Annotated in this window: 106 protein-coding genes and 2 tRNA genes (2 of these 108 cut by a window edge); 56 read left to right on the forward strand and 52 right to left on the reverse strand. The window is 64.0% G+C overall.

Going from position 1 to position 113,925, the window contains the following annotated elements; translation table 11 throughout:
• The 4 genes from ureC to ureG all read left to right on the forward strand — a co-directional run.
• Positions 1–599: the 3' end of an urease subunit alpha gene (ureC, locus tag ABIC76_RS16580; RefSeq protein ID WP_354534606.1), read on the forward strand. It extends 1,120 nt beyond the left edge of the window; 599 of the gene's 1,719 nt are visible here — the last part of the coding sequence; the start codon falls outside the window, past its left edge; it ends in the stop codon at positions 597–599.
• Positions 600–1,489: 890 nt separating this feature from the next.
• Positions 1,490–2,146 carry an urease accessory protein UreE gene (gene ureE / locus ABIC76_RS16585; RefSeq protein WP_354534607.1) on the forward strand — a complete coding sequence of 219 codons (657 nt, stop codon included), beginning with the start codon at positions 1,490–1,492 and terminating at the stop codon, positions 2,144–2,146.
• Positions 2,139–2,828, forward strand: coding sequence for an urease accessory protein UreF (locus ABIC76_RS16590; protein ID WP_354534730.1), 690 nt, complete (start codon positions 2,139–2,141; stop codon positions 2,826–2,828). The genes ureE and ABIC76_RS16590 overlap by 8 nt, the downstream gene beginning before the upstream one ends.
• A gap of 11 nt (positions 2,829–2,839) precedes the next feature.
• Positions 2,840–3,463: an urease accessory protein UreG gene (gene ureG, locus ABIC76_RS16595; RefSeq protein ID WP_027681054.1), complete on the forward strand. Its 624-nt coding sequence runs from the start codon at positions 2,840–2,842 to the stop codon at positions 3,461–3,463.
• A 690-nt stretch (positions 3,464–4,153) separates the two neighbouring features.
• Here the strand turns inward: ureG and ABIC76_RS16600 are convergent.
• From ABIC76_RS16600 to ABIC76_RS16610, 3 genes are all read right to left on the reverse strand, one after another.
• Positions 4,154–4,846, reverse strand: a complete 693-nt coding sequence (locus tag ABIC76_RS16600) for a glutathione binding-like protein (RefSeq protein ID WP_354534608.1) — start codon at positions 4,844–4,846, stop codon at positions 4,154–4,156.
• Between the two features lie 170 nt (positions 4,847–5,016).
• Positions 5,017–6,276, reverse strand: a complete 1,260-nt coding sequence (locus ABIC76_RS16605; RefSeq protein WP_012762281.1) for an acyl-CoA dehydrogenase family protein — start codon at positions 6,274–6,276, stop codon at positions 5,017–5,019.
• Positions 6,277–6,356: 80 nt separating this feature from the next.
• Entirely contained in the window at positions 6,357–6,794 is a 438-nt protein-coding gene (locus tag ABIC76_RS16610; RefSeq protein ID WP_316873318.1) for a PaaI family thioesterase, read from the reverse strand.
• 93 nt (positions 6,795–6,887) lie between these two features.
• On the opposite strand from ABIC76_RS16610, the gene ABIC76_RS16615 reads away from it, so the two are divergent.
• Together ABIC76_RS16615 and ABIC76_RS16620 are read left to right on the forward strand one after the other, a co-directional pair.
• Positions 6,888–7,832, forward strand: coding sequence for a LysR family transcriptional regulator (locus ABIC76_RS16615; protein ID WP_102066898.1), 945 nt, complete (start codon positions 6,888–6,890; stop codon positions 7,830–7,832).
• A gap of 139 nt (positions 7,833–7,971) precedes the next feature.
• The gene (locus ABIC76_RS16620; protein WP_102066385.1) at positions 7,972–9,000 is read left to right on the forward strand and encodes a transporter; all 1,029 of its coding nucleotides are present in this window, start codon (positions 7,972–7,974) and stop codon (positions 8,998–9,000) included.
• Between the two features lie 6 nt (positions 9,001–9,006).
• Here the strand turns inward: ABIC76_RS16620 and ABIC76_RS16625 are convergent, their stop codons facing one another.
• Positions 9,007–9,993 (reverse strand): LysR family transcriptional regulator, encoded by a 987-nt coding sequence (locus ABIC76_RS16625; protein ID WP_354534609.1) that lies wholly within the window; start codon positions 9,991–9,993, stop codon positions 9,007–9,009.
• A 117-nt stretch (positions 9,994–10,110) separates the two neighbouring features.
• On the opposite strand from ABIC76_RS16625, the gene ABIC76_RS16630 reads away from it, so the two are divergent.
• Both ABIC76_RS16630 and ABIC76_RS16635 read left to right on the forward strand, forming a co-directional pair.
• The gene (locus tag ABIC76_RS16630; RefSeq protein WP_354534610.1) at positions 10,111–10,824 is read left to right on the forward strand and encodes an SDR family oxidoreductase; all 714 of its coding nucleotides are present in this window, start codon (positions 10,111–10,113) and stop codon (positions 10,822–10,824) included.
• Positions 10,821–11,240 (forward strand): VOC family protein, encoded by a 420-nt coding sequence (locus ABIC76_RS16635; RefSeq protein WP_354534611.1) that lies wholly within the window; start codon positions 10,821–10,823, stop codon positions 11,238–11,240. Before ABIC76_RS16630 ends, ABIC76_RS16635 begins: the two co-directional genes overlap by 4 nt.
• Before the next feature lie 9 nt (positions 11,241–11,249).
• Here ABIC76_RS16635 and ABIC76_RS16640 read toward each other — a convergent pair whose 3' ends face one another.
• From ABIC76_RS16640 to ABIC76_RS16655, 4 genes are read right to left on the reverse strand one after another with little or no spacing between them, the layout of a single operon-like run.
• Positions 11,250–12,338, reverse strand: coding sequence for a phosphotransferase (locus ABIC76_RS16640; protein ID WP_102066381.1), 1,089 nt, complete (start codon positions 12,336–12,338; stop codon positions 11,250–11,252).
• A 38-nt stretch (positions 12,339–12,376) separates the two neighbouring features.
• On the reverse strand, positions 12,377–13,111 hold the full coding sequence (locus ABIC76_RS16645; RefSeq protein WP_354534612.1) for a histidine phosphatase family protein: 735 nt from the start codon (positions 13,109–13,111) through the stop codon (positions 12,377–12,379).
• 12 nt (positions 13,112–13,123) lie between these two features.
• Positions 13,124–13,903, reverse strand: coding sequence for an oxepin-CoA hydrolase, alternative type (locus tag ABIC76_RS16650; RefSeq protein ID WP_354534613.1), 780 nt, complete (start codon positions 13,901–13,903; stop codon positions 13,124–13,126).
• A 26-nt stretch (positions 13,904–13,929) separates the two neighbouring features.
• Complete coding sequence (locus ABIC76_RS16655) at positions 13,930–15,501, reverse strand: 3-hydroxyacyl-CoA dehydrogenase (protein ID WP_354534614.1); 1,572 nt, start codon at positions 15,499–15,501, stop codon at positions 13,930–13,932.
• A 46-nt stretch (positions 15,502–15,547) separates the two neighbouring features.
• Here ABIC76_RS16655 and ABIC76_RS16660 point away from each other — a divergent pair, with 46 nt between their 5' ends.
• Positions 15,548–16,201, forward strand: coding sequence for a glutathione S-transferase (locus ABIC76_RS16660; protein ID WP_354534615.1), 654 nt, complete (start codon positions 15,548–15,550; stop codon positions 16,199–16,201).
• Between the two features lie 20 nt (positions 16,202–16,221).
• Here ABIC76_RS16660 and ABIC76_RS16665 read toward each other — a convergent pair whose 3' ends face one another.
• Both ABIC76_RS16665 and ABIC76_RS16670 read right to left on the reverse strand, forming a co-directional pair.
• The gene (locus ABIC76_RS16665; protein ID WP_354534616.1) at positions 16,222–17,394 is read right to left on the reverse strand and encodes a pyridoxal phosphate-dependent aminotransferase; all 1,173 of its coding nucleotides are present in this window, start codon (positions 17,392–17,394) and stop codon (positions 16,222–16,224) included.
• A 12-nt stretch (positions 17,395–17,406) separates the two neighbouring features.
• Positions 17,407–17,931 carry a putative toxin-antitoxin system toxin component, PIN family gene (locus ABIC76_RS16670; protein ID WP_354534617.1) on the reverse strand — a complete coding sequence of 175 codons (525 nt, stop codon included), beginning with the start codon at positions 17,929–17,931 and terminating at the stop codon, positions 17,407–17,409.
• Positions 17,932–17,968: 37 nt separating this feature from the next.
• Here ABIC76_RS16670 and yaaA point away from each other — a divergent pair, with 37 nt between their 5' ends.
• Together yaaA and ABIC76_RS16680 are read left to right on the forward strand one after the other, a co-directional pair.
• Positions 17,969–18,742, forward strand: coding sequence for a peroxide stress protein YaaA (gene yaaA / locus ABIC76_RS16675; RefSeq protein WP_316873329.1), 774 nt, complete (start codon positions 17,969–17,971; stop codon positions 18,740–18,742).
• Between the two features lie 14 nt (positions 18,743–18,756).
• Positions 18,757–19,902: a M14 family metallopeptidase gene (locus ABIC76_RS16680; protein ID WP_354534618.1), complete on the forward strand. Its 1,146-nt coding sequence runs from the start codon at positions 18,757–18,759 to the stop codon at positions 19,900–19,902.
• A gap of 40 nt (positions 19,903–19,942) precedes the next feature.
• Here the strand turns inward: ABIC76_RS16680 and ABIC76_RS16685 are convergent, their stop codons facing one another.
• The 10 genes from ABIC76_RS16685 to ABIC76_RS16730 form a co-directional block, all read right to left on the reverse strand.
• Positions 19,943–20,779, reverse strand: coding sequence for a BspC domain-containing protein (locus ABIC76_RS16685; protein ID WP_354534619.1), 837 nt, complete (start codon positions 20,777–20,779; stop codon positions 19,943–19,945).
• Between the two features lie 147 nt (positions 20,780–20,926).
• Positions 20,927–22,525 (reverse strand): ABC transporter substrate-binding protein, encoded by a 1,599-nt coding sequence (locus ABIC76_RS16690; protein ID WP_354534620.1) that lies wholly within the window; start codon positions 22,523–22,525, stop codon positions 20,927–20,929.
• Positions 22,526–22,686: 161 nt separating this feature from the next.
• On the reverse strand, positions 22,687–23,898 hold the full coding sequence (locus tag ABIC76_RS16695; RefSeq protein ID WP_024975336.1) for a DUF2863 family protein: 1,212 nt from the start codon (positions 23,896–23,898) through the stop codon (positions 22,687–22,689).
• Positions 23,899–23,995: 97 nt separating this feature from the next.
• Complete coding sequence (locus ABIC76_RS16700) at positions 23,996–24,277, reverse strand: hypothetical protein (RefSeq protein ID WP_102066372.1); 282 nt, start codon at positions 24,275–24,277, stop codon at positions 23,996–23,998.
• Positions 24,278–24,493: 216 nt separating this feature from the next.
• Entirely contained in the window at positions 24,494–27,199 is a 2,706-nt protein-coding gene (acnA, locus tag ABIC76_RS16705; RefSeq protein WP_354534621.1) for an aconitate hydratase AcnA, read from the reverse strand.
• Positions 27,200–27,275: 76 nt separating this feature from the next.
• Positions 27,276–27,674: a 2-methylcitrate dehydratase gene (locus ABIC76_RS16710; RefSeq protein WP_354534622.1), complete on the reverse strand. Its 399-nt coding sequence runs from the start codon at positions 27,672–27,674 to the stop codon at positions 27,276–27,278.
• Positions 27,675–27,709: 35 nt separating this feature from the next.
• Entirely contained in the window at positions 27,710–28,258 is a 549-nt protein-coding gene (locus tag ABIC76_RS16715) for a hypothetical protein (protein ID WP_027681076.1), read from the reverse strand.
• A gap of 262 nt (positions 28,259–28,520) precedes the next feature.
• Positions 28,521–29,417 carry a methylisocitrate lyase gene (gene prpB / locus ABIC76_RS16720; protein ID WP_354534623.1) on the reverse strand — a complete coding sequence of 299 codons (897 nt, stop codon included), beginning with the start codon at positions 29,415–29,417 and terminating at the stop codon, positions 28,521–28,523.
• Positions 29,418–29,440: 23 nt separating this feature from the next.
• A complete protein-coding gene (locus tag ABIC76_RS16725; RefSeq protein ID WP_354534624.1) occupies positions 29,441–30,421 on the reverse strand; it encodes an HpcH/HpaI aldolase/citrate lyase family protein in 981 nt (326 codons plus the stop codon).
• 118 nt (positions 30,422–30,539) lie between these two features.
• Positions 30,540–31,526 (reverse strand): malate dehydrogenase, encoded by a 987-nt coding sequence (locus tag ABIC76_RS16730; RefSeq protein WP_027681079.1) that lies wholly within the window; start codon positions 31,524–31,526, stop codon positions 30,540–30,542.
• A 352-nt stretch (positions 31,527–31,878) separates the two neighbouring features.
• Here ABIC76_RS16730 and ABIC76_RS16735 point away from each other — a divergent pair, with 352 nt between their 5' ends.
• From ABIC76_RS16735 to purF, 23 genes are all read left to right on the forward strand, one after another.
• Positions 31,879–32,688, forward strand: coding sequence for a GntR family transcriptional regulator (locus ABIC76_RS16735; RefSeq protein WP_027681080.1), 810 nt, complete (start codon positions 31,879–31,881; stop codon positions 32,686–32,688).
• A gap of 270 nt (positions 32,689–32,958) precedes the next feature.
• The gene (gene sdhC, locus ABIC76_RS16740) at positions 32,959–33,369 is read left to right on the forward strand and encodes a succinate dehydrogenase, cytochrome b556 subunit (protein WP_027681081.1); all 411 of its coding nucleotides are present in this window, start codon (positions 32,959–32,961) and stop codon (positions 33,367–33,369) included.
• A gap of 10 nt (positions 33,370–33,379) precedes the next feature.
• Complete coding sequence (gene sdhD, locus ABIC76_RS16745) at positions 33,380–33,745, forward strand: succinate dehydrogenase, hydrophobic membrane anchor protein (protein ID WP_012762259.1); 366 nt, start codon at positions 33,380–33,382, stop codon at positions 33,743–33,745.
• 3 nt (positions 33,746–33,748) lie between these two features.
• Positions 33,749–35,527, forward strand: a complete 1,779-nt coding sequence (sdhA, locus tag ABIC76_RS16750; protein WP_027681082.1) for a succinate dehydrogenase flavoprotein subunit — start codon at positions 33,749–33,751, stop codon at positions 35,525–35,527.
• A 22-nt stretch (positions 35,528–35,549) separates the two neighbouring features.
• The gene (locus tag ABIC76_RS16755; protein ID WP_009241007.1) at positions 35,550–36,251 is read left to right on the forward strand and encodes a succinate dehydrogenase iron-sulfur subunit; all 702 of its coding nucleotides are present in this window, start codon (positions 35,550–35,552) and stop codon (positions 36,249–36,251) included.
• Between the two features lie 71 nt (positions 36,252–36,322).
• On the forward strand, positions 36,323–36,610 hold the full coding sequence (locus tag ABIC76_RS16760; RefSeq protein ID WP_009241006.1) for an FAD assembly factor SdhE: 288 nt from the start codon (positions 36,323–36,325) through the stop codon (positions 36,608–36,610).
• 122 nt (positions 36,611–36,732) lie between these two features.
• Positions 36,733–38,034: a citrate synthase gene (gltA, locus tag ABIC76_RS16765; RefSeq protein WP_004634431.1), complete on the forward strand. Its 1,302-nt coding sequence runs from the start codon at positions 36,733–36,735 to the stop codon at positions 38,032–38,034.
• 228 nt (positions 38,035–38,262) lie between these two features.
• Entirely contained in the window at positions 38,263–39,672 is a 1,410-nt protein-coding gene (gene leuC / locus ABIC76_RS16770) for a 3-isopropylmalate dehydratase large subunit (protein ID WP_027681083.1), read from the forward strand.
• A 23-nt stretch (positions 39,673–39,695) separates the two neighbouring features.
• Positions 39,696–40,346, forward strand: coding sequence for a 3-isopropylmalate dehydratase small subunit (leuD, locus tag ABIC76_RS16775; RefSeq protein ID WP_027681084.1), 651 nt, complete (start codon positions 39,696–39,698; stop codon positions 40,344–40,346).
• Between the two features lie 28 nt (positions 40,347–40,374).
• Positions 40,375–41,445, forward strand: coding sequence for a 3-isopropylmalate dehydrogenase (leuB, locus tag ABIC76_RS16780; protein ID WP_354534625.1), 1,071 nt, complete (start codon positions 40,375–40,377; stop codon positions 41,443–41,445).
• Between the two features lie 80 nt (positions 41,446–41,525).
• The gene (locus ABIC76_RS16785) at positions 41,526–41,702 is read left to right on the forward strand and encodes a hypothetical protein (RefSeq protein ID WP_155954077.1); all 177 of its coding nucleotides are present in this window, start codon (positions 41,526–41,528) and stop codon (positions 41,700–41,702) included.
• A gap of 82 nt (positions 41,703–41,784) precedes the next feature.
• Positions 41,785–42,888, forward strand: a complete 1,104-nt coding sequence (gene asd / locus ABIC76_RS16790) for an aspartate-semialdehyde dehydrogenase (protein ID WP_004634424.1) — start codon at positions 41,785–41,787, stop codon at positions 42,886–42,888.
• Positions 42,889–43,276: 388 nt separating this feature from the next.
• A complete protein-coding gene (tapV, locus tag ABIC76_RS16795) occupies positions 43,277–46,192 on the forward strand; it encodes a FimV/HubP family polar landmark-like protein TapV (RefSeq protein WP_354534626.1) in 2,916 nt (971 codons plus the stop codon).
• An 83-nt stretch (positions 46,193–46,275) separates the two neighbouring features.
• Positions 46,276–47,100, forward strand: a complete 825-nt coding sequence (truA, locus tag ABIC76_RS16800; RefSeq protein WP_354534627.1) for a tRNA pseudouridine(38-40) synthase TruA — start codon at positions 46,276–46,278, stop codon at positions 47,098–47,100.
• Between the two features lie 14 nt (positions 47,101–47,114).
• Positions 47,115–47,816: a phosphoribosylanthranilate isomerase gene (locus ABIC76_RS16805; RefSeq protein ID WP_354534628.1), complete on the forward strand. Its 702-nt coding sequence runs from the start codon at positions 47,115–47,117 to the stop codon at positions 47,814–47,816.
• Positions 47,817–47,911: 95 nt separating this feature from the next.
• Positions 47,912–49,105: a tryptophan synthase subunit beta gene (trpB, locus tag ABIC76_RS16810; protein ID WP_354534629.1), complete on the forward strand. Its 1,194-nt coding sequence runs from the start codon at positions 47,912–47,914 to the stop codon at positions 49,103–49,105.
• 10 nt (positions 49,106–49,115) lie between these two features.
• Positions 49,116–49,937 (forward strand): DNA-methyltransferase, encoded by an 822-nt coding sequence (locus ABIC76_RS16815; protein WP_102067529.1) that lies wholly within the window; start codon positions 49,116–49,118, stop codon positions 49,935–49,937.
• 14 nt (positions 49,938–49,951) lie between these two features.
• Positions 49,952–50,749 (forward strand): tryptophan synthase subunit alpha, encoded by a 798-nt coding sequence (trpA, locus tag ABIC76_RS16820; RefSeq protein ID WP_354534630.1) that lies wholly within the window; start codon positions 49,952–49,954, stop codon positions 50,747–50,749.
• Positions 50,750–50,779: 30 nt separating this feature from the next.
• The gene (gene accD / locus ABIC76_RS16825) at positions 50,780–51,652 is read left to right on the forward strand and encodes an acetyl-CoA carboxylase, carboxyltransferase subunit beta (RefSeq protein WP_027681093.1); all 873 of its coding nucleotides are present in this window, start codon (positions 50,780–50,782) and stop codon (positions 51,650–51,652) included.
• 93 nt (positions 51,653–51,745) lie between these two features.
• On the forward strand, positions 51,746–53,044 hold the full coding sequence (gene folC, locus ABIC76_RS16830) for a bifunctional tetrahydrofolate synthase/dihydrofolate synthase (RefSeq protein WP_354534631.1): 1,299 nt from the start codon (positions 51,746–51,748) through the stop codon (positions 53,042–53,044).
• Between the two features lie 13 nt (positions 53,045–53,057).
• Entirely contained in the window at positions 53,058–53,915 is an 858-nt protein-coding gene (locus ABIC76_RS16835; RefSeq protein WP_354534632.1) for an SPOR domain-containing protein, read from the forward strand.
• A gap of 66 nt (positions 53,916–53,981) precedes the next feature.
• Positions 53,982–54,479 (forward strand): CvpA family protein, encoded by a 498-nt coding sequence (locus ABIC76_RS16840; protein WP_102067533.1) that lies wholly within the window; start codon positions 53,982–53,984, stop codon positions 54,477–54,479.
• Positions 54,480–54,577: 98 nt separating this feature from the next.
• Entirely contained in the window at positions 54,578–56,113 is a 1,536-nt protein-coding gene (gene purF, locus ABIC76_RS16845) for an amidophosphoribosyltransferase (RefSeq protein ID WP_027681097.1), read from the forward strand.
• Positions 56,114–56,182: 69 nt separating this feature from the next.
• Here purF and ABIC76_RS16850 read toward each other — a convergent pair whose 3' ends face one another.
• The 4 genes from ABIC76_RS16850 to ABIC76_RS16865 form a co-directional block, all read right to left on the reverse strand.
• Positions 56,183–57,004: an ABC transporter permease gene (locus ABIC76_RS16850; protein ID WP_354534633.1), complete on the reverse strand. Its 822-nt coding sequence runs from the start codon at positions 57,002–57,004 to the stop codon at positions 56,183–56,185.
• 11 nt (positions 57,005–57,015) lie between these two features.
• Positions 57,016–57,978 (reverse strand): nodulation factor ABC transporter ATP-binding protein NodI, encoded by a 963-nt coding sequence (gene nodI, locus ABIC76_RS16855; RefSeq protein ID WP_354534634.1) that lies wholly within the window; start codon positions 57,976–57,978, stop codon positions 57,016–57,018.
• Positions 57,979–58,136: 158 nt separating this feature from the next.
• Positions 58,137–58,337, reverse strand: coding sequence for a YMGG-like glycine zipper-containing protein (locus ABIC76_RS16860; protein ID WP_027681099.1), 201 nt, complete (start codon positions 58,335–58,337; stop codon positions 58,137–58,139).
• Between the two features lie 138 nt (positions 58,338–58,475).
• Positions 58,476–58,886: a PRC-barrel domain-containing protein gene (locus ABIC76_RS16865; protein WP_102067535.1), complete on the reverse strand. Its 411-nt coding sequence runs from the start codon at positions 58,884–58,886 to the stop codon at positions 58,476–58,478.
• A gap of 190 nt (positions 58,887–59,076) precedes the next feature.
• On the opposite strand from ABIC76_RS16865, the gene ABIC76_RS16870 reads away from it, so the two are divergent.
• From ABIC76_RS16870 to ABIC76_RS16890, 5 genes are all read left to right on the forward strand, one after another.
• Positions 59,077–59,586, forward strand: coding sequence for a phasin family protein (locus ABIC76_RS16870; RefSeq protein WP_027681101.1), 510 nt, complete (start codon positions 59,077–59,079; stop codon positions 59,584–59,586).
• A 260-nt stretch (positions 59,587–59,846) separates the two neighbouring features.
• A complete protein-coding gene (locus tag ABIC76_RS16875; RefSeq protein ID WP_027681102.1) occupies positions 59,847–60,086 on the forward strand; it encodes a hypothetical protein in 240 nt (79 codons plus the stop codon).
• Between the two features lie 157 nt (positions 60,087–60,243).
• The gene (locus ABIC76_RS16880; protein WP_354534635.1) at positions 60,244–60,582 is read left to right on the forward strand and encodes a hypothetical protein; all 339 of its coding nucleotides are present in this window, start codon (positions 60,244–60,246) and stop codon (positions 60,580–60,582) included.
• Positions 60,583–60,826: 244 nt separating this feature from the next.
• Positions 60,827–61,114 carry a hypothetical protein gene (locus ABIC76_RS16885; protein ID WP_354534636.1) on the forward strand — a complete coding sequence of 96 codons (288 nt, stop codon included), beginning with the start codon at positions 60,827–60,829 and terminating at the stop codon, positions 61,112–61,114.
• Positions 61,115–61,422: 308 nt separating this feature from the next.
• Positions 61,423–61,836, forward strand: coding sequence for a GlcG/HbpS family heme-binding protein (locus ABIC76_RS16890; RefSeq protein ID WP_024972523.1), 414 nt, complete (start codon positions 61,423–61,425; stop codon positions 61,834–61,836).
• Between the two features lie 188 nt (positions 61,837–62,024).
• Here ABIC76_RS16890 and hemP read toward each other — a convergent pair whose 3' ends face one another.
• From hemP to ABIC76_RS16910, 4 genes are all read right to left on the reverse strand, one after another.
• Positions 62,025–62,297, reverse strand: coding sequence for a hemin uptake protein HemP (gene hemP, locus ABIC76_RS16895; protein ID WP_316883922.1), 273 nt, complete (start codon positions 62,295–62,297; stop codon positions 62,025–62,027).
• A 242-nt stretch (positions 62,298–62,539) separates the two neighbouring features.
• A complete protein-coding gene (locus tag ABIC76_RS16900; RefSeq protein ID WP_027681106.1) occupies positions 62,540–62,950 on the reverse strand; it encodes an ExbD/TolR family protein in 411 nt (136 codons plus the stop codon).
• Between the two features lie 9 nt (positions 62,951–62,959).
• Positions 62,960–63,688 carry a MotA/TolQ/ExbB proton channel family protein gene (locus tag ABIC76_RS16905; protein ID WP_027681107.1) on the reverse strand — a complete coding sequence of 243 codons (729 nt, stop codon included), beginning with the start codon at positions 63,686–63,688 and terminating at the stop codon, positions 62,960–62,962.
• 49 nt (positions 63,689–63,737) lie between these two features.
• Positions 63,738–64,394, reverse strand: a complete 657-nt coding sequence (locus ABIC76_RS16910) for an energy transducer TonB (RefSeq protein WP_027681108.1) — start codon at positions 64,392–64,394, stop codon at positions 63,738–63,740.
• A gap of 516 nt (positions 64,395–64,910) precedes the next feature.
• On the opposite strand from ABIC76_RS16910, the gene ABIC76_RS16915 reads away from it, so the two are divergent.
• A complete protein-coding gene (locus tag ABIC76_RS16915) occupies positions 64,911–67,232 on the forward strand; it encodes an AAA family ATPase (RefSeq protein WP_102067539.1) in 2,322 nt (773 codons plus the stop codon).
• Positions 67,233–67,303: 71 nt separating this feature from the next.
• Here the strand turns inward: ABIC76_RS16915 and ABIC76_RS16920 are convergent, their stop codons facing one another.
• Positions 67,304–67,645 (reverse strand): DHCW motif cupin fold protein, encoded by a 342-nt coding sequence (locus ABIC76_RS16920; RefSeq protein WP_102067540.1) that lies wholly within the window; start codon positions 67,643–67,645, stop codon positions 67,304–67,306.
• A 369-nt stretch (positions 67,646–68,014) separates the two neighbouring features.
• Here ABIC76_RS16920 and ABIC76_RS16925 point away from each other — a divergent pair, with 369 nt between their 5' ends.
• Positions 68,015–69,283 carry a dicarboxylate/amino acid:cation symporter gene (locus ABIC76_RS16925; RefSeq protein WP_354534637.1) on the forward strand — a complete coding sequence of 423 codons (1,269 nt, stop codon included), beginning with the start codon at positions 68,015–68,017 and terminating at the stop codon, positions 69,281–69,283.
• Positions 69,284–69,322: 39 nt separating this feature from the next.
• Here the strand turns inward: ABIC76_RS16925 and murI are convergent, their stop codons facing one another.
• From murI to ABIC76_RS16945, 4 genes are all read right to left on the reverse strand, one after another.
• On the reverse strand, positions 69,323–70,171 hold the full coding sequence (gene murI / locus ABIC76_RS16930; RefSeq protein ID WP_354534638.1) for a glutamate racemase: 849 nt from the start codon (positions 70,169–70,171) through the stop codon (positions 69,323–69,325).
• A 20-nt stretch (positions 70,172–70,191) separates the two neighbouring features.
• The gene (locus ABIC76_RS16935) at positions 70,192–71,715 is read right to left on the reverse strand and encodes a fumarate hydratase (protein WP_102067543.1); all 1,524 of its coding nucleotides are present in this window, start codon (positions 71,713–71,715) and stop codon (positions 70,192–70,194) included.
• A gap of 189 nt (positions 71,716–71,904) precedes the next feature.
• Entirely contained in the window at positions 71,905–72,444 is a 540-nt protein-coding gene (locus tag ABIC76_RS16940) for a TIGR00645 family protein (protein ID WP_354534639.1), read from the reverse strand.
• A gap of 89 nt (positions 72,445–72,533) precedes the next feature.
• Entirely contained in the window at positions 72,534–73,490 is a 957-nt protein-coding gene (locus ABIC76_RS16945) for a DMT family transporter (protein ID WP_354534640.1), read from the reverse strand.
• Positions 73,491–73,693: 203 nt separating this feature from the next.
• Here ABIC76_RS16945 and acs point away from each other — a divergent pair, with 203 nt between their 5' ends.
• Positions 73,694–75,676: an acetate--CoA ligase gene (gene acs, locus ABIC76_RS16950; protein WP_102067546.1), complete on the forward strand. Its 1,983-nt coding sequence runs from the start codon at positions 73,694–73,696 to the stop codon at positions 75,674–75,676.
• Positions 75,677–75,698: 22 nt separating this feature from the next.
• Complete coding sequence (locus ABIC76_RS16955; RefSeq protein ID WP_354534641.1) at positions 75,699–77,762, forward strand: sodium:solute symporter family protein; 2,064 nt, start codon at positions 75,699–75,701, stop codon at positions 77,760–77,762.
• 123 nt (positions 77,763–77,885) lie between these two features.
• Here ABIC76_RS16955 and ABIC76_RS16960 read toward each other — a convergent pair whose 3' ends face one another.
• The 4 genes from ABIC76_RS16960 to ABIC76_RS16975 form a co-directional block, all read right to left on the reverse strand.
• Positions 77,886–78,689: a bestrophin-like domain gene (locus ABIC76_RS16960; protein WP_102067548.1), complete on the reverse strand. Its 804-nt coding sequence runs from the start codon at positions 78,687–78,689 to the stop codon at positions 77,886–77,888.
• 4 nt (positions 78,690–78,693) lie between these two features.
• A complete protein-coding gene (locus ABIC76_RS16965; protein WP_102067549.1) occupies positions 78,694–79,728 on the reverse strand; it encodes a hypothetical protein in 1,035 nt (344 codons plus the stop codon).
• 315 nt (positions 79,729–80,043) lie between these two features.
• Positions 80,044–81,606, reverse strand: coding sequence for a methyl-accepting chemotaxis protein (locus tag ABIC76_RS16970; RefSeq protein WP_102067550.1), 1,563 nt, complete (start codon positions 81,604–81,606; stop codon positions 80,044–80,046).
• 523 nt (positions 81,607–82,129) lie between these two features.
• Positions 82,130–84,145, reverse strand: coding sequence for a CocE/NonD family hydrolase (locus tag ABIC76_RS16975; protein WP_102067552.1), 2,016 nt, complete (start codon positions 84,143–84,145; stop codon positions 82,130–82,132).
• A gap of 532 nt (positions 84,146–84,677) precedes the next feature.
• Here ABIC76_RS16975 and ABIC76_RS16980 point away from each other — a divergent pair.
• The 3 genes from ABIC76_RS16980 to ABIC76_RS16990 all read left to right on the forward strand — a co-directional run bounded on the left by ABIC76_RS16980 (position 84,678) and on the right by ABIC76_RS16990 (position 86,772).
• Complete coding sequence (locus ABIC76_RS16980; RefSeq protein WP_037027186.1) at positions 84,678–84,959, forward strand: DUF7696 family protein; 282 nt, start codon at positions 84,678–84,680, stop codon at positions 84,957–84,959.
• A gap of 293 nt (positions 84,960–85,252) precedes the next feature.
• Positions 85,253–85,393 (forward strand): hypothetical protein, encoded by a 141-nt coding sequence (locus tag ABIC76_RS16985; RefSeq protein ID WP_354534642.1) that lies wholly within the window; start codon positions 85,253–85,255, stop codon positions 85,391–85,393.
• Positions 85,390–86,772, forward strand: coding sequence for a hypothetical protein (locus ABIC76_RS16990; RefSeq protein WP_354534643.1), 1,383 nt, complete (start codon positions 85,390–85,392; stop codon positions 86,770–86,772). The genes ABIC76_RS16985 and ABIC76_RS16990 overlap by 4 nt, the downstream gene beginning before the upstream one ends.
• A gap of 619 nt (positions 86,773–87,391) precedes the next feature.
• On the opposite strand, the gene ABIC76_RS16995 is transcribed toward ABIC76_RS16990, so the two are convergent.
• A tRNA-Ser gene (locus tag ABIC76_RS16995) sits at positions 87,392–87,482 on the reverse strand.
• 181 nt (positions 87,483–87,663) lie between these two features.
• Between ABIC76_RS16995 and ABIC76_RS17000 the strand changes: the two genes are divergently transcribed.
• Both ABIC76_RS17000 and ABIC76_RS17005 read left to right on the forward strand, forming a co-directional pair.
• A complete protein-coding gene (locus tag ABIC76_RS17000; protein ID WP_102067553.1) occupies positions 87,664–88,131 on the forward strand; it encodes a (2Fe-2S)-binding protein in 468 nt (155 codons plus the stop codon).
• On the forward strand, positions 88,128–90,425 hold the full coding sequence (locus ABIC76_RS17005) for a xanthine dehydrogenase family protein molybdopterin-binding subunit (RefSeq protein ID WP_354534644.1): 2,298 nt from the start codon (positions 88,128–88,130) through the stop codon (positions 90,423–90,425). The genes ABIC76_RS17000 and ABIC76_RS17005 overlap by 4 nt, the downstream gene beginning before the upstream one ends.
• A gap of 72 nt (positions 90,426–90,497) precedes the next feature.
• Here ABIC76_RS17005 and ABIC76_RS17010 read toward each other — a convergent pair whose 3' ends face one another.
• The 12 genes from ABIC76_RS17010 to lpxO all read right to left on the reverse strand — a co-directional run bounded on the left by ABIC76_RS17010 (position 90,498) and on the right by lpxO (position 104,328).
• On the reverse strand, positions 90,498–91,088 hold the full coding sequence (locus tag ABIC76_RS17010) for a peroxidase-related enzyme (RefSeq protein ID WP_027681125.1): 591 nt from the start codon (positions 91,086–91,088) through the stop codon (positions 90,498–90,500).
• Positions 91,085–92,965 (reverse strand): acyl-CoA thioester hydrolase/BAAT C-terminal domain-containing protein, encoded by a 1,881-nt coding sequence (locus ABIC76_RS17015; RefSeq protein WP_354534645.1) that lies wholly within the window; start codon positions 92,963–92,965, stop codon positions 91,085–91,087. The genes ABIC76_RS17010 and ABIC76_RS17015 overlap by 4 nt, the downstream gene beginning before the upstream one ends.
• A gap of 5 nt (positions 92,966–92,970) precedes the next feature.
• Positions 92,971–94,539, reverse strand: coding sequence for an ABC transporter substrate-binding protein (locus ABIC76_RS17020; RefSeq protein ID WP_102067556.1), 1,569 nt, complete (start codon positions 94,537–94,539; stop codon positions 92,971–92,973).
• Positions 94,540–94,588: 49 nt separating this feature from the next.
• Positions 94,589–95,590, reverse strand: coding sequence for an ABC transporter ATP-binding protein (locus ABIC76_RS17025; RefSeq protein WP_354534646.1), 1,002 nt, complete (start codon positions 95,588–95,590; stop codon positions 94,589–94,591).
• On the reverse strand, positions 95,587–96,591 hold the full coding sequence (locus ABIC76_RS17030) for an ABC transporter ATP-binding protein (RefSeq protein WP_354534647.1): 1,005 nt from the start codon (positions 96,589–96,591) through the stop codon (positions 95,587–95,589). The genes ABIC76_RS17025 and ABIC76_RS17030 overlap by 4 nt, the downstream gene beginning before the upstream one ends.
• Positions 96,588–97,517 carry an ABC transporter permease gene (locus ABIC76_RS17035; protein ID WP_354534648.1) on the reverse strand — a complete coding sequence of 310 codons (930 nt, stop codon included), beginning with the start codon at positions 97,515–97,517 and terminating at the stop codon, positions 96,588–96,590. The genes ABIC76_RS17030 and ABIC76_RS17035 overlap by 4 nt, the downstream gene beginning before the upstream one ends.
• Entirely contained in the window at positions 97,514–98,497 is a 984-nt protein-coding gene (locus ABIC76_RS17040; RefSeq protein ID WP_102067560.1) for an ABC transporter permease, read from the reverse strand. Before ABIC76_RS17040 ends, ABIC76_RS17035 begins: the two co-directional genes overlap by 4 nt.
• Positions 98,494–99,993 carry an NAD(P)-binding domain-containing protein gene (locus ABIC76_RS17045; RefSeq protein WP_354534649.1) on the reverse strand — a complete coding sequence of 500 codons (1,500 nt, stop codon included), beginning with the start codon at positions 99,991–99,993 and terminating at the stop codon, positions 98,494–98,496. The genes ABIC76_RS17040 and ABIC76_RS17045 overlap by 4 nt, the downstream gene beginning before the upstream one ends.
• On the reverse strand, positions 99,990–100,964 hold the full coding sequence (locus ABIC76_RS17050) for a LysR family transcriptional regulator (protein ID WP_354534650.1): 975 nt from the start codon (positions 100,962–100,964) through the stop codon (positions 99,990–99,992). Before ABIC76_RS17050 ends, ABIC76_RS17045 begins: the two co-directional genes overlap by 4 nt.
• Positions 100,965–101,130: 166 nt before the next feature.
• Positions 101,131–102,282, reverse strand: a complete 1,152-nt coding sequence (locus ABIC76_RS17055; RefSeq protein ID WP_354534651.1) for an ABC transporter substrate-binding protein — start codon at positions 102,280–102,282, stop codon at positions 101,131–101,133.
• Positions 102,283–102,498: 216 nt separating this feature from the next.
• Positions 102,499–103,116, reverse strand: a complete 618-nt coding sequence (locus ABIC76_RS17060; RefSeq protein ID WP_027681135.1) for a BPSL1445 family SYLF domain-containing lipoprotein — start codon at positions 103,114–103,116, stop codon at positions 102,499–102,501.
• A 309-nt stretch (positions 103,117–103,425) separates the two neighbouring features.
• Positions 103,426–104,328 carry a lipid A hydroxylase LpxO gene (gene lpxO / locus ABIC76_RS17065; protein WP_027681136.1) on the reverse strand — a complete coding sequence of 301 codons (903 nt, stop codon included), beginning with the start codon at positions 104,326–104,328 and terminating at the stop codon, positions 103,426–103,428.
• A 260-nt stretch (positions 104,329–104,588) separates the two neighbouring features.
• Here lpxO and ABIC76_RS17070 point away from each other — a divergent pair, with 260 nt between their 5' ends.
• Positions 104,589–105,149: a hypothetical protein gene (locus ABIC76_RS17070; protein ID WP_354534652.1), complete on the forward strand. Its 561-nt coding sequence runs from the start codon at positions 104,589–104,591 to the stop codon at positions 105,147–105,149.
• 42 nt (positions 105,150–105,191) lie between these two features.
• Here ABIC76_RS17070 and ABIC76_RS17075 read toward each other — a convergent pair whose 3' ends face one another.
• Entirely contained in the window at positions 105,192–105,587 is a 396-nt protein-coding gene (locus ABIC76_RS17075) for a hypothetical protein (RefSeq protein WP_027681138.1), read from the reverse strand.
• 104 nt (positions 105,588–105,691) lie between these two features.
• Between ABIC76_RS17075 and ABIC76_RS17080 the strand changes: the two genes are divergently transcribed.
• The 7 genes from ABIC76_RS17080 (at position 105,692) to ABIC76_RS17110 (ending at position 113,834) form a co-directional block, all read left to right on the forward strand.
• A complete protein-coding gene (locus ABIC76_RS17080; protein WP_354534653.1) occupies positions 105,692–106,546 on the forward strand; it encodes an NUDIX hydrolase in 855 nt (284 codons plus the stop codon).
• Between the two features lie 8 nt (positions 106,547–106,554).
• Complete coding sequence (gene purU / locus ABIC76_RS17085) at positions 106,555–107,421, forward strand: formyltetrahydrofolate deformylase (protein WP_354534654.1); 867 nt, start codon at positions 106,555–106,557, stop codon at positions 107,419–107,421.
• A 25-nt stretch (positions 107,422–107,446) separates the two neighbouring features.
• Positions 107,447–108,172: a DNA polymerase III subunit epsilon gene (gene dnaQ / locus ABIC76_RS17090; protein WP_027681141.1), complete on the forward strand. Its 726-nt coding sequence runs from the start codon at positions 107,447–107,449 to the stop codon at positions 108,170–108,172.
• Positions 108,173–108,243: 71 nt separating this feature from the next.
• Positions 108,244–108,318, forward strand: a tRNA-Val gene (locus ABIC76_RS17095).
• 653 nt (positions 108,319–108,971) lie between these two features.
• Positions 108,972–110,894, forward strand: a complete 1,923-nt coding sequence (locus ABIC76_RS17100; protein WP_004634293.1) for a PrkA family serine protein kinase — start codon at positions 108,972–108,974, stop codon at positions 110,892–110,894.
• 54 nt (positions 110,895–110,948) lie between these two features.
• Positions 110,949–112,211, forward strand: a complete 1,263-nt coding sequence (locus ABIC76_RS17105; protein WP_354534655.1) for a YeaH/YhbH family protein — start codon at positions 110,949–110,951, stop codon at positions 112,209–112,211.
• A gap of 114 nt (positions 112,212–112,325) precedes the next feature.
• The gene (locus ABIC76_RS17110; protein WP_354534656.1) at positions 112,326–113,834 is read left to right on the forward strand and encodes a SpoVR family protein; all 1,509 of its coding nucleotides are present in this window, start codon (positions 112,326–112,328) and stop codon (positions 113,832–113,834) included.
• 90 nt (positions 113,835–113,924) lie between these two features.
• Here ABIC76_RS17110 and ABIC76_RS17115 read toward each other — a convergent pair whose 3' ends face one another.
• Position 113,925 carries a 1-nt sliver of a DUF1488 family protein gene (locus tag ABIC76_RS17115; RefSeq protein WP_102067569.1) on the reverse strand. Its footprint extends 278 nt past the window's final position, so a 1-nt sliver of its 279-nt coding sequence is all that appears in the window; its start codon lies off the right edge, out of view — the gene reads right to left on this strand; its stop codon straddles the right edge of the window (only 1 of its three bases is visible, at position 113,925).

Consider the following 113,925-nt stretch of genomic DNA (forward strand, 5'->3'; position numbering starts at 1 on the left):
GTACGTGGCAGACCGCACACAAGATGAAGGTGCAGCGCGGCAAGCTGGCCGGCGACCCGAACGATGCGCGCGGCGGGCATGACAACTTCCGCGTCAAGCGGTACGTGGCGAAGTACACGATCAACCCCGCGCTCACGCACGGCATCGCACATGAAGTCGGCTCGGTTGAAGTCGGCAAATGGGCAGACCTCGTGCTGTGGAAGCCGGCGTTCTTTGGCGTGAAGCCGAGCCTGATCCTGAAGGGCGGGATGATTGCCTCTGCGGCGATGGGCGATGCGAATGCGTCGATCCCGACGCCGCAACCGGTGCACTATCGGCCAATGTTTGGGTCGGCCGGTGGGGCGCTGGGGCGCACTTCATTGACGTTCCTGTCGCAGTCCGCTGCTGCTGCCGGCGTGGCGGAGCAGTATGGGTTGGCCAAGACCACGGCGGTGGTCAAGGGTACGCGCACTGTGAGCAAGGCGGACATGATTCATAACGACTGGCGGCCGGATATTTCTGTTGATCCGGAGACGTATCAGGTGGTGGCGGATGGGACGGTGTTGACTTGTGAGCCGGCGGAGGTGTTGCCGATGGCGCAGAGGTATTTTTTGTTCTAGCTGGTGGGTTGGGGGGGGCTCTGTTTTTTTGTTGTTGGTCCATCCTTGTTTCGTACCCTGCCGGGCACGACCTACTTTTCTTTGTCTTGCCAAAGAAAAGTAGGCAAAAGAAAGGCGCGCCCGAGATGGCGACCCCTTCCTTGAATTTCTGTAACCGGGCGGGGAAGGAGGCAAACTCGCTGCGCTCAGACAGGCCTCCTTCCTTTATCCGCCCGCTTACAGAAATTCAAGGCGCCATCTAGGGCAGGAACGTCAACGGCCACACCGGCGGGAAACTGGGGTGAGCGCCGGGACTCGATGAGTGCGAGTGCGAGTGCGAGTGCGAGTGCGAGTGCGAGTGCGAGTGCGAGTGCGAGTGCGAGTGCGAGTGCGAGTGCGAGTGCGAGTGCGAGTGCAAGTGCAAGTGCAAGTGCAAGTGCAAGTGCAAGTGCAAGTGCAAGTGCAAGTGCAAGTGCAAGTGCAAGTGCAAGTGCAAGTGCGTGTGATGGTTCCAGACGTACAACGGAGTAGCGCACGGGCAGAAGATTGTGGGCTTTACCCCTGCCCTAGATGGCGCCTTGAATTTTCGTAAGCGGGCGGAAAAAAGACGGGAAACTGTCTGAGCGAAGCGAGTTTTTCCCGTCTCCGCCCGGTTACGAAAATTCAAGGGATGGGTCGCCATCTCGGGCGCGCCTTTCTTTGCTTACTTTCTTTGGCAAGACAAAGAAAGTGAGTCGCCCCCGGCAGGGGGTGAAATAGAAGATGCGCTGCCACGCCGAGATCAAAACTCCACGCTCGGAGATCAGAACTCGGCGTTTGGGGGTCAGAACTCGATGCTTGTAGTTCAGAACCCAGCGCGCGGAGTTCAGAACTTCGAGCTTCATAGTTGGATGACGAATCAGGTCGTAAAAATGCTTTCCATCAACAAACACCTTCCCGCACCACATGGCCTGGCCTCCGTGCTGGTCAAGCGTGCGCCCAAGCTGGTGCTCCCCTTCCTTGAGCGCAGCCGCAGCCGCCTGCGCGCCACCCTCGACGATGGCCGTGAAGTGGCCGTCGTGCTGCCGCGCGGCACCGTCATGCGCGGCGGCGATGTGCTGGTCGCTGAAGACGGCACGCTGGTGGAAGTGCAGGCTGCCCCGGAGCAGGTCCTGCGCGTGAGCAGCGACAACCGTCTCGCACTGATGCGCGCTGCTTACCACCTCGGCAATCGCCACACGCCCGTGCAGGTCAGCGCCGATGCGCTGCAGCTCGAAGCCGATCCGGTGCTCGAAGACATGCTGGTCCGCCTCGGCGTGACCGTCGCGCATGTGGAAGCGCCGTTCGAGCCCGAGGCGGGTGCCTATGGCGGCGGCCATCGTCACGGTCACGATGCGACGTTCGAAGAGGACTACGCGGCCGCGCAGGCGCTCTACCACGAGCACCACGGGCACGATCATGGCCACAGTCACGCGCATGACCACGACCATGGTCACTCGCATAGCCACGATCACGCGCACGGTCATGACCACGATCACGGCCATGTGCATGGCCCCGGCTGCGGGCATCACCACCATCACCATGACTAGCGCGGCGCAGCTCACTGCCTTGCTGCATCTCGCGTCCCCGGCGCTGCCGGTGGGCGCGTTCAGTTATTCGCAGGGCCTGGAGGCGGCGGTGGATGTGCGGCACGTGACCGATGAAGGGTCGGCTGCCGCGTGGATTGCCGAGGGGCTCGACGTGCTCGCCGCGTGTGAGGCGCCGCTGTGGCTGCTGCAGTTTGCCGACTGGCAGGCAGGCCGCTTCGATGCCGTGGCCGAGCGCGATGCGTGGTTCCTTGCCACCCGCGAGACGCGCGAGCTGCGGCTCGAAACGTCGCAGATGGGCTGGTCGCTCAGTCGACTCATCCAGCAGATGGAATGGGGCGATGACGCACTGCGCAGCGCATTGGCCGCGCGCGCTTCAGTGACGTTTCCGACCGCCTTTGCCGCCGCCGCTGCCGCACTGAATGTCGACCCGCGCGACGGCGTGACGGCGTACTGCTTTGCCTGGGTGGAAAACCAGATGGCAGCGGCAGTGAAGGCCGTGCCGCTCGGGCAGGCTGCGGGGCAGCGGATTCTCTTTGGCCTGCACGCAGCGGTGGCGGGTGCGGTGGAAGAAGCCACGCGCCGTGCGGCTTGTCATCCGCCTGAACTGTCTACGTTTTCGCCTGGGTTGGGCGTGCTGTCTGCCCGGCATGAAACGCAATACTCACGACTCTTTCGATCCTGAACCTGATCAACATGCGAACCAAGAAACTTCCTGCCCTGCGCGTTGGCGTGGGCGGCCCGGTGGGCTCCGGCAAGACCACGCTGCTCGAAATGCTCTGCAAGGCCATGCGCGAGCGTTACGACCTCGTGGCGATCACCAACGACATCTACACGAAGGAAGATCAGCGCCTGCTGACCATCTCCGGCGCGCTGCCGGCCGAACGCATCATGGGCGTCGAGACCGGCGGTTGCCCGCACACCGCCATCCGCGAAGATGCGTCGATCAACCTCGAAGCGGTGGATCGCATGCTCTCCAAGTTTCCGGATGCGGATGTGGTCTTCATCGAGTCGGGCGGGGACAACCTCGCGGCGACATTCAGCCCCGAGCTGTCGGACTTGACCATCTATGTGATCGACGTGGCGGGCGGCGAGAAAATCCCCCGCAAGGGCGGCCCGGGCATCACCAAGTCGGACCTGCTCATCATCAACAAGACGGACCTGGCGCCGTATGTCGGGGCATCGCTGGAGGTGATGGAGAGCGACACGCGCAAGATGCGCGGCGATCGGCCGTTCGTGATGTGCAATCTGCGGGCGCAGGGTGGGTTGGATGAGGTGATTCGGTTTATTGAGAAGCAGGGGATGTTGGTGGGGGGGTAGTTTTTTTTGGGCGGTGTGTTTCCTGCGGTGGACGCTTGTGGTCCATCCCTGTTTCGTACCCTGCCGGGCACGACTTACTTTTCTTTGTCTTGCCAAAGAAAAGTAAGCAAAAGAAAGGCGCGCCCGAGATGGCGAAAGACTCCTTGGATTTGTGTCGCGGGGAGGGAAGGGAGGCAAACTCGCTGCGCTCAGACAGGCCTCCCTTCTTTTTCCTCCCCGCAACAAAAATCCAAGGCGCCATCTAGGGCAGGAGCGTCAACGGCCAAACCATCGACTACGAGTGCAGCAGGAACCAGCAGCACAACGCGAAGCAAAGCGAGCAACACCGCAGCAAACAAGAGCCACCCGGGACAGCACACAGATTGTGTGGCCGTACCTTGCCCTAGATGGCGCCTTGAATTTGTGTAAGCGGGCGGAAAAAGGAAGGAGGCTGTTTGAGCGCAGCGAGTTTGCCTCCTTCCCCGCCCGGTTACAGAAATTCAAGGAGTCTTTCGCCATCTCGGGCGCGCCTTTCTTTGCTTACTTTCTTTGGCAAGACAAAGAAAGTGAGTCGCCCCCGGCAGGGGGAGAAATAGAGGTGCACCACAAAAGCCGGCCTCGCAGAGGACAAAACAAAAGCCCACCCCCAACCACAAAAACAAAAAAGGCCGCCAAACAAGGCAGCCCTTCCAGCAAAACGAAAACGCCAAATCAACGCCGCTCGTACTGCGTCGCGCCGAAGAGAATCTCCTTCGCCTTGTCGTCCTGCACAGCCGGCCGTTCCTTGGCGAGCACCTTCACCGCGCGCTGCACGGCCGGGCGTTCTTCAATGGCCTCAAACCACCGCTGCAGCTTCGGATAATCCGACAGCTCGATCCCTTGGTTCTTCCAGCTGCGCAGCCACGGCCACGTCGCAATGTCGGCGATGGAGTAATCCGCGCCGCCGAGGAATTTCGATTCGCCCAGGCGTTTGTCGATCACGCCATACAGACGCTTGGCTTCGTTGCTGTAGCGGTTGACCGCGTACTCGATCTTCTCAGGCGCGTAGATGCGGAAGTGGTGCGCCTGGCCGAGCATCGGGCCGACGCCGCCCATCTGGAACATCACCCACTGCAGCACTTCGTATTTGCCGCGGACGTCGTCGGGCAGGAACTTGCCCGTCTTGCCGGCGAGGTACAGCAGGATCGCGCCCGATTCGAACAGCGAGATCGGTTTGCCGTCCGGGCCATCCTGATCGACGATGGCCGGGATCTTGTTGTTGGGGCTGATCTTGAGGAAGTCGGGTTTGAACTGGTCGCCGGCGCCGATGTTGATGCCGTGAACGCGGTAAGGCAGCTCGCATTCTTCCAGCATGATGTGCACTTTGTGCCCGTTGGGCGTGGCCCAGCTATAGACGTCGATCATCGAGTTGGCTCCTTGGCTTCTGGCCGGGAAGAGAGGTGCAGGCCACCAGCAGCCTGCAAAGTGCTCCATTCCAGCACAGAACGCAGAAACGCGCAGACGCCCGGCAGAGGGCAAAAAAAATCCCCGCTCAAGGCGGGGTTAAGGAGTGAACGGTACGGCCGTGCGGCGTATCAGGCGCCGCGCGTGACGGGCATGTCGACAACGTCCTTCAGGTGCAGGTGCTTGGCCAGTTCCAGCTTGGCGATGGCGGCGCGGTGCACTTCGTCCGGGCCATCAGCCAGGCGCAGCGTGCGCTGGTGCGCGTAGGCCGACGCCAGCGGGAAGTCGCCCGACACGCCGCCGCCGCCGTGTGCCTGGATCGCCCAGTCGACGATCTGGCAAGCGATGTTCGGGGCCACAACCTTGATCATCGCAATCTCGGCCTTGGCGACCTTGTTGCCGACGGTGTCCATCATGTACGCGGCCTTGAGCGTCAGCAGGCGGGCCTGTTCGATCATGCAGCGGGCTTCGGCAATGCGTTCGTGCCAGACGCTGTGCTGCGCGATGGCCTTGCCGAACGCGATGCGCGAACTCAAGCGCTTGCACATCAGTTCGAGCGCGCGCTCGGCCACGCCGATGCTGCGCATGCAGTGGTGGATACGGCCCGGGCCGAGGCGGCCCTGCGCGATCTCGAAGCCGCGGCCTTCACCGAGCAGGATGTTGCCCACCGGCACGCGCACGTCTTTGAGGTCGACTTCCATGTGGCCGTGCGGCGCATCGTCGTAACCGAACACGCTCAGCGGACGCATGACGGTGATGCCCGGCGCGTTGGCCGGCACGACGATCATCGATTGCTGCTCGTGGCGGCCGGCATCGGGGTTGGTCTTGCCCATGACGATGTAGACGGCGCAGCGCGGGTCGCCGGCGCCTGACGACCACCACTTGCGGCCGTTGATGACGTACTCGTCGCCTTGGCGTTCGATGCGGCATTCGATGTTGGTGGCGTCCGACGAGGCCACGGCCGGCTCGGTCATCAGGAAGGCGGAGCGGATCTCGCCGCGCAGCAGCGGCTCCAGCCAGCGGTCTTTCAGTTCTTCGGACGCGTAGCGCTCCAGCGTTTCCATGTTGCCGGTGTCGGGCGCGGAGCAGTTGAACACTTCCGGCGCCCAGGGCACCCGGCCCATGATTTCGCACAGCGGCGCGTATTCGAGGTTCGACAGCCCTTCAGGCGCGCGCGGCGAACGCGGCAGGAACAGGTTCCACAGCCCGGCCTTGCGCGCCAGCGGCTTGAGTTCTTCGATGACCTTGGTCGGAATCCACGCATTGCCGGCACGGCGGTTGGCCTCGATTTCTTCGTGGAAGCGGTGCTCGTTCGGGTAGATGTGCTGGTCGAAGAATTCAAGCAGGCGTGCCTGCATTTCCTTGACCTTGGGCGTGTAATCGAAATTCATGGTGTCTCCTCAGTACATCGAACAAGCGCCTCGAACGGGCAGTCATCAATCAGTTCAGACCTGGCGCGCGCGGCCATGCGTCAAACACGCCCGCCGAGCACGGCAAATACGGCACTCGCGCGTGCAATCAACCGATCGCCGCGATGGAAGAGGGCCTGCGCAAAGGCCAGCTTGCTGCCGGTGCGCAACCCCTCCGGGGTGATCTCGATCCAGTCGCCTTCTCCGGCCGAGGCGATGAAATCCACCGTCAGGCTGGCGGTCGACATGGCCAGCGCGCCGCCGGTGCCTTCGCCAGGCTCGGCCAGGCAATAACCGAGCGCCGCATCGGCCAGCGATGCCACCACGCCGCCATGCAGGATGCCGCGCCGATTCAGGTGGTGATGCTGTACGTGAAAACCCATCACCATCGACGCGCCCATCCCCTTTGCATACACCGGCCCCAGCATCGTCAGGAAGGGGCTCGGCTTGTTCAGCAGTTCAAAGCCCGTCGGTACGGCGAGATTGGGGGTTGTGGTCATGGCGCGCGGCGCAACTCACAAGTGGTGTCGGCAGAATAAGCCTTCGCCTACAATAAGAGAAATGAATTTCGTAGATTGCAGTCCATCAATGTCATGCATATATCGCGTGTCGATCTGAACCTGTTTGTCGTTTTCGACGCCATCTATACGGAAGGCGGGATTACGGCGGCCGCCCGCACGCTCAACCTGACGCAGCCGGCGGTGAGCCACGCCCTGGGGCGGCTGCGCGAGCTGTTTGACGACCCGCTGTTCGAGCGGCGCGGGCAGGGCATGGTGCCGACGCCGCTGGCGCGCACGCTGATCGCCGAAGTCCGCACGGCGCTGCAGGGCTTCGAGCGCACCCTGCGCGAGGGCACGCGCTTCGACCCGGCCACGAGTGAGCGCCGCTTCACGCTGTCGATGCGCGATGCGCTGGAAGCGACGTTGCTGCCGCCGCTCATGGCCGCCATCGCCAAGGAGGCACCGCGCATCGACGTGACGACCGTGCGCGGAGACCGCCGCCAGCTCGAAACCGAATTGCTGGCCGGCACCATCGACGCGGCAGCGGACATTCTGCTGCCGGCATCTCCGGCCATCCGGCATGCGCCGTTGCTGACTGACCCGATGGTGGTGCTGGCGCGCCCCGGCCATCCCATCGCCAATGAACCGCTGACGCTGGAGCGCTACCTCGCGTGCGAGCACGTGCATGTGTCGTCGCGGCGCCGTGGGGCTGGGCTGGAAGACGTGGAGTTGCGCCGCCTGGGGCACGAGCGGCGCGTGCGGCTGCGTTGTCAGCATTACCCGGCTGCCTGCCGCGTGGTGAGCTGCACGGATCTGCTCGCCACGTTGCCGATCCGCTACGCGCGCATCGCCAACGAGCCGTATGGCAATGTGATGCTGCCATTGCCCTTCAACGTGCAGCCGCTGGAGCTGTATCTGTACTGGCACACCAACAGCGACCAGGATGCCGCCAGCCGTTGGCTGCGGGACCACGTATTCGCCGCGATGGCAGAGGTGGCCCTGGACGACGCCGTGGCGGCATTCGCAGACGGGCGTTGACGAACGCAAGGGCGGACGCAATCATCGGGGCTGCGCAGCGCAAATGGCGTAACCACGCCGGTTTATGACAGATTGATGGCATTTCGTGTGCCACTGTCCAGCGCCTGCGCTCCCAGCAAACCGTCTTCTCTTCCGATGTATGACTGCGACTGCGTCCGCGATCAGTTTCCAATCCGACAACACCGGTTTCATCTGCGGCTTTCGCTTCGAACCGGGCAAGCCCGGCGTGGCGCTGGATTCGTCCGAGATTGCGGATGCGCTCCAGCATGCAGAGAGCGAGGATGCCGGCGACGCGTTCATCTGGCTGCATTTCAACCTGTCGCGGGCGGGCTGCATGCGGTGGCTGCAGGGCCATCTCGATCTGCCCGAATCGTTTCTCGAGTTGCTGGGCGAAGAAGCGCATTCCACGCGCATCGAGCAGCAGGACGGTGCGCTCGTCGCGGTCTTCAATGATGTGATCTTCGATTTCGAGCGCACGCCCACGCAGGTGGCAACGCAGTGGGTGTACGCACACCGGCGCCTGCTGGTGACGTTACGCCGCAAGCCATTGCATTCGGTCGACCGCCTGCGCGAGTGCGTGCGCAGCGGGGAGACGTTTCGCTCGCCGGCCGACCTGCTGGGCCATCTGATGTGCGATCAGGCTGATCTGATGACGCAGATCGTGCGCACCACCGGCATCGACATCGACCGCATCGAAGACCGTTTCCTTGCGTCAAAGATCACGTCAGGGCGACAGGAGCTGGCAGGCACCCGCCGCGTGCTGGTGCGCCTGCAACGCATGCTGGCGCCGGAGCCCGGTTCGGTCTTTCGCCTGCTGGCCCGGCCGCCGGCGTGGCTGCATCCGGAAGATGTGCAGCAATTGCGGGAATCGACCGAGGAGTTCTCCGTCGTCTTGCGCGACATGAGCGGACTGATCGAGCGCATCAAGCTGCTGCAGGAAGAGGTGATCGCCCGCCTGGACGAGCAGAACAACCGGACGCTGTTCACGCTGACGCTGGTGACCGTGCTGGCCCTGCCGATCAACATCGTCGCGGGGCTCTTCGGCATGAATGTGGGTGGCGTACCGCTGGCCGACAACCATCACGGCTTCTGGCTGATGGTCGGGCTGGTGGCGGCGTTCACCTGCGTCGTGGCGTGGTGGGTGGTCCGCCGCCGCAACAACCAGTAAGAACGTCTACGTATTCGCGGGGACGGCCGCCTTGGCTTTGGTGGGTTTGGGCGATGCCGTTGCCGCCTTTGCCGTCTTTGCAGCCGGGAACGGGTAACGCGCGCTGAACTCCGCAAAGCGCGCGGCAAGAAAATCCGCGCACGCCGTCAGCCGCGCCGGCCGATGGCGGCGCGCCAGGGCCACGAGCTGTAGCGGCGTGGGGGCATGGCTCCATGCCGGCAAGGCCACCTCCAGCCGTCCCGCGCTCACGTCTTGCGCAACATCCAGCCACGACTTGAAGGCCAGGCCGCGCCCGGCGATCGCCCAGTCGCGCACCACGGCGCCGTCGTCGCACTGGAAATCGCCGCGTACGTCGATCGGGGCGGGGCCACTGGCGTGCGTGAGTTGCCAGCGGGTGACGGGCTCGCCGTTGCGCAGGAGGATCAGGCAGCGGTGGTCGGCGAGGTCGCTCGGGTGGGCAGGCCGGCCGTGCTGCTTGAAATACGACGGCGCGCCCACGATCACACGTGGATGCGACGCAAGCGGCCGCCGCACCAGCGCGGAATCCTGCAGATGCCCATAGCGCAGCGCGAAGTCGAGGTCTTCGCGCATCAGGTCGGCCAGCCGGTCGCCGAGCACCAGCGTGATCCGCACGCCGGGGTGCTCGTCGCAGAAGGCATCGAGCCATGGGCGCAGAATGTGCCGGCCCAGGTCTGATGTGGCGGCAATGCGGATGGGACCCGACAGCTCGGTGCGATCCTGCCCCAGGCTTTCGGCGCCTTCGTCCAGGGCTTCCAGCGCCTGTCTTGCATACCCCAGATAACGCTGGCCGGCTTCGGTCGGACGCATGCTGCGCGTGGTGCGCTCGAACAGGCGGGCGCCGAGTTCGGTCTCCACGCGCTTGAGCGCTGCGCTGGCGGTGGCGGGCAGCCAGCCGAGCTGACGCGCGGCGGCGGAAAGGTTGCCGGCGTCGGCAATGCGCACCAGCAGGCGGAGGTCGTCGAGGGCGATCATTGTCAAAGCAGATTTGGAGAATCATCAAAGCATAGCCAGATTATCTTGCTTTTGTTTGATGAAAGAATGGCCCCAGTCGATTGACGGTTTTTTTTCTCTTCTCAAAGGAGCATTGGCATGACTTCGAAGACCTTGCAGGATCAGTCCGTGGTGGTGTTGGGCGGTACGGCCGGTATTGGCCAGGCGGTGGCACGCGCGGCAGCGGCCGAAGGCGCGCGCGTGGCGGTGCTTGGGCGCTCGGCCAAGACGAGTGATGGCATTCAAGGCATTGCCGTCGACGCGAACGACACGGCGTCGCTGGCCGGCGCGTTGGCACAGGCAGCCCAGTTGTCGCCCAGCGGCAGGATCGATCACCTTGTCATCACCATCGGCTCGCGCACGAGCCCGCCGCCGTTCGCTTCGCTGCAGCGTGCCGACCTGGAGCAGGCCTTCGGCACCAAGTTGTTTGCGGCGCTGATGGCGGTGCAGGCAGCGTTGCCGTATCTGACGGAACGCGCATCGATTACGCTCACCTCGGGCCTGCTCTCGCGCAAGGCGACGGCAACCGGCTTGCTGCGTGGCTCGATCAATGCTGCAGTGGAAGCCGCCGCCAAGAACCTGGCGAAGGAACTCGCGCCGCGCCGTGTCAACGTGATCAGCCCCGGCGTGGTGGATACGGAAGTGTGGGGCGCGCCGGCCGACCGGCAGGCCATGCTCGCGCGCATCGGCAGCGGCTTGCCGGTCGGCCGTGTCGGCACGCCGGAAGACCTCGCCCAAGGCTACTTGCTGGCGATGAACAACGGCTTCATGACCGGCGCCATCATCGACATTGAAGGAGGTGGTTTGCTATGACGACTGACAGCGATTGGACCTTCGACCACGTGAACTTTCACGTGGCAGGAGATGCGCCCATCCTGAAATTCTTCGCCGATGTGCTTGGCTGGAAACCGGGGCCGCGACCGGCATTTCCGTTTCCCGGCACGTGGCTGTACCAGAACGACGATGCGCTGGTCCATCTCGTGACGCAGGCGGGCGATACGCCGGAACTGGTGTTCTCGCATATCGCGTTCCGCACCGGGAAGGACGCGGCCGATGTGCTGGCCGCCGTGCGCGAGAGTGGCGTGCCGCACCAGGTCAGAAAACACCCCGCGCGGCCCGCCGCACAGATCTTCGTGCAGTTGGCGGGCGGGGTGGTGCTGGAGCTGGAGGCGCCGCTGTCCGGTCCGCTGGAAGCGGCGCGCGAGTACGAGAAGCCTGCTACGAAGTGAGGCGCGACATCATGCGCCGGCCTGCTGGGCGTACTTCCAGCCCAGCTCGGCCATCGGGCGGGCGCGCTTGCCCGCTTCCATCGCCTGCGCCGACGACGCCGTGCCATCCACCACGCGCTTCATGATCCCCTGCAGGATGCCGGCAATGCGGAACATGTTGTAGGCGAGGTAGAAGTTCCAGTCGCCGGTGATGCGGCGGCCGGTGCGTTCTTCGTATTGGCGGATGTACTCGGCTTCCGTCGGGATGCCCAGTGCGGCAAAGTCCAGGCCAGCGACGCCGCGGAACTGCCCCGGCTCGATGTGCCAGCTCATGCAGTGGTAGCTGAAATCGGCGAGCGGGTGACCGAGCGTCGACAGCTCCCAATCGAGGATGGCGAGCACGCGGGGCTCGGTCGGATGGAAGATGAGGTTGTCGAGCCGGTAGTCGCCGTGGACGATGCTGGTGATTTCCTCGGCTTCCTGCGGCACGTGCTTGGGCAGCCATTCGATCAGGTTGTCCATGGCCGGAATCGACTCGGTTTCCGACAGCTTGTATTGCTTGCTCCAGCGCTCGATCTGACGCGCGAAATAGTTGCCGGGCTTGCCGTAATCGGCCAGGCCGATGGCGGCGTAGTCCACCGTGTGCAACGCAGAGATGACGCGGTTCATCTCGTCATAGATCGCGGTGCGCTCGGCGGGCGCCATGCCGGGCAGGGCCTGGTCCCACAACACGCGGCCCTGCACGAACTCCATGATGTAGAAGGCGCGGCCGATCACGGCTTCGTCTTCGCACAGTGCATACATCTTCGCGACGGGCACGTCGGTCTTGGCGAGAGCATCCATCACGCGATATTCGCGTTCGATGGCGTGTGCGGACGGCAGCAGCTTCGCCTTCGGGCCGGGCTTCGCGCGCATCACGTACGTGCGCGACGGCGTCATCAGCTTGAACGTCGGGTTCGACTGGCCGCCCTTGAACTGCTCAACCGTGAGCGGGCCGGCAAATCCATCCACGTGTTCGCGCATCCACGCTTCCAGCGTGCCGATGTCGAACTTCTGCTGCTCTGCTACCGGGCGCGTGCCCTCGAAGGCCGAGAAATCCTGCTGGTCCGTTTGTGCCATGGGTGTGTCTCCGAATCTTGTTGTGTATCGAGGAAAGTTCAGGTCGGTTGGCGATGGCGAAGGTACTGCTGCAGCAGTACTTCCATCGTCGTCAGCCGCGAGCCGACATGCGCGGGCGACGGCGCCGAAAAATTGCTCATGCGCAGCACCCAGTCGGTCGGGGCTTCGCCAACATCGAGCACATTGATGCAGCCGGCGGTCTGCGCGAGGCTGCCGAAGAAGACGCGCTCGCCGCCGGTGATGGCATGCGAGAGGATCGCGCGGTTGGTGCCGCCATGCAGCACGAGCAGCACGGTGTCCCAGTCCGTTTGCGCGCGCAGCCGGGCGATGGCCGGAATCACGCGGTCAAGAAATTCGCCGATGCTTTCTCCGTTGAGGAAGCGCCGGTCTTCGGACACCGTGCCTTCAAACGCGCCGATGAAGGCTTGCGCGAGTTCGTGCTCGGGAATTTCCGCCAGCTTGCCGCCGCGGATTTCCTGCAGCTCGGGCCATTCTTCAAGCGCGATGCCGCGTTCCTGCATTGCGGGCATCTCGGCCAGCACGCGCTGCGCGGTTTCGACCGTGCGCGGCAGGCCGCTAACGATCACGCGGTCGAAGACGATGTTCTCGGCGGCGAAGATCTTGCCGGCAGCGGTGGTTTGGCTGCGGCCGAGTTCGTTGAGCGGCACGGCCTCGGGCGACGGAACCGGCCGGCCCGTTTCGTCGAAGTACGTGACCGCGCCATGACGCATCAGGTAGACGCGTCGGCGGTTGGGCGTCGGAAAGGGGACCATGCGAGCCGGAAATTAGCGGTATCGGGGTTTGCGCTTTTGCAGGAAGGCGGAGATGCCTTCGTTGCCGTCGGCGTGGTGCAACGCTTCGACAAAGCTGTGCTGTTCGGCCTTGAGGTGATCGTGCAGTGAGGCGTCTTCGGCGTGCGCGATCAGGCCCTTGATGCGGCCTACCGCGTGCGGCGATTGCGCGGCGAGTTTCTCGGCCAGTGCCAATGCCTGGTCCAGCGCCTCGCCGGGTTTGACCACCTCATTGATGAGGCCGAAGTGCGCGAGCCGCTCCGCGCTGACAGGCTTGCCGAGCATGATGATTTCGCTCGCCAACGGGCGCGGCAGGAAGCGCGCGATGTGCCAGGAGCCACCGCCGTCTGGCGTCAACGCGACGTTCACATATGCCATCACGAACTTCGCGTCCGACGCGGCAATCGCAAAGTCGCACGCCAGCACCAGCGAGAAACCCGCGCCTGCCGCCGGGCCTTCCACCGCGGCAATCACGGGCTTGGGAAACGTGCGGATCGTCTCGATCCAGTGGTTGAGCGCGTCGATGCCGTCTTCCTGCACGCTCCTCGGCTTGCTTCGGTTTTCCAGCAGGCGGTTCAGGTTGCCGCCCGCACAGAAGGCATTGCCGTCGCCCGTGAAGATGATGGCGCGAATTTCGTTGTCGTTGGCGGCGCGGTCCAGCGCTTCCATCGACGCGGTGTACATCACCGGGTCCAGCGCGTTGCGCGCGTCAGGGTTGGACAGCGTCAGCACCAGCGTCGAGCCGATGCGTTTGGAGAGCAATTGCGCGGTCATGGCAGCCTCGTGAGGGTAAGCGGCAATCAGGCGTCAGGCGTAAGCAGCGACAGGCCCAGACGGGCACGGCGCAGCAGCCACGGGCTCGGGCGATAACGCGGGTCGCCATAGAGCACGTAGAGGTTCTGCAGGACTTCAAGGATGGCGTTCGTCCCCAGCGTATCGCCGAGCGCCAGCGGCCCTTTGGGATAACCGAGCCCCAGCGTGACAGCGAGGTCGATGTCGGTAGGCGTGGCAATGCGCTGCTGCGCGATGTCGCACGCGATGTTGACGATGCACGCGACGATGCGCTGCGCCACAAAGCCACCCGAATCGCGGATCACCGTAACGGGCACGCCGTCGGAGGCCAGCAAGCCGTGGGCGGCATCGCGGTAGGCCGTGTCGGTGGCGGGCGTGGTCATCAGCGTGCGGCGCTTGGTGGCGGCAAACGGATAAAGCGTGTCGAGCGCGACGGTGCGGCGTGCGTCGAGTCCCTCGGCGGCCACGCAGGCTGTCGCGTCCAGCCCGCGCGGCGTGACGATGATCAATGCATCGACGGACGGTTTGGAACCGCCCTCGGGCGTGATGCCCAGATCGAGCAACAGGCGCTGCGCTGCGGCGTGGCCGGCGTCATGCGCGCGGCTGATCCACACCGAAGACGGGCGCGCGGACGGGGCGGGCGTTTCCGCCGGCACCTGTTTCTGTCCATCCGGATAACGATAGAAACCTTCGCCCGTCTTGCGGCCCAGAATGCCGCCGGCAAAGCGCACCGCCGTGATCTGCGACGGACGATAGCGCGGCTCGTCGTAGAACTGGCGGTAGACCGATTCCATCACCGGGTGCGAAACGTCCAGCCCCGTGAGGTCCATCAACTCGAACGGCCCCATGCGGAAGCCGGCCTGCTCGCGCATGATGGCGTCGATGTCCGCATAGGCCGCCACACTTTCCTGCGCCACGCGCAGGCCTTCGGTATTCATGCCGCGACCGGCGTGGTTGACGATGAAGCCCGGCATGTCGATGCAGCGCACGGCGGTGTGCCCCATGCGCTTGGCGAGTGCGGCCAGGGCGTCACCGGTGGCAGGCGCGCTGCGCAGGCCGTCGATGACTTCGACCACCTTCATCAGCGGCACCGGGTTGAAGAAGTGAAAGCCCGCGACGCGTTCGGGGTGCTTGCATGTCGCGGCAATCGCGGTGATCGACAGCGATGAGGTATTCGACGCCAGGATGGCATCCGCGCGGACGATGTCTTCGAGCTGGCGGAAGAGATCGCGCTTGACGTCGAGCTTCTCGACGATTGCCTCGACCACGAGGTCGCAGTCGGCCAGATCGGTGAGCGCTCCTGCATGGACGAGCCGCGCGACGGTGGCGTCGGCTTCCTCCGCCGTCATCTTGCCCTTGGCGGCCAACTTGGCGAGCGTATCGGCCAGTGCAGTGCGCGCCGCTTCCACGGCTTGCGGGTTGGCGTCGAACAACTTGACGCGCAAACCTGCCTGGGCCGCGATCTGCGCAATGCCACGCCCCATGGCGCCTGTGCCCACAATCCCGATAGTCTGCATATGAAATCCGCTGCGATCGAAAGAAGTCTGGCTAAAATAGCACGAGCGTGCGATTTCTGGCATCCGCACCGACCATAACCAGCGGCCAAATTACCAAGGAGACGCGTTCATGCTGACGCTTTACGGCTTTTCTGCGAGCAACTACTACAACAAGGTCAAGCTCGCCCTGCTGGAAAAGGGCATCCCTTTTGAGGAATCACTGTGCTGGCCGGAGCAGACGGACGGCGAAATCTCGCCGCTGCACAAGGTGCCGTATCTGAAAGATGGCGATCGCGGCATGTGCGAATCGCAGGTCATTGTCGACTACTTGGAAGCGCGCTATCCGGAACATCCGCTGATTCCGGCCGATCCGTTCCAGGCGGCCAAGGTGCGGGAGGTGGTGACCTTCCTGGAGCTGCACCTGGAGTTGGTGGCGCGCCAGCTGTTTCCCGAGGCGTTTTTTGGCGGCAAGATCAGCGACAACCTGAAGGTCAAGGTGCGCGAGCAACTGCAGAAGAACATCCCGGCGGCGGCCAAGCTGTTCAAGTTCGCGCCTTACGTCGCGGGCGAGACGTTCACCATTGCGGACTGCGCGGCCATCGTGCACTTCCCGCTGGTCAGCCAGGCCACCAAGATCATCTACGGTGAAGACCTGCTGGCGCAGGTCGAGGGCGTCAAGCCTTACCTGGCCCAGATGGCGGAAAACCCGAACGTGCAGAAGGTTCGGGCAGACAGCAAGGCCAATCTGGAAAAGATGCTGGCGCACTACGCCAGCAAGCGCTGATCGGCCTCAGCTTTACGGTCTTACACCTTCGACAAGCGCTCCAGGGCAACCTGGAGCGTTTCGTCCTTCTTGGCGAAGCAAAAGCGCACCACGCCCGATTCGTGCGGCTGCGAATAGAACGCCGATACGGGAATTGCCGCCACGCCAATCTCGCTCGTCAGCCACTTGGCGAACTCGGCCTCGGGCAGACCGGAGATGGCGCTGTAATCCACGCACTGGAAGTACGTGCCCTGGGAGGGCAGCAGCTTGAAGCGCGTTTTCTCTAGCCCCGCGCGGAACAGGTCGCGCTTGTGCTGATAGAACGCCGGCAACTCCAGGTATGGACGCGGATCCGCCATGTAGTTTGCGAGGCCGTGCTGCACCGGCGTGTTGACGGTGAACACGTTGAACTGGTGCACCTTGCGGAATTCCGCCATCAGCGCGGCGGGGGCGGCCACGTAGCCGACCTTCCAGCCCGTCACGTGATACGTCTTGCCGAAGCTCGAGACCACGAAGGCGCGCCGCGCCAGCTCGGGAATGCGCGCCACCGACGCATGCGGCACGCCGTCGTACACCATGTGCTCGTACACCTCGTCGGAGAGCAGCAGCACATTGGTCGGCGCCAGGATCTCAGCGAGCTTGCGCATGTCGTCCGCATGCCAGACCGTGCCGGTCGGGTTGTGCGGTGTGTTGAGCATGATCAGGCGCGTGCGCGGTGTGATGGCCGCCGCCAGCGTGTCGAACGGGATGCGGAAGTCCGGTGCGTTCAGCGTGATCGGCACGACCTTGCCGCCTGCCAGTTCAATCGATGGAATGTAGCTGTCGTACGTCGGCTCGAAGACGATGACTTCATCGCCGGGGTGCACGCAGCACAGCACGGTCGTCAGCAGCGCCTGCGTGGCGCCGGCGGTGATGGTGATCTCGCGGTCGGCATCGTAAGCGTGGCCGTACAGATTGGCGATCTTCGCTGCGATGGCCTGGCGCAGGGCGGGCACGCCGGTCATCGGCGGGTACTGGTTCAGGCCGGCGCGCATGGCGTCCGATACCGCATCGACGATGCGCGGGTCGCAATCGAAATCGGGAAAGCCCTGGCCCAGGTTGACGGCCTGCTTTTCCACGGCCAGCGCAGACATCACGGTGAAGATGGTGGTGCCGACATTCGGCAGCCGCGACGGCGGCGGGACGATGGGTGCGAGCGATTCAACAGTGGTCATGACAAGACGGCTTCAGGCTTGATTCGGGATGGCAGCTAGGGGCGTGTTTTCCAACTGGACCAGCGCGACGAACTGCTTGGGCGGCAGCACCGCCACGTCGCAATACTTTGCCATGCGGCGCTTGAGCTTGAGCACGGCGCGGTCCTTGGAAACGAGATAGGCAACGTCGGCGGCATCGGCCAGCGCGAGAAATTTCTGGTCGTCGCGATCCTTGCAGCGCGGGACGAACGCTTCGCCTTGCGCGCGGGCCGCGTCTTCAGGATCAGCGACGGACCGGGTCACGCGGTCGACCCACGCGAGTGCGGCCTCCGCGTCGACGGCGTAGCGGGCGAATTGCGGATAGTCGAGCACGCGGCGCAGTTCTTCACGGCAGGCGGGGCTGATGATGGCATCCAGCCGGCCGGCTTCCAGCGCAGCGCGGATTGGGCGCGCAACCGCATCGTCGAAGACCAGGATGTCGACCCAGATGTTGGAGTCCAGCACCACGCGCGGGGCCGGAGCCTGGGTGGAGTGGGCGAGGGCGGCAGCGTCTGCCATTCGATACAATTCCAGACTTGTGAACCGCGATTCTGACATGATCATCGTCCTCTCGCCGGCCAAGTCGCTCGACTACGACACCCCGCCGCGCACCAAGACCCACACGCTGCCCGATTTCATCGCGCGCTCCGCAGAACTCATCGAAGTGCTTCGCAAGCTGTCGCCGGCCCAGATCGGCACGCTCATGCACATTTCCGATCCGTTGGCGGCGCTCAATGCCACACGCTACGCCGATTGGTCGCCCGAATTCACGGCCGAGAACAGCAAGCAAGCCGCGCTCGCCTTCGACGGCGACGTCTACGGCGGGCTCGACGCCAATTCGCTGGCGGTCGACGATCTGCAGTTCGCGCAGAAGCATCTGCGGATTCTGTCGGGGCTGTACGGCGTGCTGCGCCCGCTCGACTGGATGCAGCCGTATCGGCTGGAAATGGGCACGCGCCTTGCCAATCCGCGCGGCAAAGACCTGTACGCCTTCTGGGGCGACGAGGTGACGCTGGCGCTGAACAAGCTCTTCAAGCAGGACGACGATCCCGTGCTGGTCAATCTCGCGTCGGAAGAGTATTTCAAGGTGGTGCGGCCCAAGGTGCTCAAGGCGCGCATCGTCACGCCGGTGTTTGAAGACTGGAAGAACGGCCAGTACAAGATCATTTCGTTCTATGCGAAGCGTGCGCGTGGTCTGATGGCGCGCTACGCGATCGAGCATCGCATCACCGATCCGCGCAAGCTCAAGGCGTTCGATGTCGACGGCTATGCCTTTGCCGCTGCCGATTCCGACGACGAGCGCTGGGTCTTCCGCCGCAAGCTCACCTGATGACAGGATCCGACATGACTGCCAATCAACCGCACATTTCCAGCGCATTCGACAGCGGCGCCATCGAAATCGTCGATGTCGCACGCGCCGATGCCATCCGCCTGCGCATTCGCCGCGATTCGCACGCGGATTTCACGCAGTGGTTCCACTTCCGCCTGCAAGGTGTGCGGGGCCAGGCCTGCAAGCTCGCACTGGAAAACGCCGGCGAATGCACTTACGCCGCCGGCTGGAAGGACTACCGCGCCGTCGCCTCGTACGACCGCGAGCATTGGTTCCGTGTGCCGACCCGCTACGACGGCAAGACGTTGACGATCGAGGTGACGCCCGAGCACGACAGCATCTGGTTTGCCTATTTCGAGCCGTATTCGGATGAGCGCCACCTTTCGCTCGTGGCCGCTGCGCAAACGAAACCCGGCGTGCGCACGCAGCGCCTGGGGCAAACGGTGCAGGGCCGCGACATGACCAGCATCACCGTCGGTGAACCCGGCCCGGGCAAGAAAAACGTGTGGATCATCGCGCGTCAGCATCCGGGCGAGACGATGGCCGAGTGGTTCGTCGAGGGCTTGCTCGCGCGTCTGACGCGCCAAGGCGTCTGGAGCGGCGATCCCATCGGCCGTGTGCTTGCCGAGCGCGCCGTCTTCCATATCGTGCCGAACATGAACCCGGACGGCTCGTCGCTGGGCAACCTGCGCACCAATGCCGCGGGTGCGAACCTGAACCGCGAGTGGATGGAACCCGACGCGCAGCGCAGCCCCGAAGTGCTGGCGGTGCGCCAGGCCATCGAGCAAACCGGCGTCGATCTGTTCTTCGATATCCACGGCGACGAGGCGCTGCCTTATGTGTTCGTGGCCGGCAGTGAAATGCTGCCCGGCTTTACCGATGCACAGCGCGCCGACCAGGACCGCTTTGTGGCGGCGTTCCTGCGGGCATCACCGGATTTCCAGACGCGATACGGCTACGAGGCCAGCAAGTACAACGAAGACGCGCTCAAGCTCGCCTCCAAGTACATCGGCCACACGTATGGCTGCCTGTCGTTGACGCTGGAAATGCCGTTCAAGGACAACGCCGACCTGCCCGACGCACGCGTGGGTTGGGACGGCGCCCGCAGCGCCGCATTGGGCGCGGCCATGCTGCAGGCGATCCTGGAGTATCTCGGCTGAAGATAAACGCCGCGCCGCCTCGGGTGGCGGCGCGTTGCGCTTAGTTGGAGGACGACTTCTTCGTCGTCTTCTTTGACGTCGACTTGGCGGTGGACTTGCTTGCCGTGGTCGACTTGGTCTTGGCGGCGCCGCTGCCCTTGGCTGATTTGGCCGTCGCTTTTGTCGAGGCCTTGCCCTTGGCGGTGGCCTTGCCGTGTGCCGCCGCACTCGTCGTGCAGCGATGACCGCGGCGGCAGTGCGTGCGCGCTGTTGACGACGAAGGCGCAGCGGCTGGCGCGGCGAATGGCTGACCGTTGGCGTCGAGCAGTTCATACGCCAGCATCATCCCTTCGTCATACCCGCAACGCACGCGCACGGGTTCCCACTGGTCATTGCCCGTGCCGCGCTTGTGCACGGCGGCATTGAAGGTGATCACGCTCGACACCTTGATCGCACCTTGCTTGCTGGACGAGAAGCGCGAGTCCCATGGCTCGACCTTGGCCTGGTCGTTGGAAAGCGCACCCGTCGGCAGGCGGAACTGATCGAAATTGGTCGAGCGCGGAATGATCCAGCTCGCATGCGCAGCGCAGTCGGCCACGTCGGGGCGGGCACCTTCCGATTGAATCAGGCGATCACGAGTTTGTGCGCGGTACTCGGACAAGCTCATCTTGTCCTTGGACGGCAGGTTAACCGTGGTGGTGCCGCTGCTGTCGGTCGAGCCGAAGACGATGGGCGGCGTGGTCGGGGCGGGCGGGGTGGCCGGCTTGGCTTGCGCTGCCGGAGTGCTCGGCGTGGCGTTGGTGGCCTGGGCCGACGCATCGGTCGGTTCAGTCTGCAAGTTGGAGCAGGCGGCCAGCAAAGCGACGACGCCGAGACAGAGTAGTTTGGGTCGCAACATCACGAGTGTTACAGGGTGTCGGCGTGGAAATCGCCATGATAGAGGAAAGCTCAGGACGAAAGTTCCTGCTAGTTACCCCAATGCGGCACATCAGGCGAATTTGCTGTAACAGCGCGTTACGGCACGGTGTTCGTTACCAACCCATCATCATTGCTTGGTGAACAACCAGGCAAGCGACCATTCGTCGGTGCGGGCCTCGTAGCGAATGCCCTTGCGCATGGCCCACGTGGCGAGCTGGTGATGCGACGGGATGATGGCGTAGTCGGTCTGCGCAAAGCGCGCCGCGGTCTTGGCGGCCTGCTCGTGTGCCTGTTCGCTCGACACCGTCGAGAGCGACGTTTGCACCAGCTTGTCGAGTTCCGGGTTGCTGTAGCGGCCCCAGTTCCACGAGCCGTAGCCGGTTTGCGCGTTGGGCGTACCGAGAATGCTGCGCAGCGCCACATCCGCCGCCACCGAGCCCCAGCCCAGCATCATGAAGGAGAACTCGCCCTGGCGCGCACGCGAGAAGTACGCCGCCACCGGCAGCGTTTCCACCTTCGTCTGGATGCCGATGCGCGTGAGCAGCTGTGCGGTGGTCTGCGCGACCTGCGCGTCGTTCAGATACCGGTTGTTGGTGGCGTGCAGCGTGAGCCCGAAACCGTCCGGATAACCGGCCTCGGCAAGCAGTTTCTTGGCGCGTGCCGGGTCATATGCGATCGGCTTGCCTCCCGGGTGCCCGAAGATCTGCGGCGACACGATGCTCGATGCCACCACGCCCTGGCCCTCCAGCACGCGGCTGACGATGGCATCGCGGTTGATGGCCAGCGCGATGGCCTCGCGCACGCGATGGTCCTTGAGCGGGTTCTTGGCCAGCGGCTTGCCGGCCTTGTCGGTCACGAACGGCGAAGCATCGCGGCTCTGATCCATCTGCCAGAAAATCGTGCGCCACGACACCTGCTGTTCGAGGTGGAATTTGGGGTCTTGCTTGATGCGCGGCACGTCCGCAGCCGGTACGGCCTCGACAACATCCACATCGCCCGAGAGCAGCGCGGCTGTGCGCGCCGCATTGTCGGTGATGATCTTGAAGGTCACCTTGTCCCACTGCGGCGCGCGGCCCCAGTAGTGCGGGTTCTTCTTCAGGACGATTTCCTGCCCGCGCGTGAAGTGGTCGAACAGGAACGGACCGGTGCCGATCATGGCGCGGCCCGCATCAAAGTCCGCCTGCGCGGCATCGGCCACCTTTTTCGGGAGGATGGGCAGGCTGTTCAGATCGTTGGGAATGCTCGCGTAATTCGGTGTCGACAGTTTCAGGCGCACCGTGAGCGGATCGACGATCTGTACTTCGGTGATCGATTTCGTATAGCTCGTGAACGGGCCCGGGCTGTTGGTCAGGCGCGCCGGCCGCTCGATCGATGCCTTCACGTCTTCGCCGGTGAACGCCGTGCCGTCGCTCCACTTCACGTTGGGGCGGAGCTTGATCTCCCAGGTGTTGGCGTCGACGGGCTTCCAAGAGGTGGCCAAGCCAGGCGTGTAGCGGCCGTTCTTGTCGAGAAAGACCAGCGACTCGAAGATGTGCAGCGCCATGGCGTTGTTGGGGCCGGCGTTGTTCCACTGCGGGTCCATCGACGTGACGTCGGCGGACAGGCCGATGCGCAGGTCGTCGGCGTGCACGGCGAACGGCGCCGCGGCAGCCGCTGCCAGCGCACAGGCTGCGAGGTTGCGGATCAGGGCGCGGATGGGAACACACAAGAGGGCACGGGTTGTCATCGGGAGGCTCCTGGGGTTCGGCGGTGATGCCATGTGGCGGAAGACCGTCATTGTGCCGCAGCCCGGCGGGGCGCGTGCGACGCAAACCGACAATCAATATGAACGATCGCGGAGCAATAAAAAAGCCACCCGAAGGTGGCTTTGATCACGCGCGTCGGCCGTCAGTGGAACAGTGGCTGCTGGGTCGGCGCGTCTTCCGGCATTTCTGCGTGGACGATTTCGGCCGAGCGGTCCGCATAGAGCGGGGCGCCGCAGTCTTCGCAGTACTCGGGTTCGAAGAGCTGGCCGTGGCGGAAGATGTCTTCGATGCCGCAGGCACGCAATTCATCGCAAATCTGCTCAAGCGGGCTGCCCGGTTCGCCTTCCGCGGTGACATCCGTGGCGCCGCCGTCGCGGCCGTAGACGGGCCAGACAATGCCGTAGATGAGGTCTTTCTCGCCGCGCACCGTGAAGGCCACGCGGTATTCCTCGATCTGTTCTTCACCGAACGCGCCGATGATGGCGCCGAAGCGGTTGGCCGGCATATCGAGCGCGCCCTGCAGGTAATTGACGGCAGCGCGCACGGTCAGCGGGCGGATCTGCTTGTCGGACTCGCGGCAGGACAGGAAGAAGGCGTCCGGCAGGAGCAGGTCGAACTCGCAGCCGGGCATCAGCGTGGAGATGGTCGGCGTGACCTGTTCGCGCCATTGCTCCAGGCAGGCGGAGCGCTCTGCGTGGTGCTCCTTGGCATCTTCCTGCCAGCGGAACAGCGCCTGGCCGTGCTGCGCCACGACGATCGCCACCAGGTAGCGAGGGTCGGCCAGGATCGGCGCCGTTTCCGGCATGTCGCGCAGTTCAACCTTGGCCGGCTGGCCCGACAGCGCATACGCGGCCAGCTTGTGCGTGAGCGCAAAGGTGTCGGAATGCGTGCGCGGCAGCTGATCGATGCTGTACAGGTAAGGGGCCAGCGCCACACGGGCGTTGGACGCCATCACATGCGCCTGCAGGTGTACCTGCAGCGTTTGCGCCATCTCGGGCTTGATGGTGCCCGAGGGGATCATGTAGCGGGTGTGCGCGAGGATGGGCGCCGCGATCAGCAGCGCGTCATATTCGACGCCGCCCGAGCTGAGGATGGCCGATTCGGCGAGCGTCTCGGCCTGTTCGGCCAGCACGTCGGAGGCTTCCTCGTTGTGCTTGAAAAGATGGTCTAGCGCGGCGTCGAGCGCGGTCTGGCTGCCGTTCTTGAGCAGCCGGGAAAGACGTTCGGACAGCCTTTGTTCCCAATAGACGTCTTCGATGCGGCTGCCCGACGCGTCGAGCGCCAGCGCATCGGCCACCAGCCGTTCTGCATCGGGGGAAAGACGTTGGGGAGCCTTGGAGCGGAATCCTGCCATGCTGTGCCGTACCGTTCGTTGGAAGAATGAAGGGGCGTTATTTTACCCTTGTACGCTGCTGCGCGACGCCCGTTGCGAAACCTGTCAGGCGAAAACCTTAAGGCTTGGCCGCAGGCGCCGAGGCTGCGGAGGCCGGGCTGCTTGCGCTCGCAGGTGCGGAAGCCGCTGCGGGTTCGGATGCAGCCGGCGTGCTGGCCGGTGCCGGATGCGTCTCGGCTATCGGCGCGGAAGCTGCCATTGGCGGAGGCGGGGGCACAGGCGCCGCTGCTACGGCGGGCGTTGCCGGGGCTGGCGCCTGGGCGTCGGTCTGCGGTGCCTTGAACAGGATGTAGAACACGGCAGCCGCCACGACGATGAAGGCAAGTACCACTTGGGCCATGGGTGCGGGACTCCAGCAATGAAACGGTCAGGCGAGGCCGGGCGGCGAGCGTGCCGCCAACGGGGCGGGCACATCACACGGCCGATTCGGCACACTGTACCAAAGCCTGCTTGCCGATTGGGGCATCGTCACCTTGTTTGATTTGGCAGGCAATAAAAAACCGGCTCCGAAGAGCCGGCTTTCGATCTGCACCTTCGCAGCGTGGTGGCTTGAAACTTAAGCCGCCAGCAGCTGGCGCAGCACGAACGGCAGGATGCCGCCGTGCTTGTAGTAATCCACCTCGATCGGCGTGTCGATGCGCAGCAGCACTTGCGCACGCGTGGTCTCGCCGTTGGCGCGATGGATGACCAGGGTGACGTCCTGTTGCGGCTTGATTTCGCCGTCGAGGCCCTCGATGTCGAAGGTTTCGTCGCCTACGATGCCCAGCGATTGCGCCGAGTCGCTACCCTTGAACTGCAGCGGCAGCACGCCCATGCCCACCAGGTTCGAGCGGTGGATACGCTCGAAGCTGCGTGCGATCACGGCTTTCACGCCCAGCAGCTGCGTGCCCTTGGCGGCCCAGTCGCGCGAGCTGCCCGTGCCGTACTCTTCGCCACCGAACACGACCGTCGGCGTGCCTTCGGCGATGTACTTCATGGCGGCATCGTAGATCGACATTTGTTCGCCGCTCGGCTGGAACAGCGTTTCGCCGCCTTCCACGCGCGAACCGTCCGCCTTGGCGGGGATCATCAGGTTCTTGATGCGCACGTTGGCGAACGTGCCGCGCATCATCACCTCATGGTTGCCGCGGCGCGAACCGTAGCTGTTGAAGTCGGCCTTGAGCACGCCGTTGGCCAGCAGGTACTTGCCGGCGGGCGACGTTTCCTTGATCGAACCGGCCGGGGAGATGTGATCGGTCGTCACGGAATCGCCGAACACGCCGAGTGCGCGGGCGCCCTTGACCGATGCCGAAGCAGCCGCCGGCGTCATGCCAAAGCCTTCGAAGAACGGCGGCTCGGCGATGTACGTCGACTTCGGCCAGTCGTAGACCTGGCCCTTCGTGCCCTTGACGTTGGCCCACAGCTTGGACGGCTTCTTGACCTGCTCGTAGTTCGTGCGGAACGTGTCGGCGTTCATCGCAAACTTCATCAGCTTGGCGATCTCGTCCGAGCTTGGCCAAATGTCGCCCAGATACACGTCCTTGCCATTCTTGCCCTTGCCGACCGGCTCGGTCATGAGATCGCGCGTCACGTTGCCGGCGATCGCGTAGGCCACGACCAGCGGCGGCGAGGCCAGGAAGTTGGCGCGGATGTTCGGGTGGATGCGCGCTTCAAAGTTGCGGTTGCCCGACAGCACGGCGGCCGCAACGATGTCGTTCTTCACGATGGCTTCGTTGAGTTCCGGCGTCAGGTCGCCGGCGTTGCCGATACAGGTCGTGCAGCCGTAGGCCGTCACGCCAAAGCCGAGCTTTTCCAGATACGGCAGCAGGCCGGCGGCTTCCAGGTACTTCGTCACCACGCGGCTTCCCGGGGCGAGCGAGGTCTTGATGTGCGGCGCCACTTCCAAACCGGCTTCGACGGCCTTCTTGGCCAGCAGGCCCGCTGCCAGCAGCACGCTCGGGTTGGAGGTGTTCGTGCACGAGGTGATGGCCGCGATCAGCACGTCGCCGCTCTTCACGTCGACGCCGTTGGTGGTCGTGAAGGTCTTGTCGAGGTCTTCCGCTTTCTTGTTGAAGCCGTTCTCCGCAACCGGCTTCGAGAACAGCGACGAGAACGTCGACTTCACGTTACCGATCTCGATGCGGTCCTGCGGGCGCTTCGGACCGGCCAGCGACGGGGCCACCGTGCCGAGGTCCAGCGTCAGCGTCTTGGTGTAGTCGATTTCGCCGGCCTTCGGCACGCCGAACAGCTTCTGCGCCTTGAAGTAGCCTTCGAACGCAGCGATTTCTTCCTGCGTGCGGCCCGTGCCCTTGAAGTAATCGATGGTCTTTTCGTCGACCGGGAAGAAGCCCATCGTGGCGCCGTATTCCGGAGCCATGTTGCCGATGGTTGCGCGGTCCGGCAGCGACAGGCTGGCCGTGCCTTCGCCGAAGAATTCGACGAACTTGCCGACGACCTTTTCCTTGCGCAGCATTTCGGTGATCGTGAGCACCAGGTCGGTGGCGGTGCAGCCTTCGCGCAGGCGGCCCTTCAGCTCAACGCCGACAACGTCCGGCGTCAGGAAATACACCGGCTGGCCGAGCATGCCTGCTTCCGCCTCGATGCCGCCCACGCCCCAGCCCACCACGCCGATACCGTTGATCATGGTGGTGTGGCTGTCGGTGCCGACCAGCGTATCCGGGTAGAACACGCCGTCCTTCTTGTGCACGCCGCGCGCCAGGTATTCCAGGTTGACCTGGTGGACGATGCCGAAGCCCGGCTGCACCACGCCAAACGTGTCGAATGCCTGCATGCCCCACTTCATGAACTGGTAGCGCTCGTTGTTGCGCGAGAACTCCAGTTGCATGTTCAGATCCAGCGCCTTCTTCTCGCGGAAGTGGTCGATCTGCACCGAGTGATCCACGACCAGGTCGACCGGCACCAGCGGCTCGATCTTCTTGGGGTTCTTGCCCATGCGCTCGGCCACGTTGCGCATGGCGGCCAGGTCGGCCAGCAGCGGCACGCCGGTAAAGTCCTGCAGCACCACGCGGGCGACCACGAAGGGGATTTCGTCGACGCGCTCGGCGGTCGGCTTCCAGTTGGCCAGTTGCGCGACGTGCTCTTCGGTCACCTTCTTGCCGTCGCAGTTGCGCAGGACGGATTCCAGCACGATGCGGATCGACACCGGCAGGCGCTCGATCGCCACGCCCAGTTCCTTGCCCAATTGCGGCAGGGAGTAGAACTTGCCGGTCTGGCCACCGTTGATCTTAAATTCCTTGAGTGTTTTTTTCAGATTGTGGGGCATGGCATGACTCCAAGGCTTGAGGATTGCGCGGGGTGCCGGGGCGCCCCGTGCGGATACATCAAATCGACAAAATCAATCACATACAAACCGGCAAATGCATTGACCGGCATGGCTGCTGGCCGGTCGGGTACTGCGCCACGACGCCGCTGAACGTCTTGCCGCCGTGGATGCGGGCGGGGATGCCATGGGCAATCGAACGCTTCTTGGCGTCGAGGTCATTCGTGGTGAAACGCTTGTCGCCAACGCGGGCAATTTTCATGCGCAGCGCATGGCTGCGTTGGCCGCGGGCGACGGTATCTTGGTGCGCCTCGATTGCCCGAGGGGCGAAGAGGGCGGTGCCTGGAGCCATCGTGCCATGTGGCTCGACGGCTCCAGCTGCGGCGGGCCCAAGGCGCCCGGCGCATCCATGCAAGGTCACGTCGTCGACGATGACCTTGTCCGGATGCGGGCGGATGTTCGCAACGGGTGCGGACATGGGCGGTTCCTGTGGGCCTGTTGCGTGATAGCGCGTTATTGCTGGGCCGGTTGGGCGGTGCCCGGTGCCGGAGCGGGGGCCGGGGCGGGAGCCGCGCTGTCCGGCGTCATCAGCGGCAGGCCGGCCGGAGCGCGCAGGGCGCCGGCTTGCGTCGGGGCCGGTGCGCCGGCAGCCATTTCGGCGGTCTGGCACTCATCGGCCAGGCGGTGGCCTTCGTTGCGGTCGAACAGCATGGCCTTGGCCGGGATCACCACCAGGTCGAAGCCGGTCTTCTGGTCGAAGTAGCGGTCAGCGCCGGTGCGCGTCAGCTGGCGCGGCAGGTCGTAGTTCTTGCCCTTCCAGTGCAGCTTGATGATCTGGTCACGCGTCATGTCGCCTGCAATGTAGAGCTCGTTGCCGAGTTCGCACTTCCATTGCACGCCTTCAGGCTTGGCGGCGACAACAGGCGCTGCCTTCTTGGTGACCTTCTTCTTGGCCGGAGCCTTCTTGGCGGCCGGCTTTGCGGGCGCGGTCTGGGCGGTTGCGTACTGCGATGCAGCCAGCGAAAGAACGCCGGCACAGGCGCCCACGATGAATTTGTTCATAGGGTTTCCTTCGGTAATTCGGTAAGACAGAGTAGGGAGGCGGCAGCCAGGTCACGGATGCCACGGCATTTCGCACACCGGCCGGTATTTTGACCGATTTGCACGCCGTGCCCAACGTTCTGTTACATGCGGGTCCGACATCTCCGCCAAACGGGGGTGTCGTGCCGGCATCAGCATCGTTTTTGGGGCGTTCCCGGGCAATTTACCCCGCCACTTTTGCCTTCCGTTCTCCTTGCTTGCGTTGGGATGGATGCTGGCCGGCTCAGCCGCGGTTCTGTGCGAAGAGCGCGTCCAGCTTGGCTTCGTAATCGTGGTAACCGATGCTGTCGTAGAGTTCCATGCGCGTCTGCATGGTGTCGACGACGTTCTGTTGCGTGCCATCGCGGCGAATGGCTGCGTACACGTTCTCCGCAGCCTTGTTCATCGCGCGGAATGCCGACAGCGGATACAGGATCATCGACACGCCGGTGGAGGCCAGCTCGTCGCGCGTGAACAGCGGCGTCTGTCCGAATTCAGTGATGTTGGCCAGCACCGGCACCTTCACCGCGTCGACAAACTTGCGGTACATCGACAGTTCCGTCATCGCCTCGGGAAAGATCGCATCCGCGCCGGCTTCCACACAGGCCACGGCGCGTTCCAGGGCGCGGTCGAACCCTTCGACGGCCAGCGCATCGGTGCGGGCCATGACGACAAAGTTGGCGTCGGTGCGGGCATCGACGGCTGCCTTGATGCGATCGACCATCTCGTCCTTCGAGACGATCTCTTTGTTGGGCCGATGGCCGCACCGCTTGGCGCCGACCTGATCTTCGATATGCATGGCCGCGGCGCCAAACTTGATGAGCGACTTGGTCGTGCGCGCCACGTTGAACGCGGAAGCGCCAAAGCCCGTGTCGACGTCCACCAGCAGTGGGACGTCACACACATCGGTGATGCGGCGGACGTCGGTCAAAACGTCGTCCAGGCCAGATATGCCGAGGTCAGGCAAGCCCAGCGAGCCTGCCGCCACACCGCCGCCCGACAGATAAATCGCGCGATAGCCGGCGCGCTTGGCCAGCAGCGCATGGTTGGCGTTGATGGTGCCGACAATCTGCAGCGGCGATTCTTCGACCAGCGCCTGGCGGAAGCGGGCGCCTGCGCTGGTTTGGGTGTTTGCCGTCATGGCGAATCTCCTCTCTATGCTCGTCACGCGAAGAAGCGCGCAACGGCGTCGGCCGGCATTTCCACGCCGGTGGTATGCGCGCGTTGCAGCACGGCCCACCAATAGCGATAGCTCGCGCGGTCGTGCAGCCGGCCTTCATGCTGGATCGGGCCCCACGCGGCCTCCTGCGCAGCCGCAAGAATGGCGCTCGCGTGTGTCACTTCTTCGTGCGACGGGCGGAACGCCGAAACGATCGGCGCGATCTGGTCCGGGTGGATGCTCCACTTGCGCAGATAGCCAAACTCGTTGCGGGCACGGGCGGCATCGGCGCCGGCGCGGTCCGGGTGCTTGATATCGGTGCTGACGTTGTGCGACGGTACCTTGCCGTGCGCGTGGCACGCGGCCGAAATCTCGGTAAGCGCGCGGCGGATCAGCGGATGCTCGAACTGCTCGGGCGAGCCCATCGCCGCGCCGGGAATCGCACCGTTGTGCGCGGAAACGAAATCCATCAGGCCGAAACTCAGGCATTCGACCTGTACCAGCGACGCAATATCGAACACCTGCGCCAGCGCGCCATGCGTTTCGATCAAGACGTGGATCGGCAGGTGCCGTGCAATGCCCGCCGCCTTGGCGGCTTGGTTGACGCGATCGGTCACGCGTGCCACTTCCACCACGTCACGCACTTTCGGCACGGTCACGTAGGCGAGTCGGCTGCCGGCAAGGCCGACGAGGATGTCGACGTCTTGCGTCCACGCGTCGTGGTTCGGATCGTGGATGCGTACGCCGACGCGGTTGAAGCGGTTGTCGTCACTGTTGATGAGCGCGGCGGCCAGTTCGGCATGCGCGCGTTCCTGGCCGACGGCGGCGCCGTCTTCGCAGTCAAACGTGATATCGAAAACGGGGCCAAGGGCTTGTTGCAGGGCGAGCGACTTGCGCATCAGCTTTTCTGCGCCCGCGTAGTGGTCGCAGACCGGCAACTGGGCCGGCAGGGCATCGTCCTGGAACAAAACCTCGGTGGGGTGCACGGGGTGGTATCGGTTGGGCGGCGCTTGTGGCGCCTGCGTTTTGTTCGAAATGCAGGTGTAAAAAAACCGGAGGGGTCGCTGCCGATCCGCTCCGGTTTTTTCTTTTAGATCATGCGGATCACAGCAGATGCTGCACGCCTGCACGCTCGCCTTCCAGCTCGTCGAGCGTGATCTTGATCTTGCCTTGGCTGTACTCGTCGATTTCCAGGCCTTCGACGATCTTGTACTTGCCGTTTTCCGTGGTGACCGGGAAGCCGAACATCACGTCCTTCGGAATGCCGTATTCGCCGTTCGACGGGATGCCCATCGTGACGATCTTGCCGTTGCTGCCGAGCACCCAGTCACGCACGTGGTCGATGGCTGCGTTGGCAGCCGAAGCAGCCGACGACAGGCCGCGCGCTTCGATGATGGCGGCGCCGCGCTTGCCAACGGTCGGCAAGAACACGTCGTTGTTCCACACAGGGTCGTTGATCATGTCCTTGACGCTCTTGCCGTCGATCGTGGCGTAGCGGTAGTCGGCGTACATCGTCGGGCTGTGGTTGCCCCACACGAACAGCTTTTCGATGCTCGACACCGGCTTGCCGGTCTTGGCGGCGATCTGCGACAGGGCACGGTTGTGGTCCAGGCGCAGCATGGCGGTGAAGTTCTCGCGCGGCAGGTCCGGCGCCGACTTCATGGCGATGTAGGCGTTGGTGTTGGCCGGGTTGCCTACCACCAGCACCTTCACGTTGCGCGAGGCAACGGCGTTCAGGGCCTTGCCTTGTGCCGTGAAGATCTGGGCGTTGGCCGACAGCAGGTCAGCACGCTCCATACCCGGGCCGCGGGGGCGGGCGCCCACCAGCAGGGCCACGTCGACGTCCTTGAACGCGGTCATCGGGTCGGAATGCGCTTCCATGCCAGCCAGCAGCGGGAATGCGCAGTCTTCGATCTCCATCATCACGCCCTTGAGCGCCTTCTGGGCCTTCTCATCGGGGATTTCCAGCAGTTGCAGGATGACGGGCTGATCCTTGCCCAGCATTTCGCCGGCGGCGATGCGGAACAGCAGGGCGTAACCGATCTGTCCAGCAGCGCCGGTCACTGCGACGCGCATGGGTGCTTTTGCCATGAGAACTCTCCAAACGGTAGTGAAAGCGGATCGCACTGCGCGCGGCGGGCATCCCGGCAGGATGTCGGTGCAGCCTCGCAGGCATTGCCGGCAACGGTCGGCGCCTCGTGGGCGGTCGGCTCAGAATCGGCAAGAGCCTCGCAGTTTACTGCGTCCGCATGACGATGTGGAAACACACTTGCGATTGACCTTGAGGCCGTCGTGGCGTGTGTGTGGGCCGTCGCCCGGAACAGGCGCGAGTGTAGGTCCGGCCTTGCTCGAAAGTCAATTAATCTTCTGTCTTATATAAGACATAAGACATTCTATAAACGGGCTGGACGCCTTTGTCGCTTTTGTGGTGAAATCGGCAGTTATGTCGAGCACACCCAGCCCTCTATCTGCTGCGATGCCGCCCTCGGGCGGCGAAGGCGGCGCGTCGCCTGCGTCTGCTGGCGGCGCGGGCGGCTCTCCCACCTTCAGCCCGCTGTATCAGCAGATCAAGACGCTGATCCTGCAAAGCTTGCAAGCCGGCGAATGGAAGCCCGGCGAGATGATCCCCAGCGAGATGGAATTGGCGGCCCGCTACAAGGTCAGCCAGGGGACCGTGCGCAAGGCGATCGACGAATTGGCTGCCGAAAACCTGGTCGCGCGGCGCCAGGGCAAGGGCACCTTCGTGACCACGCATTACGAAGAAGGCGTGCAGTTCCGCTTCTTGCGTCTGATGCCGGAGCAGGGCGAGCAGCATTACCCGAGCAGCCGCGTACTCGAGTGCAAGCGCATGCGGGCGCCGGCCGAGATCGCCAGGCTGCTCGAACTGAAGGCCGGCGACAGCGTCGTGCAGATCCGCCGCATCCTGTTCTTTTCGGGCGAGCCGACGGTGCTGGAGGAGATCTGGCTGCCGGGGGCGAGCTTCAAGGGCCTCACAGCCGAAAAGCTGACGGAGTGGAAGGGGCCGATGTACGCGTTCTTCGAGGCGGAGTTCGGCGTGCGCATGTTGCGTGCCACGGAGCGCATCCGCGCTGTGGCAGCGGACGCCGCTACGGCCGAGTTGCTGTCGGTGGCGGTTGCCTCGCCGCTGCTGTCGGTGGAGCGCGTCTCGCACACGTTCGGCGACAAGCCCGTGGAAATACGCCGTGGCCTGTACGTCACGACGCGGCATTACTACCAGAACGAGCTGAGTTGACGGTGCTTCCTCAGGCGCGATTCGTGCGGTTGAGCCAACTCAATGGCGTTTCACCTTGTGCGTCGCGCAACAGCGCATTGCGCGTCATGAGGGCAAGGTAAAGAGGACAATCTGCCCCCGTATCACGCCGCTGGCAGGCGAGGGCACGAAGCACAAAAGTGGAGCGCGTCGCATGGAATTATTGGTGCGCTGCGCAACAAAAGCGCGCTAGAATCTCGCGGATTTGTGCAAAGCTGTTTTGTTTGTTGATTAGCCAATTGGGGTCTGACCATGGCAGAAGCCATCAAGAAAGCCAGGCCGGTCTACAGGAACATCGGTTTGGGCGATATCGCCCGCTACCGCTTGCCCTGGGCCGGTAAGGTGTCCATCCTGCACCGTGCCAGCGGTGCGCTGATGTTCCTTCTTCTTCCGTTCGTGCTGTACTTGTTTGAGCAAAGTCTCACGTCGGAAATCAGTTTCGCCAAGTTCTCGGCGCTTCTGTCCAACGGCTTCGCCAAGGTTGTCGTCCTCGCGCTCATCTGGGCTTATCTGCACCATTTCTGCGCAGGCATCCGTTACCTGATCCTCGATCTGCATATCGGCATCGACAAGACCTCGGCCTCCAAGTCGGCTGTGAGCGTCCTCATCGTCAGCCTGCTGCTGACGGTCGTGTTCGGCGCCAAGCTGTTCGGCCTGTTCTGAGGAGTCCCTGATGGCAAATAACAATATTGGTCCCAAGCGCCTCGTTGTCGGCGCGCACTACGGCCTGAAGGACTTCCTCGCGCAGCGCGTCACCGCCGTGATCATGGCGGTCTACACGATCGTGTTGCTGGCTGCATTCCTGCTCTCGAAAGACACGTCGTACCAAAGCTGGGCCGGCCTGTTCTCGAACCAGTGGATGAAGATGCTGACGTTCCTGGCGTTTGTGTCGCTCACGTATCACGCCTGGATCGGTGTCCGCGATATCTGGATGGACTACGTGAAGCCCGTGGCAGTGCGTTTGACGCTGCAAGTGTTGACGATTCTGTGGCTCGTCGGTTGTGCGGGCTACGCAGCTCAGATTCTCTGGAGGGTTTAAGACATGGTCGCAGTCAAGACTGGGCTGCCGCGCCGCAAATTCGACGTCGTGATCGTCGGTGCGGGCGGTTCGGGCATGCGCGCATCGCTGCAGCTGGCAGAAGCCGGCCTCTCCGTGGCCGTGCTGTCCAAGGTGTTCCCCACCCGCTCGCACACCGTTGCGGCGCAGGGTGGTATCGGTGCTTCGCTGGGCAACATGAGCGAAGACAATTGGCACTATCACTTCTACGACACCGTCAAGGGTTCCGACTGGCTCGGCGACCAGGACGCGATCGAATTCATGTGCCGCCAGGCGCCGAACGTGGTCTATGAACTGGAACACTTCGGTATGCCGTTCGACCGCAACGCCGACGGCACCATCTACCAGCGTCCGTTTGGCGGTCACACGTCGAACTACGGCGAGAAGCCCGTGCAGCGGGCCTGCGCCGCGGCCGACCGTACCGGCCACGCGCTGCTGCACACGCTGTATCAGCGTAACGTGCGGGCCAAGACCCACTTCTTCGTCGAATGGATGGCGCTGGATCTGATCCGCGATCAGGACGGCGACGTGCTGGGCGTGACGGCGCTGGAAATGGAAACCGGCGAGGTCTACATCCTCGAAGCCAAGACGACGCTGTTCGCAACGGGCGGTGCAGGTCGGATCTACGCAGCTTCCACCAACGCCTTCATCAACACCGGTGACGGCCTGGGCATGGCAGCGCGCGCAGGCGTTCCGCTGGAAGACATGGAATTCTGGCAGTTCCACCCGACCGGCGTGGCCGGCGCGGGCGTGCTGATCACGGAAGGCGTGCGCGGAGAAGGCGGCATCCTGCGTAACAAGGATGGCGAGCGCTTCATGGAGCGCTATGCCCCGACGCTGAAGGATCTGGCGCCGCGTGACTTCGTGTCGCGCTCGATGGACCAGGAAATCAAGGAAGGCCGCGGCTGCGGCCCGAACGGCGACTACGTGCTGCTCGACCTGACGCACGTCGGTGCCGAGACCATCATGAAGCGCCTGCCGTCGATCCGCGAGATCGGCCTGAAGTTCGCCAACGTCGACGCCATCAAGGAACCGATTCCCGTGGTGCCGACCATCCACTACCAGATGGGTGGCATTCCGACGAACTATCACGGTCAGGTCGTGGTGCCGAAGAACGGCAACCCGAACGAGGTCATCAACGGCTTCTACGCGATCGGCGAATGCTCGTGCGTGTCCGTGCACGGCGCGAACCGCCTGGGCACGAACTCGCTGCTCGACCTGGTGGTGTTCGGCCGTTCGGCGGGCAACCACATCATTGCGCAGAACCTGAAGAATCGCGAGCACAAGCCGTTGCCGGCCGACGCTGCCGACCGTGCGCTGTCGCGCCTGGCCAAGCTCGATTCGTCCAGCTCGGGCGAGTACGCGCAGGACGTCGCCAACGACATCCGCCGCAACATGCAGTCGCACGCTGGCGTGTTCCGTACGCAGAAGCTCATGGATGAAGGCGTCGAGCGCATCCTGGAAGTGGCCGAACGCGCTGGCAACATCCACCTGAAGGACAAGTCCAAGGTGTTCAACACCGCGCGCGTCGAAGCGCTGGAAGTGGCCAACCTGGTGGAAGTGGCGAAGGCAACGATGGTGTCGGCTGCCGCTCGCAAGGAATCGCGCGGTGCACACGCCCACAGCGACTTCCCGAACCGCGATGACGAAAACTGGATGAAGCACTCGCTGTGGTATTCCGAAGGCAACCGCCTGGACTACAAGCCGGTGCAGTTGAAACCGCTGTCGGTGGAAACCGTGCCGCCCAAGGCGCGTACGTTCTAACGGATAAGAAGGACCCACAAAAATGAAGCGTATTTTTGAAGTCTATCGCTACGATCCGGACAAGGACGCAGCGCCCCGCATGCAGACCTACGAGGTTGAACTCGACGGTCACGAGCGCATGCTGCTCGACGCGCTGGTCAAGCTGAAGAAACTGGACGAGTCGATCGCGTTCCGTCGTTCGTGCCGCGAAGGCGTGTGCGGCTCCGACGCCATGAACATCAACGGCAAGAATGGTCTGGCCTGCCTGACCAACATGCGTGAACTGCCCGAGAAGATCGTGCTGCGTCCGCTGCCGGGGCTGCCCGTGGTGCGCGACCTGATCGTCGACATGACGCAGTTCTTCAACCAGTACCACTCGATCAAGCCGTACCTGATCAACGACGAGCCGCCGCCCGAGAAGGAGCGTCTGCAGTCGCCGGAAGAGCGTGAAGAGCTTGACGGCCTGTATGAGTGCATTCTGTGCGCGAGCTGCTCGACGTCGTGCCCGTCGTTCTGGTGGAACCCGGACAAGTTCGTCGGCCCGGCCGGTCTGCTGCAGGCGTATCGTTTCATCGCTGACAGCCGTGATCAGGCCACCAGCGAGCGCCTGGACAACCTGGAAGATCCGTACCGCCTGTTCCGCTGCCACACCATCATGAACTGCGTCGATGTGTGCCCGAAGGGTCTGAACCCGACGAAAGCCATCGGCAAGATCAAGGAATTGATGGTGCGTCGCGCTGTGTAAGGCGCGAGTCAGGGCACTTTGGCATTGTGTGTCGCCGGAGCGGTTTCTCCGGCGACACATTTCTGGAAAGTATGGTTGCTGTGAACACTCCGACGTTCTCCCATCAGTCCGATCCGCACAAGCGTGCCCGTTTGCGCTGGCGTGCCCGACGCGGCCTGCTTGAGAACGACATCATCGTCGAGCGCTTCTTCAACCGCTATGAGACGGAACTGTCGGATGACGACGTTGCCGCGCTCTCGCAGTTGTTCGAGCTACCCGACAACGACCTGATGGATCTCCTGCTTGCACGCAAGGAGCCGGAGGGCGAACTCGACGTGCCCCACATTCAGCACGTCCTGACCTTGCTGCGCTCGGTCTGAACTGGCGCGCGAGAGGTTGCCGCAAGACGAATCGGTCCAGCCGCCCCCGGCCGGCGCCCCTTGATCCGTCTGGCGGGAGTCTCCCGACTTCATTTTTATAAACAGCAGAGAAGGAAACCGACATGACGCCGTCCGAAGTGAAAGCCACCCTATCGTTTTCCGATGGCTCGCCCAGCGTCGAGCTGCCGATCTATAAGGGCACGGTTGGCCCGGACGTGATCGACATCCGCAAGCTGTACGGTCAGACGGGCAAGTTCACGTACGACCCCGGCTTCATGTCGACTGCGTCGTGCAATTCCAAGATCACCTACATCGATGGTGACAAAGGTGAGCTGCTGTACCGCGGCTACGCCATCGACGATCTGGCCAGCAAGTGCGATTTCATGGAAATCTGCTATCTGCTGCTGAAGGGCGAGTTGCCCAACGCCAAGCAGAAGGAAGAGTTCAACCATGTGGTGACGAATCACACCATGGTCCACGAGCAGATGCAGTTCTTCCTGCGCGGGTTCCGCCGTGACGCCCACCCGATGGCCGTGCTGACGGGCTTGGTCGGCGCCATGAGCGCGTTCTATCCGGACGCTGCCAACATCAATGACCCGCGCGAGCGTGAGATTTCGCAGATTCGCCTGATCGCCAAGCTGCCGACGCTGGTGGCCATGGCGTACAAGTACAACATCGGCCAGCCGCTCATCTATCCGCAGAACAACCTGTCGTACACGGGTAACTTCATGCGCATGATGTTTGCCACGCCGTGTGAAGACTACAAGGTGAACCCGGTGCTGGAGAAGGCACTGGACCGCATCTTCATCCTGCACGCAGACCACGAGCAGAACGCCTCCACGTCGACGGTGCGTCTGGCGGGCTCGTCGGGCACCAACCCGATCGCTGCCATCGCTGCCGGTATCGCCTGCCTCTGGGGCCCGGCGCACGGCGGCGCGAACGAAGCTGCGCTGAACATGCTGGAAGAAATCGGTACCGTGGACAAGGTGCCCGAGTTCATCAAGCAGGTGAAGGACAAGAACAGCGGCGTGCGCCTGATGGGCTTCGGCCACCGCGTGTACAAGAACTATGACCCGCGCGCCAAGCTGATGCGCGAAACCTGCCACGAAGTGCTGAACGAGCTGGGCCTGCATAACGACCCGCTGTTTAAGCTGGCGATGGAGCTGGAAAAGATCGCCCTGGAAGACGAATACTTCGTCAGCCGCAAGCTGTACCCGAACGTCGACTTCTACTCGGGCATCGTGCAACGCGCGCTGGGCATCCCGACCTCGATGTTCACCTGTATCTTCGCGCTGGCCCGCTCGGTTGGCTGGATTTCGCAATGGGAAGAGATGATCACCGATCCGGAATACAAGATCGGCCGTCCGCGCCAGCTGTTCAACGGCGCCGCTACCCGCGAAGTGCCGTCGATCGACAAGCGCTAAGCCAAGGCTGTTCGCCTTGCAGAAACCCCGTCCGGGAAACCGGCGGGGTTTTTTTGTTGGGCGCCGCTTGAGAGCCCGGAAAGGGCCTTCGCGAAATGGCGAAACCCCCTTTCGCCAGTCACGTCCGGTGCCCAATGCACCGGGTGGCATAATCGATCACTCCCCACGAAACAGCTCGCGCAGCGGCCCTGAATTTCCAAGATGGGCACGTTGTGTACGGATCGCATCATGGCCAAGACGCTCTACGACAAACTTTGGGACGATCACGTCGTTCATACCGAAGAAGACGGCACGACCGTCCTCTACATTGATCGTCAACTGCTGCACGAAGTGACGAGCCCGCAGGCGTTCGAGGGCCTGAAGATGGCCGAGCGTCCTGTGTGGCGCATCAGCGCAAACCTGGCCGTGTCGGATCACAACGTTCCGACCACCGACCGCTCGCACGGCATTGCCGACCCGGTTTCCAAGCTGCAGGTCGACACGCTCGATGCCAACTGCGACAGCTACGGCATCACGCAATTCAAGATGAACGACAAGCGTCAGGGCATCGTGCACGTGATCGGGCCGGAGCAGGGCGCGACGCTGCCGGGCATGACGGTGGTCTGCGGCGATTCGCACACCAGCACGCACGGCGCATTTGGCGCGCTCGCGCACGGCATCGGTACGTCGGAAGTGGAGCATGTGTTGGCCACGCAAACGCTGCTCGCCAAGAAGAGCAAGAACATGCTCGTGAAGGTGGAAGGCACGCTGCCGCGTGGCTGCACGGCCAAGGACATCGTGCTCGCCATCATCGGCAAGATCGGTACGGCCGGCGGCACGGGCTACGCCATGGAGTTCGGCGGCTCGGCCATTCGCGCGCTGTCCATGGAAGGCCGCATGACGGTGTGCAACATGGCGATCGAGGCGGGCGCCCGCGCCGGCATGGTCGCCGTGGACGATGTCACGCTGGAGTACGTCAAGGGCCGCCCGTTCGCGCCGCAAGGCGTGGAATGGGAGCAGGCCGTCGCCTACTGGCGCACGCTGCATTCCGACGAGGGTGCGCATTTCGATCAGGTGGTCGAGCTGCGTGCGGAAGAGATTCGCCCGCAGGTGAGCTGGGGCACGTCGCCGGAAATGGTGGTCAGCATTGAAGACCGCGTGCCGGATCCCGACAAAGAGAAAGACCCGAACAAGCGCAATGCCATGGAGCGCGCGCTCGAATACATGGGCCTGCAGCCGAACGTTGCCATCAGCGACATCAACATCGACAAGGTCTTCATCGGCTCGTGCACCAACAGCCGGATCGAAGACATGCGCGCCGCAGCGTGGGTCGTGCAGAAGCTGGGCAAACGCATTGCGTCGAACGTGAAGCTGGCGATGGTGGTGCCGGGCTCGGGCCTCGTGAAGGAGCAGGCCGAGCGCGAAGGGCTCGACAAGATTTTCAAGGCGGCAGGTTTCGAGTGGCGCGAGCCGGGCTGCTCGATGTGTCTCGCCATGAACGCGGACCGCCTCGAGCCGGGCGAGCGCTGCGCGTCCACGTCCAACCGCAACTTCGAAGGCCGTCAGGGCGCGGGTGGTCGCACCCATCTGGTCAGCCCGGCGATGGCTGCCGCAGCCGCGCTGGAAGGCCACTTCGTCGACGTGCGCAAGCTCGCTTGAGCGGCAGGATAGAGAGAGCAATCATGGAACAATTCACCATCCACACCGGCCTCGTGGCCCCGCTCGACCGCGAGAACGTCGACACCGACGCGATCATTCCGAAGCAGTTCCTCAAGTCGATCAAGCGCACCGGCTTCGGCCCGAACCTGTTTGACGAGTGGCGCTACAAAGACGTGGGCGAGCCTGGCCAGGACAACAGCAAGCGACCGCTGAATCCGGACTTCGTGCTGAACCAGCCGCGTTACAAGGGCGCCTCGGTGTTGCTGGCGCGCAAGAACTTCGGCTGCGGCAGCTCGCGTGAGCACGCACCGTGGGCGCTGCAGCAGTACGGCTTCCGCGCCATCATCGCGCCGAGCTTTGCCGACATCTTCTTCAACAACTGCTTCAAGAACGGCCTGCTGCCGATCGTGCTGACGGAATCGCAAGTCGACCATCTGTTCAACGAGACGCAAGCCTTTACGGGCTACCAGCTGACCGTCGACCTGGACAAGCAGGTCGTCGTCACGCCGGGCGGTACGGCCTATCCGTTCGACATCACGGCGTTCCGCAAATACTGCCTGCTCAACGGCTTCGACGACATCGGCCTGACCTTGCGCTACGCCGACCAGATCAAGGCTTACGAAGCGCAGCGTCTGGCCAAGATGCCGTGGCTCGCCCACAAGCTCGTCGGCTGAGCGGATACAGAACAACAAGGACAACCACATGACCAAGATTGCAGTGTTGCCGGGTGACGGCATTGGCAAGGAAATCGTCGCCGAGGCCGTGAAGGTGCTCAAGGTGCTGGGCGAGCCGTTCGAGATGGAATTCGCCCCGGTGGGCGGCGCGGGCTACGAGGCCAAGGGTCATCCGCTGCCGGAAGACACGCTCAAGCTCGCCAAGGAAGCCGACGCGATCCTGTTCGGCGCCGTGGGCGACTGGAAGTACGACACGCTGGCGCGCGAACTGCGCCCGGAGCAGGCCATTCTGGGCCTGCGCAAGCACCTGCAGCTGTTCGCCAATTTCCGTCCGGCGATCTGCTATCCCGAACTGGCCGGCGCATCGAGCCTGAAGCCCGAGATTGTGTCCGGTCTCGATATCCTGATCGTGCGCGAACTGACCGGCGACATCTACTTCGGTCAGCCGCGGGGCGTGCGTGCCGCACCGGACGGTGTGTTCGCCGGCGCGCGCGAAGGCTTCGACACCATGCGCTACGCCGAGCCGGAAATCCGCCGCATCGCGCACGTCGCCTTCCAGGCTGCCGCCAAGCGCGGCAAGAAGCTGTGCAGCGTCGACAAGGCCAACGTGCTCGAGACGTTCCAGTTCTGGAAGGACATCGTCACCGACGTGCACAAGGAGTATCCGGAAGTCGAGCTGTCGCACATGTACGTCGACAACGCGGCCATGCAGCTCGTCAAGGCGCCGAAGAACTTCGACGTGATCGTCACCGGCAACATGTTCGGCGACATCCTCTCGGATGAGGCGGCCATGCTGACGGGCTCGATCGGCATGCTGCCGTCGGCGTCGCTCGACGCGAACAACAAGGGCTTGTATGAGCCGTCGCACGGTTCTGCGCCGGACATCGCGGGCAAGGGCGTTGCCAACCCGCTGGCGACGATCCTGTCCGCCGCGATGATGCTGCGCTACTCGCTGAACAAGGCCGAGCAGGCCGATCGCATCGAAAACGCCGTCAAGAAGGTGCTCGCCCAGGGCTATCGCACGGGTGACATCCTGACGCCGGGCTGCAAGCAGGTCGGTACGGTCGAGATGGGCGACGCGGTGGTCGCTGCCCTGTAAACCAAACGCGCGTTGCGGTGCCGTCACATCTGGCGCCGCAATCGTCGTTTTTTCGGTGGACACATGTTGCAGTGCATTGTGTGGCCGCCAAATCGTGTATATTTTTGCAGATGATCTCGATCGCGCTCCCCGTCCTCGTACTGGGCATTCTGGGCACCCTGGCTATCGCCGCCAAGGGCACCGCCGCGCGCGCTCGCATGACGCCTGTCGAGATTCGCACGACCACGAAAATCATTACCAAAAAAACGATCTCGTAGATCGTCCGTCGTGCCCGTTCGCCTTCCCCGCGCGGTCACGCCGGGCGACCGAGGCGGGGAAAATCACTAGAGGTTCACAATCATGAAGGTAGGTCTCGTCGGTTGGCGCGGCATGGTCGGCAGCGTGCTGATGCAGCGCATGCAGGAAGAAAAGGATTTCGACCTGATCGACACCGTGTTTTTCAGCACCAGCAACGCCGGCGGCAAGGCGCCTGCATTCGCCAAGACGGATGCACCCCTGGCCGACGCCAACGACATCGAAGCACTGAAGGCCTGCGACACGATCATCACGTGCCAGGGCGGTGACTACACGACCGAAGTCTTCCCGAAGCTGCGCGCTGCCGGCTGGAACGGCTACTGGATCGACGCCGCCTCGACGCTGCGCATGGAAGACGACGCCGTGATCGTGCTGGACCCGGTCAACCTGTCGCTCATTAAGAACGCTGTGGCGGCTGGCACCAAGAACTTCATCGGCGGCAACTGCACCAACTCCATCCTGCTGATGGGCGTGGGCGGCCTGTTCCGCGAAGGCCTGGTCGAATGGGTCAGCTCGATGACCTACCAGGCGGCTTCGGGCGGTGGTGCGAACCACATGCGCGAACTGCTCAAGGGCATGGGCGTAATTCACGGTGCCGTGGCCGATGAGCTGGCCAATCCGGCTTCCGCCATCCTGGACATCGACCGCAAGGTTGCCAAGACCATCCGCGAAGATGTGCCGACCGAATTCTTCCCGGCGCCGCTGGCTGGTGGCCTGATTCCGTGGATCGACAAGCAGCTCGACAACGGTCAGTCGAAGGAAGAGTGGAAGGGGCAGGCCGAGGTCAACAAGATCCTGGGCACGGCGCAGACGATTCCGGTCGATGGCCTGTGTGTGCGGATCGGCGCAATGCGCTGCCACAGCCTGGGCCTGACGCTCAAGCTCAAGCGCGACCTGCCGCTCGACGAAATCGAGCAGATCATCCGCTCGGGCAACCCGTGGGTGAAGTGGGTCCCGAACGATCGCAGCATCACGGAGAAGGAACTGACGCCGGCCTCCATCACCGGTGGCCTGGAAATCGGCGTGGGTCGCGTGCGCAAGCTCAACATGGGGCCGGAATATGTGAGCGCCTTCGTGATCGGTGACCAGCTTCTGTGGGGCGCCGCCGAGCCGCTGCGCCGTACGCTCCGTATCCTGCTGGGCAAGTGATTCAGGCTTTGCTTTCGTTGTCGGGGCCTGCATCGGAGACGGTCGTTGCGGCCTGACAACAGAAAGTGTGCTTTTTCAACCAACGCCGCGCGGCCTGCGCGGCGTTGTGCCATCTGGATGCCCACGGCTTGTAACGTTGGTACACAATAGCGGCCGGAACGCCGTCCGCCCATTCGTGGGGTGGACGCAGCACGGGGAAGGGTTAGCGCCACATGAAGCACGCGCATTCCGGGGGGTACGTCGGGTGCTTCAGAATCTCGCCAATTGTGTCGTTTTCATAAAAAATTGACGGCGGTTCTTATCCAGCATTTCACGTTTTGGGTGAACTTGCTGCGCTAACTCGTTGATGTTAAGTTCGTTTGCACATTAAAAGATAACGGAGTCGAAGGTGAGGGTGAGCCAATACCGCCGGAGAGAATCGTCCCATCGCAGTCCTCGCTGGTCGGCCGTCGCGTTTGCTGCGGCGAGCCTGCTGCTGATCCAGCCTGCTGCGCAAGCGGCGGGTTTCGGCGCGCTGCATGTGCGTTCCAGCCTCGGCCAGCCGCTGCAGGCCGAAATCGATCTGACCGGCGTGACGCCCGAAGAGGCGCAAAACCTGGTCGCCAAGCTGGCTGCACCGGATGCCTATTCGCGTGCCGGCCTGACCTACAACCCGATCGTCTCCTCGCTGCGTGCCTCGTTGGAACGCCAGTCGAACGGCAATTACGTGGTGCGCCTGCGCTCGACGCAGCCCGTCGCAGAGCCGTTCGTCGATGTTCTGGTTGACCTGAACTGGGCGAGCGGCCACGTTTCGCGCGCCTATACGTTCCTGCTGGACCCGGTCGGCTCCAGCAATACCGCACAGAATTTCGCGCCGACGCCGGTTGTGCAGGCCACGACGCCTGGCGCGGCTGAACCGGCACCGTCTGCTTCGACTGCTCAACCGCAAGCGGCGGCCCCGGCTGCCGCCTCCCCGGCACCGACCCGGCAGCCCCGTGCTGCTCGTCAGGCGGCACGTCCGCAGCAAGCGGCACCTGCTGCCGCCGCGCCGGATGCTACGCCGGGTGGTTCGTATACGGTGCAGCGCGGCGATAGCCTGTACGACGTGGCTTCGACGGCCGCGCAAGGCCAGGACGCCGTTTCGCTCGACCAGATGCTGTTGGCGCTGTATCGCAACAATCCCAACGCTTTCATTGGCGGCAACATCAACCGTCTGCGTACCGGCTCGGTACTCAAGGTGCCGTCGCAGGCCGAAGCGCAGAAAACGCCAGCGCGTGAAGCGCGCCGCGAAGTCATTGCGCAGACGTCCGGCTTTGGCGGGTATCGCAATCGCCTCGCCACGGCGGCAGAAGCCAACGCCGCCACGGATACCGACTCCGCCCGCCAGCAGAGCGGCAGCGTGTCGGCCCGCGTGCAGGATCAAGCGACGCCGGCTGCCAGCGGCCGCGACGAACTGCGTCTCTCCAAGGCAGACCGTACCGGCAAGGCGGGTGCGGCAGCCGCCCGCGATGAGGAACTCGTCGCCAAGGAGCGTGCGCTCAAGGAAATGGAATCGCGCGTTGCGCAGTTGGAGAAGAATCTCTCCGACATGCAGCGCCTGGTCGAATTGAAGAACGCCGAGCTGGCCAAGGCGGCCAGCGCCGCCAAGCCTGCCGCTGGTGCTGCCCCGTCGACGGCCGCGCCTGCAGTGGCCGCGGCCAATGCCCCGGCACCCGCACCGGCCGCTGCTGCTTCGTCAGCGCCGGCTCCTGCTGCCGCTGCACCTGCAGAAACGGCCGCTGCTGCACCGGCTTCCTCCGCGACGGCTGCGACGGCAGCTTCCGCGCCGGAAGCGGCCTCGGCGCCGGTAGCGGCAGCGTCGGCACCGCAGGCGGCCAGCGCCCCGGTGGCGGCTGCCTCCGCGCCCGCCGCCGCGCCGAAGAAGGCCCCGGTGGTTGTGGCCCCGCCGCCCCCGATTCAAGAGGAATCGTTCCTCTCGTCGTTGCTGGGCAACCCGATGGCCCTGGGCCTGGGTGGCTTGGTCGTCGCGCTGCTGGGCGGTCTGGTGGTGTATCGCCGTCGCCAGCAGAAGCCTGAGCAGGCACATGGCTTCCAGGACAGCTTGCTGTCACAGGAAAGCACCGTGATGGCGGGTGCCAACTCGCTGTTCGGCGCCGCCGGCGGTCAAAGCGTCGACACCTCGCAGCACAGCGTGTTCGGTGCGGATTTCCGCATTGGCGGCGGCAACGAGAGCAACGAGGTCGACCCCATCGCCGAAGCCGATGTCTACATCGCCTACGGCCGCGACGTGCAAGCCGAAGAAATCCTGCGCGAGGCACTGGAGCAGCATCCGGAGCGCCAAGCCATTCGCCTGAAGTTGATGGAAATTTACGCCAATCGTCAGGATGCCCACGGCTTCCAGACCATTGCTGAAGAGATGCTGGCGCAAGTTGGCGCGTCCTCGCCGGAATGGGCGGAGGCTGCCGCAATGGGCCGCAAGTTCGATCCGGCCAACCCGCTGTATCTGACGGTGCAGGGCGACGGAAGCCATCCGGGTGCCGAAGCGCACGCAGAGCCCAGCCACGCAGGTGCCGCGGTTGCAGGCGCCGCTGCGCTGGCAGGTGTGGGCGCCGCAGTGGCCGCCGAAGCCTTCAGCCCGACGGTGACGGGGCAGACCACCCGCCGCGGTGATGACTGGACGACGCTGTCTCCGGATCTGGATCCGTCTGCGCCGTCGACCAAGGCACCGCAACTGGCCGATTTCGATCTGCCGCTGGAGTCGTTCCCTGCGCCCGCAGCGGGCGAGCCGATCACTGCGCCGGAAGAGGCCTCGGATATCTTCAAGGTGCATGCCGAACCCCAGGCCGATCTGCCGCAGTTCAACGCGCACGCTGGCGAGGCTTATCAGCCCGTCGCTGCGCCGCCGCTGCACATGGATCTGTCGGACTTGTCGCTGGACTTGAACCCGACGCCGCCCGCGGCGGAAACAGCGGCTCCGGCAGCATCGGTCGCTGCCGAGGAAAGCCTGCCGAGCTGGGCGCAGCCGGCGGACCTGTCGCAGGCCCCGATGCACTTCGAATCGGAGCCGCATCATGCAGAGCACGCCGAGGTTGCCAACGACGAGCCGCAATCGGCGATCCGTCTGGACACCAACTTGCCGCACACGCTGTCGGGCGAGCACGGTGCCGATGGTGTGCGCGATCTGCAGATCAAGTTCGATCTGGCCAAGGCCTACATCGAGATTGGCGATAAGGAAGGCGCTCGCGAACTGCTGCAGGAAGTGCTGGACCTGGGCGATCCGTCGTTCCACGCCGAGGCGCAAGCCTTGATGCGCCAGATCGGCTGACGCACCGCGTTCTACGCCATCGACAGCGCCGGCAGGGTGGTATCCTGCCGGCGTTTTTCTTTCCGCATGAGGATTCACACGGCATGACGCGCATCGCGCTTGGCATCCAGTACGACGGTGCCGCGTTTTCGGGTTGGCAATCGCAACCGCACGGCAACACCGTGCAGGACGCGCTGGAGGCGGCGCTGCGGCAGTTTGCCGGCGTGGCGTTGCCGACCACGGTGGCCGGCCGCACCGATGCCGGTGTGCATGCGCTGGGCCAAGTGGTCCATCTGGACACTGACCTCGTGCGCGAACCGTTCTCCTGGGTGCGCGGAACCAACGCCTTTCTGCCGCCGACGGTGGCCGTGCGATGGGCGCAGGAGATGCCGGAAGATTTCCACGCACGCTTCTCCGCGCATCGCCGCACGTATTACTACGCGCTGACCTTTGGTCCGACGCGGGCTCCGCTGCTCGAAGACAAGGCCGGCTACGTGATGCTGCCGCCCGGCCACTCCCTTGACGTGGCAGCCATGAACGAGGCGGCCCAGGTGCTGGTTGGCGAGCACGATTTCTCGTCGTTCCGCGCGGCCGAATGCCAGGCCAAGTCGCCCGTCAAAACGATGTACTCCATCGAGGTGCGAGGCGAGGGCGAATGGGTGTTCGTGCGCATTCGCGGCAGCGCGTTCCTGCACCACATGGTGCGCAACATCATGGGCTGCCTCGTGGCGATCGGGCGCGGTCGGCAGCCGGTGTCCTGGATGGGCGATGTGCTGGCCGCCCGCAGCCGCGTGGCCGCCGCGCCAACTTTCATGCCCGACGGCCTGTATCTGGCCGAGGTCGGCTATCCTGATGCTTTCTCGTTGCCGACGTCTCCGACATCGTCCAGCCTGTTTCGCGGCGTGTTCGACGAGCACGCCGGCCTGTGAATCCCGCTTCCGCCATGCCGTTGCACCGTACCCGTATCAAGCTGTGCGGCCTGACCCAGCCGGCCGACGTCGATCACGCAGTGGCGCTCGGTGCCGACGCGATCGGGTTGGTGTTCTATCCGCCCAGCCCGCGTTACGTCGCCATCGAGCGCGCGGCTGAGTTGGCGCGCCGCGCGGGTCCGTTCGTCACCGTGACGGGCCTGTTCGTCAACGCCAGCGCGGATGACGTGGCGCGCGTGCTCGACCAAGTGCCGCTGACGTTGCTTCAGTTCCACGGTGATGAGCCAGCAGAGCTGTGCGCCGAGATTGCCGGGCAGGTGGGGCTGCCGTGGCTGCGCGCCCTGCGTGTTCAGCCTGGGGCCGATTTGGTAGAATTCGCGGATCGGTATGCCGCTGCTCAAGGCCTGCTGCTCGACGCGTTTGTCGAGGGGTATGGCGGTGGCGGCCACGTCTTCGACTGGACCCTCATTCCTCCGCAATGGCTCCCGCAATCGCCATCCTTGCCAACCACAAGCGCCGCTCCTCGGCTCGTTTTGAGTGGTGGGTTGAGCGCGCAAAACGTCGCTGGCGCGATTGAACGCGTGCGGCCGTACGCTGTTGACGTCAGCAGCGGAATCGAAGCCGCACGGGGCGTGAAAGATCACGCCCGGATGACCGCATTTGTGCGTGCGGTCCGCGAGGCCGATGCAGCCCTGGGCGCATCGGTGCAGGCCTGAGCCGATCCGGCAGGTCTTTCGCGACGCACGCCTTCCTGAATATCTCCGCCGACGGGGCTTCACCCTGACCTCGGCGGACGCCTCGAGAGATTGCCATGTACAACCTGCCCGACGCCCACGGCCATTTCGGCCCCTACGGCGGCACCTTCGTTGCGGAAACGCTGTCCCACGCGCTCGATGAACTGCGCGACGCCTATGCGCGTTACCAGCACGATCCCGAGTTCATCAAGGAATACGAATACGAGCTGAAGCACTTCGTTGGCCGGCCGTCGCCGATCTATCACGCACGCCGCCTGACCGAACACTGCGGCGGCGCGCAGATCTACCTCAAGCGCGAAGACCTGAACCACACCGGCGCACACAAGGTGAACAACGTGATCGGCCAGGCGCTGCTGGCGCGCCGCATGGGCAAGCCGCGCGTGATTGCCGAAACGGGCGCGGGCCAGCACGGTGTTGCCACCGCCACGATTGCCGCGCGCTACGGCATGGAATGCGTCGTCTACATGGGCAGCGAAGACGTGCGCCGCCAGGCGGCCAACGTCTACCGCATGAAGCTGCTGGGCGCGACCGTGGTGCCAGTGGAATCGGGCTCGCGCACGCTCAAGGATGCGCTGAACGAAGCCATGCGCGACTGGGTCACCAACGTGGCCGACACCTTCTACATCATCGGCACGGTGGCAGGCCCGCACCCGTATCCAATGATGGTGCGCGACTTCCAGGCCGTGATCGGCGAGGAATGCAAGGTGCAGATGCCGGAGATGACCGGGCGCCAGCCCGACGCCGTGATCGCCTGCGTGGGTGGCGGCTCCAACGCCATGGGCGTCTTCTATCCGTACATCGACCATGCCGACGTCAAGCTGATCGGCGTGGAGGCGGCGGGCGAGGGCATCGAGACCGGCCGCCACGCCGCATCGCTCACGGGCGGCTCGCCGGGCGTGCTGCACGGCAACCGCACCTATCTCCTGCAGGATGAAGACGGCCAGATCATCGAGACGCATTCGATTTCGGCGGGGCTGGACTATCCGGGCGTCGGTCCGGAGCATGCCTGGTTGAAGGACGTGCAGCGCGCCGAATACGTCGGGATTACCGACAAGGAAGCGCTGCAGGCTTTCCATGATCTGTGCCGCATGGAGGGCATCATCCCCGCGCTGGAATCGAGCCACGCGCTGGCGTATGCGTGCAAGTTGGCGCCGACGCTCCCGAAGGACAAGGTCCTGCTGGTGAACCTGTCGGGCCGCGGCGACAAGGATATGCATACCGTCGCCGAATTCTCCGGCATCAAGCTCTGACGGACGCCGCATGACCGAGCGCGCCATCGACGGCATCTTCAACGAGGACTGCATTACCGGGGTCGGGCATCTGGCCGACGGCAGTGTGGACCTCGTCATCGCCGATCCGCCGTACGGCCTGGGCAAGGACTACGGCAACGATTCCGACAAGCTGTCGGGCGATGCCTACCTCGCCTGGTCCGAACGCTGGATCGATGCGGTGCGGCCGAAGCTGGCGCGCAACGGATCGCTCTACCTGTTCTGCACGTGGCAATATGCGCCGGAACTGTTCGTGATGCTCAAGCGACGCCTGACCATGGTCAACGAGATCATCTGGGACCGCCGCGTGCCGAGCATGGGTGGCAGCACGCGCAAGTTCTCGTCGGTGCACGACAACATCGGCTTTTTTGCCGCTTCACGCGATTACTACTTCGATGTCGACGCCGTGCGCATTCCGTACGACGCCGAAACGAAGAAGGCGCGTAGCCGCAAGCGTTTCGAGGGCAAGAAGTGGCTGGAAGTCGGCTACAACCCGAAGGACGTGTGGAGCGTGTCCCGCCTGCACCGGCAAGACCCGGAGCGCGCCGAGCACCCGACGCAGAAGCCGCTGGAACTGGTGGAACGCATGATCCTGGCAAGCTGCCCGCCGGGCGGCCTGGTGCTGGACCCGTTCCTGGGCAGCGGCACCACGGCGGCCGCCTGTGCAAGGCTTGGCCGCCGCTTCGCCGGCTTCGAGATCAACGCCGACTATTGCCGCGTGGCGCGCGAACGGGTGGCTGCTGTGCATGCCGCCGCCGACGCCAACGCGCAACCGACTGAATCGCAGGCGCCTGAGACCATCAAGGTCGCCTGAAACCTGATCCCCCTATGTCCCGCATCGCTCAAACCTTCTCACAACTGTCTGCGCAGGGCCGCAAGGGCCTGATTCCGTTCATCACGGCGGGCGATCCGTACCCCGAGATGACCGTCGACCTGATGCACGCACTGGTCAAGGGCGGCTCCAACGTCATCGAACTGGGCGTGCCGTTTTCCGACCCAATGGCCGACGGTCCGGTGATCCAACGTGCGTCCGAGCGCGCATTGGCCAAGAAGGTGGGCCTGCGCACGGTGCTGGAGTATGTGCGTGCTTTCCGCGCCACTGACTCGACGACACCCGTGGTGCTCATGGGTTACGCCAACCCGATTGAGCGGATGGGCGTCGAAGCCTTTGCCAAGGCGGCATCCGAAGCGGGCGTGGACGGTGTGCTCGTGGTCGACTACCCGCCCGAAGAATGCGAGGCCTTTGCCAAGACCATGCGCGCCGCCGGCATCGATCCGATCTTCCTGCTGGCGCCCACCTCCACCGAAGCACGCATTGCGCAGATCGCCCGTGTCGCAAGCGGCTACATCTATTACGTCTCGCTCAAAGGCGTGACGGGCGCGGCCACCATCGACCTGGACGCGGTGGCTGAGCGCATCCCGCAGATCCGCCGGCACGCGCGGCTGCCGGTGGGCGTCGGTTTCGGCATCCGTGATGCGGCAACTGCACGTGCGATCGGCGGTGTTGCGGATGCGGTGGTCATCGGATCCCGCATTGTGCAATTGTTGGAGGAAGCTCCTCGCGAACAAGCGGTACAATACTTGACTGATTTCATCGCGGAGATCCGCCAGGCGCTGGACGCCTGATCTGCGCGACACTGCATTCAAGGAGCACGCATGAGCTGGCTGGACAAACTGCTTCCGCCCAAGATCCAACAGACCGACCCGTCACAGCGCAAGGGCATTCCCGAAGGCCTGTGGGTCAAATGCCCGGCTTGCGAGTCCGTGCTGTACCGGACCGACGTCGAGGCCAACCTGCACGTTTGCCCGAAGTGCGATCACCATATGCGCATCGGCGCCCGCGCCCGCCTGGACGCACTGCTGGACGCCGAAGGCCGCTATGAGCTGGGCCAGGAGATCCTCCCGGTCGACGCGCTCAAGTTCAAGGACACGAAGAAGTACCCCGACCGCATCAAGGCGGCGATGGACGACACGGGTGAAACCGACGCCATGGTCGTGATGGGCGGCGCCATTCACGCGCTGCCGGTCGTGGTGGCGTGCTTCGAGTTCGAATTCATGGGCGGCTCGATGGGCTCCGTGGTGGGCGAGCGTTTCACGCGCGGCGCACAGACGGCGCTGGAGCAAAAGGTGCCGTTCATCTGCGTGTCGGCCACCGGTGGCGCGCGCATGCAGGAAAGCCTGCTGTCGCTCATGCAGATGGCGAAGACGACGTCGATGATCCAGAAGCTGGCTGAAGCGAAGCTGCCGTTCATCAGCGTGCTGACCGATCCGACCATGGGCGGCGTGTCCGCCAGCTTCGCCTTCATGGGCGACGTGGTGATCGCCGAACCGAAGGCGCTGATCGGCTTTGCCGGCCCGCGCGTGATCGAACAGACCGTTCGCGAGAAGCTGCCGGAAGGCTTCCAGCGCGCTGAATTCCTGCTGCAGAAGGGTGCCATCGACATGATCGTCGATCGCCGCAACATGCGCCGTGAGATCGCCGAGCTTCTGGCGCTCCTGCAGAAGCAACCGGCCGACGCACTGGCCTGATGCCGCACATCTGTTGAACCGAAGCGCGGGCGAGAGTCCGCGCTTCTTGTTTTTGCGCGGCCCGATTCGCTGACGCCGCGCCACCTATTTCGCATGCCTACATTCGACACGCTGCCCGACTGGCTCGCTCATCTGGAAACCGCACACCCGGTCGGCATCGACATGGGCCTGGCGCGCATCAGTCGCGTGCGCGATGCGCTCGGACTGGAATTCAAGCCCGTGGTCTTCACGGTGGGCGGCACCAATGGCAAAGGCTCGACCTGCGCGATGCTGGAGGCGATCCTGCTGGCTGCCGGCTACAAGGTGGGTTGCCATACCTCGCCGCACCTGATCGATTTCAACGAGCGTGCACGCGTGAATGGCGAGATCGCCACCGACGCGATGCTGCTGCCGCATTTCGAGGCGGTGGAACGCGCGCGCTGCAGCTTTCCCGAGCCCGTCAGCCTGACGTACTTCGAATTCACCACGCTGGCGATCATGCATCTGTTCGCCAACGCGGGTCTCGATGCGGTGATCCTGGAAGTCGGCCTGGGCGGTCGGCTGGATGCGGTCAACATTGTCGATACCGATTGCGCCGTCATCACCAGTGTCGATCTCGACCACATGGCCTACCTGGGGGACACCCGCGAGGCCATCGGCTTTGAGAAGGCCGGTATCTTCCGCGCAGGCAAGCCGGCGATCTGTTCTGACCCGGTGCCGCCCATCTCCCTGGTCAAACACGCTGAAGCGATCGGCGCAGACCTCTGGCTGATCGGCCGCGATTTCAACTTCCAGGGTGATAAGCAGCAGTGGGGCTTCAGCGGGCGCGGGCGTCGTTGGCCGAGCCTCGGCTACCCGGCATTGCGCGGGGCGAACCAGCTGCTGAATGCATCCGCCGCGCTGGCGGCGTTGGAGTCGGTGCGCGACCGGTTGCCCATCTCGGCGCAGGACGTGCGTCTGGGGCTGTCGCAGGTGGTGCTGCCCGGGCGTTTCCAGGTGCTGCCGGGGCGTCCTTCCGTCGTCCTGGACGTCGCGCACAACCCACACGCGTCGGCCGCGCTGGGCCAGAACCTCGAGAACATGGGCTTCTACCGCTACACCTACGCGGTGTTCGGCGCGATGCAGGACAAGGACATCGCCGGTGTACTGGGCCACATGCTCGACAAGGTCGACCACTGGTGCCTGACCGATTTGCCCACGCCGCGTGCGGCGAGCGCCGCGAGCTTGGCCCAGGCGCTGGCCGATGCCGGTTTCCGCGAAGGGAAGGACTCCAGCGTGAGCACATTCAGCGATCCCGCCACAGCCTATCGCAACGCCATGGAGCGGGCGACCGAGGATGATAGAATCGTGGTCTTCGGATCGTTCTACACCGTTGCCGGCGTGCTGGCGGAGCGCAAGAGTCGCGCGCACTAAACCCGGGGCCCTCATGGGACTGTTTTCCATCTTCTCCTCCCGCAAGAACGCTGAAGGCGAACGCACACGCGGCGCAACCGCCGGCAGTGCTGCCGATGTGGCCCGCGATGCGGTGCGCGGCTCTCGCGCATCGTCGAATGCCCGCAGCCGGGCCTCGCGTCGCACCGACGATGACGACGACGGCCTTGATCCCGAACTCCCGCAAAAACAACGCGCTCGCCGTCGCCTGATCGGCGCCGTGGTGCTGGTGGGCGCCGCCGTGATCGTGCTGCCGCTCATATTCGACGCCAAGCCGCGCCCCGTGGCGGATGCCGTGGCCGTGCAGATCCAGGATCAGCCGGTCGATCGTGGGGCAAAGCCGTCGACCGACGAGCCGAAGGTCGCCAGCCGGCGCTCTGCGTCGCGTCCTGCAAATTCGTCGAGCGATCAGGCGCAGGCGCTTGATCAGGGCGAAGAGGTCGTCGCCAACAATGAAGCGCCGGCAGCTCAAGACGCACCGGCTTCGGCCAAGCCGGCGACACCGCCCAAGCCGGTCGCCAGCGTGACGCCACCCGCCGAGCCCAAGCCAGCGACGAAACCCGCCCAACCCGCCGCCCAGCCCGCACAGCAAGCGGCTGCACCGAGCACCGATGCCAGCGGCGGCAAGTTCATCCTGCTGATCGGCGCCTTCGCTTCCGAAGACCGCGCCCGCAATTGGCTGGGCAAGCTCAAGGGCGAAAAGATTCCCGGTTACATCGAACACAAGAAGGTGCCTGAAAAGGGCGATCTGGCGCTGCTGCGCGCGGGCCCGTTCAACGATCGTGCGTCCGCCGAAGCGGCGCAGAAACGTGCCGAGCAGATCGGCCTGACGCCCAAGCTCGTACAGCAATGACGATGCGGCCCACCGTGTATTCAGCGCACGCCGCATTCCGCCACCGTCAATGCAAGCCGCTGCCTGATGCAACCGACTTTTTTTGACTACGGTGTGCTGTTCATCATCGTCACGTCGGCGCTGATCGGGTTGTTTCGCGGACTGATTCGCGAAGTGCTGGCGCTGCTCGGGTGGTTGTTTGCCGCGTGGGTGGCGTACACGTTTTCGGGCGTAGCGGCGGGCTGGATGCCGGAATCGCTGCCTGGGGGCCCGGTCGCACGCACCATTCTCGGTTTCGTCCTACTGTTTATCGTGACGGTGATTGCGACTTCGTTGGTGGGTGCCTTGCTTTCGGCGGCGCTGGCAAGCGCAGGGCTCAAGCCGGCAGATCGCGGCCTGGGGATGGTGTTCGGATTGGCACGCGGTGGCGTGATCATCCTCGTGTTGATGACGGTGGCCGGCTTTACCAGTCTGCCCGAGCAACCGTTCTGGCGCGATGCGATCACGCGGCCCTATGCGGAGCAGGCGGCACAAGCAGCCAAGCCGTTGTTGCCGCCGGACGTCGCAAAGTATGTTCACTATTGATCTGGAGCGTCTGGCCACAAGCTAGGCGATCCGGGAAGCTTTTTCGGTGCCCGCAACGGGTGTGGGCGCCATCAAATACGTTCTCGCTGGAGTTCGACATGTGCGGTATCGTTGGGGTGGTCTCCGCCACGCCCGTCAATCAGCTGATCTACGACAGCCTGTTGCTTCTGCAACACCGGGGGCAGGACGCGGCGGGCATCGCCACCGCATCAGGCAGCACTTTCCACATGCACAAGGCCAACGGGATGGTGCGCGACGTGTTCCGCACCCGCAACATGCGCGGCCTGCCGGGCACGAGCGGCATCGGCCAAGTGCGTTATCCGACCGCGGGCTCGTCCAGCGAGGAAGAGGCCCAGCCGTTCTATGTCAACGCGCCGTTCGGCATCGTGCTGGCGCACAACGGCAACCTGACGAACTCCGATCAGCTTCGCGAAGAGATGTTCCGGCGCGACCGCCGCCACATCAACACGCAGTCTGACTCTGAAGTGCTGCTCAACGTGCTGGCCGACGAATTGCAACGCGCCAGCAACGATATTCCGCTGAACCGCGATTCCATCTTCACCGCGGTGGAAGGCCTGCACCGCCGGGTGCGCGGTTCGTACGCCATCGCTGCCGAGATTTCGGGTTACGGCGTGCTGGCTGTGCGCGATCCGTTTGGCATCCGCCCGCTCGCACTGGGTAGCCAGGAAACGCCGGAAGGCCACATCGAATATATGGTCGCGTCGGAGTCGGTGGCGCTGGAAGGCATCGGCTTCAAGTTCGAGCGTGACGTCGCGCCGGGCGAAGCCATCTTCATCGACCTCGAGGGCAAACTGCACACCAAGCAATGCGCCGCCAACCCGGTGCTTTCGCCGTGCATCTTTGAATATGTCTACCTGGCCCGTCCGGATTCCCGCATGGACGGTGTGTCGGTGTACGACGCCCGCCTGCGCATGGGCGATTACCTGGCAGAGAAGATCAAGCGCGAGGTGACCGACAGGATCGACGTGGTGATGCCGATTCCGGATTCGTCCCGCCCGGCTGCCATGCAGGTGGCCAATCACCTGGGCGTGCCGTACCGCGAAGGCTTCTTCAAGAACCGCTACGTGGGTCGCACCTTCATCATGCCGGGCCAGGCGGTGCGCAAGAAATCCGTGCGCCAGAAGCTCAACGCCATGGCGATCGAGTTCAAGGACAAGAACGTGCTGATCGTCGACGACTCCATCGTGCGTGGCACGACGTCGTCGGAGATCGTGCAGATGGCGCGCGATGCCGGTGCCAAGAAGGTGATCTTCGCTTCGGCCGCGCCGCCGGTGAAGTTCCCGAACGTGTACGGTATCGATATGCCGACGCGCGGCGAACTGGTGGCTTATGGGCGCACGCACGAAGAGATCGCCAAGATCATCGGCGCAGACCAGCTCGTGTACCAGGACGTGGAAGACATGAAGCGCGCCGTGCGCGACGTCAATCCGGCACTGAAGGATTTCGACGCCTCGTGCTTTGACGGCAAGTACGTCACGGGCGACATTGATGAGGCGTACCTCGATCGGCTCGAAGCTGCGCGTAACAATTCGGCCAAGGCGGATCGTGAGAATGCGCAGAACGATGATCCGCGCACGCAACTGCACCTGCAGCGCTCTGCCGTGAACGAGTAAATCTCGAACGCAGCAAACGAAAAGCCCGTCATTGCGACGGGCTTTTTTGTTGGGCGTTGCGATCGTGCCTTACTTGAGCATGCGACGACGCAGCAGCCACAGGCACAGCAGCAGCGCGGCCACGGCGTACAGCAGCAAGACGCCGAGGTGCAGCGCGATGTTGTCAGGCGTGCGCCCGAGCATCAGGGGGCGGATCAAGTCCACCGCATGCGGCAATGGCAGGACGCTTGTCGCCACGCGCACAGGCGCCGGCAGCTGCGACAGCGGGAAGAACACGCCCGAGAGCAGCATCATCGGCGTGATCACCAGCGTCTGGTAGAACATGAAGAAGTCGTAGTTGGGCGCAAGCGCCGTCATGTTCATCGCCAGGCAGGCGAACGTGAATCCGGTCAGCACGATGACGGGCAGGGCAAGCAGCGCCTGCGGCATCGACGCATAACCAAGGGCGCCCGCGACGAGCATGATCGCCAGGCCAGAGAGCACCGACTTGCTGGCCGCCCAGAACAGCTCGCCGAGGACCACGTCGCCCAGGCTCAGCGGCGCGTACAGGATCGCCTCCCACGTACGTTGCACGTGCATGCGCGAAAACGCGGAATACATCGCTTCGAAGCTCGCCGACATCATCGTGCTGGACGCCACGGTGCCGGCCGCCAGGAAGGCGATATACGACACGCCGTCAACGCGCCCGACGAGCAGGCCGAGCCCGAGGCCCAAACCGAACAGGTAAATCATCGGGTCGGCCAAGTTGCCTGCCATCGACGGAATGGCCAGCTTGCGCCACACCATGAAATTGCGCAGCCAGACGTACTGCCAGTTGCGGAAGTTGAGTGGCAGCAGCGGCTGCGGAAAGGCCTGCTGCTGTGGCGGAGTGAGTGCGGTTTCAGTAGACATGTGCGGTTCTCTCAGTCACGCATTTCGCGGCCGGTCAGGCGCAGGAACACATCTTCGAGATTGGCCGGGCGGTGCAGGTAGCGCAGGCCGGGCATGGTGTGCGTTTCCGCCTGTGTGCGCAGCGCGGCCACGAGCGGCTGTGGATCGCGCGCGTAGCAGAAGAGCGTCTCGCCGCTGATTTCGACGCGCTCCGCCAGCGGTGTGAGCAGCGTGCGCAGGGCGGTGAGATCGTCGCCGTAGACTTCAACCACGTCGCAGCCGATTTCGCGTGCGATGAGTTCCTGCGGCTTGCCTTGCGCGATCTTGCGGCCGTTGTCGATCACGCAGAGTTCATCGCACAGGCGCTCGGCTTCTTCCATGAAATGCGTGGTCAGCAGGATGGTCTTGCCGGCAGCGAGCAACGAGCGCAGGCGTTCCCAGATCAGGTGCCGCGCCTGCGGGTCGAGGCCCGTGGTGGGCTCGTCCATGACGAGGATGTCCGGATCGTTGATCAACGCGCGTGCGACCGTCAGCCGCCGCTTCATGCCACCCGAGAGCGCGCGCACGGGCGCATCGGCTTTTTGTTCGAGCCGCGCAAATTCCAGCAAGGTTGGAATGCGTTCCCGAATGGTCGCTGCCGACAGGCCAAAGTAGCGGCCGAAGATGCGCAGGTTTTCCGAGACGGAGAAATCAGGGTCGAGATTGTCGAACTGCGGCACCACGCCTACGCGCATGCGCGCGCGGTGTGCGGCTTCGGGAACCGGCTCGTCGCACAGCCTCAGGCTGCCCGCATCGGGCATCGTCATCCCGAGCAGCATGCGCAGCGTGGTGGTCTTGCCGGCGCCGTTGGGGCCGAGCAGCCCGAAGCACTGGCCGCGCCGGACGCTGAAGCTGAGGTTGTCGACGACCGTCTGGTCACCGTAACGTTTGCGCAGGCCTTCGACGCTCAGGATCGGTGTGCTGCTCACGCCAAAACCCTCTTGCTCGTATCGCACATTGCCTCCGTTGCAAAACGCCGATTATGCGCCGGCATTTGCATATGCGTATGAGGGGAATGTGCGATGGCAGGGTGCCGCTCTCAGGCAATAAAAAGGGCCAGGCAACATGGCCTGGCCCGAGCTTGCAGCGCGCGCATCGCAGCGCGCTTGGCGGGTTACTTGGTGACGGCGTTACCGACCACGCCACCCAGCGCAGCGCCGCCGAGCGTCGCGCCCGGGCCGCCCCAGATGGCCGCCCCGGCGACACCACCTGCGGCTGCGCCCAACGCGGTATTACGCTGCTTTGGCGTCATGTCCGCGCATCCGCTGACGGATGCCAATGCGGCCGCCAGAACCAAGGATACGAAGGCACGCATAACAAACTCCTTTTGTCGTTTGTGTGCCTCTATTGAAGGTCGTGCGCGTCAAGATGTGCAGGTGACGTTGCCTGAAAGGTGTGTCAGTCGATTCCCACACATCGCGCGACGTTTCAGAGAGGAAAGTTCCGGTCCCGGTCAGGCCTTGGCGGGCTTCGGCTGACGCTCGTACTTGAATTCCGGCAGCGCCTTGATGGCGTCTTTGGTGGCGCCCGGTAGCACGATCTTGCCTTGGTCGTACTTGAACTGATTCACAGGGATGGCGACGTCGTGGCGGCCGACCCCTACAAAGCCGCCCGCACCCACGATGGCGAACGAGACGGCGTTTTCCGGCGTCACGATCAGATCCTGCACATTGCCAACCTTCTCGTTGGCCTCGTTGTAGATGGTCTTGCCCAGCACTTGTTTCTTCACACTCACGCCCTTGATGACCGCATCGAGCTCGGTCACGGATACACCGAGCGCGGCGTGGCCCGCGACTTGCGCGAAAGCTTGCGGCGCGGCGGCAATGGAGGCGGTAGCGATCAGGGCAGCAGCGAGACGTTTCATCGTGACTCCGTGGTCTGGTGAAGGATGCAATCGACTCTAACGCGCACACGGCTGCCGGCGCAGGCGAGCGCGTCCGAAACACCTGTAGGACAAACGGGTGATGTCGCGGAAATCGGCTTCACACGCAACTACACTGAAACGCCCGGCACCTGCTGGCCGTAATCATCGATCTCACAAGGGAGCAACCGACATGATGACTCTGGAGCAACTCGGCGTTCTGCAACGATCACAACTTGAAACCTGGATGGCCGTCACTGAAGAGGCGGTGAGCGGTGTCAATCGCCTGATCGGGCTCAATCTGCAGGCCATCAAGGCGGGTCTTGGCGAGACGGAACATTGCCTGCAAGACGCCGCTGGCGCACAGGACGCAGGCGAATGGTGGAATGCGCAAGCGCGCTATCTGCAACCCGCGGGCGAACGCGTCTCCGGCTACACACGCAACTTTGTAGAGATTGGCGTGGAGACCCAAAACGGCATTGCCCGCGCCTTGCAACGCCACGGCGATGAAGTGCGGCGCCAATGGGGTTTCGTTGCCGAAAATCTTGCGGACGCGGCGCCTCCCGGGGCCGAGGCGGCGGTGAACTTTTTCAAGGCGTCCGTGGGTCTGGAAGTGGCCGCCGCAGAAGCGGCTGAGGATGCCGGCGGGAGCCGGATTCTGGTGCCAAGTGACGTGGCCGCCAGGGACGGCACTGCACGCTGAACCTCCTCTATACGGGTGAGAAGCGTCGGCGTGGGCCGACAGTCATTTCGGTACAGTCCTACAAAACAGCACGGGCGGAGGTCGACAGTCCGCCCGTGCGCGCATCTCTACACTTCCTACATGCCTATCAACATGTAGGAGGTCGTCATGTCCTATCTCGTTGCGTGGCTCTTGGGTGTTCCCGCGATTGTGTTGCTGGTGATCTGGCTATTCGTGCATTGACACGCAGCCTGGCTTATCCAATACGACACGGAGGACGCATGACTTTCCGAGACGACTGCAAAATCGAGGTATCTGCCTATGAACTCTCGCCGCAAGCGTGGCGCGCCGAAGTCAGTATCCTGCGCGTCAGCGATGGCGAGACCCTGTTAGCCCGTACGACGGTGCGCGCATCGGCCAACACGTATCCGAGCGCTTCAAGCGCCATGGAGGCGGCGCGCGCATATGCCGAAGCGATGATCGCTTCCGGCGAGCTAGACTGCAGCCCCGCGCTGGATTGACGTCAGCGATTTTGATGATGCTGGCGTCGCGGCGTGGCGTTACGTTCTGTTACCAATTCGCCAGCGCCGTATCACCTGTGTCAGCGGCCCTGAATACAATACAAATACCGTATTCCGCGCCGGCTACGGATTTGCCCGGCGCTCCAAGCTGCAGGTGATGAAGATGATTCGACGCAATGTGCTGTGGATTGCAGGTGCAGCCGCACTGGCAGTGCTGGCTGTGCCGGAGATGGCGTCGGCGCACGTGAGCGTCGGCATCGGATTTGGCGTGCCGGTAGCGCCTGTGTATGTGGCACCGGCGCCGGTGTATTACCCGCCGCCGCCCCCGGCTTACTACGCGCCGCCTCCGCCGCCTCCGGCGTATTACGCGCCGGCGCCGGTCTACTACGGCCCGCCTGCCTATGGCCCGGCACCTGTGGTTGTGGGCGCGGGCTGGTACCGTTGGGGCCCGCGTTACCGCTGGTACGACGGCCGTCACTGGGGGCATTGGCGTTAAGCCCTCTGCCGAAAACAAAGGCTCCTCCGGGAGCCTTTTTCTTTATCGGCGTGCGCGGGCGTGGCACAGGAACTGCGTCGATTTGCATGACGGGTAGGCGCCCAACCTGCACCGCGACAAAGGAGCGCGGGGCAGAACCGACGGTCTGCCTACCCGGTCGATATGACGTCCGCATGAATGATGCGGGCACGTGTGCCGCAGCGGCGCACGTCATGTTCGCAGTGTCATGACCGAAGGAGTTCCTATGCAAGTCACCACGCAACGCATTGCAACGCGCACCCTGATTGCGGCCGCAAGCGGCTTGGCCTTGGCGCTGGGCGCAGCGGTCGCGCACGCCGGCTCGATCGATCCGTATCAGGCCGCCCAGAAGGTGAGCCGCGCCGACCCCTACACCGACGGGGCCAAGGTCAGCCGTGCCGATCCCTACACCGATGGCGCGAAGATGGGTCGCGCCGACCCCTATACCGATGGGGCCAAGGTGGGTCGCATCGATCCGTACACGGACGGCGCGTGCAGCGATCATCAGAAATAAGGGAAGAGCGGCAGAGGCGCTGCCGCATCGCAACATCAAGCCCGGGCGATACCCGGGCTTTTTCTTTGTGCATCTTTCTGATGCCGGCCTCGTGTTAACGTCGGCTTGCAACGGCCCGCGAAAACGCTCGCGTAGGGCGCAAGCGGAACGATCCTCAACCATACTGAAGCGCAGGAATGTATCGGCTCTTTTGCGTCATTGGTTCAGGAAGAGTCGTGGAAGCGGTCGATGCCAGTGGCATACTTTTGCCTGATACGGGCTCTACGCAGCCCTTGCGCCATTGCATTACAACCACCAAGGAGAACGTCATGAAAACGAAACCGTGCCTGTGCCAGGACGATGTCACCAAGATCCTGGATGCCGCCGAGAAAGAAGCGCGCGCGCACCAATGGAACGTGACGATCGCCGTGGTGGACGACGGGGGCCATCTGATGGGCCTGCGCCGCATGGACGGCTGCGCCACCATCTCGGCGTACATCGCCCCCGAAAAGGCGCGTACGGCAGCGCTGGGCCGCCGTGAATCGAAGATCTACGAAGACATCATCAACAACGGTCGCATCTCGTTCCTGTCGGCGCCGCATCTGCAAGGCATGCTCGAAGGCGGCGTGCCGGTGATGGTGGAAGGCGTCTGCGCCGGCGCGGTAGGTGTGTCGGGCGTGAAGTCGACCGAGGATGTCGTGATTGCCAAGGCGGGTATCGCCGCCGTGAACGTGATCTGCTGATACGCGATCACGCAAGAGATTCAAAGGGAAGGGCGCGGCGGAGGTCGCGCCCTTTTTCTTTGGGCGCGGTAGGGGAGAAAGAAGGGCTTGGCTGGCGGTCGTCCGGCAATGTGAAATGACGACGGCTGGCTACGGCCGAATGTCTCCTGAGAGAGACGTCCCCACAAAAGTCGGTGCGTATTGCGGCGTTACTTGGTCAGGATCAGTTTGCCGAAGCGCGTCACGCGCAGCGTGTAGACCGCGCCGTTGTGACGGATGGCCACCGCGTTCTGCCCGGCAAAGAGTTGTTCGGAGGTCATCGTCCGCGTGTCGCCGATGGTGGCGACTGGCATATCGCGAACGGTCTCGGCCGCGGACGTTGCCGCAGTGGCGTGCAGCTCGGCGGGTTGCTTGCGGGCCACGATGACGTGGCGACGGCGGGTCACGGTACGTCCTGCGTCTTGGTGTTCGGAAGCGTTCATGGCGATGTCCTGGCGGGCGGAAACATGGGCTGAGACGTTGGCTGGCAAAGGGTTTCCAGCGAATGCCAAATAGATTAAATGAGAATCGTTATCATTACAAGGGTGGACTGACGATGTGCCGATCCATGCCCGAAAAAAACAAAACCGGGCGCGAGGCCCGGTCGTGTAGATGTGCTGTGAATCAGCCGTGCCGCGACGCCGGACATTCTGCGCGAGCGGCGCTCGGCCAACGTGGTGACGCCTTAGTGCTGCGGCTCCGTTACAAAGCCGATGCGTGAGAGGCCGCCGCGCTGGATGGACGCCATGACCTGCGCCACGCGCTCGTAGCGCACGTTACGGTCTGCGCGCAGGTGCATCTCAGGTTGCGGCTGCTGCTGCGCGGCCTGGGCGATGTCGGCTTGCAGCGTGGCCTCGTCGACCGGTTGGTTGTTCCAAAACACCTGGCCCTGTGCGTCGATTTCAACGTTCACGCTTTGTGGTTTGGCGTCGTCGGGTTTGTTGGACGCACGCGGCAGATCGATTTTTACCGCGTGGTTGATCACCGGAATGGTGATGATGAAGATGATCAGCAGCACCAGCATGACGTCGACCAGCGGCGTCATGTTGATCTCGCTCATCACCTCGTCATCGCTGTCGAAAGATCCGAAGGACATGGCGCCTCCTTACTGCTGCTTGACCGCAGCGAGACGCACGCCAGCCTCGTCACGCGGGGCGCCCGGGCGCAGGCGCGCGCCGGTCACGAAGTAGGCATGCAGGTCGTGTGCAAAGCGGTTGAGCTTGGCGATGATGGCCTTGTTGCCGCGGGTCAGGGCGTTGTAGCCGAGCACCGCCGGAATGGCCACGGCCAGACCGAAGGCCGTCATGATGAGCGATTCACCCACGGGGCCGGCCACCTTGTCGATGGTGGGCACGCCCACCGCGCCGATCCCCAGCAGGGCGTGATAGATGCCCCACACCGTGCCGAACAGGCCGACGAACGGTGCGGTGGAGCCCACCGATGCCAGCACGGCCAGGCCCGATTGCATCTGGCCCACCGACTCATCGATGGCGCTCTTGAGCGAGCGCGTGATCCAGTCGGAGATGTCCATCACATCATGCAGCTGCGGTTGGCTGGCGCGGTGATGCTGCGCGGCTTCGCGGCCTGTTTGCGCGAGCGTGTGGAATGGGTTGTCCTTGGGCGAGCCCAGCGTCTGCATGGCGTGATCGAAATCGTCCGAGTGCCAGAAACGCTTTTCAGCGCCTTGCGCCATCGACTTCAGACGCACGATGTCCCACGCCTTGGTCAAGATGACGATCCACGAGGCGAGCGACATGATGAGCAGCAGAATCGCCGTCGCGCGGGTGACGATGTCGCCTTGTGTCCAGAGGTGGGAAAGACCGAGTTCCTGCATGATGAATGTCCTGAATTGAGCGAAAGGCTAAGCGAGAAGCGGAATCGAATTAGTTATCGAGCTTGAACACGAACGGCTTGCTGGCCACCACGGGCACCGCGCGGCCGTTCTGCTTGTAGGGGCTGCACTTGATGGCGCGCGCGGCATCGGTGGCGGCGCGGTCCAGGCGCGGCGAGCCGGACGACGACGTGACTGCCACGTTGGTGACTTCACCGGCGGTGCCGATGGAAATCTTCACCATGGCGCGGCCTTCCTCGCCCATTTTCTGCGACATGCTGGGATAGACGAGCGGCGGCTCGCTGCACTGGATGTCGTTGATGCCGATGCTGATGGGGCCAGACGGCGCAGGTGCCGGCGCGGGCGCGGGTTCAGGGGCCGGTGCCGGCGGCGCGGGCGGGGCGGCGGGCACCACGGGGGCGGTATCCGACGGCGGCAGCGCGGGTGTCGGCATCGGCGTGGGTTTGGGTTGCGCGACCGGCTTGACGATGTTGACGGGCTTGGGTGCCTCTTGCTTGACCGGTTGCTGCTTGGGCGGCTCCGGTTGCTTGATCGGCTGAGGCGCGGCCGGAATGATGTGCGCCTGGATTTCCAGCGGTTCTTCGACGGTCGGGCGCGGCGCGATCAGGCCCAGCTGAATCAACATCAGCACGCCCGCGTGCAGCAACAGCACGACCACCAGAATCTTGAGAGTACGAGGGTGAATCATCAACGACCGGGAATCGAAAGCAGAAAAAAGGAATGCGATGCGATGGTGGTGGGATGAACAACGAAAGCGGCGCAGCGTCAGCGCTTGCCGAAGACGATCAGTGAAATCCCAATGCTGATGAGCAGACTCAGGAGCAATTCCATGGCGCCTAGCGTTGAAGCCGGCGGGGTCGCCGCCAGCGTGACAGATATTGTAGGCCTGCAACTGCAACAGTGTTGCGACAACCGGGCACGGTTTGCGTTCAGCCTATTGTGTCGATAGGTGAAGTATAAACGATAATGATTCCTATTTGCGCGGAAATTCCCTGTCTTTCGTGGGGTGGGAATCACGTCCAGACGGCTGATGGCGCGAAACTGCCTGTGCTGGCGGTTGGCGATGCCGGGCGCCGTTGGCTCGTAACTTGCAAAGACACGGGTCGACCCGGGGTACGCTGTGTGCGCAAACGCGCTAGGATGAAAATCATTCAAACACGGTGACCGGCCGGCCAACCGTGAAACGGGGAAGAAGGGGGCGACCATGGATGAAGCCAACCTCAACATGGACGACGCTGACGACGATGGCACGTTCGTCCCCACCGGCGGAAGGCAGCCGCAGGCGCTGCAGTTGTCGTCGCTGGATTCCATGTGTGCGCAATTTGCGCTGCGTACCGTCTGCGCGATGGGCCTGCGCTTCAATCTGCGCACCAACATCAACGACATCCTCACCGTTTGCGCGCCGGAGCTGATCTGGCCGGTGACGGTCATCCAGCGCCTGCAGCGCTTTCTGTCTGCGCGCTGCGCCGACATGCCGGGCTGGCGCGCTGTCGGCAAGCTTGACCTGCCTACGTTCATGGATCGGCACGGCCAGTGGAGCAGCGCCTTTGATGAAAGCTCGCTGTTCTATTACCTGGACGAATACGTCAAGCATCACGCCAAGGACATGTTCACCGTGTTCGGCGCGTCGTGCGATGCGCTGGGCGAGCGGCTCTCCGGCGAGCGCGTCCTGCTGGTCGGCAACATCGACATGCTGGCCCGCGTGCTCGGCCTGCCGCCGCACGAACGCGCGTTGCTGCTGTTTGCCTCCCTCGTGAAATACAAGCGCGACCTGCGCGCCGTGATGGTCGACTGCAAGGTAGCGCACAGCCAGGAAGCGTTCCAGTTGCTCGCCAACTTGGCGGGCGCAAGTACGGCCGAGGTTGCCGCGTCATTGCGGCCGGGTTCTCGGCTCGAGACGCTGGGCCTGATCGAACCGCCGCTGCCCGAGAACAGCGTCACCGATCTGGGCGATCTGATGCGCATCTCCGACCGCCTGTTGCACGTCCTGCTCGGTGACTATGCGAGCGAGGCGGACATGATGGCCGTCTTCACGCGCCCCGCGCCGCCGACCACGCTGTCGCAGTCCGACTATCCGCATGTGGAAACCGATGCGCGCTACCTGACGGCGCTGCTGGAAAACGCCTCCCAGCAGCGTGCGGCCGGCGTGAACATCCTGCTGTATGGCGCGCCCGGCACCGGCAAGACCGAACTCGCCCGCGTGCTGGCGCGCGATGCCGGTTGCGAGCTGTACGAAGTGGATTGCCTCGACAAGGACGGCAACAGCCTCACGGGCAAAGACCGCTATCGCTCGCTGCAGGTGTCGCAGGCGTTTCTGCGCGGACGGCCCGGCGCAGTGCTCCTGTTCGACGAGGTGGAAGACGTCTTTCCCGGCCCGACGCGCGAACTGATGAGCCTTTTCGGCCACGAGGAGCCGCGTGGCTCCGTCAACGGCAAGGCGTGGGTGAACCAGACGCTCGAGCAGAACCCCGTGCCGGTGATCTGGGTGTCGAACTCCATTCGGCAGATCGACCCGGCGTATCTGCGCCGCTTCCAGTTCCACCTCGAGCTGAAGGTGCCGCCGCCGACGGTGCGCGAAAGCATCATCCGCAAGCATCTGGAAGGGCTGGAGGTGTCGGACGCCTTCATGGCGAAGCTGGCGGCGCGCAAGACGCTCACGCCGGCGCAGATCGACTCCGCTGCACGCTTTGCTCGCCTGACGCAGCCGGCCATGGAAGAACCTGCCGAATCGCTGATCGAGCGTCAGCTTGACCACGCCGATCAGGCGATGGGCTTGCGCCCGGAAGTGCAGGCGCATCGCGTCGTGACTGAATACAAGCTGGATTACCTGAACCTGGAAACGCGGTTCTCTGTGGAGCGGATCATCGAGGCGCTGCGCGCGCGGCGACGCGGAACGCTGTGCTTTTACGGACCGCCGGGCACCGGCAAGACGGTGCTGGCAGAGCATATTGCCGCGCAGCTCGACATGCCGTTGATGATCCGCCGCGCGTCAGATTTGATGAGCAAGTACGTCGGCGAAACCGAGCAGCAGATTGCGGCGATGTTCGCGCGCGCCGAAGAGGAACGTGCACTGCTGTTGCTCGACGAGGCGGACAGCTTCATGCAGAGCCGCCAGGGCGCGGTGCGCAATTACGAGGTGTCGGAAGTCAACGAGATGCTGCAAGGCATGGAACGCTTTGACGGCATCTTCGTCTGTACCACCAATTTGTTTGATCGGATTGACGAGGCGGCGCTGCGGCGGTTCGCGTTCAAGATCCGCTTCAAGCCGCTGGTGCGTGCGCAGCGCGAGCAGATGTTCATTGCCGAGGCCCTGGGCGGCAAGGCCGAAGCGCTCAAGCCTGTGTGGCGCGAGATGTTGGCGTCGCTGGACATGCTCACGCCCGGCGATTTCGCGGTGGTCAAGCAGCAGTCTGTGCTGCTGGGCGAGACGCTCGATCCGGAGGCCTTCCTCGCACAATTGCGGCAGGAGCATTCCATCAAGCCCGAGTTGCGCGAGCGGCGCTCCATCGGATTCACGCCGCGTTGACGGTGGGGCTGTAGACGGTACGAACGGATGCCGGCCGCAGCGACTGAGGCCGGCTCGGCCGCGCGTGCCGGTCAGTCAACGATAAACAGCCGGGCCCCTGTTTTGGTGTGGGACTGATGCGCCTCGGCATCGTCGCCTACCTGATAGCTCATGCCTGGCGTCAGCGTGAACTTCCGGCCGTCTTCCAGCGTGGTTTCCAGCTCGCCCTCCAGGCAGAAGAGGATGTGGCCTTTCTTGCACCAGTGATCCGCCAGGTAGCCGGGGGTGTACTCGACCATGCGCACGCGGATGCGATTCGATTCGTCGCCAAAGTAACGCGTGCGCCAGATCGCCATGCCGGTCTCACCGGTGTGTTCGGTGGGCTCGATGGTCGACCAGTCGGTCGTGCCAAAGGCGAAGGGCGCCATTTTCATCGCGGGACTCCGGTGGGTGAGCTGAATCCAGGATGGTATCAGCGGCCGGCGTGATGCAGGCTCCGCATTTTGAGTGCTGTCTGCGGCGCTTGTTGGTACGCCCCGACGGTATTGCGTGGTGCTCAATAATCCGCATACACCTCGGGATTCCGCTGCCCGTGCGGCATTGCAGCAGGGAGCCGTTGGCGTCATTTCAATGTATGCAGAAATTGCATGGTGCTATGCAACATCGACATAACGATCGCCATGCGCTTCTCTAATATCGTCGCTTTTTACAAAGCGTGACGAACTTGGGCCGGCCCTTGGCCCCATGAGATCCGCGTCTGTCGCGCGCCGTCCCTCCGGCCACGATATTCCTTGGAGAAAGTCTTGAACACCAAACGTCTGACCTCCCACATCGGGTTGGCAATGCTGCTGGGCATTGCCGTCGGCTGGGGCTGCCACGAATACGCCAAGGACGCTGCGGCGGCCAAGGACATCGCTTCGTACTTCAGCATCATCACCGACATCTTCCTGCGCATGATCAAGATGATCATTGCGCCGCTGGTGTTCTCGACGCTGGTGACGGGGCTGGCGAGCATGAGCGGTGGCCGCTCCGTTGGCCGCGTCGGCCTGCGCGCGATGATCTGGTTTGTGTGCGCGTCGGCCACGTCGCTGGCGCTGGGCATGCTGCTGGTCAACTTCTTCCAGCCGGGCGTGCACATGAACCTGGCGCTGCCGGACGTGTCGGCCACGTCGGGCCTGAAGACGGGCGACTTCACGCTCAAGGCGTTCATCACGCACGTGTTCCCGCGCAGCATCGTGGAGGCCATGGCCACCAACGAGATCCTGCAGATCCTGGTGTTCTCGCTGTTCTTCGGCGCTGCGCTGTCGACGATGAAGAACCCGATGGACACCGTGATCGGCCGCGGCCTGGAAGAGCTGACCAAGCTGATGTTCCGCATTACCGACTACGTGATGCGTTTTGCACCGCTGGGCGTGTTTGCCGCCATGGCCGCTGCCATCACGGTGGAGGGCGTCGGCGTGCTCCTGACCTACGGCAAGCTGATCGGCGAGTTCTACCTCGGCCTCGCGCTGCTGTGGGCGATCCTGTTCTTCGTCGGCTATGTGCTGCTGGGCCGGTCGCTGGGCCGTCTGCTGGGCTTGATCCGTGAGCCGACCATGCTTGCGTTTGCCACGGCGAGCAGCGAATCGGCGTATCCGAAGACGATGGAAGCGCTGGAAAAGTTTGGCGTGCCCAAGCGCGTAGCCAGCTTCGTACTGCCGCTGGGGTATTCGTTCAACCTCGATGGCTCGATGATGTATCAGGCGTTTGCGGTGATGTTCATTGCGCAGGCGTACAACATCCAGATGAGCTTTACGCAGCAGGTCACGCTGCTACTCGTGCTGATGCTCACGAGCAAGGGCATGGCTGGCGTGGCGCGCGCCTCGCTGGTGGTGGTGGCGGCCACGCTGCCGATGTTCCACCTGCCCGAAGCCGGTCTGCTGCTGATCATCGGCATCGACCAGTTCTTCGACATGGGCCGCACGGCCACCAACGTGATCGGCAACAGCCTGGCCACGGCTGTGGTGGCGAAGTACGAACCGGCTGAAGAAGAAAGCGAGGCAGAAGCCGCCGCGCAGCCGAACCTCGGCTGAGGCCCAAGTAAAAACGCCACCTACCCAGGTGGCGTTTTTTTATTCAGCTTGCGAAGCGAGGGAGGTCGCTCCAGGGGTGAGCGGCGCATCGCCAATGTCGACGCGCTGCGCCATGGGTGCCTCTCCCAGCAATGCAGCCACCATGGCTTGCAGCGGGAGCACGTCGCCAGTGCTCATGAAACGCGGCGAAGCAGCCTGGCCTGACGCGGGCAGCCCCGCCGCCGTGAGCGTGCGCCCGAGATGGCGCGCGACGGCGTGTCCGGTGTCGATCAATGTCAGCCGGTCGCCCGCAATCTCGCGGATGGCATCTTCCAGGAATGGGTAGTGCGTGCAGCCGAGCACCAGCGTGTCGGCATTCGCATCGAGCATCGGCTGCAGATAGGCCTGCAGCAGTTCCAGCACGGCCGGCGAGTGGGTATCGCCGCGTTCAATCAGCGGGACGAGGCCGTAGCCGGGTTGGCTCAGCACTTGGCAATCGCCGGAGGCAGCGGCCAGCAGGCGTGCAAATTTCTCGCTGCGCAAGGTGCTTTCAGTCGCCAGAATGCCGACCACACGGCTCTTCGACGTGGCAACCGCTGGTTTCAAGCCCGGCTCCACGCCAATCACCGGCACCGCGAGTTTTTCGCGCAGCACGTGCACGGCCTGCGCCGTGGCGGTGTTGCAGGCGATCACCAACGCCTTGCAGCCTTGGTCGACGAGCCATTCGCACACACGCAGCGTGCGATCGGCAATGGTTTCGGGAGATTTTTCCCCGTACGGGGCATGGCGGGAATCCGCCAGGTAGAGAAGCGATTCGGCCGGCAGTTCGGCGCGAATCGCGCGCAGGACGGAGAGCCCTCCGAGGCCGGAATCAAAGACCCCGACCGGTGCCTGCGCGCGTGTCGTCATATTGGATATGCGTGAACGAATCAGCCTGCCGCGACCGGAATCTTGCCAATCTTGGCCTGCCATTCCGCCGGGCCGGTCTTGTGGACCGACGTGCCCGAGCTGTCCACCGCGACGGTGACCGGCATGTCCTTCACATCGAATTCGTAGATGGCTTCCATGCCCAGATCTTCGAACGCCAGCACCTTCGAACCGCGGATGGCCTTCGACACCAGGTACGCCGCGCCGCCCACGGCCATCAGGTAGGCCGACTTGTGCTTCTTGATGGATTCGATGGCGACCGGGCCGCGCTCGGCCTTGCCCACCATGGCGATCAGGCCCGTCTGGGCGAGCATCGTCTCGGTGAACTTGTCCATGCGCGTGGCCGTGGTCGGGCCTGCCGGGCCGACGACTTCGTCGCGCACCGGGTCGACCGGGCCGACGTAATAGATCACGCGGTTGGTGAAGTCGATCGGCAGCTTCTCGCCCTTGGCAAGCATGTCGGCGATGCGCTTGTGCGCGGCGTCGCGGCCGGTCAGCATCTTGCCGTTGAGCAGCAGCGTCTGGCCCGGCTTCCACGAGGCGACTTCTTCCGGCGTGAGCGTGTTCAGGTCGACGCGCTTCGACGTTTCCGTGTTCGGTGCCCACTCGACCTTCGGCCATTGCGACAGATCCGGCGCTTCCAGCTTGGCAACACCGCTGCCGTCCAGCGTGAAGTGCGCGTGACGCGTGGCGGCGCAGTTCGGGATCATGGCGACCGGCAGGTTGGCTGCGTGGGTCGGGTAGTCCAGGATCTTCACGTCGAGCACGGTTGCCAGGCCGCCCAGGCCTTGCGCGCCAATGCCCAGCGCGTTGACCTTCTCGTACAGCTCGATGCGCAGTTCTTCTGCGCGGTTGCTCGGGCCGCGGGCGATCAGGTCTTGAATGTCGATCGGCTCCATCAGGGCTTCCTTGGCCAGCAGCATGGCCTTTTCAGCCGTGCCGCCAATGCCGATGCCCAGCATGCCCGGCGGGCACCAGCCGGCGCCCATGGTCGGCACGGTCTTGAGCACCCAGTCGACGATCGAGTCCGACGGGTTCAGCATCACGAACTTCGACTTGGCTTCGGAGCCGCCGCCCTTGGCCGCGACGATCACGTCCACCGTGTCGCCCGGCACGATCGACATGTTGATCACGGCCGGGGTGTTGTCCTTCGTGTTGGTGCGCTTGCCGGCCGGATCCGCCAGCACGCTGGCGCGCAGCTTGTTGTCGACGTCGTTGTACGCGCGGCGCACGCCTTCGTTGACCATGTCTTCCAGGCTCATCGTGGCGCCGTCCCAGCGCACGTTCATGCCGACCTTCAGGAACACGGTGACGATGCCGGTGTCCTGGCAGATCGGGCGCTTGCCTTCGGCGCACATGCGGCTGTTGGTCAGGATCTGCGCGATGGCATCCTTGGCCGCCGGGCTCTTCTCCTGCTCATAGGCGCGGCCCAGAGCAGTGATGTAGTCCATCGGGTGGTAATAGCTGATGTACTGCAGCGCGTCGGCGACGCTCTGGATGAGGTCTTCTTGACGAATGACGGTCATGGTGGGGGACCAACGTATAGGAATGAAAAGCCGGTGCGGCAGGGCAGTGGTCGGTGACCTTCGCTCCCTGCCTGTGACCTGGACGGCGGGCGCCGCAGGCTCAGAACAGCCTGAGATCATACACCCAATGTCGGGCGTGGATTGTCCGAGCGCGTTCGTCGGAATCGCCGCGCCAACAAGGGCGCAGCGTCAATGTGCGTCGTCAGCCTCGCCGTGCGGATGCGCGTGCGAAACGATGCGGTCCACCCAGGCCATCACCAGCGCAGACACCAAAAACGCCACGTGGATCGCCACCTGCCACAGGATCGTGTGCGTGTCTTTCTGGGCCGCATCGATGAACGTCTTGAGCAGGTGGATCGACGAGATGCTGATCAGCGCCATCGACAGCTTCACCTTGAGCACGCCCGCGTTGACGTGGTCCAGCCATTCGGGCTCGTCTTCGTGGCCCTCGATGCCGAGCTTGGACACGAAGATGTCGTACCCGCCGATGATCACCATGATCAGCAGGTTCGAGATCATCACCACGTCGATCAGGCCCAGCACGGCCAGCATGATCTTGGTTTCGTCCATGTCGCCCAGGTGCGAAACCAGGTGCCACACCTCGACGATGAAGAGGTACACATAGGCTGCCTGGGCGATGATCAGCCCCAGGTAAAGCGGCAGTTGCAGCCAGCGGGAAAAGAAAATCAGGCGCGGAATGGGGCGCAGCGGAGCGAGGGGCGACTTCATGGGCAGGACGGGCGAGTGGTCGAAAAACCGCGTGATTGTAACGGCCCGTGATTGCGAAATTGCTTACCGGAAAACGCTTGCGATGCGCTTTACTCCCGATCGAGCGACGGATCGAGCGGATCCAGAGGGTCGACCGCCCGGCGGCGCGCCGGCTGGCGTGGCCGCGCAGGCCAGCTTGCCACGAGAATGCCCGCCACCACGCACGCCAGGGCAATGCCGTGCGGCCAGCCCGGCGTTTCGCCCAGCGCAACGATGCCGTACGTGGCCGCCGCAATCGGCAGCACCGACGTGAACACGCCTGCAAGGTGAGCGGGCACGTGCCGAATGCCCTTCATCCACAGCCAGAACGAGAAGATGCTGGCCGACAGCGCATACCAAAGCACCAGGCCCCAGATGGGCAACGGCACGCCGGACAGATCGAAGGTGAATAGCGGCACCAGCCCCAGCGGCAGCATCAGCAGGCCGCCGATTACGTGCGTGTATGCGCAGATTTCGATGGCGGGCAAGGTCTGCGTCAGTCGGCGCGACAGGATCACGTAGATCGATTCGCATAGCACCGCGCCCATCACCAGCGCATTGCCGAGCAGCGCCTGCGCGGCATCGGCAGGCGCAGCGCCCGAAGATTCGCCGCCGCGATAGGCGTTGAGAATCGCGACGCCGGCCACCGCCAGCACCACCGACGCCAGCGTCCGGCCCGAAGGCTTTTCTCGCAGCACCAGCCACGACAGCAGTGCCACCGCAGCCGGAATCGTGCTGGTGATGATGCCCGCGGCCAGCGCCGAGGTCAGCCGCACGCCGTTCAGCATCAACAGCGTAAAACCGAACGTACCGAAGAAGGCCTGGAGGAACAGGTTCGTCCACTCGCCGCGGGTGACGCGGCGCATCCGCGATGGCTTGTACCACGGTGCCATGCAGACGATGGCAATCAGGAAACGCAGCAACGCAAACAGCATTACCGGCATGACGGCGACGATCGATTTACCGAAACCGACGTTGCTGCCGACCAGTGCCATGGCAGCAATCAGGAAAAGGGCGTGGATGGGCACGATGAGAATTCAGTGGAAACCGGCACGGGACGCGGCTCTTTGGCCGGTTATGTTGCGTTGCGATGCGTGCCGTAACAAGAAGTGACGCATTATAGTAATGCCCTTCACGTCGGTTTGCGGCGTAGAAATGCGTAAGGCTGGAGTCAGGTCAGCCCCTTAGATTCGCCGCAAAACGACTACAGACATCGCTATCAGGAGACACCATGGCTGGCATTGAATCTGTCCTGCAGGAAACGCGCGTTTTCAACCCGCCCGAATCCTTCGTCAAACAGGCAAACATCGCCGGCATGGATGCGTACCGTGCCCTGTGCGCCGAAGCCGAGAAAGATTACGAAGGCTTCTGGGCGCGCCTCGCCCACGAGCACCTGCTGTGGCACAAGCCCTTCAGCAAGGTGCTGGACGAATCCAACGCACCGTTCTACAAGTGGTTTGAAGACGGCGAACTCAACGCGTCTTACAACTGCCTCGAGCGCAACCTTGAGAACGGCAACGCCGACAAGGTCGCCATCATTTTCGAGACCGACGATGGCAAGGTTTCGCGCATCACGTATCGCGAACTCCACGCGCGCGTCTGCCGCTTCGCCAACGGCCTGAAGGCCCTGGGCATCAAGAAGGGCGACCGCGTGGTGATCTACATGCCGATGTCGGTGGAGGGCATCGTCGCCATGCAGGCGTGTGCGCGCATCGGTGCGACGCACTCGGTGGTGTTCGGCGGGTTTTCGGCCAAGTCGCTGCAGGAACGCATCGTCGATGTGGGCGCCGTGGCGCTCATCACGGCAGACGAGCAGATGCGCGGCGGCAAGGCGCTGCCGCTCAAGGCCATCGCCGACGAAGCGCTCGCCATGGAAGGCACGGACGCCGTCAAGCACGTGATCGTCTATCGCCGCACCAATGGCAACGTGAACTGGGTGGAAGGCCGCGACCGTGCGATGGACGAGATCGAAGCCGGCCAGCCGGACACCTGCGAAGTCACGCCGGTGAGTGCGGAACACCCGCTGTTCATCCTCTACACCTCGGGTTCGACGGGCAAGCCGAAGGGCGTACAGCACAGCACGGGCGGCTACCTGCTGTGGGCGCTGCTCACCATGCAGTGGACGTTCGACCTGAAACCCGACGACATCTTCTGGTGCACCGCCGACATCGGCTGGGTGACGGGCCACAGCTACATCGCGTACGGTCCGCTCGCTGCCGGCGCCACGCAGGTCGTGTTCGAAGGTGTGCCGACGTATCCGAACGCCGGCCGCTTCTGGGACATGATCCAGCGTCACAAGGTCAACACGTTCTACACCGCACCGACGGCGATCCGCTCGCTGATCAAGGCCGCCGAGGCAGACGAGAAGGTCCACCCGAAGCAGTACGACCTCTCCAGTCTGCGCCTGCTGGGCACCGTGGGCGAGCCGATCAACCCGGAAGCCTGGATGTGGTACCACACGAACATCGGTGGCGGCCGTTGCCCGATCGTCGATACGTTCTGGCAGACCGAAACCGGCGGCCACATGATGACGCCGCTGCCGGGCGCCACGCCGCTGGTGCCGGGTTCGTGCACGCTGCCGCTGCCGGGCATCATGGCCGCCGTTGTGGATGAAACCGGGCACGACGTGCCGAACGGGCAGGGCGGCATCCTGGTCGTCAAGCGTCCATGGCCGTCGATGATCCGCACGATCTGGGGCGACCCGGAGCGTTTCAAGAAGAGCTACTTCCCGGAAGAACTGGGCGGCAAGCTGTACCTGGCGGGCGATGGTTCGATCCGCGACAAGGAGACCGGCTACTTCACCATCATGGGCCGCATTGACGACGTGCTGAACGTCTCGGGCCACCGCATGGGCACGATGGAAATCGAATCGGCGCTGGTGGCGAACCCGATCGTGGCCGAGGCCGCCGTGGTGGGCCGCCCCGACGACATGACCGGTGAAGCCATCTGCGCATTCGTGGTGCTCAAGCGCTCGCGCCCGGATGGGGACGAAGCCAAGCAGATCGCCAACGAGCTGCGCAACTGGGTCGGCAAGGAGATCGGGCCGATCGCCAAGCCGAAGGACATCCGCTTTGGCGACAACCTGCCCAAGACGCGCTCGGGCAAGATCATGCGCCGCCTGTTGCGCTCGCTGGCCAAGGGCGAGGACATCACGCAGGATACGTCCACGCTTGAAAACCCAGCCATCCTCGATCAACTGAAGGAAACCCGCTAACCGCCCGCGCTGGCCGCCCACCTTGGCCATCGACACCCAACAAGACAGCCGCTTCCGCAAGCGGCTGTTTCTCTATTACGGGCTCTATACCGTAGGGCTGTTGCTGTTCATCGTGATGATGGGCGCGATCGAGCGCGTGCGCGGGGCGGGCGTGTGGCTCGGCTACGTGTTCCTGTTCGTCACCATCGCCATCTATGCATGCATCGGGCTGATCTGCCGCACGGCCGATCTGACCGAGTATTACGTGGCAGGACGCCGCGTGCCGGCGTTCTTCAACGGCATGGCCACTGCGGCCGACTGGATGAGCGCCGCCTCGTTCATCGGCCTGGCGGGCATCGTGTTTGCCTCAGGCTATGAGGGCCTGGCGTATGTGATGGGCTGGACGGGCGGCTACTGCCTCGTCGCTTTCCTGCTGGCGCCTTACCTGCGCAAGTTCGGTGGTTACACGGTGCCGGATTTCCTGGCCAACCGCTATGGCAACGGCGAGCGCGGCGGCAGTTCTGTCGTGCGCGGCATCGCGGTGCTGGGCGCGACGCTGTGTTCGTTCGTCTACCTTGTCGCGCAGATCCAGGGTGTCGGGCTGGTCGTCACGCGCTTTATCGGCGTCGAGTTTTCGGTGGGCGTGTTCTTTGGGCTGGCAGGCATTCTGGTGTGTTCGTTCCTGGGTGGCATGCGCGCCGTGACGTGGACCCAGGTGGCGCAGTACATCATCATGATCGTGTCGTTCCTGGGCGTCGTGGGGATCATCGGCTGGCATCGGTATCACGATCCGGTGCCGCAGTTGTCGACGGGCCGCCTGCTGGTGCAGATCGAGAAAGAGGAGCGGCGCATCGCGCACGACCCTGCCGAGCAGCACGTGCGGGACCACTTCCTGAACGAAGCCCAGGCGCTGCAGGAGCGAATCTCGCAGTTGCCGCAGTCGTTCGATCATGCGCGCGAGGCGCTGAATGCGCAGCTCAAACTTGCACGCGAACGCAACGCGCCGCTGCGTGAGATCAAGGCGCTGGAGCGCGAGCGCGAAGAGTTTCCGCCCGATGCAGCTACCGCGTCGATCCTCTGGAACCAGCAACGAGAAGACGCGCTGGCGCGCAGCCGCATGGCCCCGCCATCCACCGAGCCATTCCCCTCGGTATCAGAAAACGAGCGCGGCACCGAGCGGCTGAACTTCGTGCTGCTGGTGTTCTGCCTGATGGTCGGCACGGCCAGCCTGCCGCACATCCTCACGCGCTTTCACACCACGCCGTCGGTGCGGGAGACACGCAACTCGGTGAGTTGGACGCTCGTATTCGTGGCGCTGCTGTATGTGTCGGCGCCGGCGCTGGCGGCGCTCGTCAAGCTCGATCTGTTGCAGCACCTGGTGGGTGCGCCGTTTGCCGACCTGCCGCAATGGATCGTGCCTTGGCGCAAGGTCGACCCGCCCGTGTTCGCGCTGCATGACATCAACGGCGATGGCATCGTGCAGTGGGCCGAGGTGATGATGCAGCCCGACATGATCGTGCTGGCTGCGCCTGAGATTGCGGGGCTGCCCTACGTGCTGTCCGGGCTGATTGCGGCGGGTGCGCTGGCGGCGGCGCTGTCGACGGCCGATGGCCTGCTGCTGACGATTGCCAACGCGCTGTCGCACGACGTGTACTTCCACATGATCGACAACACGGCCAGCCACCAGCGGCGTGTCACGAGCGCGAAGGTGGTGCTGCTCGGCGTGGCGTTGCTGGCCGCCTATGTGACGTCGTTGAAGCCGGGCAACATCCTCTTCCTGGTCGGCGCGGCCTTCTCCTTGGCGGCGTCGTGCTTCTTCCCGGTACTGGTGCTGGGCGTGTTCTGGAAGCGCACCAACCGCGCCGGCGCCATCGCGGGCATGCTGACAGGGCTCGCTGTGAGCGTGTACTACATCATCGCCAACTACCCGTTCTTCACGCGCATGACGGGCGTGCTCGGCCAGCCGTGGTTTGGTGTCGACCCAATTGCGTCGGGTGCGTTCGGCGTGCCGGCGGGGTTTGTCGCGGCGATTGTCGTGAGCCTGCTGACCAAGCCGAACCGGCCGGTGGTCGACAAGCTCGTTGGCTACATTCGCGATCCGCTGTAAAAAAAACCGGCTCCCGACGAGCCGGCAAAGGGCAGGGCCGAAGTGTGGGGCTCCGGCCCTTGGGGGCTGACCTCTCCCGCCAGCCCACATGCCGAGCTGGGGCGGCGCGGCGAAGTGGCGCGCTCAGTCCGCTAACGGATGGATCTGCGGCTTGTCGTTCGAGAGCGTTTGGATGGCCCGCTCGAGCGGCGCGGCACTGACGCTGACTTCGCCCGCAAACGGCCGGTCCACGGCCAGCACGAAAAAGAACGCCAGGCCCAGCGTGGTGGCCCACACCGCCACCAGCGCCATGTGAAAGCGCGTGGCCGGCAGCGCATAGAGCAGCACGAGCGACAAGCCGCTGGCGATCAACATCACGCCCCACAGCGTGGCGGGCATGGCGGCTTCCAGGTTCTGCAGTCGTTTCTCCCGATGCTTCACCATCTCGTTGACGCGAGCGAGCACTTCGATCAGCAGCACGCGCTCGCGGTCGTCGCGCGGTGTGATGCGGTTGGCCGTGGCGAACATGCTGTTGAATGCGACCTCCGTGTCGGCATCCGGGCGCGCTTGCTGTTGCATGCTCGGCCATTCGTCATGGACGACGCGTTCCAGATACACGATCAGCTCGCGTCGCGCGGCAGCAGCGCTCGGGTGCGAGAACGCCGAGAGGTCGCGGGCAAGTTCCGTGGCGCACGCAGCTTCGGCGGCCACGATGTCGGCAGCGGCTTGATAGGCACCCCATACCGAGATGGCTGAAAACGCGACCAGCAACGAGTTGATGGTGGTGACGGCCGTCATCATGGCGAGGGTCATGTTGCGCTGTTCGGCGTCGAGCGTGACCGGAAAGATGCGGCGGAACAGCGCGTAGCCCACCAACGCTACGAGCAGCGTCGCGAAGACGATGACTGCGCCCATCGCCCACGCGGGGATGTTGTAGAGGAACAGCATGAGGTCACTCCTTGGAAGGGTCGCCGGCCGAGAGAGAGGGCGGCGGGGCGGCCGCCGGGTCACTGGCGGCGAGCATGGCGCGCGTGAAGTCGGCCAGGCGCTTGCGCATCGCCTCGGGAGAGGCGGTGCCGTCGAACGACTGCTGCAGATCGATCAGGTTGGCGGCGAGTTCACTTTGCCACTGCGTGCGCTCGCTGGCGGCGCGGGCACGGTAGGCCTGCATGGCGGCGTCGGCATCGGCTGAACGATCGCCGCGCACGAGCGTTTCCAGCGCGTCCACCAGCCGCTGCAGCAGCCGGTGCACCGCCGTGGCAGAGAAGCCGCCCAGCATCGCCAGCGCCGGTTTGCCGAAGCTGTGCATGCTGCCGCGGTCGAACAATTGCGCGGGCAGCATCTCCACCAGGATCAATCCGGCGATGACTCCGAGGATCAATCGGGCGCAGTAGGAGGCGTCGTACTTCGGGTCGTAGGTGGACGCGGCCACGTAGCGATGTGCCTGGAACAGCGTGGCAAACGACGCGCCCAGCCCCGCGCAGAACAGCAGGAACAGCGTGTTCCAGAGCAGGGGCGCGCCGTCCGAATCCAGAAAGCCCCGGTCGATGTTCGCGCTCGATACGTCGGGCGACATGCCCGTGGCAATCACGGCGATCAGGAAGACGATGGCGGCGCTGGTCAGCAGCCGGATCAACGGCACCGGGCCGAGCCACGGGAACGGGTGATCACTGCGATGCTGCGCGTCGAGCAGCGTGACGGCCTGCGGCGTGGCCGGGGCGATGGCGGCGGCAAGCTTGCGGTGGATGGCTGCCAGCGCGTGATGCGGCGTGGCATGCGCCGGCATCTGTCCGTCGATGAGCGCGCCGAGCTGAGCGATGAGATCCGGCGCGACGGGCAGCCCGTGATGCAGGGCGTAGCGCGCCATGGCCTCGCACTCTTCACGCAGTTGTTCAGCGAGGGCCGGACTGGGTTGGGGCCGCGCTTGCGGCTGCGGCTTTTGTACCGCGCGCAGCCGCAGCCACTGCGTGAGGGCGAGCGGGATCATACGGGCCTCCCGTCGCTGGCTGGCGTGTACGGCATGGCAGCGCCGAACGCGCTGCGCCGCAAGTCTGAGGTCTTGGCTTGCATGGTGACCTTCGTCGGCAGGGCGGGCCGTACGCGGCCCGAGCTTGCTCCGTCGAGGGTGTTGGACGGGGCAAGTTCACTGTGCGTCGCGCGGGCAAGTCCGCCAATGCAGCGGAAGTCACGAACGACGGCCTAACGAAAGACACAGAACACAAAGAGAAAAAGCCCGCGGCCTCCCGGCGGCGGGCGTAAGGACAACTTGGAGATGACGGCTACTACGGTAACTGTGCCCGGGTCAGGCGTGTACGGCGTGCGGATCGACGCGGAAGAACGACATCGTCGCGTTCAACTCCTGCCCCTGGTCCTGCAGCGATTGCGATGCGGCGGCGGCTTCTTCCACCAGCGCCGCATTGCGCTGCGTGACTTCATCCATTTGCGAGATCGCCTGGTTGACCTGTTCGATGCCGCGCTTCTGCTCAACCGATGCGGCGGCAATCTCTTCCATGATGTGCGTGACGCGGGCCACGGCCTGCGTGACCTCCGTCATCGTCTCGCCGGCCTCACCCGCCAGCGTGGAGCCGTCGTGAATGCGTTCCACCGACGAGGCGATCAGTTCCTTGATCTCCTTGGCCGCCGTTGACGAACGTTGCGCCAGGCTGCGCACTTCGCTGGCGACGACTGCAAAGCCGCGGCCTTGCTCGCCTGCGCGTGCGGCTTCCACGGCGGCGTTCAACGCGAGGATGTTGGTCTGAAATGCAATGCCTTCGATGATGCCGGTGATGTCTGCAATCTTGCTCGAGCGCTCGCTGATATCGTGCATGGTCGATACGACTTGACCAACGACCGTGCTGCCTTTGAGCGCCACTTCCGACGCGGTGGAGGCGAGCGCGGTGGCGTGCTGTGCATTTTCGGCGTTCTGCTTCACGGTGGACGTCAGCTCTTCCATGCTGGCCGCCGTTTCCTGCAGCGACGACGCCTGCGCTTCGGTGCGCTGGCTCAGGTCGGCGTTGCCGGCGGCAATCTGTTTGGCGGCGCCCGCGACGCTGCTGCTGCTGTCCCGCACCTTGTCGACGATCTCGGTCAGGCGGCCGTTCATGTCGCGCAGGGCGGAAAGCAGGTGGCTCGTCTCATCCTTGCCGCGCACGTCGATGCGGCTGCTCAGGTCACCACGCGCCACCGTCCGGGCGACATCCACTGCGGTGCGGATCGGCTGCGTGATCGAACGCGTGATGACCATGCCGGCAATCACGGCCAGCAGCACCGCGCCGATCGACAAGCCGGTCAGCAGATTGCGCTGCGTGACGTACTGCGCCTCATACGCCTGCACGAGCTGCTCCTGACGTTCGTGGGTGTAGGTGGCATACGCGTCAGTGGTCTTGATGAGCGCTGCCAGCAGCGGGCGGCATTCGTTGTCCATCTTCTGGACGGCTTCGTCGCGTTTGCCGGCCAGCGCCAGCCCGAGGATGTCGGTGGCTACGGGGCCGTACTGCGCTTCCACGCGATTGATGTCTTGTACCAGCGAGCGCCCGCGGTCAGTCGCGTCCTTGGCGCTCGCGATCATGTCGTTGAGTTGCTTGAGCTTGTTCTTCACGTCGTCGTGCGCGCGCAGGACTTCTGCTTTTTCCAGGTCCAGGTCTTTTTGCGTCACCACGAGAACCAGGTTGCGCGCGGCAATGGCGCGGCGGTCGACCGCCGTGCGCACGTCGTTGGCGACATCCGCGCGGGCGCTGATGCCGTGCACATAGCTCGAGAATCCTTCGGTCGACTCGGACAGCGCCCGCAACGACATGCCCGATACCACGACAACAATGGCTGCCAGCACGCCAAAGCCCGTGGTGAGCTTGGCCTTGATGGTCATCTGGGAAAGGTTCACAGCGTCCTCCGGTTTGCTGAATGAATGGAGATGCGGTCGCGCACCGGAGCGGCTCGAAAAGGACGGTCGACGACCACGTTTGTTATATGCAAGGTGCTGCGTACTTGGGGAAGATGCAGGTTATGTCATGGTGTGACCGAATCATCCTTGTCCGATTTTCCGGTCTCCACGGGGTTATCGGCATTCAAAAGAAAATCCTGAATAACTTTCTCATGCGCGTTTTTACTTAATGCATGCGGGGGGATTGTTTTGCCGATGAAACCTTGTGTGGCAAGGGCTGGCTTACCACCATTTCGAATCGTGCGATGGATTATGCGGACCGGGTGACGCCAACGTTTTCCTACCGTATTTAAGTTATTTAATGTCAGTTATCCGTGTTTATCTTCGCATCACTTGCTGTGCGTAGTTTTACGTATGGAATTAGCCCGCTAGGTAATTTGGTGGTGTCGGATGTGTAAAGAAAACGGCCCGCCGAAGCGGGCCGTGTGACTGCCAGAAGCCGCTTGTGCTATAGCGTGGCGGCGGGCACCACGGGCAGAACCACCTTGGACGGATGGGCCGCATCGCTATAGACGGTCAGCACGCCGATCAACGAGTTGAGCAGCGTAGGCAACGGCGGCACGCCCTGCGGCAGGTTGCTTGCGCCCACCGCTACGCGCAGCTTGTGGCCTTTGGCGATGAGCGCACTGGTCGGGAACACCTCCACCGGCACCATGACGGCCTGGCCCGGCACGAGCGGCCGGACGGAGCCGGGCGTGAACGGATGCCATGGCTGGATCATCAGGCCGTTCATCGTGCGCGAACGGCTGGCGTCCACCGCGCGCAACGACGCCGTCTGGAGCCCGTCGGTGAGCGGCGTGACGTTGCCAGCCGCGTCCACGTCGTCAATGCGTACCGAGACGCCGGCGTCCAGTGCGGTGGTCGAGATCCATACATCCGCTTCGATTGGCCCGTTGAGATAGACGTCGGCCGGCATGGGCGGCGTTTCGAACTTCACGTCGGCGGCTTCGGCAAGCGTGTCGTCCGTCTGGCACGGCAGCGGGATGAAGCCCGTCAGGCCTGCCGTCCATTGCGACAGACTGATGGAGCACGCGCCATTCAGCGGCTGCTGCGCGACCTTGTTCGACGCTTCGTTGGCGGCCGGGGCGGTGGTCGACAGGCTCTTGTCGCCGCGCAGGAAGAGCTGCTGCGCCTGCACCTGCGGATGCGGCCAGTCCGTGGCGGTGGCGTAGTGGCCGAGGCCGGTCACGTATTGCGTCACGTTGGGCAGCGCATCGGCACCCACCTTCATACCTTTGACGTACTGGTCAAACCATTGCAACTGAATGTGGTTCAGCGGCGGCACGCCATCGACCGGCAAGCTGCTGCCCAACGCGGCCTGCAAATGCGTCCACGGGCCGATCAGCAACTTGGCCGGCGCCTGCGTCTTGATGCTCTCGTATGTGAGCGGCTCGCTGCGCTGGAAAAGATCGTGCAGGCCGCCCACCACGAAGGTCGGCACCTTGATCTTGCCGTCGTTCTCCAGCGGCGAGCGTGTCGCCCAGAACGCGCCGTCATAGGCCGTGGCGGTGCTGCCCAGCAGCGCTTGCAACATGGTCGGCAACTGGAACGTCGTGACCGCCGACACCAGATGCTGCAGCACGGCCGGCAGACCGATCGTCGGGTCTGTCACCAGCGTCGGGTCGGTCAGGCTCAGCACCGACACCAGCCCGAACCACGCCGGGATGAAGGTCAGATTGGTCTGCCCGCCCGTGAAGACGATGTCGCGGTAGCCATCGCCGATCGGCACGATGGGGAAGGCCGCCTTGACTGCCGGATGGTTCTGCGCCGCCGTGATGACCGTCGTGATGCCGAGGTACGACACGCCGTACAGGCCGATCGCACCGTTGCTCCACGATTGCTGCGTCACCCAGTCGACCACGTGGCCGTAGTCGCTCTGCTCATCGGTGCCAAAGGCGTCCCACGTGCCCTGCGACTGGCCGGTGCCGCGCACATCCACCACCACCGTCGCGTAGCCGTGCTGGACGATGTACGGATCCGCCGCGCCCAGCGCTGCGCCAATCGATGCTTCGTATTGCGCGTTCCCGCCGTTGTACGAGGTCTGCACGAGCACCGTCGGGAAAGTGCCGGTCGCGGCTTTGCCGGATGCGTCGGCGGGCAGCGTCACGTATGCCGCCAGCTTTGTGCCGTCGGGCATCGTGATGTACTGCGTGGCTTGCTTCGCAACGCCCGCGTAGAGCGCGGGCGGATTGTAGTCGGCCCACTTGGCGCCGGCGTTGCTGGTGATGGACGTTCCTGGTTGCGCCGGCGTGGCGCGCGTGCCAAGCGTGGTCCAGTTGACAGCGGCAGGCTGTGCCGGCTGCGTGGGCTGTGTTGGTTGCGTGGTGGTGTTTGAATCGGCGGGTGTGCTGTTGGCGACGGTGGAACTGTCACCGCCGCCGCAGCCCGGCAGCGAAAGCGCCGCGCACAGCAGCGCAGAGATCAGCATGCGGCCGTGCCGCACGCGTGGGTTGCCCATCTGCATGGGGGTCTCCTCTTGAATGCTCTTGTTGTGTTTGTGTGGGGGGATGGCCGGCGCGCCGAGGGTGGCGGCACGCGGCCGATCGCTCCGGGTGGGGAAGCGAAGCAAGCGAAGAGGCCGGCGCAGAAGAGGGGTGGGTGACACGACCGACCGCGCGCCAGCGGGCTTGGGCGCACGGGTAAAGCACCAAGCATGCCTGTGGACGCGTTCCCCGCAGATGGCGTGGTGCTGCCGTGCGAGGCGCGTGATTGGGTTGTGGAACGCCGCGCGCGTTACGTAACGTTCCGCGTAACGAACCGGCCGGCGGGGCCGTGTTCAGATGAGAATTCCGCACCCCACCAACGTAGGGATGCTGTCCGCCAACCCGCGTCAACAGGGCGTTTCAAACAGATCAAAACGACAACGCATGCATGCACAAACTGCGAATGGAGCGGCCGCCGGGTATTGGCATGGACGTTGCATAGTCAGGCTGCACGCCCGGCACAGGGCACCGCGAAGAGATCGCAAAGACAGCACAGACCGCAAGGGGGCCATCATGAATCGCACCGTTCAAGACATCGAGATTGCCGCTGCCATTGACTCGGACCTGCTTCGCCGCCGCGAGCAGTTTGCCGGTCAGCCGTCCGCGTGGCGCGTGTGGTCCGAGGCTGCGCACGTTGCCACGCTGAATGAGCGCGCACGCAACGCGTTTATCGAACACGTGGCAAACAGCCGTGGTGCCGATATCGCCTTGCGCCTGCTGCTGAAAGCCCAATCGATTCGCGATCAAGTTACGCAGACGCTGCTGACGAGCGAGACGCCCGCCACGCTGCATTGAGTTACGCGAGGGGATGCCGACCGCGCAGACGCGTCGGCGGTGGGATGCAAAAGGCCTTGTCGGGAGACCGGGCCTTTTGTTTTTGAGCGATGGAAGGTGCTGCAGAAATGAAAATGCCCGCTTGCGCGGGCATTTGTGTTCTGGCGGAGAGAGGGGGATTCGAACCCCCGTTGCTCTACGCAGTTACGCCATTTGAAACCAGATGCTGCGGTAAAATGCCGGGTAAGTCGTAGGAAATTGGCCGGTCAATTCGCCATCAGCTAGAATCGTGCCGCGTCAAATATGGGGAAATCATGGAGTACGCCGCGCCAGCACTGCTGCTGCTCGTCCCGTTCCTTGTCGTGCAACGACTGATCGATGAGCAGGCACCAGAACGGTCGATCATCGCCGCGGCTATCGCCGTGCCCCTTCTCGTCACATTTGCTACCGCATGAACGAGTTTTATGCTGTCTGCGCCATCCTTGGCGTGGGCACCGCTCTTCTCTTTTTTCTGACCTGCCGCTTCCGACTGCGCCGCGATGCGCTGTTCCTGTTCTTTGCGCTGCAGGTTTTCGTCTACGTCTACGTTTCGCCGTTGGCATCGCTGATGGTTGGGGGCGAACAGTACGCTGGGGAATACGTCCGCCTCTGGGTCGGCGCATCGTTCCTACACCTGCTGCCGATGCTGATCGTGTATCGGATAATGGTCGGCCGCCTGCCGAACCCTGATGGGTTTCGCATCGAGTATGGCGACGTTCGAGCAATTAAGCGCTTCTCCTATGTGCTGCTGTGCATGCTAGCGCTGTATTACGTGCGCGCGCTGATGGCTGGCTATTTCTTTCGCCGCATTGGCACCGAGTATGCCGCCGAACTGTTCGCCGGGCTCGGGTATTTCGATCTTGTGTTGATCAAGTTCCACGATTTGGTGGCGCCCGCCGTCATGCTCGTGTCGCTGATCCTGTGGCGTTCAAAAGGCACGCCGAAGCAGCTCAAGATCGTGGCCGTCGCCTTTGCCGCCGACATGCTGGTGTTCGCGCTGCTGAACTCGCGCATCACGTTGATATCGCTCTTCGTGCTGTCGGCGATCGCGCTGCTTTGGACGGGTATCCGCCTGCACCGTCTGGCGCGCTGGGCACCTGCTCTGGCGGTCCTGTTCGTCTATCTGTTGATCACGCTGATGCGGTTCCGTGCTGCGTTCCTGGTGGGATCGACGGATTTCTTGTTGGCGATGAACCCGTTTGGCGAGGCTATTGGGCCGTCCCAGGCGACTGCAGCCGAGTGGATCGACCGGACGAACTGCCTTGACCTGATCACCATTGCGCGCTTCGGCATTGAGAGAGCCGCGCCTTTCGAGGTGTGGCACAACGCATTCGTGACGCTGTTCGGCCCGCTGATTGGATCACCCGACGCCCTGTACCTCAAAACGGAAGGGCTTACCACGGCGAAGGCTTACATGCTGTCGAATTTCACCCGCCTTCCGCAAGTTGACTACCCGAGCTGCAGCTTGACGGATGCTTTCGCGGCGCTGTCCCTAGGTGGGTTCCTGCTTGCTGGGATCGTGCAGGGCCTGATCTTCGGGCTTATCACGCGTAGCCTGGTGCTTGGTGGATCAGGGTTCAGGCTGCTCGCGACGGTGGTCGCGGCGTTCTACTTCATGCTGTTCGAGCAGGAGTTCTTCGGCTTCGGCATCGGCTGGGTCCGAGTGCTTCCGGTGCTACTGATCCTTGGGCCGCTGATTCCGGTGCGTCGGTTCGTTTCGCTTGGCGCGCTGGCGCGCCGAGGGCACGCTGTGGCTATCAAGGTGTCGAATGCCGACCCTAGCTCAGCGGCTTGATGCTGCCTCGGGCTTACGTCCTGACGTCAAATCACTGCGGGATTCGTGTTTGCGCAGGCGACGACTAGGCGAACAGTTCAGTCTTGTGCCCCTATCCTGAGTCGTGCCGAAGTAGTACGCCGCCGCTGCCTTTCCTCCGCTGCCAGATAACCGCTGATGTTGCCGATGATGACAGAGCCCTGCGGGCGGATCTTGGCGGCTTCTTTTGGCCGCCTCATGAGCGCAACGAGCTGGGCGGCAGAGATGCCAAAGAAGTCGCCCGGGATCGTCGGCCACTGTGTACGGGGTAGTGCGGATCGGCATCAATGTTGTGGCCCCGGCCAATTGTCGTGAAGCCCAGCGAGTCCTTGTGCAGGTAGGGGCGCGTGCCTTCATCCCTGCAAGCTGGGCTTTCAGAACCGTGCTGCCGGGGTTCTTGGTGCACAAGTAGATCCGCCGCTCTGTGGTGACGCCTCCTGTGCGGAAGGTCAGGCGGAAGTAGAAGACGCCGTGGCGGGATTTGGCGAGGCGCGAAGGCAGGTGCAAAGCGGTGATCCACGAAAACTGGGACACCCGTCTGGGACACCTGTCGCGTGAACCAATGAAAAAAGCCCTTGATAAATCAAGGGCTTAGGTGTTCTGGCGGAGAGAGGGGGATTCGAACCCCCGATAGGCTATTAACCTATACACGCTTTCCAGGCGTGCGACTTAAACCACTCATCCATCTCTCCGGAAGCCCGCGATTGTAGCACACCGGGCGAGCTAGCCAACCCCTGCTGCCCTGGTCTGGACGAGGTTGTCGGTTCTCCGGCGCAGCAAGCAACCGAGGGTGACCACTATTGCCGCTCCCAGCCGTTTGAACGTACGCTTTGCCAGCATAAAAAATCACAAGGACTAGGAGACCACCGCCCCATGGATCTGGACGTCAACCACAAGCCGGTCAGCGTTGACTGCGACCCGGCCACGCCCCTGCTGTGGGTGCTGCGTGATCACCTGAACTTGACGGGTACGAAGTTCGGCTGCGGTGTGGCGGCGTGCGGCGCATGCACCGTACACGTTGACGGTGCAGCCGTGCGGTCCTGCGTGCTGCCGGTGGCCGCGGTGGCCGGCAAGCACATCACCACCATCGAAGGGTTGGCCGGCGGCGAAGGCAAGCGCCACGCGCTGCAGCAAGCCTGGGTCGATGAGCAGGTGCCCCAATGCGGTTACTGCCAATCCGGCATGCTGATGGCCGCGGCCGACTTGCTGGCCCAACATCCCGATCCCACCGATGCCGACATCGACGCGGCCATGACCAACATTTGCCGCTGCGGCACGTATCCGCGCATGCGCGCCGCCATCAAGCGCGCTGCCAAAGCGCTGCGGGAGGGCCGCGCATGAACGCGAAGGCAACGAAACCGCGCAGCGGACGCCGCCGTTTCCTGCTGGGTGCGCTTGGCATTGGCGGCGCACTCGTCGTCGGTTGGGGCGTGATGCCGCCGCGCAGCCGCGTGGGCGATCCGGGCATCTTCCCCGAGCACAACGGCGAGATTGCGCTGAACGGCTGGATCAAGATCACGCCCGAAGGCAACGTCGCGCTTGCCATGCCGCGTGTGGAGATGGGCCAGGGCATCCACACCGCGCTGTCGATGCTGGCGGCCGAAGAGCTGGACATTCCGCTCTCGCGCGTGAGCATCGAAAGCGCACCGGTGGAGCGCATCTACGGCAACGTCGTCGCCATGGGCGACAGTTCGCTGCCGCTGCATCCCGATAGCGCTGACAAGACATGGGCCCGTGCACTGCACTGGATCATGGCCAAGAGCGCGCGCGAGATCGGCCTCATCATCACCGGCGGCAGCAGCAGCACCGCCGACGGCTGGCAGCCCGTGCGCGAAGCCGCCGCAACGGCGCGCGCTGCGCTGGTGGAAGCGGCAGCGCGCGCATGGAACGTGTCGGCGGCCGACGTCAGCATCCGCGAAGGCCAGTTGATCGGCCCCGGCGGCAAGCAGTCCACGTTTGGCGAGATGGCCAAGTCGGCGCGTGGTATTTCTGCGCCGTCCAGCGTGACGTTCAAGCCGGCCTCGCAATTCCAGTTGATCGGCAAACCGGCGCCGCGCAACGACCTCGCCGCGAAGACGGATGGCAGCGCGCGCTTCTCCATCGACACGCGCCTGCCGGGCATGCTGTATGCCGCGGTCGTGATGTGCCCCGTGTTTGGCGGCAAGCTCAAGACGTTCCAGTCGAAAGCGGCGCTTGGCATGCCGGGCGTGCGTTACGTGGTGCCGTTCGAGGGCACGGGCGGTGGTGCGCCGGGCGTGGCCGTGGTGGCAGACCATTACTGGCAGGCCCGGCAGGCGCTGGCAACGCTCGAACCCGTGTGGGACAACGGCCCGCATGCCAAGCTCGATTCCGCAGGCATCCGGCAGCAGCTTGTCAGCGCGCTCGACAGCGACAAGGGCGGCTTCACGTATCGGTCGATGGGCGATGGCCTGAAAGCCTTCGACAAGGCCGATGGCGCCACCATCGTCGAGGCCGAATACAGCGCGCCCTATCTCGCGCACGCGACGATGGAGCCGATCAACTGCACCGCGCAGGTGACGGCAGACGGCGTGCATCTCTGGGCACCGACGCAGGTCGCCACGCTGGCGCAGCTGGTGGCAGCGCGCGCGGCCGGGGTGAGCGGCGACAAGGTCCATATCGACATCCCCCTCATCGGCGGCGGTTTCGGGCGACGGCTGGAATCGGACTTCGTCGGCCAGGCCGTGACCATCGCCACCAAGACCGAAGGCAAGCCCGTGCAGGTGATCTGGTCGCGGGAGGAAGACGTCCGCCACGACTTCTATCGTCCGCACGCCATCGCCCGGCTCAAGGCGCGTGTCGAGAACGGCAAGGTCACCGCGATTGCCTCGCGCAGCGCCGGACAATCGATTCTCGCGGGCGAGCTCGATCGACTGTTCGGTGCGCCTTCTGCGGGCATCGATCGCTACACCGCCGAAGGCCTGTTCGACCTGCCGTATGAAATCGAGCACGAGCACATCGCGCATCTGGCGGTCGATCTGCCGGTTCCCGTGGGCTTCTGGCGCAGCGTGGGACACTCGTACAACGGGTTCTTCATGGAGGGCTTTCTCAACGAGGTGGCGGCCCAGGCCAAGCTTGATCCGCTGGCGATGCGGCGCGACTTGCTGAAGGACCATCCGCGTGAGCTGAAGGTGCTGGACACAGCAGCGCAGGCGGCGGGTTGGGGACAGCCGCTGGCCCCGGCCGCTGACGGCGCACCGCGTGCGCGCGGCATTGCGCTGCATCCGAGCTTCGGCTCCGTGGTTGCGCAAGTGGTGGAGGTGTCGATGAAGGATGGCAAGCCGCGCGTGCATCGCGTTGTGTGCGCGGTCGATTGCGGCACGGTGGTCAACCCGGGCATCGTTGCGCAGCAGATGGAAAGCGCGGTCATCTTCGGCCTGACGGCGGCGCTCTATGGCCGGATCGACATCAAGGACGGTCAGGTCGTGCAGTCGAACTTTCCCGACTACCCCGCGCTCAAGATGGCCGAGACACCCGTCATCGAAACACACATCGTGCCGAGCACCGCGGAGCCCAGCGGCATGGGAGAGGTGGGCGTGCCGCCGATCGCGCCGGCCGTGGCGCACGCTGTGGCGCAGTTGACGGGTAAGCCGGTGCGGCAGCTGCCCATGGTGTGATGCCGCTGCGTTGAAACAGAAAAGCCGCAGGTGTGTGCCTGCGGCTTTTTCTTTGTGGCGACGCCGCCCGGCTCAGGCCGCGTCCGGAAACACCGGTTCGCCGAGGTTCAGCATCAGCCGGTTGGCCCACGCAAAGATGGCCACGGCATGGATCAGGTCGAGAATCTCCGCGTCGGTCAGGCCAGCGGCCTTGAGGGGCTGCAAGTCTTCGCCGCGTACATCGCCCGGGCGCATCGTCAGGTCGATCGAGAACAGCACGATGGCTCGCTCGCGCGCGTTCGTGCCGGCGATGTGTGGGTCTTCAAAGACCTGCTTGATCACGTCGTTGCGCTTGGCCAGCTGCTCGAAGCGCTGTGCGTGGACGGATGCGCAATACACGCAGCCGTTGACGCGCGACACCACCGCGCTGGCGAGTTCGCGTTCCGCACGCGACAGGCCGCCCGGCGCATACATGATCGCGTTGAACGCCGCCGACCGCTGACGCAGGATCTCGGGCTGGTGAACGAGAAACCGGTAGTAGTCCGACGTTTTCGCCTTCGGATGGCTTTCTTCCAGCACGGCGATCTGCTCGGGCGTGGCGCGGTCGAGGTCGACCACATCCAGCCACGCTTGCCATTCAAGCGATTCGTTGGTGAAGCCGTGGGCGCGGATGATCTCGGTCATGCTGCGGTCTCCGTGGAGGCGGTGGTGCTGCCGCTGCCGGCGGCTTCGCGGAGGGCGCGCAAGCCGGCGACGAGCCGCGTCTGATACGACAGGAAAGCGATGAGCTGCGCGAGCGTCACGACGTCGGCCGTGGCGAGGCCCGCGGCGGGCAAGCGCAACAGCGCATCGCGGTCGCCCTCGATGGGGCGTTCGACGAGCGTGCGCGTGAAGGCGAGGATGGCGCGCAGGCGGGCGTCGGTCAGCGTGTCGATATCGCCGTGGTCGACGGCTTGCAACGCATCTGCGTCGACCGGCGTATTCGCGAGGCGTGCGCGGTAGTGTTCGGCCAGTTCAGCCGCCGGTGTCAGGCGGCAGGCGTACAGCGCGACGAGCAGGCGTTCGCCCAACGTCAGCCCGGGCAGGCCTGCGTCGAACAATGCGTCGTAGCTGCCCTGCGTGGCCGTGGCGACCTTTTCGCGGGCATGGCGCAGCGCGTGCGTGGCGCTGCCGTCTTCCAGGCCGGCAACCTGGTCGACCACATCCTGTGCGGGCGTGAAATCCATCGATGAAAGACTCCGGGAATCGGGTACGGACGCGCCGCGCGCGGCCACCGCGCTGGCGAGGAAGCGAAGCACTGCTGACCACGACTGGGCGTCGGCGCGGGCATTGGCACGCGGCTCGCCGCCGCCGGTGCTGATGCGGCCCGACACCGGGTGCGCATAGACGAGCTGCGTGGTCGGCACGTACGGGAAGACGATGGCGTGACCCGCGTCTTCGTAATCGAAATGTTGGACGGGGTAGGGGTGGCGTACCTCGGCCAGTTTGGTGGTCACCATGCGCGAGTAGTCGCTCGAGGGCCACGAGCCGTCATCGGAGGCGGAGAGCAGCAGCACCGGTCCACGCGCGCGCTCGATGCGGATGCGCGCACGTGCCACGGCATCGGCATCCTGCAGCGCGGTGCGGATGGCGCGCTCGTGGCGATGCGGCGCGGGGCCTTCGTCGAACGGTGCCCAGGTCGCCGTGCGGTTGCCTTCCCACAGATGCGGCAGCGGCTGTCCGCGATACAGCCACGTCGGGCCTTCGCGGCCGACGGCAGGGTCCGCGGCGTTCTGTCCGCTGTGCACGACGGCGCCCGGCACGTAGCCAATGACCGCGGATACCGCCTCGGGGAATGTCGCGCCCAGCAGCAGTGCCAGTTCACCCCCGCGCGACTGGCCGCTCACGGCAACGAAGTCGTGCAGCGGCTCCACGCGTTTGCGCAGCCAGGCAAGCGCACGCTCGAAATATTCCAGCGGCGTATTCGAGATGTAGTCCGACAGCCCTGGTGCCTTGAAGTACGCCAGTGCAAACGCCGCATAGCCGTGCGAGGCATACAGCGCCGCGCGCGGCTCGTTGATGCCGCCGCCCGAGCCGTTGAGGATGAGCACCGCAGGGCGCGGCCCCGGGTGCGCATACGGATCGGGCAGATAAAGCGTGCCCACCAGACCATCGTCGCGCACATCGTGGCGCGTCACGCCCGGCGCGGCCAGCCGTTGCACGAAGCGCGCGTGGACCGACTCGCCGTTGGTCGTGGCCGTCAGCGTGGTGGTCAACGGCTCCGTGACTGGCTGTGGAAACACCTCGCGTGCCTTGCCGTCTTCCGGGCGCTGGCTCCAGACGATGCCCATCGCGCTGACGCCGGCGTAGTCGCCGGAGACGGGCGCGTCGCGCGTCAGGTCCACGGTGCCGTGCGCATCGGCAACGAATGCAGCGCGGCTGTGCCACAGCACGCCGTTGCCACGACGCGTTTGCGCGACGATGCCGACCTGGGCGCCGGGCGCGAGCCCCGTCACGACGATGCCGCGCGATACGTCGATCAGGTCATCCGCCGGCGTCACGCTGAGCGCGAACGTTCCCATGGCGCTTACTTGCCGTCCTTGGTGACCATTTGCGCCGCCGTGCGATCGCTTGTCATCGGCGTCACCTTCAGGCCTTTCTTGGCGGCCCACACGTTCTGGTAGTGATACAGCGGCATCACGCCAACATCATCCGATACCAGCTTGACCGAATGACGGAGGATGGCCGCGCGCTTTTCCACGTTGAATTCCTCGGTGGAGGCGTTCAGCGCGTTGTCGACAGCCGCGTTGCTGTAGTGGCCCCAGTTGGACGCGCCCAGGCCCTTCTTGGTGTCGACCGTGGCCAGCACGTTGACCAGCGCGTAGCTTGCTTCGCCCGTGCCGTTGCCCCAGGCCAGCATGCTCATCGCATATTCATTCTTGTTGGCGCGGCCCGAGTAGACCGACCAGGGCACCACTTCCACGCGCGCTTTCACGCCGATGCGCGTCCAGAACTGCGCCACCGCCTGCGCCGTTTCGGGGCCTTGCGGATAGCGGTCGTTCGGCACGTGCATCACGAGGTTGAAGCCCTGCGGAAAGCCCGCGTCGGCCAGCAGCTTCTTGGCCTGCGCCGGGTCGTAGGCAATGTCCTTCACGTCGGGGTTGTAGCCATACGTGTCCGACGGCATCCACTGGTTGGCGACGGTGGCGGCGCCTTGCAGGATGCGGTCGACGATGGCCTTGCGGTCGATGGCGAGCGACAGCGCGCGGCGCACGCGCACATCCAGCAGCGGATTGTTCGGCAGCGGCTTGCCGTCGTTGCCGGTGATGTAATCGTTCGGCCCCTTGCGGAAGCTCGGTTGCAGCAGCATCACGCGCAGGCCCGGATAGGCGAATACCTTCACGTTGGGCGACTGGCGCAGGCGCGCAAGGTCAGACACCGACACCTTGTCGATGACGTCCACCTCGCCTGAGAGCAGGTTGGCCGTGCGCGCAGCAGCATTGTTGATGTAGCGGTAGTTGACCTTCTCCCAGAGCTGCTTGCCGCCCCAGTAGTTGTCGTTGCGCGCCATCACCACGCGGTCGCCCGGCACATACGAGACGAACTTGTAGGGGCCCGTGCCCACCACGGCGCGGCCGGCGTTGTAGTCCTCAGTCGACGATTTTTCGCCCACATGCTTGCTGACGATGTGCACGGATGCGAGGTTCAGCGGCAGGTCCGGGTTCGGGATGTTCGTCTTGATGATCAGCGTCAGCGGGTCTTTGGCCGTGACCGACTCCACCGTGCGCAGATAGCCCGCGAACGTTGCCACGCTGCCCGGCACGCTGCGCGCGCGCTGGTACGAGAAGACGACGTCATCGGCCGTGAACGGCTGGCCGTCGTGCCATTTCACGTTCGGGCGCAGCTTGAATTCCCACGTCTTCGGATCCAGCGTCTTCCACGACAGCGCCAGGCCGGGCTGCAGCTTGTTCCACTTGTTTTCGACGAGCAGATCCCAGAAATGCACGTCGACGGAGCGGTCGCCGGCGTGGTTGTTCAACTGCGGGTCGAGCGACGACAGCGGATCGGCGAAGGCGATGTTCAGCGTCTGCGCGCTGACAGCGCCGGCAGCGGCAAACAGCGCGACAGCAAGCGACGAGGCTAGGAGGCGTTTCACGTGGGTTCCCTTTTCCTGTTTTTGGAATGGTTGGCTTATTGAATGTCGTTCAGGTCGCGTCGTTCAAATGACAGGCGCTGACGTGGTTGACCGCAATGCCGCGCAGCGTCGGCGTTTCGGTCTTGCAGCGGGGCATGGCGTGCGGACAGCGCGGGTGGAAATGGCAGCCGGTGGGCGGGTGCAGCGGGCTCGGCATCTCGCCTTGAATGGCGGTAAACGTCTTGTGCCGGGCCGACAGGCGCGGAATCTCCGCGAGCAGCGTCTGCGTGTAAGGATGGTTCGGGCGGCGGAAGACTTCCTCCGCCGGGGCCGATTCCACCACGCGGCCGAGGTACATGATCACCACGCGGTCGGAGAGGTGTTCCACCACACCCAGGTCGTGGCTGATGAACAGGTAGGTCAGGTTGAGCTGCTCGCGCAGGTCCATGAACAGGTTCAGGATCTGCGCCTGGATCGACACGTCCAGCGCGGCCACCGCTTCATCGCAGACGAGCATCGACGGCTGCACCGCCAGCGCACGCGCAATGCCGATGCGCTGTCGCTGGCCGCCGCTGAACTGATGCGGATAGCGGTCGCGCAGGGCGGGGTCGAGGCCCGCGCGCTGCATCTGCGCGGCCACGTAATCGGCAAAGTTGGCGCGGTCCGTCAGGCCGTGCACGCGCGCCGCTTCGCCGACGATCTCTTCCACGCGCAAGCGCGGGTTGAGGCTCGCATACGGGTCCTGGAAGATCATCTGGATCTTCAGGCGGGCCGCGCGGGTTTCTTCTGCGGAAAGCGTGTCGACAGCCTTGCCGTCCACGCGCACCTCGCCGGCCGAGGGCGGCATGAGGCCGGCAGCAATCCGGCCGAGCGTGGATTTGCCGCAACCCGATTCGCCAACAAGCCCGACGACTTCACCGGGCTGGATCGCGAGGTCGACGCCATCGACAGCACGAACGATCGCCGGCGGATGCGCCAGGCCAAAGCGCTGCAGAACGCGATCGGCCGCGCCGGCCTTGCGATCGCCAAAGCGCTTGCTGACCTGCTTGAGTTCGACGAGCGGCGTGCTCATGCGACCTCCTGCGAGGAAGCGTGCTGCGCGCCCGGATGGAAGCAACGCACGAGGCGGTCGGGTATGGGCTGCGTGATGTCGGGGCGTACGCCGCAGACCTCGGTGGCACGCGGGCAGCGTGCCGCAAACGCGCAGCCCGCGGGCAGCGACAGCAGGTTCGGTGTCATGCCGGGAATCTGGCGCAGCCGCTGGCCGCGACGGTTCTCGCTGGGCAGGCTGTCGATCAGGCCCATGGTGTAGGGGTGCAGCGGGGCATCGAGCACCGCATCAACCGGCCCGTGTTCGACGATGCGGCCGGCGTACATCACGGCCACCTCGTCGGCCAGGCCGGCCACGACAGACAGGTCATGCGTGATCCAGATCAGCGCCGTGCCGTGCATGCGCGCGAGCTTCTGCACTTCGGACAGGATCTGCGCCTGGATGGTCACGTCCAGCGCCGTGGTGGGTTCGTCGGCAATGATCAGGTCTGGCCGATGCAGCATCGCAATGGCAATCGCCACGCGCTGGCGCATGCCGCCCGAAAGCTGATGCGGATAGGCGCGCAGCCGTTCTTCGGGGCTTGGAATGCCCATCAGGCCGAGCGTGTCGCGCGCATGGTCCCACGCCTGCTTGTGGCTCATGCTGCTGTGCGCGCGCACGGCCTCGATCATCTGGGCATCGATGCGCAGCACGGGGTTGAGCGTCATCATCGGGTCCTGGAAGACCATGGCGATGCGGTTGCCCTGCAGCTTGCGCAATTCGCGCGGGGGCAACTTGGTGAGGTCGTGGCCCTGGTAGAGGATCTCTCCGCCGACGACACGGCCGGGCGGGTCCACCAGGCCCATGATCGAGAAGCCGGTGACGGACTTGCCTGAGCCGGATTCGCCCACCAGCCCGAGGATGCGCCCGCGCGCGAGCGAGAACGACACGTCGTCCACGGCCGGCAGCACGCCTTCGCGCGTGAAGAAATGCGTGCGGAGGTTGCGGACTTCGAGGGTGGTCGCGTTGGTGGACGCCGTCATCGTTGCGTCCTCGGGTTCAGCACTTCACGCAGGCGGTCGCCTACCAGGTTGATGGCCACCAGTGCCAGCAACAGCGCGATGCCCGGATAGAAACTGATCCAGTACTGGCCAGACAGCATGTATTGGTATCCGTTGGAAATCAGCAGGCCCAGAGATGGCTCGGTAATCGGCACGCCCAGGCCCAGGAACGACAGCGTTGCCTCCAGCGTGATCGCGCGCGCGACCTGCAGCGTGCCCACGACGATCAGCGGCGGCAGGCAGTTCGGCAGGATGTGCCTCAGCGCGATGCGCCAGCCGGGCAGGGCGAGCGAGCGGGCGGCTTCCACGTATTCGCGGCGACGCTCGACTAAGGCTTGGCCGCGCACCGTCCGCGCGTAATACGCCCACTCCAGCAGCACCAGCGTCAGCACGACGTTCGTGATGCTCTTGCCGAGATAGGCGAGGATCATCATCGCCACCAGCACCGACGGGAACGACAGCAGCAGGTCGACCGTGCGCATGATGATGCTGTCGACGCGGCCGCCGGCATACGCGGCAATCAGGCCGAGCAGCGTGCCGATCACGGCTGCCACGGCTGCCGAGCCGATCCCCACGCCCAGGCTGATGCGCAGGCCATAGAGGATGCCCGAGTACAGATCACGCCCCTGGCCATCGGTGCCGAGCCAGTACGTGAACGTCCCCAGGCCATTTGGCGAACCCGGCGGCAGGCGCGAGTCCAGCACGTCGAGCTGCATCAGGTCGTATGGATTCTGTGGCGTGATCCACGGTGCGGCCAGCGCGGCCAGCATCAGGATCACGACCACCACGAGCCCAAAGACGGCGGTCTTGGATGCCAGAAAATCGGACACCACGCGGCGCCACGGCGATTGCTTGCGCGGGGCGGCAACCGCGGCTGCGGTCGTGGATTGCGGAGTCGTATTCATCATGCAGCCTCCGCGCTGTCTGCCGCACGCACGCGGGGGTCCAGCAATCGATACAGGATGTCGACGATCAGGTTGAGCGACACGAACAGGCACACCACGACGATGAGGTAGGACACGATGACCGGCCGGTCGAGCGAGTTGATGCTATCGAGGATCAGCTTGCCCGCGCCGGGCCACGCGAAGATGCTTTCCGTCACGACCGCAAAGGCGATGGTCGAGCCCAGCTCCAGGCCCAGCACCGTCACCAGCGGGATCAGCGTGTTGCGCAGCACGTGCGCCAGCACCACGCGCAGCGGCGACAGGCCCTTGGCACGCGCGAACTTCACGAAGTCCTGCGGCAGCACCTCACGCACGCCCGCAGACGTCAGCCGCAGCACCAGCGAGAGCTTGAACAGCGACAGGTTGACCGCCGGCAGCACAAGGTGCCGCAGGCCATCGACGGTCAGCCACGACCATTCGATGCCGAACAGGCGCGCCGTTTCGCCGCGTCCGCTTGCGGGCAGCCAGCCGAGGCTCACGCTGAACGCCATGATCAGCATCAGGCCCACCCAGAACGTCGGCAATGAGAATCCCACCACGCTGCCCGTCATGAGCAGGCGCGACACCGGATGGCGCGGATACAGTCCCGCGAACAGTCCCAGCGGCACGCCGATCACCACCGCGATGATCAGCGCAGAGAACGCCAGCTCCAGTGTGGCCGGCAGGCGTTGGAGGATCAGCTGGATGGCCGGTTCGTTGTAGACGAAGCTCTTGCCGAGATTGCCGTGCAACGCGCCGTTCAGGAAGGCGAGGTACTGCTCCCACAGCGGCTTGTCCAGGCCCAGCTCGGCAATGATGCGGGCGCGGTCGATCTGGTCCACGTCCTGGCCGATCAGGATGTCCACCGGGTTGCCGATGGCGTGCAGGCCGATGAAGACGATCACCGTCATCACCAGCACGACCAGGAGTGCCTGGCCGATGCGTCGGATTAACCAACCTGTCATCGTGCAGCCTCCTGGCCCGAAGTGGCATTCGCCTCTGCACCGGGCGGCGGGGCGGGTGTCCATTCATCGCCGAAGATTTCTGGCTCGGCATACGCCTGGATGGCGGCGTAGTGCGCGTCGATGTCTTCCTGGTACAGCAAGCCGGCAATGCCCTGCGCCAGCCGCTTCGCACCTTCGCTGATGGCCGGGATGTCGCCCGAGACGCTGCCGTGCGTGACCGACGCCGGATAGCAGAAGCAATGCACGCGCGACAGGCCGGGCAGCGTGCCGGGCGTTTTCTCGCGAAATTCGAACGCGTGGCCAAGGTCGGGCGAATCGGCCAGTTCTGCATCTTCCTCGCCGGGGCGCGGTGTGTAGCGATCGCGCCATTGGCGAATGTGCGGTGCCAGTGCGCTGAACTCCGGGCGCGAGGCCCAGTCCGTGCGAAAACCCGTGGAGAAGATCAGGAAGTCCAACTGGAATACGCCTTTGGTGGTGGCCACGTGCAGCACACCGTCGTGCTCGTCGACGCCAAGAATGCCGCAACCCAGGTTGAAGCGCGCATTCGGATGCCGCGACACACGCAGCGTGCTGCCGCGCGGCGGGGGCACCTGCTCGACGTTGATGTAATGGCGGATGCGCCATTTCCACGCGTCGGGCAGATGCAGGTGGCCATGCACGAGGCCCGGGCTGCCGGCCCCTTTGCCCTTGTTCACGCGCGGCAGGTCGGGGCGGCGGATCAGCATGTCGACGCTGGCGGCGCCGGCTTCGAGCGCCGTCGCGGCCGAATCCATCGCGGATGCGCCTGCGCCGATCACGCCCACGCGCTTGCCGGCCAGCGTGCCGTAGTCCATCTCGTCAGACGAATGCGCCCACCAGCGGCGCGGTAGCCGATGTGCGAAGTCCGGCACGGATGGGCCGCCAAGCCCGTCACGGCCGGTGGCCAGCACCACGCGGCGCGCAAACACGCGCTGCGTCGGTTGGCCCAGCGCGTCGATCAGCAATTCAACGGCGCCATCCACGCGCGGGTGGATCGCCTTCACGTGGTGTTCGTTGCGCACGTCGAGCTGCAGCACGCGGCGGTACCAGCGCAGGTAGTCCATCCATTGCAGGCGCGGGATCTTGTCGAGCACCTCCCACGCATCGGTACCGAACTGCGCTTCAAACCATGCGCGGAACGTCAACGCCGGCAGGCCGAGCGCAGGGCCCGTAAGTTGCTTGGGCGAGCGCAGCGTTTCCATGCGCGCCGTCGTTGCCCACGGGCCTTCGAAGCCGGCGGGCGAGCGGTCGAATATCACCGCGCCGATGCCAAGATGCTTGAGCGATGCCGCCGCCGCCAGGCCCGCCATGCCGCCCCCGATGACGGCCACGTCCAGCACGGGTTGCCCTTCCAACGTGTGGGGCAGCGTCCAGTTTTTTGCGGGGAGTTCGAGCCAGGACAGGTCCTGGTGCAAACGGGCTTCCAGCGCTGCAAGCCCGGTGACTTGCAGCGCGTTGTCTTGTTGTGCAGCGGTCATGCGGACGCGCCTTCGGTTTCGTTGATGGGTTCGCCATACAGCACCTGCAGCATGCTGGCATGGCGTGCCGGGTCGTGCAGCTTGCAGTCCGGCAGCAGGCGCTGCGCTGCGTGCGCGAGCGCGTCGGTCAGCGAGGTCACCGCCGCCGAGGGTCGCTTGGCCTCGGGGGTGATCACACCAAAGAAGAAGGGGATGTCGGCGTCGATCGGGCGCACGGTCACGCCGTCGATCGGCACGCCGTAGGCCGTCACGGGCTCCAGCAACGCGACGCCCAGGCCCGCGCGCACGGCGGTCAGCGCGTTCAACGAGGCATTCGTCTCGATGAGGGAGGTCGGTTCCACGCCGGCCTTCGCCAGTGCCTGGTCCAGACGGCGGCGCAAGCGATACGGGTTGTGCATCGTGATGATGCGGTGCCCGGCACAATCGGCCAATGCCACGCGCTGGCCGGCAGCGAGCGGGTCGTCTGCCTGCACAGCGGCCACGCACGCCGCTTCGCCAATCCAATGTACCGTCACGCCGCGATGCTCCAGCGGCAGGCTGCTGAGGCCAAGGTCGGCCGCGCCGGTCAGCACGGCGTGCACGACCTGCTCGGGCGAGGCACTGCGAATCTGGACGTGTTGCGCGAGTTCCGGCTCGTCGGCCAAGGCGGCGGGCAACAAACCGGCCGCCAATGCCGACGTCGCTGCCAGGCGGAGTGGGCGCGCCTCGCCGCGCGCGATTTCTTCGGCACGCGTGCGGATCTGACGTAAGCTGATCAGCGTATGCTCAACGTCTTCGTACAGCAGGAAACCCTGCTCCGTGGGCGAGACGCGCGGCCCCGCGCGCGTGAACAGGGCGTAGCCGATTTCGGCTTCCAGATCCTGGATGAGCCGGCTGATGGCGGGCTGGGAGCGTCCCAGCAGCTTGCCTGCCGCAGTGACGCTGCCGGTCGACATGACCGCGGCAAACGCTTCGAGTTGTCGGAGTTCCATCCGCCTGATTGATCCCAGTCATGCATGTGGTTCATGCATTCTGGTAGAGGCAGTATGCGAATTCCAAATAGTATTTTCTTATGTACTCATGCGTTTTGCGCTGGCAACCGCTATTTCGTGCGGTGCAGCCACTGCCCAGGCAGCGCCGCGCCACAGCCGCCTGTTTCTATTTGACGAACGTGCCGTTCGGCCCGATGACCGTCAGTTCGACGTAGTTCGATCCTTTGCGCAGGTTGGGGCCGTAGCGAACCTCCAGCCCGCCGAGGTCGATCGTGCCGGCCGACTCCAGCCCCGCGACAAAGCTGGCGCGCGTGGGCGACTTGCCGGCGCGCTTGAGCCCTTCGACCAGCACGCGCGCCGCTGCATAGCCTTCCATCATGGCGTACGACGGCGCCACGCCGGCAGACTTCGCGCCGGACGCCAGTTCCCGGCCCAGCAACGACGTCGATCGCACCGGCGAGGGCATCACCTGCGAGATCACCACACCGCGCCCCAGCGCCCCGAGCGATTTCGCAAACGCCAGGCCGGCGTTGTTGGACAGCGCGGCAATCTGCGTCACCGTGCCTTGCCTGTTGAGCGCCTCGATCATGGCGCGGGCGGTCGTGCCCGGGCAGGCCAGGATGACCGCTTGCGGGGCGAACTTGCCCACGTCTGCCGTGGCCTTGGCGATATCCGGTTTCAGGCGGTCGACCGTGAAGATGCTGTGCGCGTCGGCGGGCAGCTTTTTCGTGGCGTTGCTGAAGCCGATCTCGGTGTCCTTGCCGAAGGTGTCATTCACGTTGACGAGCGCCAGACGGCGCAAACCGAGCGTGTCGAAGTAATGCACCAGCTCGGCAATCTCCGCCTGGTATTTCGCGCGCACCATGAAGAGCAGCGGGTCCGGCTGATCGAAGAAGGTTGACGCCCCGGTGGACGGTGCCACCACCGGCGCGCCGAGCGGACGCGCTTCCGTCATGATCGCTTCGGTGTTGGGCGTGCCGCGCGGCAGGAAGAGGGCGAAGACCTGCTTGTCGACCAGCAGCGTATGTGCGTGCTTTTTCGAGGCGCCGGCATCAAAGCCGTCGTCCTCCGAGATCAGTTCGACCTTGCGTCCGTTCACGCCGCCCGCGCGGTTCACCGCATCGAGGTAGAGCCTGGCGCCTTGCGTCATCTCCTGGACTTGCTCGCCGGCGGGCCCGGTGAAGCCGGCAGTCTGTCCGATGACGATCTTGCCATCGGTGACGCCCGGTTCGGCCATCGCCGGCCCCGACGCCAGCAACAGCCCCGACAGCCATGCGCACGCGATGGCGCGCTGCAAGGCGGCATTGCAACCTATCATGTCTCCCCCCTTTTTCTGGGTGATTGTTTTTTGTGTGCCGAGACGGCGATACGCATCGGCATCGCACCCTCGGCGGGACGATGCTAGCGGAGAAGCCGCGCGGCGCCGCCTCCGGATTTCCCTAGGGCTGCGACATTGCAGCAACGGCTTATCCGATTTCGCGCAAAAAAAAACCGCCGTACGAGACGGCGGTATTGGCAACCAGCGATGCGCAGATCAGTTGTTCTGCTTCGTGATCTTGGTGCCTTCGATCGACGCGCCGGCCATCAGACCTGCGTTGGTCAGGTTGAAGCCGATGATCGGCTGCTGGGCGGTGTTGGTATCGACCGCGCCGTTCGCGCCGATCTTTGCCAGTGCGACGGTGGCATCCACGCCGGCCGTCCAGCCCTGGCTGGCCTGGAATTTCTGCAGCGCTTCGTCCGTCATGAACAGAATGATGAGCGCACGCGATTGCGCGCCGGCCTGGAAGCCCACCGACGCCGAGGCGATGTTGTAGTAGCCCAGCGGACGGCCGCCGCCGGTGCGCAGCACGCCTTCGCCGTACTGGCCGCCCACCACGAAGCCGGCGTTCAGCACCGACGGGAACACCAAGACGCCCTTGGCGCGTCCCACCAGTTCACGCGAGCCGTTGGCGGTGGTGTACAGGCGCGACAGCACGGAGTCCGCCTGCGAGTTGGTGGTCGCGTGCTTGTTGGTCGACGACATCACGTCGGAGCCCTGCGCATTCGGGCTGGTCGTGGTACACGCGGCGAGCTGGGTACCGAGCAGTGCGACAGCAGCAAGCGCGGCGGCGCGGGTGACGATGGTCTGGCGGCTAATGAGGTTCTTTTTCATGGCGATTGATCTCACTGTCTTTGTTGTTGACGAGGGACACAGGCACACGCGTCCCCGCTCTGACTCGGTCCCATGCAACGAGCAGGGGTTGTCGAGGGAAGGTGGAGCAAGCGGCGTGCCCGCCATATCGCATAAGCGCCGGAGCGCTCAATTCCTGACATTAGGCGAGATTTGTGGCTGATGTGGCGCTTTTCCTTCACTGCTTTGTAAAAACGCAAGCCGACCGCAATGTGCGTAGCTTTTTCACGCGCAACAAAAAACCGGCGCTTCAGGCCGGTTTCTTGTGCGATGCGGGAAGAGGTTCCGCGCTCAGATCCAGATGATCAGCGCGGCCACGCCAATGATCAGACCGAACTTCACCACGTAGTAGACCTTGCGGTTCCACGCCTTGAAACGGCGGCGGTACTGGCCCATCACCCACACATAGCGGAACAGCTTGTTGATGCCGCCGGTCTGGTCACCGTCGTCGTTGGGCGAGCTGGCGGCGGTCATGACCTTGCGGCCCAGCCATTTATTGACGCGCTGCGCCCAGCCGAATTTCATCGGGCGTTCGATATCGCAGAAGAGAATCAGGCGGTCCTTGTCGGAGGCGTTTTCGGCCCAGTGCAGATAGGTTTCGTCAAAGACGACGCCCTGGCCGTCGCGCCAGCTGTGGCGCTGGCCGTCGACTTCGATGAAGCACCGGTCGTCGTTGGGCGTAGACAGGCCCAGGTGATAGCGCAGCGAGCCGGCAAACGGATCGCGGTGCGGGTTCAGCTTGCCGCCCGGCGGCAGCTCGGCAAACATTGCCGCCTTCACGCTGGGCAGATCGCGCAGCAGCGCGACGGTCTGCGGGCAAAGCTGTTCAGCCGACGGGTGATGCGCCTCATACCACTTCAGGTAGAACCGCTTCCAGCCGTTCTTGAAGAACGAGTTGAAGCCGGCATCGTCGTTCTTCTCGGCGGCCTTGATCTTGCGCAGGTTGATGAGCGCCAGGCCTTCGTCGCGAATCTGCGGCCATGCGGCCTGCAGCTTTTCCAGATCCGGGAAGCGCTCGACCGGCACATACGGCGTCTGCGGCACGCCCGAAAACGCGTACATGAAGCAATTGACCGGTGCTACGACGGCCGAGTGGTCGAACATCTGGCGCCAGAATTTCAGGCGCACCTTGCCGCGAAAGTGCACGTACAGAATGGAGCCCAGGTAGAGGGCCACGATAATCCACTTGATCAAGGCGATTTCCTTGCCGCGCGAAGGCGGTCAGCAATTGAGTGCATGCGCTGTCAGCGCAATCCGGCATTTTACCCGCGGCCGCGCAGCACCGCGTGGACAGCCGCCAACAGTGCACCGTGGTTTGTGACGCCACGTTATCGTTTGCGCGGTCTTGCAATAAGGAACGTCTGTGTCGATTTGTCGCGAAATGTGCGTCGCGTTCTACAATTCGGTTTTCGCCCGCCCAGGCACGCTGTCGCGGACGATCACCGGAGGGAGCGATGGACGTCAAAAAACGCGACGAAGAATCCAGCGACATGCCGACCACAATTGGCGTGGGCTTGGGCAATGCGGAATCGCTTGAAGCGTCCATGCGCCGAGCGCAGGAAGCGCTGTCTGCGGTGTCGGCGCGGCTGGCAAACCGGCCACCGATGCCGCGACCAGACCCTGCTACCGAGCGCTTCGTCGAAACGGACGAGACCATGTCACCCGCGCAAGCGCGTGCTTTGGCCGAGCGGTGCATCGCCGGCGAGGCCGCAGAGCCGGCGAGCCTGGCGCGCGCGTTTTCTGCGTTGCTTGGACACATCGATGGATTGGAAGCCGACCATGCCGGCCGGCGCCGCGTGCTGCGGCAGTGGATGGTGAGCCAACTCACCTACAAGATGCTGTATCTGCACCACACCGGTCAGGATTCGACCGTGCCGCCGCGTGCGTTGCGCGCTCAGAAAGAGCGGGTGAAGGCGCAGGTTTCGGCCTTGCTCGATGCCGGGCGTTCCTACGCCGATGTGCGCCTGACCGACCTGCGCTTTGCCGAGGATGGCGGTGCCGCCGGTCAGGGCTGAATGATCACGCGATCAAGCGATTGAGCGATCAAGTGATTCGGCTCAATCGTCCTCGTCGTCGTCCGGTTCGGAGTCGAGAAAATCGCGGCGGGTGAGCCAGTCGGCAATGGCCTGGTCGCAGGCGTTCTTCAGCTTGGACTTGTTATCCACTTTGTCGAACAGGGTGAAGTTCATTAGGGCCAGGCCCAGATCGGTGATGTAGAACATCCGCTTCGGGTTGTCGAAGTGGACGATGCGGCCGTCGATGTCGCCTTCGTCTTCGGGCTCGGCAGGCGCGTCTTCGAGTTCGACCACGCGGCAAGTGAAGCGGGGTGTGCGGGTGTGCGTCAGGTATTCGAATTCATCGTGCGACACTTCGCCGGACGGTGTGACGGCAATGGCGAAGCCCCAGATAAAGCGCGGGGTCGGCAGATCCGACAGCTCGTCGATTTCATCCATCCTTGTTTCTCCAGTCTGATGACGGCTTGTATTAACGGCGCATTATCGCGCGACCCGTGCTGCACGGAAAGCACAATGCACGCCCGACAGTGTGGGGTGCCGGCATGACGGACCCGGGCATCCAGCGCATACGAGACGGTCTGGCGGCCCGGCAGGCGTTCGACGCCGACGCGCTGATCCCGTGGATTGTTGCCGGACAACGCGTCGGCTGGCTGAGCCGCGAGCGCGCGTCGCTGCTTGCGCGCTGGCCGCAGTGGTTCGACGTGTCGACGAAGCGGGTCGATTTGCGGGAGACGCTCGCCAACGAGGCCGCCCGCACCGCGGCGCTGGCTGAAGTCATCGCGCGCCTTGCCGAAGATGGCCACGTGCGGGGTTGGCGCGACGAGCGTTTCGCCGTCAACACCGGCTGGGGTACGCCCACGCTGGCGCTGATCGAGCGCGCCGCCGCGCGTTTCTTCGGCATCCGGACCTATGCCGCACACATGAATGGCCTGATTGCCGGCGCGGATGACGCCGGGCCGTCGCTCTGGCTGGCCCGCCGCGCCGAAACCAAACCGATCGACCCAGGCATGTGGGACAACCTCGTCGCTGGCGGCATCGGTCATGGCTTCGACGCACGCGGCGCGCTGGAGAAGGAATGCTGGGAAGAGGCGGGCATCGGGGCCGACCTGGCGGCGCGACTGGTGCCGTGCGGCACGCTGGATGTGCTGCGCGAAGTGCCCGAAGGTATCCAGTGCGAAACGCTGTTCGCCTTTGACCTGACGCTGCCGGACAGCTTCGTCCCCGTCAATCAGGACGGGGAGGTCGCCGGCCACTTGCGTGCCAGCCCCGACGCGGCGCTTGATATCATGGCGGACTTCGCGATGACGGTCGACGCGACGCTCGTCACCCTCGACGCCCTGGCGCGGCTGGGCCCGTCCCCTACGCCACAGCGGTTTGCGCCCGACAACAATACATAAAACGCTTCATGAGTCACTCCGGTTTCATTCTTACCTTGTCGTGCCCGGACCAGCCCGGCATCGTCCACGCCGTGTCGGGTCTGCTGTTCGAGCAAGGCTGCAACATTCTCGATTCGGACCAGTTCGGCGACGAATTCACGGGCCGTTTCTTCATGCGCGTGCATTTTGTGCCGCAGGGCCAGCCGCTGGACCTGTGCGCCCTGCGTGACCGCTTTGCGCCCATCGGGGATCGTTTCTCCATGCAGTGGGGCATGTTCGACGCGGCCGTCAAGCCGCGCGTGATGATCCTGGTCTCGAAGATCGGCCATTGCCTGAACGACCTCCTGTTCCGTGCCCGCGCAGGGCAGCTGCCCATCGAGATTGCGGCCATCGTGTCGAACCACCGCGATTTTTACCAACTCGCTGCGTCATACGACGTGCCGTTCATGCACCTGCCCCTGCTGCAGGCGACGGACGCGCAGAAGGCCCAGCAGGAAGCCCGCATCTGGGAAATCGCGCAGGAGCAGCAGATCGACCTCGTCGTGCTCGCGCGCTATATGCAGATTCTTTCCGACGATCTGTGCCGCAAGCTGGAAGGCCGCGCCATCAACATCCACCATTCGTTCCTGCCCAGCTTCAAGGGCGCCAAGCCGTATTACCAGGCGCACGAGCGCGGTGTGAAGCTGATCGGTGCAACGGCCCATTACGTGACGGCAGACTTGGACGAAGGTCCGATCATCGAGCAGGAAATCGAGCGCGTGGACCACAGCATGGACCCGGAACAGCTCACCGCCGTGGGCCGCGACGTGGAATGCGTGGCGCTGGCCCGTGCCGTGAAGTGGCATGCGGAACACCGCATCCTGCTCAACGGCCACAAGACCGTCGTCTTCAAGTAATCCAGTCAGAGTAGGGGAGCGCGCGATGCGACAGATCATTCTCGATACCGAAACCACCGGCCTGAATGCCGCCACCGGCGACCGCGTGATCGAAATCGGCTGCGTGGAGATGGTCAACCGCCGCCTGACCGGCCGCAACCTGCACTTCTACATCAACCCCGAGCGCGAGATCGATGCGGGCGCGATGGCCGTGCACGGCATCACCAACGAGTTCGTGGCCGACAAGCCGAAGTTTGCCGAGATCGTCGACGAGATCCGCGACTACGTGCAGGGCGCCGAGGCGATCATCCACAACGCCGCGTTCGACTTGGGCTTCCTCGACATGGAATTCCAGCGCCTGGGCCTGCCGCCCTTCCGCGAGCACCTGTCGGGCCACATCGATACGCTGCGCGAGGCGCGCCAGATGTTCCCGGGCAAGCGCAACTCGCTGGATGCGTTGTGCGACCGTCTGGGCGTCAGCAACGCGCACCGTACGCTGCACGGCGCATTGCTGGATGCGGAACTGCTGGCCGAGGTCTACCTCGCCATGACGCGCGGCCAGAACACGCTGGTGATCGACATGCTGGAGTCGGGCGAGGGCGCGTCGGACGAAGCCGTCGCCGTCGACCTGAGCGCGCTGCAGCTGCCCGTGCTGCTGGCGACCGAAGCCGAGGCCGAGGCGCACGCCGGTGTCCTGAAGGAAATTGACAAGGCCAGCGGCGGCAAAACGGTCTGGACGCGCGAGGCTGTGGAAGCCGCACCGGCTGCCTGATCAAAAAAATGTGCGGCCGGGGTATTTACACGGCCGCGCCTTTTCGCCATAATCTCGTTTTCACCGCATTCGGGTGGTTAGCTCAGCGGTAGAGCACTGCCTTCACACGGCAGGGGTCACAGGTTCAATCCCTGTACCACCCACCAAACTGGCGAGAAATCGCTTAAAAGGCCCTCAGGCAAACGCCGAGGGCCTTTTTCTTTGTCCGCGCTCTCTGTGCGGGCTTTCCCGTACGCTCGTCCGAAGCGTCCGGCAAAACTTTCCCCGTGGCGCAAAAAAGAGACATCTTCCGTGGAGCCGTTCCCTCCTTCCGTCGGATGGGTGCCGGGTCGGAAACGCGTTTCGCCCAATACTTTGCACAATGCCTCGTTGCGTCACGGTGAGAAAGGCTGCCGCTACAAACGTACCGCCCCGGTCCGGTGCCATGCGCGCTCTCTGCGTTATCACCGTTGGCAAAGCGCTGAAATGCAGGGATATCCCCCAGCGTGCGGGCGGGAACTCCCGCAGATCGGTTACGTACCAATGTGCGAGCGCGCGGCGGATGTCATGGGTACGCTTTCTGCTGTGCTCGGGGTAGCCGATCGTCGTGGTGCATGGGCTGATGCATCGTGCAAGGTTCGTTTAGCACTTGATGCAGTCGAGCGCTAACGCAATCGCGATGAGTTGTGCACCGTTCCAGGTCGTCAACCGTTCTTGTGATCATCGGTGATTCGTCTACAGTGGAATCAGCAACGCACGCAAGAACTAGCCTGGCTCTCGCTTGTTGGTGTGGAGTAGGGAAGAAATCTACGGGGGAGATATGGATATTTTCCGCCACTACGCAACGCGTTTTGAAGCTCGCAAAGAGGACGAGTACAGCATCCAGGAGTATCTGGATATCTGCAAAAAAGACTCGACCGCCTATGCGACTGCCGCCGAGCGCATGCTCACCGCGATTGGTCAGCCCGAACTGGTGGACACCCACCACGATCCCCGGCTGTCACGATTGTTCTTCAACAAGGTCATCAAGATCTACCCGGCCTTCCGGGAGTTCTACGGCATGGAAGACACGATCGAGCAGATCGTCTCCTTCTTCAAACATGCCGCGCAGGGCCTTGAAGAGCGCAAACAGATCCTTTACCTGCTCGGGCCTCCGGGCGGCGGCAAATCCTCGCTTGCCGAGAAGTTGAAGTCGTTGATGGAGCAGATCCCCATCTACGCACTGAAGGGCTCACCGATACACGAGTCCCCGCTCGGGCTGTTCTCGCCCGAGGAAGACGGCAAGATTCTGGAGGAAGACTACGGTATCCCGAGGCGCTATCTGAACTCGATCGCTTCGCCGTGGGCGGTCAAGCGGCTGCACGAGTTCAATGGCGATATCACGCGTTTCCGCGTGGTGAAGCTGCATCCGTCGGTGTTGTCGCAGATTGCGATCTCCAAGACCGAGCCGGGCGACGAAAACAATCAGGATATTTCGTCGCTGGTCGGCAAGGTCGACATCCGCAAGCTGGAGGACTATCCGCAGGACGATCCGGATGCGTATTCGTATTCGGGCGGGCTGTGCCTGGCCAACCGGGGCTTGCTTGAATTCGTCGAGATGTTCAAGGCGCCGATCAAGGTGTTGCACCCGCTGCTGACGGCCACGCAGGAAGGCAACTACAAGGGCACGGAGGGCTTTGGCGCAATTCCGTTCGATGGCGTCATCCTGGCGCACTCCAACGAGGCGGAGTGGCAGAGCTTCAAGTCGGATCGCAACAACGAGGCGTTTCTTGATCGGATCTACATCGTCAAGGTGCCGTACTGCCTGCGCGTGTCGGACGAGGTGAAGATCTACGACAAGCTGCTGCGTAACAGCTCGCTCGCGGCGGCGCCCTGCGCGCCGAACACGCTGAAGATGATGGCGCAGTTCGCGGTGCTCACGCGGATCAAGGAGCCCGAGAATTCCAACATCTTCTCGAAGATGCGCGTGTATGACGGTGAGAGCCTGAAGGATGTCGACCCGAAAGCGAAGTCGTATCAGGAATACCGCGACTTTGCCGGCATCGACGAGGGCATGACGGGCTTGTCGACGCGCTTTGCGTTCAAGGTGCTCTCGAAGGTCTTCAACTTCGATGGGACAGAGGTGGCCGCCAATCCGGTGCACTTGCTGTACGTGCTCGAGCAGCAGATCGAGCGCGAGCAGTTCCCACCGGAGACGGAATCCAAGCTGATGTCCTATATCAAGGAGTACCTCACGTCGCCGTACGTGGAGTTCATCGGCAAGGAGATCCAAACGTCGTATCTGGAGTCCTACTCCGAGTACGGGCAGAACATTTTCGATCGCTACGTGGTGTTTGCCGACCTCTGGATCCAGGACCAGGAATATCGCGATCCGAACACCGGCGAGATTCTTGATCGCAGTGCGTTGAACGACGAGCTGGAAAAGGTGGAAAAACCGGCGGGCATTTCGAACCCGAAGGACTTCCGCAACGAGATCGTCAATTTCGTGCTGCGGGCGCGGGCCAAGAACGGAGGCAAGAACCCGGTCTGGACGAGCTACGAGAAGTTGCGCGCGGTGATCGAGAAGCGAATGTTCTCGACCACGGAAGATTTGCTGCCCGTGATCTCGTTCAATGCCAAGTCGTCGCACGACGACAAGGAAAAGCACGAGAACTTCGTCAACCGCATGGTGGAGAAGGGCTACACCCAGAAGCAGGTCCGCTTGCTGGTGGAGTGGTATCTGCGCGTCAGGAAGTCATCTTAAGGAGATCACGAGAGGGCAAGGACACCCAGCGAACTTCCAATCGAGGGCAGTTACATGGGCACGATCATTGATCGGCGGGAGAACGGTGGCGGCAAGAGCACCGTCAACAAGCAACGCTTCATCAAGCGTTACCGAGACCAGATCCGCCGCGCGGTGGCCAAGGCCGTGACGGGCCGCAAGATCATGGACATCGAGCAGAGCGGGCAGGTGTCCATTCCCGTCAAGGACATCTCCGAGCCCATGTTCCACCACGGCTCGGGCGGGCGCCGCGAGAGCGTTCACCCGGGCAACAAGGAGTTCATTCGCGGCGACAGCTTTGACCGCCCGCAGCAGGGCAGCGGCGGCTCAGGCTCGCAGGCCAGCGACTCGGGCGAGGGCGAAGACGATTTCATCTTCACGCTCTCGCGCGAGGACTTCCTCAACTTCTTCTTCGAAGACATGGCGTTGCCCGATCTGGCCAAGCGCAGCCTGGCCAAGATTGCCGAGGTGCGCAAAGTGCGCGCGGGTTTCTCGCTCGATGGCACACCGTCCAACCTGTCGATTCTGCGCACGATGCGCAGCTCGCTCGGTCGCCGTATCGCGTTGTCCAGCCCGTATCAGCGCCGCCTGCACGAGTTGGAACGCGAGTACAACGAAGAACTGGAAAACGACGGGCCCTACAGCGTACGCGCGCAAGAGCTGATGAAGGAAATGCGCCATCTGCGCTCCTGCCTCGATCGCGTCCCGTTCATTGAAAAGCTTGACCTGCGCTACAACAACCGCGTGCTGCGCAAGCGCCCCCAGGCGCAGGCGGTGATGTTTTGCGTGATGGACGTGTCCGGTTCGATGGACGAATCGCGCAAAGACCTGGCCAAGCGCTTCTTCATGCTGCTTTATCTGTTCCTGAAGCGGAACTACGAACGCATCGACGTCGTCTTCATCCGTCACCACACCGTGGCCAAGGAGGTGGACGAAGAGGATTTCTTCCACTCGCGCGAGTCGGGCGGCACTGTGGTGTCGAGCGCACTCAAGCTGATGGCGGAAGTGATGCAGGAGCGCTATTCGCCAAGCCAATGGAACATCTATTGCGCGCAGGCTTCGGATGGCGACAACTGGGCAGGCGATTCGGAACTCTGCGCAAAGCTGCTGCGCGAAACGATCTTGCCTCTGACGCAGTATTACGCCTATGTCGAGGTGGTCTCCACGGAGCCTCAGAACCTGTGGGAGGAGTATCTTACGTTGAAGGCGGGGCACGAAAACTTCGCGATGCAGCGCATTCTCAAGGCGGATGAAATCTATCCGGTCTTGCACGAGCTGTTTCAGAAGCGCGCCGCTTGATCGCTGATCGGGCGGCAGCAGCGTGCTCTGGCACGGCACCGCGGTGCCGTGGCAGCGTGAGCCATGGCGAGCACGCCACCTGTGACCCTGTGTGATGGACCAACGGGAACGAGCATGGCCTACCTATCTACGGGCTCGGAGTGGACCTTCGAGCTGATCAGGCGCTACGACCAAAGCATCGCCCAGATTGCCGCAGACTTCGGTCTGGACACCTATCCGAACCAGATCGAGATCATCACCGCCGAGCAGATGCTCGACGCCTACGCGTCGTCCGGCTTGCCGCTGGGCTACAACCATTGGTCGTACGGCAAGCATTTCCTGGCGTCCGAACGCGGCTACCAGCGCGGCCTGATGGGGCTGGCCTACGAGATCGTCATCAATTCGAACCCCTGCATCGCCTACCTGATGGAGGAGAACACGATGCCGATGCAGGCGCTGACGATCGCGCATGCCTGCTATGGCCACAACTCCTTCTTCAAGGGCAACTACCTGTTCCGAACCTGGACGAACGCCGACGCCATCGTCGATTACCTGCTCTTTGCCAAGAACTACGTGGCCGAATGCGAGCAGCGCTACGGCGAGCAGGAGGTGGAATTGCTGCTCGACTCCTGCCATGCGCTGCAGAACTACGGGGTCGATCGTTATCGGCGGCCCAAGAAACTGTCGATCAACGAAGAGCAGGCGCGTCAGGCTGAGCGCGAGAAATACCTCGAAGCGCAGGTGAACGATCTGTGGCGCACGCTGCCGACGCACCGTGCCCGCGCGCTGGCAACGGCGGACGACATTCCGGAACCCGATCCGCAATTCCCGCCGGAACCTGAAGAAAACCTGCTGTACTTCATCGAGAAGAACGCGCCCAAGTTGCAGCCGTGGCAGCGAGAGATCGTGCGCATCGTGCGCAAGATCGCGCAGTACTTCTACCCGCAGCGGCAGACCAAGGTGATGAACGAAGGCTGGGCCACCTTCTGGCATTACACGATCCTGCACAAGCTGTACGACGAAAAGCTCGTCAACGACGCCTTCATGCTCGAGCTGCTGCAGGCGCATACCAACGTGATCTACCAGCCGCCGTTCAACAGCCCGTACTACAGCGGCCTGAACCCGTACACGCTCGGTTTCCTGATGTTCCAGGACATCCGCCGCATTTGCGAATCCCCGGACGAAGAGGACTACCGCTGGGCCCCGGAGATTGCCGGCAGCGACTGGCAAAAGACGCTCGACTTCGCCATGCGCAATTTCAAGGACGAGAGCTTCCTGCTGCAATTCCTCTCGCCGCGCGTGATCCGTGAGTTGAAGCTGTTCTCCGTGCTCGATGACGACCGCGACGCGAGGCTGCGCGTCACCGCCATCCACGATGACGATGGCTATCGCAGGATCCGCGAGTTGCTGGCAGGACAGTACGATCTGTCGAACATCGAGCCCAACATCCAGGTGACCAACGTCGACGTGGGCGGGGATCGCTCATTGACGCTGCGCCACCTGCAAAGCAATCGCCGCCCGATTGGGCCCAACTACGAAGAGATGCTGCGGCACGTCGTGCGCCTGTGGGGCTTTACCTGCCGGCTGGAGGTGGTCTATGAAGACGGCCGACGCGAGATGAAGCACGAGTGCAAGCCCGATTAGCCCGCGCCTGCTTCCACGAGGCCAGCCTTGCGCTGGCCTTCTTTTTGTCTGCCGCCGACACGGATGTCGACCATGCTGCTCACGGCGCAGC

Source organism: Ralstonia sp. 1138 (genome assembly GCF_040544795.1).
Lineage (GTDB): Bacteria > Pseudomonadota > Gammaproteobacteria > Burkholderiales > Burkholderiaceae > Ralstonia > Ralstonia flatus.

Coding starts and splice junctions, on each gene's coding strand:
- murI (WP_354534638.1), bottom strand. CDS start 70,171: ATGACGACACGCGCGCAGGCACCGGTCGGGGTCTTTGATTCCGGCCTC.
- ureE (WP_354534607.1), top strand. CDS start 1,490: ATGCTTTCCATCAACAAACACCTTCCCGCACCACATGGCCTGGCCTCC.
- ABIC76_RS16615 (WP_102066898.1), top strand. CDS start 6,888: ATGCATATATCGCGTGTCGATCTGAACCTGTTTGTCGTTTTCGACGCC.
- ABIC76_RS16635 (WP_354534611.1), top strand. CDS start 10,821: ATGACGACTGACAGCGATTGGACCTTCGACCACGTGAACTTTCACGTG.
- ABIC76_RS16630 (WP_354534610.1), top strand. CDS start 10,111: ATGACTTCGAAGACCTTGCAGGATCAGTCCGTGGTGGTGTTGGGCGGT.
- ABIC76_RS16915 (WP_102067539.1), top strand. CDS start 64,911: ATGGATGAAGCCAACCTCAACATGGACGACGCTGACGACGATGGCACG.
- ABIC76_RS16815 (WP_102067529.1), top strand. CDS start 49,116: ATGACCGAGCGCGCCATCGACGGCATCTTCAACGAGGACTGCATTACC.
- ABIC76_RS17030 (WP_354534647.1), bottom strand. CDS start 96,591: ATGACGGCGTCCACCAACGCGACCACCCTCGAAGTCCGCAACCTCCGC.
- ABIC76_RS16840 (WP_102067533.1), top strand. CDS start 53,982: ATGCAACCGACTTTTTTTGACTACGGTGTGCTGTTCATCATCGTCACG.
- ABIC76_RS16985 (WP_354534642.1), top strand. CDS start 85,253: ATGGAGTACGCCGCGCCAGCACTGCTGCTGCTCGTCCCGTTCCTTGTC.
- ABIC76_RS17045 (WP_354534649.1), bottom strand. CDS start 99,993: ATGACCGCTGCACAACAAGACAACGCGCTGCAAGTCACCGGGCTTGCA.
- ABIC76_RS16690 (WP_354534620.1), bottom strand. CDS start 22,525: ATGACAACCCGTGCCCTCTTGTGTGTTCCCATCCGCGCCCTGATCCGC.
- ABIC76_RS17005 (WP_354534644.1), top strand. CDS start 88,128: ATGAACGCGAAGGCAACGAAACCGCGCAGCGGACGCCGCCGTTTCCTG.
- acnA (WP_354534621.1), bottom strand. CDS start 27,199: ATGCCCCACAATCTGAAAAAAACACTCAAGGAATTTAAGATCAACGGT.
- ABIC76_RS16960 (WP_102067548.1), bottom strand. CDS start 78,689: ATGCTGTTCCTCTACAACATCCCCGCGTGGGCGATGGGCGCAGTCATC.
- ABIC76_RS16870 (WP_027681101.1), top strand. CDS start 59,077: ATGATGACTCTGGAGCAACTCGGCGTTCTGCAACGATCACAACTTGAA.
- prpB (WP_354534623.1), bottom strand. CDS start 29,417: ATGACGGCAAACACCCAAACCAGCGCAGGCGCCCGCTTCCGCCAGGCG.
- ABIC76_RS17015 (WP_354534645.1), bottom strand. CDS start 92,965: ATGGGAACGTTCGCGCTCAGCGTGACGCCGGCGGATGACCTGATCGAC.
- ABIC76_RS17080 (WP_354534653.1), top strand. CDS start 105,692: ATGACGGACCCGGGCATCCAGCGCATACGAGACGGTCTGGCGGCCCGG.
- truA (WP_354534627.1), top strand. CDS start 46,276: ATGACGCGCATCGCGCTTGGCATCCAGTACGACGGTGCCGCGTTTTCG.
- ABIC76_RS16900 (WP_027681106.1), bottom strand. CDS start 62,950: ATGTCCTTCGGATCTTTCGACAGCGATGACGAGGTGATGAGCGAGATC.
- ABIC76_RS16660 (WP_354534615.1), top strand. CDS start 15,548: ATGCTGACGCTTTACGGCTTTTCTGCGAGCAACTACTACAACAAGGTC.
- ABIC76_RS16835 (WP_354534632.1), top strand. CDS start 53,058: ATGGGACTGTTTTCCATCTTCTCCTCCCGCAAGAACGCTGAAGGCGAA.
- ABIC76_RS16905 (WP_027681107.1), bottom strand. CDS start 63,688: ATGCAGGAACTCGGTCTTTCCCACCTCTGGACACAAGGCGACATCGTC.
- ABIC76_RS17100 (WP_004634293.1), top strand. CDS start 108,972: ATGGATATTTTCCGCCACTACGCAACGCGTTTTGAAGCTCGCAAAGAG.
- ABIC76_RS16850 (WP_354534633.1), bottom strand. CDS start 57,004: ATGTCTACTGAAACCGCACTCACTCCGCCACAGCAGCAGGCCTTTCCG.
- ABIC76_RS16760 (WP_009241006.1), top strand. CDS start 36,323: ATGGTTGCTGTGAACACTCCGACGTTCTCCCATCAGTCCGATCCGCAC.
- dnaQ (WP_027681141.1), top strand. CDS start 107,447: ATGCGACAGATCATTCTCGATACCGAAACCACCGGCCTGAATGCCGCC.
- sdhD (WP_012762259.1), top strand. CDS start 33,380: ATGGCAAATAACAATATTGGTCCCAAGCGCCTCGTTGTCGGCGCGCAC.
- asd (WP_004634424.1), top strand. CDS start 41,785: ATGAAGGTAGGTCTCGTCGGTTGGCGCGGCATGGTCGGCAGCGTGCTG.
- ABIC76_RS16880 (WP_354534635.1), top strand. CDS start 60,244: ATGAAGATGATTCGACGCAATGTGCTGTGGATTGCAGGTGCAGCCGCA.
- ABIC76_RS16920 (WP_102067540.1), bottom strand. CDS start 67,645: ATGAAAATGGCGCCCTTCGCCTTTGGCACGACCGACTGGTCGACCATC.
- leuB (WP_354534625.1), top strand. CDS start 40,375: ATGACCAAGATTGCAGTGTTGCCGGGTGACGGCATTGGCAAGGAAATC.
- acs (WP_102067546.1), top strand. CDS start 73,694: ATGGCTGGCATTGAATCTGTCCTGCAGGAAACGCGCGTTTTCAACCCG.
- ABIC76_RS17105 (WP_354534655.1), top strand. CDS start 110,949: ATGGGCACGATCATTGATCGGCGGGAGAACGGTGGCGGCAAGAGCACC.
- ABIC76_RS17055 (WP_354534651.1), bottom strand. CDS start 102,282: ATGATAGGTTGCAATGCCGCCTTGCAGCGCGCCATCGCGTGCGCATGG.
- ABIC76_RS16590 (WP_354534730.1), top strand. CDS start 2,139: ATGACTAGCGCGGCGCAGCTCACTGCCTTGCTGCATCTCGCGTCCCCG.
- leuC (WP_027681083.1), top strand. CDS start 38,263: ATGGCCAAGACGCTCTACGACAAACTTTGGGACGATCACGTCGTTCAT.
- ABIC76_RS16645 (WP_354534612.1), bottom strand. CDS start 13,111: ATGGTCCCCTTTCCGACGCCCAACCGCCGACGCGTCTACCTGATGCGT.
- ABIC76_RS16965 (WP_102067549.1), bottom strand. CDS start 79,728: ATGATCCCGCTCGCCCTCACGCAGTGGCTGCGGCTGCGCGCGGTACAA.
- ABIC76_RS17035 (WP_354534648.1), bottom strand. CDS start 97,517: ATGATGAATACGACTCCGCAATCCACGACCGCAGCCGCGGTTGCCGCC.
- ABIC76_RS16935 (WP_102067543.1), bottom strand. CDS start 71,715: ATGACCGTCATTCGTCAAGAAGACCTCATCCAGAGCGTCGCCGACGCG.
- ABIC76_RS16700 (WP_102066372.1), bottom strand. CDS start 24,277: ATGGCCCAAGTGGTACTTGCCTTCATCGTCGTGGCGGCTGCCGTGTTC.
- trpB (WP_354534629.1), top strand. CDS start 47,912: ATGTACAACCTGCCCGACGCCCACGGCCATTTCGGCCCCTACGGCGGC.
- ABIC76_RS16670 (WP_354534617.1), bottom strand. CDS start 17,931: ATGGCAGACGCTGCCGCCCTCGCCCACTCCACCCAGGCTCCGGCCCCG.
- ABIC76_RS17025 (WP_354534646.1), bottom strand. CDS start 95,590: ATGAGCACGCCGCTCGTCGAACTCAAGCAGGTCAGCAAGCGCTTTGGC.
- ABIC76_RS17060 (WP_027681135.1), bottom strand. CDS start 103,116: ATGAAAAAGAACCTCATTAGCCGCCAGACCATCGTCACCCGCGCCGCC.
- ABIC76_RS16875 (WP_027681102.1), top strand. CDS start 59,847: ATGACTTTCCGAGACGACTGCAAAATCGAGGTATCTGCCTATGAACTC.
- leuD (WP_027681084.1), top strand. CDS start 39,696: ATGGAACAATTCACCATCCACACCGGCCTCGTGGCCCCGCTCGACCGC.
- folC (WP_354534631.1), top strand. CDS start 51,746: ATGCCTACATTCGACACGCTGCCCGACTGGCTCGCTCATCTGGAAACC.
- ABIC76_RS16695 (WP_024975336.1), bottom strand. CDS start 23,898: ATGGCAGGATTCCGCTCCAAGGCTCCCCAACGTCTTTCCCCCGATGCA.
- ABIC76_RS16860 (WP_027681099.1), bottom strand. CDS start 58,337: ATGCGTGCCTTCGTATCCTTGGTTCTGGCGGCCGCATTGGCATCCGTC.
- ABIC76_RS16980 (WP_037027186.1), top strand. CDS start 84,678: ATGAATCGCACCGTTCAAGACATCGAGATTGCCGCTGCCATTGACTCG.
- ABIC76_RS16940 (WP_354534639.1), bottom strand. CDS start 72,444: ATGAAGTCGCCCCTCGCTCCGCTGCGCCCCATTCCGCGCCTGATTTTC.
- ABIC76_RS16685 (WP_354534619.1), bottom strand. CDS start 20,779: ATGTTGCGACCCAAACTACTCTGTCTCGGCGTCGTCGCTTTGCTGGCC.
- ABIC76_RS16885 (WP_354534636.1), top strand. CDS start 60,827: ATGCAAGTCACCACGCAACGCATTGCAACGCGCACCCTGATTGCGGCC.
- ABIC76_RS16605 (WP_012762281.1), bottom strand. CDS start 6,276: ATGAATTTCGATTACACGCCCAAGGTCAAGGAAATGCAGGCACGCCTG.
- ABIC76_RS16865 (WP_102067535.1), bottom strand. CDS start 58,886: ATGAAACGTCTCGCTGCTGCCCTGATCGCTACCGCCTCCATTGCCGCC.
- ABIC76_RS16990 (WP_354534643.1), top strand. CDS start 85,390: ATGAACGAGTTTTATGCTGTCTGCGCCATCCTTGGCGTGGGCACCGCT.
- ABIC76_RS17075 (WP_027681138.1), bottom strand. CDS start 105,587: ATGGATGAAATCGACGAGCTGTCGGATCTGCCGACCCCGCGCTTTATC.
- ABIC76_RS16665 (WP_354534616.1), bottom strand. CDS start 17,394: ATGACCACTGTTGAATCGCTCGCACCCATCGTCCCGCCGCCGTCGCGG.
- yaaA (WP_316873329.1), top strand. CDS start 17,969: ATGATCATCGTCCTCTCGCCGGCCAAGTCGCTCGACTACGACACCCCG.
- trpA (WP_354534630.1), top strand. CDS start 49,952: ATGTCCCGCATCGCTCAAACCTTCTCACAACTGTCTGCGCAGGGCCGC.
- ABIC76_RS17050 (WP_354534650.1), bottom strand. CDS start 100,964: ATGGAACTCCGACAACTCGAAGCGTTTGCCGCGGTCATGTCGACCGGC.
- ABIC76_RS16655 (WP_354534614.1), bottom strand. CDS start 15,501: ATGCCAGAAATCGCACGCTCGTGCTATTTTAGCCAGACTTCTTTCGAT.
- ABIC76_RS16625 (WP_354534609.1), bottom strand. CDS start 9,993: ATGATCGCCCTCGACGACCTCCGCCTGCTGGTGCGCATTGCCGACGCC.
- sdhA (WP_027681082.1), top strand. CDS start 33,749: ATGGTCGCAGTCAAGACTGGGCTGCCGCGCCGCAAATTCGACGTCGTG.
- ABIC76_RS16730 (WP_027681079.1), bottom strand. CDS start 31,526: ATGGCAAAAGCACCCATGCGCGTCGCAGTGACCGGCGCTGCTGGACAG.
- ABIC76_RS17000 (WP_102067553.1), top strand. CDS start 87,664: ATGGATCTGGACGTCAACCACAAGCCGGTCAGCGTTGACTGCGACCCG.
- sdhC (WP_027681081.1), top strand. CDS start 32,959: ATGGCAGAAGCCATCAAGAAAGCCAGGCCGGTCTACAGGAACATCGGT.
- ABIC76_RS17110 (WP_354534656.1), top strand. CDS start 112,326: ATGGCCTACCTATCTACGGGCTCGGAGTGGACCTTCGAGCTGATCAGG.
- ABIC76_RS16640 (WP_102066381.1), bottom strand. CDS start 12,338: ATGGCACAAACGGACCAGCAGGATTTCTCGGCCTTCGAGGGCACGCGC.
- ABIC76_RS16970 (WP_102067550.1), bottom strand. CDS start 81,606: ATGACCATCAAGGCCAAGCTCACCACGGGCTTTGGCGTGCTGGCAGCC.
- purF (WP_027681097.1), top strand. CDS start 54,578: ATGTGCGGTATCGTTGGGGTGGTCTCCGCCACGCCCGTCAATCAGCTG.
- ABIC76_RS16890 (WP_024972523.1), top strand. CDS start 61,423: ATGAAAACGAAACCGTGCCTGTGCCAGGACGATGTCACCAAGATCCTG.
- accD (WP_027681093.1), top strand. CDS start 50,780: ATGAGCTGGCTGGACAAACTGCTTCCGCCCAAGATCCAACAGACCGAC.
- ABIC76_RS16610 (WP_316873318.1), bottom strand. CDS start 6,794: ATGACCACAACCCCCAATCTCGCCGTACCGACGGGCTTTGAACTGCTG.
- ABIC76_RS16805 (WP_354534628.1), top strand. CDS start 47,115: ATGCCGTTGCACCGTACCCGTATCAAGCTGTGCGGCCTGACCCAGCCG.
- ABIC76_RS16600 (WP_354534608.1), bottom strand. CDS start 4,846: ATGATCGACGTCTATAGCTGGGCCACGCCCAACGGGCACAAAGTGCAC.
- hemP (WP_316883922.1), bottom strand. CDS start 62,297: ATGAACGCTTCCGAACACCAAGACGCAGGACGTACCGTGACCCGCCGT.
- ABIC76_RS16710 (WP_354534622.1), bottom strand. CDS start 27,674: ATGTCCGCACCCGTTGCGAACATCCGCCCGCATCCGGACAAGGTCATC.
- ABIC76_RS17040 (WP_102067560.1), bottom strand. CDS start 98,497: ATGACAGGTTGGTTAATCCGACGCATCGGCCAGGCACTCCTGGTCGTG.
- ABIC76_RS16755 (WP_009241007.1), top strand. CDS start 35,550: ATGAAGCGTATTTTTGAAGTCTATCGCTACGATCCGGACAAGGACGCA.
- ABIC76_RS17070 (WP_354534652.1), top strand. CDS start 104,589: ATGGACGTCAAAAAACGCGACGAAGAATCCAGCGACATGCCGACCACA.
- ABIC76_RS16910 (WP_027681108.1), bottom strand. CDS start 64,394: ATGATTCACCCTCGTACTCTCAAGATTCTGGTGGTCGTGCTGTTGCTG.
- gltA (WP_004634431.1), top strand. CDS start 36,733: ATGACGCCGTCCGAAGTGAAAGCCACCCTATCGTTTTCCGATGGCTCG.
- ABIC76_RS16975 (WP_102067552.1), bottom strand. CDS start 84,145: ATGCAGATGGGCAACCCACGCGTGCGGCACGGCCGCATGCTGATCTCT.
- purU (WP_354534654.1), top strand. CDS start 106,555: ATGAGTCACTCCGGTTTCATTCTTACCTTGTCGTGCCCGGACCAGCCC.
- ABIC76_RS16620 (WP_102066385.1), top strand. CDS start 7,972: ATGACTGCGACTGCGTCCGCGATCAGTTTCCAATCCGACAACACCGGT.
- ABIC76_RS16715 (WP_027681076.1), bottom strand. CDS start 28,258: ATGAACAAATTCATCGTGGGCGCCTGTGCCGGCGTTCTTTCGCTGGCT.
- ABIC76_RS16650 (WP_354534613.1), bottom strand. CDS start 13,903: ATGACCGCGCAATTGCTCTCCAAACGCATCGGCTCGACGCTGGTGCTG.
- ABIC76_RS16735 (WP_027681080.1), top strand. CDS start 31,879: ATGTCGAGCACACCCAGCCCTCTATCTGCTGCGATGCCGCCCTCGGGC.
- ABIC76_RS17010 (WP_027681125.1), bottom strand. CDS start 91,088: ATGACCGAGATCATCCGCGCCCACGGCTTCACCAACGAATCGCTTGAA.
- ureG (WP_027681054.1), top strand. CDS start 2,840: ATGCGAACCAAGAAACTTCCTGCCCTGCGCGTTGGCGTGGGCGGCCCG.
- ABIC76_RS16680 (WP_354534618.1), top strand. CDS start 18,757: ATGACTGCCAATCAACCGCACATTTCCAGCGCATTCGACAGCGGCGCC.